Annotated in this window: 86 protein-coding genes and 2 pseudogenes (1 of these 88 only partly in view); 34 read left to right on the top strand and 54 right to left on the bottom strand. The window is 68.9% G+C overall.

Annotated elements, in window-relative coordinates; all coding sequences use genetic code 11:
* Positions 1-152: 152 nt before the first annotated feature.
* Positions 153-1,334, top strand: a complete 1,182-nt coding sequence (locus AC3IFE_RS06090) for a helix-turn-helix domain-containing protein (protein ID WP_489189897.1) — start codon at positions 153-155, stop codon at positions 1,332-1,334.
* Positions 1,335-1,543: 209 nt separating this feature from the next.
* Here AC3IFE_RS06090 and AC3IFE_RS06085 read toward each other — a convergent pair.
* Positions 1,544-2,989, bottom strand: a pseudogene (locus AC3IFE_RS06085) (leucyl aminopeptidase); the annotation flags it as partial.
* 580 nt (positions 2,990-3,569) lie between these two features.
* Between AC3IFE_RS06085 and AC3IFE_RS06080 the strand changes: the two are divergent.
* Positions 3,570-4,121, top strand: a complete 552-nt coding sequence (locus AC3IFE_RS06080; RefSeq protein ID WP_089471253.1) for a sigma-70 family RNA polymerase sigma factor — start codon at positions 3,570-3,572, stop codon at positions 4,119-4,121.
* 77 nt (positions 4,122-4,198) lie between these two features.
* Here the strand turns inward: AC3IFE_RS06080 and AC3IFE_RS06075 are convergent, their stop codons facing one another.
* The 12 genes from AC3IFE_RS06075 to AC3IFE_RS06020 all read right to left on the bottom strand — a co-directional run bounded on the left by AC3IFE_RS06075 (position 4,199) and on the right by AC3IFE_RS06020 (position 17,098).
* The gene (locus AC3IFE_RS06075) at positions 4,199-4,591 is read right to left on the bottom strand and encodes a Fis family transcriptional regulator (RefSeq protein ID WP_489189892.1); all 393 of its coding nucleotides are present in this window, start codon (positions 4,589-4,591) and stop codon (positions 4,199-4,201) included.
* A gap of 67 nt (positions 4,592-4,658) precedes the next feature.
* A complete protein-coding gene (tldD, locus tag AC3IFE_RS06070) occupies positions 4,659-6,146 on the bottom strand; it encodes a metalloprotease TldD (RefSeq protein ID WP_089471251.1) in 1,488 nt (495 codons plus the stop codon).
* A 51-nt stretch (positions 6,147-6,197) separates the two neighbouring features.
* Positions 6,198-7,556, bottom strand: a complete 1,359-nt coding sequence (locus AC3IFE_RS06065; protein WP_489189891.1) for a metallopeptidase TldD-related protein — start codon at positions 7,554-7,556, stop codon at positions 6,198-6,200.
* 224 nt (positions 7,557-7,780) lie between these two features.
* Positions 7,781-9,001, bottom strand: coding sequence for a thioredoxin (gene trxA / locus AC3IFE_RS06060; protein WP_089471249.1), 1,221 nt, complete (start codon positions 8,999-9,001; stop codon positions 7,781-7,783).
* A gap of 78 nt (positions 9,002-9,079) precedes the next feature.
* Complete coding sequence (locus AC3IFE_RS06055) at positions 9,080-10,822, bottom strand: ABC transporter ATP-binding protein/permease (protein ID WP_489189890.1); 1,743 nt, start codon at positions 10,820-10,822, stop codon at positions 9,080-9,082.
* 65 nt (positions 10,823-10,887) lie between these two features.
* Positions 10,888-11,310, bottom strand: a complete 423-nt coding sequence (locus AC3IFE_RS06050) for an ExbD/TolR family protein (protein WP_089471247.1) — start codon at positions 11,308-11,310, stop codon at positions 10,888-10,890.
* 11 nt (positions 11,311-11,321) lie between these two features.
* A complete protein-coding gene (locus AC3IFE_RS06045) occupies positions 11,322-12,062 on the bottom strand; it encodes a MotA/TolQ/ExbB proton channel family protein (RefSeq protein WP_489189889.1) in 741 nt (246 codons plus the stop codon).
* 23 nt (positions 12,063-12,085) lie between these two features.
* Positions 12,086-12,874 carry an energy transducer TonB gene (locus AC3IFE_RS06040; protein WP_489189888.1) on the bottom strand — a complete coding sequence of 263 codons (789 nt, stop codon included), beginning with the start codon at positions 12,872-12,874 and terminating at the stop codon, positions 12,086-12,088.
* A complete protein-coding gene (locus AC3IFE_RS06035) occupies positions 12,864-15,254 on the bottom strand; it encodes a TonB-dependent siderophore receptor (protein ID WP_089471244.1) in 2,391 nt (796 codons plus the stop codon). The genes AC3IFE_RS06040 and AC3IFE_RS06035 overlap by 11 nt, the downstream gene beginning before the upstream one ends.
* A gap of 95 nt (positions 15,255-15,349) precedes the next feature.
* Positions 15,350-15,553 (bottom strand): hypothetical protein, encoded by a 204-nt coding sequence (locus tag AC3IFE_RS06030; RefSeq protein WP_489189887.1) that lies wholly within the window; start codon positions 15,551-15,553, stop codon positions 15,350-15,352.
* Positions 15,550-16,014 (bottom strand): Lrp/AsnC family transcriptional regulator, encoded by a 465-nt coding sequence (locus AC3IFE_RS06025; protein ID WP_089471243.1) that lies wholly within the window; start codon positions 16,012-16,014, stop codon positions 15,550-15,552. Before AC3IFE_RS06025 ends, AC3IFE_RS06030 begins: the two co-directional genes overlap by 4 nt.
* A 136-nt stretch (positions 16,015-16,150) precedes the next feature.
* The gene (locus AC3IFE_RS06020) at positions 16,151-17,098 is read right to left on the bottom strand and encodes a DUF4880 domain-containing protein (protein ID WP_489189886.1); all 948 of its coding nucleotides are present in this window, start codon (positions 17,096-17,098) and stop codon (positions 16,151-16,153) included.
* A 139-nt stretch (positions 17,099-17,237) separates the two neighbouring features.
* Between AC3IFE_RS06020 and AC3IFE_RS06015 the strand changes: the two genes are divergently transcribed.
* Positions 17,238-17,330, top strand: coding sequence for a hypothetical protein (locus tag AC3IFE_RS06015; RefSeq protein ID WP_489189885.1), 93 nt, complete (start codon positions 17,238-17,240; stop codon positions 17,328-17,330).
* Between the two features lie 28 nt (positions 17,331-17,358).
* Here AC3IFE_RS06015 and AC3IFE_RS06010 read toward each other — a convergent pair whose 3' ends face one another.
* The gene (locus tag AC3IFE_RS06010; protein ID WP_489189884.1) at positions 17,359-18,561 is read right to left on the bottom strand and encodes a sugar transporter; all 1,203 of its coding nucleotides are present in this window, start codon (positions 18,559-18,561) and stop codon (positions 17,359-17,361) included.
* A 202-nt stretch (positions 18,562-18,763) separates the two neighbouring features.
* Between AC3IFE_RS06010 and AC3IFE_RS06005 the strand changes: the two genes are divergently transcribed.
* The 5 genes from AC3IFE_RS06005 to AC3IFE_RS05985 all read left to right on the top strand — a co-directional run bounded on the left by AC3IFE_RS06005 (position 18,764) and on the right by AC3IFE_RS05985 (position 24,148).
* Positions 18,764-19,438, top strand: coding sequence for an HAD family hydrolase (locus AC3IFE_RS06005; RefSeq protein WP_089471240.1), 675 nt, complete (start codon positions 18,764-18,766; stop codon positions 19,436-19,438).
* A gap of 522 nt (positions 19,439-19,960) precedes the next feature.
* On the top strand, positions 19,961-20,923 hold the full coding sequence (locus AC3IFE_RS06000) for an SAM-dependent methyltransferase (protein WP_489189883.1): 963 nt from the start codon (positions 19,961-19,963) through the stop codon (positions 20,921-20,923).
* 13 nt (positions 20,924-20,936) lie between these two features.
* A complete protein-coding gene (locus AC3IFE_RS05995; RefSeq protein WP_489189882.1) occupies positions 20,937-22,031 on the top strand; it encodes a terpene synthase family protein in 1,095 nt (364 codons plus the stop codon).
* 12 nt (positions 22,032-22,043) lie between these two features.
* Entirely contained in the window at positions 22,044-23,099 is a 1,056-nt protein-coding gene (locus tag AC3IFE_RS05990; protein ID WP_489189881.1) for a Rieske 2Fe-2S domain-containing protein, read from the top strand.
* A gap of 26 nt (positions 23,100-23,125) precedes the next feature.
* Complete coding sequence (locus AC3IFE_RS05985; RefSeq protein ID WP_489189880.1) at positions 23,126-24,148, top strand: Rieske (2Fe-2S) protein; 1,023 nt, start codon at positions 23,126-23,128, stop codon at positions 24,146-24,148.
* A 737-nt stretch (positions 24,149-24,885) separates the two neighbouring features.
* Here the strand turns inward: AC3IFE_RS05985 and AC3IFE_RS05980 are convergent.
* From AC3IFE_RS05980 to AC3IFE_RS05960, 5 genes are all read right to left on the bottom strand, one after another.
* Positions 24,886-25,107 carry a hypothetical protein gene (locus AC3IFE_RS05980; protein WP_489189879.1) on the bottom strand — a complete coding sequence of 74 codons (222 nt, stop codon included), beginning with the start codon at positions 25,105-25,107 and terminating at the stop codon, positions 24,886-24,888.
* Between the two features lie 129 nt (positions 25,108-25,236).
* Complete coding sequence (locus AC3IFE_RS05975; protein WP_489189878.1) at positions 25,237-26,379, bottom strand: zinc-binding metallopeptidase family protein; 1,143 nt, start codon at positions 26,377-26,379, stop codon at positions 25,237-25,239.
* A 33-nt stretch (positions 26,380-26,412) separates the two neighbouring features.
* A complete protein-coding gene (locus AC3IFE_RS05970) occupies positions 26,413-26,892 on the bottom strand; it encodes a hemerythrin domain-containing protein (protein WP_489189877.1) in 480 nt (159 codons plus the stop codon).
* A gap of 318 nt (positions 26,893-27,210) precedes the next feature.
* Complete coding sequence (locus AC3IFE_RS05965; RefSeq protein WP_050013958.1) at positions 27,211-27,918, bottom strand: succinate dehydrogenase/fumarate reductase iron-sulfur subunit; 708 nt, start codon at positions 27,916-27,918, stop codon at positions 27,211-27,213.
* 92 nt (positions 27,919-28,010) lie between these two features.
* Complete coding sequence (locus AC3IFE_RS05960; RefSeq protein ID WP_489189876.1) at positions 28,011-28,253, bottom strand: DUF6566 family protein; 243 nt, start codon at positions 28,251-28,253, stop codon at positions 28,011-28,013.
* 176 nt (positions 28,254-28,429) lie between these two features.
* Here AC3IFE_RS05960 and AC3IFE_RS05955 point away from each other — a divergent pair, with 176 nt between their 5' ends.
* The 13 genes from AC3IFE_RS05955 (at position 28,430) to AC3IFE_RS05895 (ending at position 52,960) form a co-directional block, all read left to right on the top strand.
* A complete protein-coding gene (locus AC3IFE_RS05955; RefSeq protein ID WP_089471696.1) occupies positions 28,430-29,125 on the top strand; it encodes an MgtC/SapB family protein in 696 nt (231 codons plus the stop codon).
* Complete coding sequence (locus AC3IFE_RS05950) at positions 29,122-29,460, top strand: hypothetical protein (RefSeq protein WP_489189875.1); 339 nt, start codon at positions 29,122-29,124, stop codon at positions 29,458-29,460. Before AC3IFE_RS05955 ends, AC3IFE_RS05950 begins: the two co-directional genes overlap by 4 nt.
* Positions 29,457-31,655: a VTT domain-containing protein gene (locus AC3IFE_RS05945; protein WP_489189874.1), complete on the top strand. Its 2,199-nt coding sequence runs from the start codon at positions 29,457-29,459 to the stop codon at positions 31,653-31,655. The genes AC3IFE_RS05950 and AC3IFE_RS05945 overlap by 4 nt, the downstream gene beginning before the upstream one ends.
* Positions 31,646-32,437, top strand: coding sequence for an endonuclease/exonuclease/phosphatase family protein (locus AC3IFE_RS05940; RefSeq protein ID WP_489189873.1), 792 nt, complete (start codon positions 31,646-31,648; stop codon positions 32,435-32,437). The genes AC3IFE_RS05945 and AC3IFE_RS05940 overlap by 10 nt, the downstream gene beginning before the upstream one ends.
* A 28-nt stretch (positions 32,438-32,465) precedes the next feature.
* Positions 32,466-32,954: a phage protein NinX family protein gene (locus tag AC3IFE_RS05935; protein ID WP_489189872.1), complete on the top strand. Its 489-nt coding sequence runs from the start codon at positions 32,466-32,468 to the stop codon at positions 32,952-32,954.
* Between the two features lie 152 nt (positions 32,955-33,106).
* Positions 33,107-36,499 carry a maltotransferase domain-containing protein gene (locus tag AC3IFE_RS05930; RefSeq protein ID WP_489189871.1) on the top strand — a complete coding sequence of 1,131 codons (3,393 nt, stop codon included), beginning with the start codon at positions 33,107-33,109 and terminating at the stop codon, positions 36,497-36,499.
* Positions 36,499-39,909, top strand: a complete 3,411-nt coding sequence (treS, locus tag AC3IFE_RS05925) for a maltose alpha-D-glucosyltransferase (RefSeq protein ID WP_489189896.1) — start codon at positions 36,499-36,501, stop codon at positions 39,907-39,909. The genes AC3IFE_RS05930 and treS overlap by 1 nt, the downstream gene beginning before the upstream one ends.
* Positions 39,906-42,113 (top strand): 1,4-alpha-glucan branching protein GlgB, encoded by a 2,208-nt coding sequence (glgB, locus tag AC3IFE_RS05920; protein WP_489189870.1) that lies wholly within the window; start codon positions 39,906-39,908, stop codon positions 42,111-42,113. The genes treS and glgB overlap by 4 nt, the downstream gene beginning before the upstream one ends.
* Positions 42,114-42,145: 32 nt before the next feature.
* Positions 42,146-44,260, top strand: coding sequence for a glycogen debranching protein GlgX (glgX, locus tag AC3IFE_RS05915; protein WP_489189869.1), 2,115 nt, complete (start codon positions 42,146-42,148; stop codon positions 44,258-44,260).
* A gap of 9 nt (positions 44,261-44,269) precedes the next feature.
* The gene (gene treZ / locus AC3IFE_RS05910) at positions 44,270-46,141 is read left to right on the top strand and encodes a malto-oligosyltrehalose trehalohydrolase (protein WP_489189868.1); all 1,872 of its coding nucleotides are present in this window, start codon (positions 44,270-44,272) and stop codon (positions 46,139-46,141) included.
* Positions 46,138-48,363, top strand: a complete 2,226-nt coding sequence (malQ, locus tag AC3IFE_RS05905; protein WP_489189867.1) for a 4-alpha-glucanotransferase — start codon at positions 46,138-46,140, stop codon at positions 48,361-48,363. Before treZ ends, malQ begins: the two co-directional genes overlap by 4 nt.
* A complete protein-coding gene (gene treY / locus AC3IFE_RS05900) occupies positions 48,360-51,125 on the top strand; it encodes a malto-oligosyltrehalose synthase (protein WP_489189866.1) in 2,766 nt (921 codons plus the stop codon). The genes malQ and treY overlap by 4 nt, the downstream gene beginning before the upstream one ends.
* A 584-nt stretch (positions 51,126-51,709) precedes the next feature.
* Positions 51,710-52,960, top strand: a complete 1,251-nt coding sequence (locus tag AC3IFE_RS05895) for a phosphatidylserine decarboxylase family protein (RefSeq protein WP_489189865.1) — start codon at positions 51,710-51,712, stop codon at positions 52,958-52,960.
* Positions 52,961-52,982: 22 nt separating this feature from the next.
* Here AC3IFE_RS05895 and AC3IFE_RS05890 read toward each other — a convergent pair whose 3' ends face one another.
* The 5 genes from AC3IFE_RS05890 to AC3IFE_RS05870 form a co-directional block, all read right to left on the bottom strand.
* Positions 52,983-53,216 (bottom strand): hypothetical protein, encoded by a 234-nt coding sequence (locus AC3IFE_RS05890; protein WP_089471223.1) that lies wholly within the window; start codon positions 53,214-53,216, stop codon positions 52,983-52,985.
* 307 nt (positions 53,217-53,523) lie between these two features.
* Complete coding sequence (locus tag AC3IFE_RS05885) at positions 53,524-53,853, bottom strand: DUF1488 family protein (protein WP_089471222.1); 330 nt, start codon at positions 53,851-53,853, stop codon at positions 53,524-53,526.
* A gap of 3 nt (positions 53,854-53,856) precedes the next feature.
* A complete protein-coding gene (locus tag AC3IFE_RS05880) occupies positions 53,857-54,405 on the bottom strand; it encodes a type 1 glutamine amidotransferase domain-containing protein (RefSeq protein ID WP_089471221.1) in 549 nt (182 codons plus the stop codon).
* 279 nt (positions 54,406-54,684) lie between these two features.
* A complete protein-coding gene (locus tag AC3IFE_RS05875; RefSeq protein ID WP_301736894.1) occupies positions 54,685-55,050 on the bottom strand; it encodes a DUF3022 domain-containing protein in 366 nt (121 codons plus the stop codon).
* A gap of 85 nt (positions 55,051-55,135) precedes the next feature.
* Positions 55,136-55,588: a hypothetical protein gene (locus AC3IFE_RS05870; protein WP_489189864.1), complete on the bottom strand. Its 453-nt coding sequence runs from the start codon at positions 55,586-55,588 to the stop codon at positions 55,136-55,138.
* A 158-nt stretch (positions 55,589-55,746) separates the two neighbouring features.
* Here AC3IFE_RS05870 and AC3IFE_RS05865 point away from each other — a divergent pair, with 158 nt between their 5' ends.
* Together AC3IFE_RS05865 and AC3IFE_RS05860 are read left to right on the top strand one after the other, a co-directional pair.
* Positions 55,747-56,109, top strand: coding sequence for a DUF3175 domain-containing protein (locus AC3IFE_RS05865; RefSeq protein WP_089471219.1), 363 nt, complete (start codon positions 55,747-55,749; stop codon positions 56,107-56,109).
* 43 nt (positions 56,110-56,152) lie between these two features.
* On the top strand, positions 56,153-57,475 hold the full coding sequence (locus tag AC3IFE_RS05860) for a cation:proton antiporter domain-containing protein (RefSeq protein WP_089471218.1): 1,323 nt from the start codon (positions 56,153-56,155) through the stop codon (positions 57,473-57,475).
* Between the two features lie 4 nt (positions 57,476-57,479).
* Here AC3IFE_RS05860 and ligD read toward each other — a convergent pair whose 3' ends face one another.
* The 12 genes from ligD to AC3IFE_RS05800 all read right to left on the bottom strand — a co-directional run bounded on the left by ligD (position 57,480) and on the right by AC3IFE_RS05800 (position 68,223).
* Positions 57,480-60,290, bottom strand: coding sequence for a DNA ligase D (gene ligD / locus AC3IFE_RS05855; protein ID WP_301736891.1), 2,811 nt, complete (start codon positions 60,288-60,290; stop codon positions 57,480-57,482).
* A gap of 54 nt (positions 60,291-60,344) precedes the next feature.
* Positions 60,345-61,367 carry a non-homologous end joining protein Ku gene (gene ku, locus AC3IFE_RS05850; RefSeq protein WP_489189863.1) on the bottom strand — a complete coding sequence of 341 codons (1,023 nt, stop codon included), beginning with the start codon at positions 61,365-61,367 and terminating at the stop codon, positions 60,345-60,347.
* Between the two features lie 91 nt (positions 61,368-61,458).
* Positions 61,459-63,573: a catalase HPII gene (katE, locus tag AC3IFE_RS05845; RefSeq protein ID WP_301736889.1), complete on the bottom strand. Its 2,115-nt coding sequence runs from the start codon at positions 63,571-63,573 to the stop codon at positions 61,459-61,461.
* A 127-nt stretch (positions 63,574-63,700) separates the two neighbouring features.
* Positions 63,701-64,087, bottom strand: a complete 387-nt coding sequence (locus AC3IFE_RS05840; RefSeq protein ID WP_489189862.1) for a DUF3022 domain-containing protein — start codon at positions 64,085-64,087, stop codon at positions 63,701-63,703.
* Positions 64,084-64,245, bottom strand: a complete 162-nt coding sequence (locus AC3IFE_RS05835; RefSeq protein WP_006498332.1) for a DUF1328 family protein — start codon at positions 64,243-64,245, stop codon at positions 64,084-64,086. The genes AC3IFE_RS05840 and AC3IFE_RS05835 overlap by 4 nt, the downstream gene beginning before the upstream one ends.
* A gap of 46 nt (positions 64,246-64,291) precedes the next feature.
* A complete protein-coding gene (locus AC3IFE_RS05830) occupies positions 64,292-64,480 on the bottom strand; it encodes a DUF3008 family protein (RefSeq protein WP_006498333.1) in 189 nt (62 codons plus the stop codon).
* A gap of 71 nt (positions 64,481-64,551) precedes the next feature.
* The gene (locus tag AC3IFE_RS05825) at positions 64,552-65,985 is read right to left on the bottom strand and encodes an RNA polymerase factor sigma-54 (protein ID WP_489189861.1); all 1,434 of its coding nucleotides are present in this window, start codon (positions 65,983-65,985) and stop codon (positions 64,552-64,554) included.
* 228 nt (positions 65,986-66,213) lie between these two features.
* A complete protein-coding gene (locus tag AC3IFE_RS05820; RefSeq protein WP_489189860.1) occupies positions 66,214-66,723 on the bottom strand; it encodes a DUF892 family protein in 510 nt (169 codons plus the stop codon).
* A gap of 87 nt (positions 66,724-66,810) precedes the next feature.
* The gene (locus AC3IFE_RS05815) at positions 66,811-67,125 is read right to left on the bottom strand and encodes a hypothetical protein (RefSeq protein WP_089471211.1); all 315 of its coding nucleotides are present in this window, start codon (positions 67,123-67,125) and stop codon (positions 66,811-66,813) included.
* Positions 67,126-67,174: 49 nt separating this feature from the next.
* On the bottom strand, positions 67,175-67,486 hold the full coding sequence (locus AC3IFE_RS05810) for a hypothetical protein (protein ID WP_489189859.1): 312 nt from the start codon (positions 67,484-67,486) through the stop codon (positions 67,175-67,177).
* Entirely contained in the window at positions 67,483-67,725 is a 243-nt protein-coding gene (locus AC3IFE_RS05805) for a hypothetical protein (protein ID WP_489189858.1), read from the bottom strand. The genes AC3IFE_RS05810 and AC3IFE_RS05805 overlap by 4 nt, the downstream gene beginning before the upstream one ends.
* Positions 67,726-67,917: 192 nt before the next feature.
* The gene (locus AC3IFE_RS05800; protein WP_489189857.1) at positions 67,918-68,223 is read right to left on the bottom strand and encodes a hypothetical protein; all 306 of its coding nucleotides are present in this window, start codon (positions 68,221-68,223) and stop codon (positions 67,918-67,920) included.
* 165 nt (positions 68,224-68,388) lie between these two features.
* Here AC3IFE_RS05800 and AC3IFE_RS05795 point away from each other — a divergent pair, with 165 nt between their 5' ends.
* The 3 genes from AC3IFE_RS05795 to AC3IFE_RS05785 all read left to right on the top strand — a co-directional run bounded on the left by AC3IFE_RS05795 (position 68,389) and on the right by AC3IFE_RS05785 (position 69,743).
* Positions 68,389-68,643 (top strand): hypothetical protein, encoded by a 255-nt coding sequence (locus AC3IFE_RS05795; protein WP_489189856.1) that lies wholly within the window; start codon positions 68,389-68,391, stop codon positions 68,641-68,643.
* 95 nt (positions 68,644-68,738) lie between these two features.
* Entirely contained in the window at positions 68,739-69,170 is a 432-nt protein-coding gene (locus AC3IFE_RS05790) for a CBS domain-containing protein (RefSeq protein WP_089471207.1), read from the top strand.
* 90 nt (positions 69,171-69,260) lie between these two features.
* Entirely contained in the window at positions 69,261-69,743 is a 483-nt protein-coding gene (locus AC3IFE_RS05785; protein ID WP_089471206.1) for a PRC-barrel domain-containing protein, read from the top strand.
* Between the two features lie 133 nt (positions 69,744-69,876).
* Here AC3IFE_RS05785 and AC3IFE_RS05780 read toward each other — a convergent pair whose 3' ends face one another.
* On the bottom strand, positions 69,877-70,356 hold the full coding sequence (locus AC3IFE_RS05780; RefSeq protein ID WP_489189855.1) for a response regulator: 480 nt from the start codon (positions 70,354-70,356) through the stop codon (positions 69,877-69,879).
* A gap of 233 nt (positions 70,357-70,589) precedes the next feature.
* Between AC3IFE_RS05780 and AC3IFE_RS05775 the strand changes: the two genes are divergently transcribed.
* The gene (locus AC3IFE_RS05775; RefSeq protein WP_489189854.1) at positions 70,590-71,261 is read left to right on the top strand and encodes a UdgX family uracil-DNA binding protein; all 672 of its coding nucleotides are present in this window, start codon (positions 70,590-70,592) and stop codon (positions 71,259-71,261) included.
* Positions 71,258-72,559 (top strand): Nramp family divalent metal transporter, encoded by a 1,302-nt coding sequence (locus AC3IFE_RS05770; RefSeq protein WP_489189853.1) that lies wholly within the window; start codon positions 71,258-71,260, stop codon positions 72,557-72,559. Before AC3IFE_RS05775 ends, AC3IFE_RS05770 begins: the two co-directional genes overlap by 4 nt.
* Positions 72,560-72,670: 111 nt before the next feature.
* Here the strand turns inward: AC3IFE_RS05770 and AC3IFE_RS05765 are convergent, their stop codons facing one another.
* The 7 genes from AC3IFE_RS05765 to AC3IFE_RS05735 all read right to left on the bottom strand — a co-directional run bounded on the left by AC3IFE_RS05765 (position 72,671) and on the right by AC3IFE_RS05735 (position 77,394).
* The gene (locus AC3IFE_RS05765; protein WP_489189852.1) at positions 72,671-73,282 is read right to left on the bottom strand and encodes a DUF892 family protein; all 612 of its coding nucleotides are present in this window, start codon (positions 73,280-73,282) and stop codon (positions 72,671-72,673) included.
* Between the two features lie 59 nt (positions 73,283-73,341).
* Complete coding sequence (locus AC3IFE_RS05760; protein WP_489189851.1) at positions 73,342-73,956, bottom strand: DUF4142 domain-containing protein; 615 nt, start codon at positions 73,954-73,956, stop codon at positions 73,342-73,344.
* A 34-nt stretch (positions 73,957-73,990) separates the two neighbouring features.
* Complete coding sequence (locus tag AC3IFE_RS05755) at positions 73,991-74,848, bottom strand: SDR family oxidoreductase (protein WP_301736879.1); 858 nt, start codon at positions 74,846-74,848, stop codon at positions 73,991-73,993.
* A gap of 127 nt (positions 74,849-74,975) precedes the next feature.
* The gene (locus AC3IFE_RS05750; protein WP_089471201.1) at positions 74,976-75,542 is read right to left on the bottom strand and encodes a hypothetical protein; all 567 of its coding nucleotides are present in this window, start codon (positions 75,540-75,542) and stop codon (positions 74,976-74,978) included.
* Between the two features lie 67 nt (positions 75,543-75,609).
* Entirely contained in the window at positions 75,610-75,909 is a 300-nt protein-coding gene (locus AC3IFE_RS05745; RefSeq protein WP_089471200.1) for a DUF2795 domain-containing protein, read from the bottom strand.
* A 27-nt stretch (positions 75,910-75,936) separates the two neighbouring features.
* Positions 75,937-76,965, bottom strand: coding sequence for an SDR family oxidoreductase (locus tag AC3IFE_RS05740; protein ID WP_489189850.1), 1,029 nt, complete (start codon positions 76,963-76,965; stop codon positions 75,937-75,939).
* 30 nt (positions 76,966-76,995) lie between these two features.
* Positions 76,996-77,394 carry a BON domain-containing protein gene (locus AC3IFE_RS05735; protein ID WP_301736877.1) on the bottom strand — a complete coding sequence of 133 codons (399 nt, stop codon included), beginning with the start codon at positions 77,392-77,394 and terminating at the stop codon, positions 76,996-76,998.
* 243 nt (positions 77,395-77,637) lie between these two features.
* Here AC3IFE_RS05735 and AC3IFE_RS05730 point away from each other — a divergent pair, with 243 nt between their 5' ends.
* Together AC3IFE_RS05730 and AC3IFE_RS05725 are read left to right on the top strand one after the other, a co-directional pair.
* Entirely contained in the window at positions 77,638-78,957 is a 1,320-nt protein-coding gene (locus tag AC3IFE_RS05730) for a glycosyltransferase family 4 protein (protein ID WP_489189849.1), read from the top strand.
* The gene (locus AC3IFE_RS05725) at positions 78,957-80,003 is read left to right on the top strand and encodes a UDP-glucuronic acid decarboxylase family protein (protein ID WP_089471197.1); all 1,047 of its coding nucleotides are present in this window, start codon (positions 78,957-78,959) and stop codon (positions 80,001-80,003) included. Before AC3IFE_RS05730 ends, AC3IFE_RS05725 begins: the two co-directional genes overlap by 1 nt.
* 42 nt (positions 80,004-80,045) lie before the next feature.
* Here the strand turns inward: AC3IFE_RS05725 and AC3IFE_RS05720 are convergent, their stop codons facing one another.
* A complete protein-coding gene (locus AC3IFE_RS05720) occupies positions 80,046-82,349 on the bottom strand; it encodes a hybrid sensor histidine kinase/response regulator (protein WP_489189848.1) in 2,304 nt (767 codons plus the stop codon).
* A gap of 119 nt (positions 82,350-82,468) precedes the next feature.
* Here AC3IFE_RS05720 and AC3IFE_RS05715 point away from each other — a divergent pair, with 119 nt between their 5' ends.
* On the top strand, positions 82,469-83,176 hold the full coding sequence (locus tag AC3IFE_RS05715) for a PIG-L family deacetylase (RefSeq protein ID WP_489189847.1): 708 nt from the start codon (positions 82,469-82,471) through the stop codon (positions 83,174-83,176).
* The gene (locus tag AC3IFE_RS05710; protein WP_489189846.1) at positions 83,155-84,078 is read left to right on the top strand and encodes a glycosyltransferase family 2 protein; all 924 of its coding nucleotides are present in this window, start codon (positions 83,155-83,157) and stop codon (positions 84,076-84,078) included. The genes AC3IFE_RS05715 and AC3IFE_RS05710 overlap by 22 nt, the downstream gene beginning before the upstream one ends.
* Positions 84,079-84,095: 17 nt before the next feature.
* Here AC3IFE_RS05710 and AC3IFE_RS05705 read toward each other — a convergent pair whose 3' ends face one another.
* Positions 84,096-85,463 carry a sigma-54-dependent transcriptional regulator gene (locus AC3IFE_RS05705; RefSeq protein WP_489189845.1) on the bottom strand — a complete coding sequence of 456 codons (1,368 nt, stop codon included), beginning with the start codon at positions 85,461-85,463 and terminating at the stop codon, positions 84,096-84,098.
* 353 nt (positions 85,464-85,816) lie between these two features.
* On the opposite strand from AC3IFE_RS05705, the gene AC3IFE_RS05700 reads away from it, so the two are divergent.
* The gene (locus AC3IFE_RS05700) at positions 85,817-86,860 is read left to right on the top strand and encodes a sigma-54 interaction domain-containing protein (protein ID WP_301736871.1); all 1,044 of its coding nucleotides are present in this window, start codon (positions 85,817-85,819) and stop codon (positions 86,858-86,860) included.
* 42 nt (positions 86,861-86,902) lie between these two features.
* Here the strand turns inward: AC3IFE_RS05700 and AC3IFE_RS05695 are convergent, their stop codons facing one another.
* Entirely contained in the window at positions 86,903-87,853 is a 951-nt protein-coding gene (locus AC3IFE_RS05695) for a glycosyltransferase family 4 protein (RefSeq protein ID WP_089471192.1), read from the bottom strand.
* Positions 87,843-88,931: a glycosyltransferase family 9 protein gene (locus AC3IFE_RS05690; RefSeq protein ID WP_489189844.1), complete on the bottom strand. Its 1,089-nt coding sequence runs from the start codon at positions 88,929-88,931 to the stop codon at positions 87,843-87,845. The genes AC3IFE_RS05695 and AC3IFE_RS05690 overlap by 11 nt, the downstream gene beginning before the upstream one ends.
* An 89-nt stretch (positions 88,932-89,020) precedes the next feature.
* On the opposite strand from AC3IFE_RS05690, the pseudogene AC3IFE_RS05685 reads away from it, so the two are divergent.
* Positions 89,021-89,134: pseudogene (locus tag AC3IFE_RS05685) on the top strand (RNA-guided endonuclease InsQ/TnpB family protein); the annotation flags it as partial.
* A gap of 22 nt (positions 89,135-89,156) precedes the next feature.
* Here AC3IFE_RS05685 and AC3IFE_RS05680 read toward each other — a convergent pair.
* From AC3IFE_RS05680 to AC3IFE_RS05655, 6 genes are all read right to left on the bottom strand, one after another.
* Positions 89,157-90,158 carry a glycosyltransferase family 2 protein gene (locus tag AC3IFE_RS05680; RefSeq protein WP_089471190.1) on the bottom strand — a complete coding sequence of 334 codons (1,002 nt, stop codon included), beginning with the start codon at positions 90,156-90,158 and terminating at the stop codon, positions 89,157-89,159.
* Positions 90,155-91,900 carry a carbamoyltransferase family protein gene (locus tag AC3IFE_RS05675; RefSeq protein WP_489189843.1) on the bottom strand — a complete coding sequence of 582 codons (1,746 nt, stop codon included), beginning with the start codon at positions 91,898-91,900 and terminating at the stop codon, positions 90,155-90,157. Before AC3IFE_RS05675 ends, AC3IFE_RS05680 begins: the two co-directional genes overlap by 4 nt.
* A gap of 3 nt (positions 91,901-91,903) precedes the next feature.
* On the bottom strand, positions 91,904-93,106 hold the full coding sequence (locus tag AC3IFE_RS05670; RefSeq protein WP_489189842.1) for a glycosyltransferase family 9 protein: 1,203 nt from the start codon (positions 93,104-93,106) through the stop codon (positions 91,904-91,906).
* Positions 93,103-93,714: a D-glycero-alpha-D-manno-heptose-1,7-bisphosphate 7-phosphatase gene (locus tag AC3IFE_RS05665; RefSeq protein WP_089471187.1), complete on the bottom strand. Its 612-nt coding sequence runs from the start codon at positions 93,712-93,714 to the stop codon at positions 93,103-93,105. The genes AC3IFE_RS05670 and AC3IFE_RS05665 overlap by 4 nt, the downstream gene beginning before the upstream one ends.
* A complete protein-coding gene (locus AC3IFE_RS05660) occupies positions 93,705-94,454 on the bottom strand; it encodes an SDR family oxidoreductase (RefSeq protein WP_489189841.1) in 750 nt (249 codons plus the stop codon). Before AC3IFE_RS05660 ends, AC3IFE_RS05665 begins: the two co-directional genes overlap by 10 nt.
* Positions 94,455-94,651: 197 nt before the next feature.
* On the bottom strand, positions 94,652-94,949 hold the 3' portion of the coding sequence (locus tag AC3IFE_RS05655; RefSeq protein ID WP_489189840.1) for a hypothetical protein. 230 nt of this gene lie beyond the right edge of the window; only the last 298 of its 528 coding nucleotides appear in the window; its start codon lies beyond the right edge, outside the window; its stop codon occupies positions 94,652-94,654.

Genomic DNA, 94,949 nt, shown 5'->3' with positions numbered 1-94,949 from the left:
TGCGTGCCGCCGCCCCTCGCGGCGGCACGCACGGCGCCCGGTCGGGAAGAAAAATGCCGCATTCCGGGCACCGGGCTATATTACGCATTCGCTCGATACGCCGGCGCGGCACGCGCGCCCGGACCTTCACCCATATGGAGCGCAGCGTGAACATGGCCCCCGAATCCCCTGCACGGCCGGTCGACCTGAACCGGCTCCGCGCCCGCTTCGCCGCGGGCGAACCGCTGCCGGAAACGGCATTGCCCGCCAGCGTCGCGCGCTCGTGGCTGCGCTCGCGCGACGCCGGGCTCCGGCCGTGGCAAACCGCCCGCTATGAAATGCAGCGCGAGCACGACGAATCGCGCGCGGACCGCCGGCTCCATCGCTGCGTCGCGCAGGAAATCGAGCCGCTGTGGGCCGCATTCGGCGGCAGCGAATGGACGATCATGTGCGTCAATCCGCAAGGCACGGTCGTCCATGCGCGGCGCAGCCCGCAATGCGACGACGCGCTGCTGACGCCGATCGTCGCCGGGCGCCGGATCGTCGAACCGAACATCGGCACGACCGCGCCGAGCTGCGTGATTCACGACGGCGCCGAGGCCATCGTCGCGGGCGCGCAGCACTATCTCGACGCGTTCTCGCGGGTGTTCTGTCTCGCGGTGCCGCTGGTCGGCTTCGACGGCGAAGTGATCGGCGCGCTCGATATCACCGGCATCGGCCGGCGCAACGTCGCGCAACTGCGCGAGCCGTTCCGGCATGCGTCGCTATCCGCCGAGCAGCGGCTCTATGCGATGCTGCGCGACTGCCATCTGTTGCAGGTGCAATTCGATCCGCGCTGGCTCGGCACGCCGCTCGCCGGCGTCATTGCGCTCGACGAAGCGGGCCGCGTGCGCGCAGTGAGCCGCCTGGCACGCCAGATGCTCGACCTCGCGCCTGCCGGGCCGGTGGCGCCGCACGATCTCCGGCAGTTGTTGCCCGGCGCCACGCCCGCACAGCAGCGCCGTTTGCTGACACCGGCACGCACGCCGCAACGGATCGCGCGCGACGATGGTAGCCACGTATGGGTGCGCACCGTGCGTGCACCGCTCGATCGCGCGAGCGCAACGCGCCACGCCGACGTGCTCGCCGACGCGGAGGACGTGTGCACCGCGGCGCCGGCCGTCCGCCCGCACGCCAACGCCAACGCCAACGCCAGCCTGCACGAACAGTCGCTCGATGCGATCCGGCGCGCGCTCGACGAGCACGACGGCAACGTGTCGGCGGCCGCGCGGCAACTGGGCATTTCACGCACGACGCTGTACGCGAAACTTCGGCAACGCGATGCGGCGGGGATCCGACACGACGGGTCGCATTGACGATGCGGAGTGAAGCAGGCTGCGTGGCCATGGCGCTTGGGGCTTGTTCACGCTGATAACAGGTTTGCGCCGCCCCCACAGGCCAATACATGTTTGGGTCTCGTCCTCTTGGTCTCGTATAGTCGCAGCCAGTCATTCGCAGGGGCGCGCGCCGTTTCACCGTCGAGCACCGCGCCGGACTCGAGCCGGCCGGCGCGCGGCGTGCGAATTCACGCTTGCACGCGACTCGCGAGATACTCCACGAGCAATGCGACCGGCCGGCCGGTCGCGCCTTTCGTCGCGCCGCTTCGCCACGCGGTGCCTGCGATGTCGAGATGCGCCCACGGATATGCCTGCGCGAAGCGTGACAGAAAACAGGCTGCCGTAATACTGCCCGCCGCGCGTCCGCCGATATTCGCCAGATCGGCGAAATTCGATTTCAGTTGCTCGCCGTACGCGTCGTCGACGGGCAGACGCCATATCGCGTCCGACGCGGCTTCAGACGCATGCAGCAACGCGTCGGCAAGTGCATCGTCATTGGCGAACAGGCCGCTGCGATGATGGCCGAGCGCGACGACGCACGCTCCCGTGAGCGTGGCCACGTCGATCACGGCGGCGGGCCGGAAGCGCTCCGCATACGTGAGGGCATCGCACAGAATGAGTCGCCCCTCCGCGTCGGTGTTGAGCACCTCGATCGTGAGGCCCTTCATGCTCGTGACGATGTCGCCCGGCTTGTTCGCATCGCCGCCGGGCATGTTCTCGCAAGCCGGAATGATCGCGACGACATTCAGCCGCAGCCCCATCTCGGCGACGGCCTGCATCGCACCCAGCACCGCGGCCGCCCCGCACATGTCGTATTTCATCTCGTCCATGGCTTCGGCAGGCTTGAGCGAAATCCCGCCCGAATCGAACGTGATGCCTTTGCCGACCAGCACGACGGGCGCCGTGCGCGGGCCGGCGCCGCGATACTGGAGGACGATCAGTTGCGCCGGTTGTGCCGAGCCGCGCGCGACGCTCAGGAATGCGCCCATTTTCAACGCGGTGATACGTTGCGGTCCGAACACGTCCACCTTCATGTCCCAGTCGCGGGCGATCTTCCTTGCCGTATTCCCAAGCCATGCGGGCGTGCAAACGTTGCCGGGCATATTGCCGAGATCGCGCGCGAGATCGATGCCGTTTGCCAGTGCCACGGCGCGCCGGATGACTCGCTTCGCGGCTTTCATCGCATCGGCTTCGACTGCGAACACCGCTGTGGTCAATGAGCAAGGAACATCGTCTTTCTCGCTTTTCATGTCGACGAAGCGATAACGCTCCTCGCGCAATTCAAGCACGGCAGCGCGCACGCGGGCGGCTGCGTCGAGGTCGATCACCGGCGCGAGTGTCAGCGCGATATTCGCCTTCGTGAGCCGGGTGGCGAGTACGGCGCGCCAGGCAGCACGCAGTGCCTGCCCATAGCGTCGACGGTCGAGCGCCTCCGACGTGCCGAGCCCGACCAGCAAGATGCGCGATGCGCCCATGTGTTGCACTTCGTGCAACCAGCATGTCGAACCGACCTTTCCATCGATATCGCCTGCCTTCCACAAACGGTCGATGCGTGCCGCGACCGCGCGATCGGGCATCGCCCACGTCGCAGACGGTTTCTGGTTTTCGAACAAACCGATCACGAGGCAATCGGCATCGGAGGCGTAGCCTTCGGCAGGCGTGCAGAGCAGAAAATTCATGGATCGAGCACAACTCGGGAGTAAGGAGGAAACGTCACGGCAGGCGGTTCCCGGCCCTGCCCCGACACTGCCGAAATCGTACGCGTCACGACGCAAACGACTTTTGCGAATTAAATCGCCGGTCGGCCGAAGTGAGGGACGTTTTTCCGCGGCGGCGGCGCTCGGCGGAATACCTTTTCAGCGCAGGTTGCGATGTCGGGAATTCGCCGTCCTCATTCCGATCGTCGCCTCACCACGATTCGACGATTCCTTGGTTTGTCGACGATGCGGTATCCGTATCGTTCACGGATTCGTCAGACTTATCGGCCGACGGCAGCGTGATTTTTCGACGGCGAAACGACGGCACAAAATATTGCGTTGGTTTCAAACCACTTTGACTCCGGCGGTTTTTGTAATGGCATACTCAAGCCTGGGCGCTGCGCAGAGGCGTTGTCACTTCCAGAGGCGTGGCGGCGCAAATAATGTGCGCTTCTCATGTGCTGTTTTCGTGCACGCTTGCGTGCCTTGACGCCACGGGTCCAGGAATCCGTTTCATATGAATTACAGCTCACCGATCAGTGGCTCCCCCACGAGAAGCGACGTCGACGACGAACGCACGCGCTCGCGTGCGGCATGGCTGACCAGTGAATTCCGCGCGAGCTATGCATGGCTGAAGTCGAAGCTGCAAAGGCGCGTCGGCTCGCCGGCCGACGCCGAGGATCTCGCGTCGTCATCGTTTGCAGAACTGGCGGATGTGCAGGACCTGACAGCCGTGCGCGATGCACGGGCCTTTCTCACGGTCATCGCCCAGCGTCTCACCTACGAGATGTGGCGCCGCCGCGACCTGGAACGCGCGTACCTCGAAACGCTCGTCCATCGGGAAGAAGCCGTCACGCCGTCGGCGGAAAGCATGGCGGAAGTGACGCAGGCGCTCTTGCTCGTGGATCAGGCGTTGAACGGCCTGTCACCCAATACGAAAAGCGCTTTCGTGATGAGTCAGATAGACGGCCTCACGCACGCTGAAATCGCCGAGCAGCTCGGCGTGTCGGTGAGCATGGTGCGCAAATATATCGCGCAGGCGCTGACGCAGTGCTATCTGATGGCATGAGCCGGCTGCGCCCGCGTCGGCGCTCCGCCGCCGGCTGACATTCTCCCCTGCCGTTCGTCGTCACCGACGTGCGTCTCTCACTGCGCCGCACCGGGTCGCTCCAGTTGCCGTGCGACGATGTCGATCACCCGGACGGGCGCTGTCTCGAGTTGCGAGTCGTGATCCGTCACGAGCGCCGCGAAGGCGCGAAAGGCGACCTGGTCGAATCCGTAGCGGCCTTCCTCTCCCGATTCATAGGCATTGCCGGCGATGCGCTCGTATTCGTCCGACGCATGCAGGTGTTGCCCGCCGTAGCCGAGTTCGCGCAGCATCGTGGCGGCCATCGCCACGCGCAACAGGATACGCAGCGCGGTCAGCGAGCCGGCGCCGGCGCGCAGCGCTTCGAGCTGAAGGTGATACTCCAGGGCAAGCGCATCGCGAATGGCCTTCGGTAAAGGCAGAAGCTCCGTCTTGTCCGCCCGCGACCGCACTCTCGACTGGTCGAGACGCTGTGTCCACCCTCTCATCGTCGGCTCGCCATCCGTCCGCACGCATTCGTCATGCCGTGCCGCCCACCGTCATGTCGTCCACGCGAACGGTAGGCTGTCCCACGCTCACCGGCACCGACTGGCCGGCCTTGCCGCACACGGCGCGGCCGGTGTCGAGCTCGAGGTTGTTGCCGACCATGCTGATTTTCTGGATCGTTTCCAGCCCGTTGCCGGTGATCGTCGCGCCTTTCACGGGCGCGCAGAGCCTGCCGTTTTCGATCAGGAATGCTTCCGATGCCTCGAACACGAACTGCCCGCTCGTGATGTCGACCTGGCCGCCTTCGAGCCCGGCTACATAGATCCCGCGCTTCACCGACGCAATGATCTCGTCGTGCTCGCGATCGCCGTTGAGCATGAACGTGTTGGTCATGCGAGGCATCGGCAACACCGCATAGCTCTCACGGCGGCCATTGCCGGTCGGCCGCATGTTCATTAGGCGCGCGTTGAGCGAGTCCTGCATGCAGCCGCGCAACACGCCGTCCTCGATCAACACCGTGCGTTGCGTCGGACAGCCCTCGTCGTCGACATTGAGCGAACCACGGCGGCCTTCGAGCGTGCCGTCGTCGACGATGGTGACGTTGCGCGCCGCCACTCGCTCACCGATGCGGCCCGCGAACACCGACGTCTTGCGCCGTATGCCGTCGGCCTCGAGACCATGACCCACGGCTTCGTGCAACAGCACGCCATTCCAGCCCGGCCCGACGACGACCGTCATCGTTCCCGCCGGCGCGGGCCGTGCATCCAGTTTCGTCAGCGCGGCTTCGACGCGGTCGTACACCAGTGTGCGGAGGTCGTCGTCCGACCAGGAAGCGATCCCGTAGCGACCGCCGATCCCCCCGCTTGCGCTTTCGACCCGGTCGCCCGATTTGACCCGTACGTTGATCGCCAACCGCAGCATGGGTCGCACGTCGCCGACACTGAGCCCGTCGCAACGCGCGATCCACACCGTCTCGTGCGTCGCGGCGAGCATGGCGTTGACCTCGACCACGCGCCGATCCTTCGATCGCGCCAGTTCGTCGACGCGCTTGAGCAGCGCGAGTTTGCGCTCCGCGCCGATCGTGCCGAGCGAGGCTCGCGGGGCATAGATCGATCGCGCCGCCGCCGAACCGGCTGGTTCGCCTCGAGGCGTGGCGCGGGCGATAGCCTCCGGTCCCGAACGAATCTGCCGCGCGATCGTGCGCAACGCGTCCGCCCCGATTCGTTGCGAACTCGCGAACGTCGTCTCCTCGCCGTTCAGCACGCGAATGCCGAATCCCGAATCGCATAGCCAGGCGCCCCCCCGCACGGCGCCGCCTTCGAGCGACCACGATTCGGCGATCGACGCCTTCAGATAGATGTCGGCGAAGTCGCCGGACTGCCCGAGCGCGCTGTTCAGCGCGGCGAACAGGTGCGTTTCGTCGATGCCGTGTTTGTCCAGCAGCCCGGCATACGCCGCGCGACGCATGTCGTCGAGCGAGGGGCCGCGGGTGTGGGTCAGGGTTTCGTTCGTGTCCAGCATGGTGTCGTACCGGTATGTGACAGGAAAGGTTGGCCGCGCACGCCGGGCGCGTCAGCTGCCGCCGATTCTCATTTCATCGATCAGCCACGAACCCGTGCGGAAGCTTCCTCTGGTCACGATGTCGGCGCCCACGGCGAGCAGGCCGGAAAACATCGCGTCCAGATTCGACGCGATCGTGATGCCGGTGACCGGAAAACGGATCTGGCCGTTCTCCACCCAGAACCCTTTCGCGGCACGCGAGAAATCGCCGGTCAATCGATTCACGCCACCGCCTGCCATCTCGGTGACGAACAAGCCGCGATCGAGCCTTTTCAGCATCGCGTCGATCCCGTCCGCGTGGCCGGTTTTCTCGCTGCGCACTTCGAGGTTGTGCGGGCCCCAGCCGTTACCGGTCGGCGCCATGCCGAGACGCCGGGCCGCATACAAGCCAAGAAAATAGCCGCGCAACACACCTGCGTCGACAATCGATCGCCGGGACACGGCCACGCCGTCGGCGTCGAAACAGCGGCTCGCCAAGCCTCTCGGGACGAACGGATCTTCGTAGACCTGAATATGATCGGCAAAGACGCGAGTGTCGAGACGGTGGGTCAGGTATGAGCCCGTCCGATAAAGCGCATCGCCCGACGCCGCGTTGACGAACTCGCCGAGCAGCGACATCGCGGCCATCGGCTCGAACAACACGGAGCAACGCTGCGTTTCAACCTGCGTGCCGCCCAGCAGCGCGAGCGCGCGCGTCGCGGCTTGCGCGCCGATCCGTGCGGGGGCGTCGAGATCAGCATAGGCGCGCGCGCCATCGCTCCAGAATCCCATCTGTTTCTCGCCGGTGCCTGCCGCGACAGGCATGCACGACAAAAAATGCGTGGACCACGGCACGCTGTGCCCGAACCCTTCGCTGGTCGCGAGCAGCGACAGCCCCGCGGAAGTCCCGACGCTGGCGCCATTGGTCGTCACGATGGCGGGGCTCGTGGAAAATGCGGCCTCTTCCGCGCGACGGGCGTCGTCGAGCATGTCATCGAGCGACAGATCGAGCGGATGATACAAATCCAGATCGATGAAGTCCTTGGCGAGCAAGTCCGCCCGAGCCAGGCCGGCGGCAGCATCGACGTCCGTGACGGACGCGATGTCGATGGCGGCCGCCACCGCACCCGCGAGGCCGTCGGCGGACAAATCGGACGAGGTCGTCGCGCCGCGTCGGCCATTGCGATAGACCACGAGCGAGACCGATGAAGACAGCCGAAGGCTCCGCTCGGTCGGCATCCGGTTGCGCACGGTCGCTGTCCGCGATTCGACATGATCGATCTCCACACGAACGCCGTCGGCCCCTGCGCGTCGTGCGAGATCGAGTGCACATTCGGCCGCTGCCTCCAGGCTGGATTTCACGTCGCGCCACTGCGTACCGCCGTCTTGCATGGAAATTACTCCGAGTGTTGGAATGCCGTGTGCCCGCTGAGCCCGCTCATCTGCCGAGACGTTTTCGCGTCATATCGAGGGGGAGCACATTGGAAACAGTCTATCGATCGCGATCGAAATTTTTTTACGAAAGAAATCGCCGTCTCGCGGATTCGTGGAATCGTTTTGCGCGCACGCCGGCGTATCCGGAATTTACGTTCGACGCGCGCTTTTTCTCAGAAGATTTACGTGCAGCGCTTCGTTATCGCGATCAAACGATCGCCGATGCTAATGCCGACCTTTTTCATGGCCCGCGTGCCATCGCCGTAGTGGGATCGAAACCGCGCGATGAGTGAGGAATCCACCAACTCGATCCGCTCGAGGGTCTTCTCGCCATGCGAAGCTTCTTCGCCGCGCTCCACCGCGCGCTTCGACGTTTCGTCCGCGAGTTGCATGAAGCGCCGGTCGTCGTCGGACGTCCAGTTGCAGGCCGCGCGCAACAATTCCCAATGCGCGCCCGCAAGGCCGAATATGAAATCGGTGACGATCGCGGCGTCGCCGAGCGGCTGCGCGGTCAACACGAGGAGCCGTGTCGCCAGCGCATGCGCGGCGCCGGCCGCCGCGGTGTCGGACTTCGCGAGCGCCTGCCTGATTGCGGCCAGTTCCGGGGCGAGCGGCCCTTCCGCCCGCGCGGGGTCATGCTGCGCGGTCAGCCGGTCGCGAATCGACAGCAACGTCGGATCGCCGCCGATCAACTCGGTCATCTCGCCGCCGGACAGCAGATCGGTGACCAGCATTTGCGGCAGCCGCGAGAGATTCGCCCCGACCGGCACGGCATCCAGCCAGTGCGCGACGAACTCCGCGCCGTTCAGATGGGTGCTGCGATAGCTCGACAGCGATTCCACCACGGCCAGCACGTTGGCCGGAATACCCAGCGTTCTTGCGCAATCGTCCACGTCCGCGGTGTTGCAGACGAACTGAATGGCGCTGCCGATTTCGCCATCCCACATCGCTTCCGAAGGCGCGGCCCGCTTGCGGTCCAGCCACGCGCCCAGCGCGGCAAGGCGCTCCGCCTTGAGCTGCGCGTTGCCGCCGAACGCGTTCGGTACAACGGCGATCACCGTCGGCAACGGCGTCACGGAGCCCAGGTGGTTGTCGATGAAGCCGGCCAGTTGCGTGGCGGAGCGATTGCCGACCACACGGCCGAGCTCCTTGCCGCCGCGCAGCAGGATCAGCGTCGGAATACCACGAACGCCGAATCGTTCGCGAACGCCGGCATTCTCGTCCACGTCGATCTTCACGAACGCCACGTTGTCCTGAAACTGCTCGCTCAATTTCGACAGCGTCGGCGCGAGCGCCTTGCAAGGACCGCACCACGGCGCCCAGAAGTCCACCAATACGGGAAGCGGGTTGTTGATCACGTCGGCTTCGATTGTTTCCAGCGTCACTGCTTTCAGATTGCTCATGGATCGACCTTGTCCTGTTTCATTTGTTGGCGCGCCGTACATTGTTCAAATGCACGGCGTCGGTTGGGATCGTGGTGCTCAGCACAGCTGCGTTCCAACGGATGCGCGACTCCCGGCGTGTGCGCCCTCCGCTTCGTCAGCCGCATCCTGTCGTGCTTCCGGTGCCGCCGGCGCGGGGAAATCGAGCGTCGTGTCGTGAAACGCCAGCAGTTCCTTGCGATGCGCGACGCTGACGACCGTGGCCTGAGGCAGACGCTCGATGAGCAAACCGTAAAGTTCATTCTCGCTCTGGCTATCGAGTGCGGACGTGCATTCGTCGAGGAACACCGTGGAAGGTTTGGCGAGCAGCACGCGCGCAAATGCCACGCGCTGTTGCTCGCCGCCGGACAGCCGTATGCTCCAGCGGTCCTCGACATGGAGTTGGGATGCATAGGCCGACAATCCGCACGCGTGCAGCAGTGCCTCGCATTCGCTGTCCGAGTACGCCGAAGCGTCGCGAGGATAAGTCACGGCCGCCTTCAGCGAGCCCGGCGGGATATAGCTGCGTTGCGGCAAGAAGAACGTGCCGGCCGCCGGACGCACGATCGTGCCTTCGCCGTAGGGCCATAGGCCGGCCAGTGCACGCAGCAACGTGCTTTTCCCGCACCCCGAGCGACCGCGTACGAGGCAACGCTGGCCGGCTTCGAGCACGAAGTCGGGCACGCGCGACAGCGTGTCGCCGGACGCGTCGCGCAAGACGAGCCCGCTCGCGGCGACCGCTCCAGTGCGGCTTTCGTCCAGCGCGATTTCCTGCCGCGGCTCATGCTCGCTCACGTGCAGGCATTCGCGCAAACGGTTGGCCTCCGCACGCCACGACGTAAAACCCGGATAGGCTTGCCAAAAAAATGCCAGCGACCCCGTGACGGAATTAAATGCGCTGTTCGATTTCATCAGCCCGCCGAGCGTCAACCCGCCCGACATCAGCTGCGGCAGCATCAGCAAGGTCGGAATGATCGGAACGACCGAACTGAACTGACCGATGATATTGGTGAAGAACGAGAGGCGCGTCCTCACCCACAGCGTCGCGTAGAGATTCGATACCACGAAGCGAAACGATGCCTGCAGACGCCCATGCTCCGACGTTTGCCCTCGAAAAAACGCGATCTGTTCCGCGAATTCACGCACGCCCACCATGAGCACGCGAAAATCGCCCTCGAGACGATGCTGTTTCGCCGTCAGCGTGATGAGCCTGCGGCCCAGATAGTGCGTCGCCGCGAAAATAACGCTGGTGTAGGCAAATGCGGCGAACACCAGATAACCGTGCAATACGTACGACGATCCGCCGACATGCATCTGCAACGGGCCGCCCATGCGCCACAGCACGACGCTGAACGATACGACGCTGACCGGTACCGAAAGAAACCCCAGACTCAGCTGCAGCGTGTCGTTGACGAACAGCTTCACGTCCTCCGCGATACGCTGATCGACGTTCTCCAGTTCGCGGTCGCGTTCGATCCGGTAATAGTTGTTGCGCGCGAGCCATTTTTCGGCGAGCCACGTCGTGAGCCACCTGCGCCAGCGGATCTCCACGATTTCCTGCAACACCACCCCGGTAATATGCACGATCGCACCGGCCATCGCCACGAGCAGGAAACGCACGAGCAGCTCCGGCAGCACCTTGAAACGAGAAGCGCCGATCGCATCGTAGAACGTGCCGGTCCAGTTGTTGTTCCACAGCATCACATACGTCACGGCCCAGCTCGAACCGATCACGACAAGCAGCAACATCAGCGAGAAAACGCCTTCGCGCGTACGCCAGTAAGGCAGCAGCAGGCGCCACACCGACGGAAAACGGCGGCGCGCCTGCGCATCTTCCGCGCGGTCAACGGGGAAAGCGCCGTTCACCATCATTGGTGCGCCTCGGGCGGTTGCATCACGAAGTTGATCTTGTTGAGACCACCGCCCTGGAGCGCCGCGAGAATGGTCGCGACCTTGCCATACTCGACGTGCTGATCCGCGTTGATGTTGACCGCGGGCGGCTCGCCCTGCGCCGCGGCCTCGGCCACGCGCGCCTTCAACGCATCCGCGTCGACCGGCTGCTTGTTCCACAGCACCGTCTTGTCCGCCGTGATCGACAGATCGATGTCCTGCGTTCTCGAGACGGCCGGCTGCGCGGCCGCCTGCGGAAGATCGACCTTCACCGCCTTGTTGATGACGGGCAGCGTCACGATGAAGATGATCAGCAACACCAGCATGACGTCGATCAACGGCGTCATATTGATGTCGTTCATGACGCCTTCGTCGCCGCCGCCATCGGTAATCATTGACATGGCGGGCTCCTTCAGGCGGCCAGGTTGGGCGTCGCGCGCTTGCTCGCGGCCGGTACGCCGACCGGCCGGCTGGCGTCGGCGCGGGCCTTCGCGCCGGTGACGAAATACACGTGCAGCTCGTGCGCGAAACGGTTCAGCCGATGGCTCACGCGCTTGTTGCCGCGGTTCACGTAGTTGAAGCCGAGCACCGCCGGAATCGCGACGAACAGCCCGATCGCCGTCATCACGAGCGACTCGCCCACCGGGCCGGCAACGTGATCGAGGCTGGCCTGCCCCGACATGCCGATCGCCATGAGTGCGTGATAGATGCCCCAGACGGTGCCGAACAGCCCCACGAACGGCGCGGTGCTGCCGATCGAGCCCAGCACGGCCAGGCCGTTCTGCAGGCGCGCGACTTCGTCGTCGAACGCATTGCGCAACCCGCGCGCCACCCATTCGCTCGCGCTCAGGCTGCCCTGCATCGACGGTTCGTTGCCCGCATGCTGTTCATTCGCTTCGCGCCCGGCAAGCACCAGCGCACGATAAGGATTGTCACCGCGCTCGCCCAGCGCCGCGATGCCGTCGCTGATCGACGCACTGGACCAGAAACCCGTTTGCGCGCGTTTGCCGAGCGATTCGAGACGCCGATTGGAAAATCCTTTCGTCAGTATCACGAACCAGGAGACGACGGACATGCCGATCAGGAAAACGAAGATGAAGCGGGTAACGAAGTCACCCTGTTGCCAGACGTTGGCGATGCCATACTGTTCCATGTGTTGCTCCGATTGGTGCGGGTTCAGTCGTTCAGGTTGAATGCGATGGGTTGGGAAGCTTCGACCGAGCGCGCGATGCCCGCGGTCTCGTACGGATGACAGCGGCCGGCACGGATCGCCGCGACGGCGGCCGCGTCGAGCAGCGGCGAACCGCTGCTCTGCGCCACGCGCGCGGACGTCACCGCGCCGTCGGTGCCGATGCTCAAATGCACGACCACCGTGCCTTCCTGCTGCAGCCGTCGCGCTTTCGCCGGGTAGTCGGGTCGCGGCATCTGGCATCCCAACTGCTTCAACTCACCCGCGCTGATTTGCTTCGGCGCGTCCAGCAGGTTCGGCCCCGGCGCGGGGGGCGCGACAGGTTGCGCCGGCGCCGCTTCGGGTGCGGGATGCGGCGTGGGCGACGGCGCGGCCGGCTGCGGCTGGGCGGGTTTCGGCGTCTCCTGGGGTGCCGCTTCCACCGTGCGCGGGCTCGGCGCGTGCGACGCCAGCACGTGCGCCTTTTCCGGCTTCGCCGGCGCCACCGGTTTCGGCGGCTCGGTGCGCGGCTTGGGCGGCGCAGGCGGTATCGGCGCGGGCCGCGGCGCCGGCGCGGCGACCAGTTGCACCTGCACCGTGCCGCCCGCGGGACGTCCCGCCTCGAGCCTGAGCGTCACCGCGCTTTGGTGAACCGCGACGTACAGCCCCAGCGCATGCGCGAGAAGTACCCCTGCGGCACACGCGATGCGGCGTGTGCGCGCATGGAGTACCTGGGACGTGTTCTCGCGCGCGGCGACGTCGTCCCAGGGGCGGCCGGGCAAGGAATCAGAAGTCATAGGTTCCGGTCAGCATGACCGTCCGCTCCGGTCCCATCGGGATCATGCTGGACGTCGTGCTGCTGTAGTAGAGCTTGCGATTGAATACGTTCTTGATCGAAAGATTCAGGCCGTAGCCCTTCTTCCGATAGAACAGGCCGAGATCCGTCTCCACCTGGCTGGGGATGCGATACAGCCCGCCCGAGCCGATGTACTGTCCGCTTGCAAAAAATAGTCCGGCGCCGACCCCAAAACCCTGGAGCTTCTCAGAGCGAAAGTTATAGGTGGCCCACAGGCTCGCGCTGTTCTTGGGCAGGTTCACCGCCAGAGTGGTGGTCGAGGGCTGCACGAAGTCGTTGTAGGTGTAGCTGCCCACCACGTTGACGCCAGGCAGCGGCTGGCCGCTGATCTCCGCTTCGAATCCGCGGCTCACCGCGCCGCCGGCAGGAAGAGAGAAGCCGCGATGGGCCGGGTCGGCAACGTTGTAATTGCTGAACGAGGTGCGGTAAGCCGAGGTCGTGATGGCCAGCTTGTCGTCCAGCAGGTTGAACTTCATGCCCACTTCGACTTGCTGGCTGATTTGCGGTGGGAGCACACCGCCACCGAAACGAAGCGCCGTGCCCGGCTGGAAGCCACGGTTGTAGCTGGCGTAGACGGCAACCTCGGACGTCAGTTCGTAGAGCAGGCCGAGGCTCGGGCTATAGGCGTTCTGATGGCTTCCCGGTGGTGGGTTACCGGCGTAGGTCGCATGTGTCAGATAGGTATCCCGGCGCACGGACGCGAGCGCATGGAAATTCTTATAGGAAAACTGATCTTGTAGATATAAACCGGTTTGAGTGAAGTAGGTAGTGTTATTCGGCATCACGTTTCCGGTGTCGGGAGACGGAAGCGCAAATGAGCCGAAGACATTCGGAATGGAAATGAATTTCGATGTCGTGGTGTCAGACTGATGCTGGCTGTAGCGAAGAACGTCCCAGCCCGCAATCACCGTATTTTTCACAGCGCCGATATTGAACTTGGCTCGCAGGTAATTCTGGAAGCTCCAACTGTAGAAATCCGAGACCGAATCGAAGTTGTGGAACAACATGCCGTTGGTCGCCGAGAGCGGCGTCGCCGTTGTCCAGGCTTGCTGCGTTTGTTGGGTCCGCGTATAGGAACCCTTGCTCACGAAGGTCAGCGCCGTGCCGAGCTTTTGTTCGAGGTGAACGAAAATATTGTCCGTTTGCGCGCCGAAATGGTCGGACGGCGTGCCAAGCGGCCTGTCGATATAGTTTCGATAGATGTCGCCCTTGGCATAGCCGACGGTGAATGGCGGAACCGGCTCGCGATTGACCGTGCGCTCATATCCGACCGTCACATCCGTGGTCGAGTCCTTCCATTGCAGGGTCGGTGCGAAGTAGAAATTTCTTTCGCCGTCATATCCCATCGAATTCTGGCCGACCCGTTCACCCGAGATGATGAAGCGATACCGGAGCTTCTTGTCGGCGGTGATGGCGCCCGTGCTGTCCAGTGCGATCTGCTCGCTGCCGTAGGAGCCGTAGCCCACCTGGATTTCGTGAAACGGATCAGCCTGAGGCGTCTTCTTGACGATATTGATGACGCCCCCCGGCGGGCTGTTGCCGTTCACGATCGCCGACGGGCCCTTGACCACTTCAACGCTCGAGATGGCGATCGTCGGCGTGACGTTGGGCGCCGAGCCCACCGTCGCGAGCCCGTCCGAGGTCAGGTTCTGCGCCGTGAACCCGCGAATCGTGTAACTCGGCACGCCCAGCGGCCCCGGCCGCGTCACAACACCGGAAGCATTCCTCAGCACATCGGAGAGCGACTGAGCGGCCTGGCTCTGGATCACCGCCGCATTGATGACGCTGACCGATTTCGGCGTCTCGCTCAGCGGCACGTCCGAGCGCGCATAGGTGGACGACGATTCCGCGACGAAGCCGGTACCGCCGGAGTCCCGGCTGGCCGCCACGCTGATGAGCGGAAGCGTGGTATCGACAGGCCCCACGGAGGCCGCTGCCGCCGACGCCGCAGCGGGCGCCGCCGCGGCAGGCTTCGCAACCGCCTTCTGAATGGTCAGACCACCGCTGCCCGTCGCGACGAGTTCGAGGCCGGTGCCTCGGAGCGCTTGTCGAATCGCGGCCTCGGCGGTGTAGCTACCCTCGACGGGCGATGACTTCAACGATTGCACGAGGCCCGCGTCGTAGCTCAACCTCACGTTGGCCTTCTGCGCGATTTCGACCAGCGTACGGTCCAGCGGACCGCTCGCGAGATGCCACGACTGCTGGGCCGCCTGTTGTGCATGCGCCGACGCCGCGATGAAAACCTGTGCGACGGCGACCGCGATGGCAACCCCTGATGCCTGGCTCGAGATAACCCGGCGTGTTCTGATGTTGAGCTTCACGTTTGAACCGCTCCCTTGTCGAATGTATTGGCTCTTCGTCCGTTCTATCAGTATTCCTACGCGTAACCGCGTCATCGTCGTGTCGCAAAGTATCTTCATACTTCAAATCGGGCCTGGGTCAGCCTCTTGCCCGAACGCGTCATCGATGAAACAAGTCTATCGTCCGGGTCTGGAATGTTTTTTTGAAACAATTCCCTTGCGCTGCCCGTTTTGGAATTCCATTCCGCGGTTTCCGCCGCGCCGGTGAAATTCCGTCCTTCTCCGCCGCCGCCGACAAATTGCCCGGCCCGTGCGGTCACAGCATGTAATCGAGCGGTAATACGGTGGTCTGCTTAATGGTCTCCATCGAGAAGCTGGAACTGACGTCGAAGATGTCGACCGCGCCGATCAGACGCCTGTATACGCTGTCGTACGCGTCGATATGCGGCACCACCACCTTGAGCATGTAATCGATGTGCCCGCTCATGCGATGAACTTCCACCACCTCGGGAATCGTCGCCACGACGTCACAGAAGCGCCGCAACCACGCGGCGGTATGTTCCGCGGTCTTGATTTCCACCAGAACGGTCACGCCCACGTTGAGCTTCTTCGCATCCAGAAGCGCCACGCGACGCGCGATCACGCCGTCCTGCTCGAGCTTCTGAATGCGTCGCCAGCATGGCGTCGTCGAAAGGTTCACGCGGTCGGCGATCTCGGCCACCGAGAGCGTGCTGTCCTGCTGCAGCACGGACAATATGGACTTGTCGATAGCGTCGAACACACTTCCTCCACTCGAGTGCACGGGTTGATGTCGAGCGATTCGATGCGCTCTTATTTACCTTGTGCAACGAGCGGCGAAAAGTGACACCGCAAATCGAAAAAAAATTCGGAGGGGGCCGCCGCCGCAGCCTGCGGTTTCAGGCAGGGGTGGCGACGGCGAGCATCTTGCCGTACAGATTCAGGGAAAACCCGAGGCTTTCGGCCAGTTGCCGGAGGGCGGCCGGCGCGTCGTCGAGCGGAAAGACACCGCTCACCCGGCGCGACAGCGCGGCCTCCGGAAAACGGATATAGCCGCCGAAGTAACGGCCCAGCGTTTCGATCACGTCCGGCACCGCGCGATCGAGCACGACCAGCGTGCCGCGCGTCCACGAGAAGATGTCGGCCGACGTTTCGGGCATGTGCGCGATCTGACCGCCCGACAAGGACCACGCCGATCCATCGGGTACCCGCAAGCGGCGCCCGCGAGGCACGGCGAGGACCGCGTCGCCGCCTTGCACGGCCACGACGGTATGCAGGCGCAGAACGTCCACGCTCACGCGCGCCCGCTCGGTGCGAACCATGCCGTCGCGAGTGGTCACGACGACAGGCTGATAGCCGGCGCGATTCGGATCGGTTGCAACCTGACCGGCGGCCAGATAAAGGTCGGCTTGCTCACGTGCATGGGTATACACCCGCGTGGCCGCGCCGGCCGTGACCGAAACATCGCCGTCGAACTGGACTCTTTGCGGGACCACATCGCCATTGTGGTAGTCCGCGTCGAGCGAAAACGTCGAAATGAGCTGGCGCGTACCGATCCCGGCGAGCACGATGCCTCCCAGGCCCGCGCCGGCTTTCAGCCATCGTCTGCGGTGATGCGACGGCTCATCGAGCGCCCGCCGCACCGCCGTACTCGACGCGCCCTGCAACGGACCCAGCCTGCCGAGCCGCTGCTGCAGCCGCGCCCACGCTTCTTCGTGGGCCGGATCCGCGCGCCGCCATGCCAGGAATGCGTCGCGCTCGTCCTGCGAAATCTCGCCGGAGCGCAGCCTCACTTCCCAGTCAATCGCCTCTTGCGCCACTGGATCGAGCGTGGAGTTACCGTTCATGAGCGTCAATCAATCGAGGGCGAACGGCCGTGCCGCAAACGCGGCCCGTTGCCGAGCCGCGAATTTCGGAACACGGGTTTCGCGCGGAGCATAACACGCCGTATCGACGCCGGCCGGCCGCTGGGAATCATCGGCCGGGATGGCGACGATCGTCGCATTCCTCGCGTCGGACGATGCCCGCTATGTGTCGGGGCACGCGCTCGTGGCCGACGACGGCTATTCGGTCGCGTGATCCACCGGACGCGCGCCGCGCGGCGGCTTCAATGCGCAGCGGCCTCGACCGCCGCTTCGCGTTTCGCGTGCAGCCGCAACGCGGCCCACGCGACACCGGCCGCGAGGATCGCGACCACGCCGCCGAACGTGCCGATCCACGGCAGCCCGAAGTCGCCCGCGATATGGTTGCCGAGCAGCGCACCGGCGCCGATACCCACGTTGTACAGCCCGGAGTAGATCGACACGGCGAGATCGGTCGCCTCCGGCGCCAGCTTCAGCACCCACGCCTGCATCGCCAGCCCGAAGCAGACGATCGCGCCGCCCCACACCAGCGTGTGCACGGACAGCGTGACGATGTTCAGCGCGCACGGGAACAGGATCAGCAGGCAGCCCGACAGCGCGACGATCGACGCGAGCAGGAAATCGTCGGGCCGGTGCGGATAGATGCGATTGAAGCAGACCGCGGCCGGCAGGCCGGCGACGCCGAACAGGATCAGCACGTACGTGATCCGGCTGCTGCTCGCATGGTTGATGCTCTGCACGAACGGTTCGATATACGTGTACGACGTGAAGTGCGCGGACACGACGAGCACGGTGATCGCGTACAGCGCGACCAGCGCCGGCTTGCGCAGGAACACGCCGATGCTGTTCAGCGACCCGGCGCCCTGGCTCGGCAGCACCGGCAACGTGGCGCGCAGCAACAGCAGCGTGGCGCCCGCCGCGCCGGCGATGATCAGGAACGTGACGCGCCAGCCGAACGCCTCGCCGATCACGCGGCCGAGCGGAATCCCGGCCACCATCGCGATCGCCGAGCCCATCGCGATCAGGCTGAGCGCACGGCTCTTGCGGTCGCTCGGCGCGAGCCGCACCGCGAGCGGGATCGAAATCGACCAGAACACCGCATGCGCGCATGCGATGCCGAGCCGGCCGATCATCAGCACCGTGAAATTCCACGCGAAACCGGTCACGACATGGCTGCCGATGAACACCAGCAGCGCCACGCTCAATAGCTTGCGGCGTTCGACGTGCCGCGTGACGAAGGTCAGCGGCAGCGATACGACCGCGACGGCCCACGCGTAGATCGTCAGCATCAGGCCGACGGCGGTCGGCTGCATCTGCAGGCTGTCGCCGATCGCGCTCAGCAGCGCGACGGGCACGAATTCGGTGGTGTTGAAGATGAAGGCGGAGAGTGCCAGGGCCAGAACGCCCCACCAGGATTGTTCGGAACTGACGGCGTCGGGGGTTGCCATACGGGGATTCGACGAAGGTTGGGCGCGCGCGGGCGGCCCGCCCGGCGCATCGGCGCGATTGTACCAGCGCCATTCGACACGCCGCCGCGAGGCGAGGCGCGGGCGGCGCGGGACATGGCGGTGACACGGCCGCGCGCCGATAATGTGACGAATTGGGTTTTGCCGACGATTTGCCCGAATGCCATCGGGCCAGGAGATTCACATGCGCATTGAAACGTCATTTCTGTTCGATCTCGACGGCACGCTCGTCGACAGCGTCTATCAGCACGTACTCGCGTGGAAGGAAGCGCTCGATGCCGAAGGCATCGAACTGTCGGTGTGGCGCATCCATCGCAAGATCGGGATGAGCGGCGGCCTGTTCCTGAATCAGTTGCTGCGCGAGACGGACGGCGACATCGACGCCGACCGTGTCGAACGGCTCGCGCGGCTGCACGCGGCCGCGTACCAGCGGCTGCGCGCGCAGGTCCGGCCGCTGCCCGGCGCGCGCGAGTTGCTGGCCGCGCTGTCGAGCGCCGGCATTCGCTGGGCGATCGCGACCAGCGGGCGGATGGAAACCGCGGCGATCAATCTCGAGGCGCTCGGCGTCGATCCGGCGAAGAACGTCGTCGTCACGCGCGACCAGGTGAAGTATGCGAAGCCGGACCCCGACCTGTTCCTGACCGCCGCCGCGAAACTGAACGTGCCGATCGAGCATACGGTGGTGGTCGGCGACAGTATCTGGGACATGCTCGCCGCGAGCCGCTGCCGCGCGCTGGGCGTCGGGCTGCTGGCGGGCGGGTACGGCAGCGACGAGCTGGAACGGGCGGGCGCGCTGCGTGTGTACGACGATCCGGCGGATCTGCTGCGGCATCTCGACGAAATTGCCGCGCGGCCGTAGGCGCCGGCGGATTACGCCCGCCTCGCCGGCCGGGCAGCCGTGCGCGATTCTTCTCGGCGCGGCTGCCCTGTTTCGATTCATCGAATCGAAACAATCCAGATTGCCATTGACGATTGCGATTTAATTATTTTTTACCGATGTTTGTTTTCCCGTGTTTTTAAAACGGACGGGAAGATTCTTGAAAAAACGAATCAGCTCTCATATAACAAATACACCTCGCGTCCGGTTCACGACCTTGGTATCCGGATCACGAAAATGCGAGCGTCATACGGTGCCGAACCGCCCAGCCGGCGCAACCCCACGTCGCCAGAAGGCCTATGCATGATATGGGGTCTGCATCGCGATACGGCGTTACGGCGCCATTTCCGCCATTTATTCGGGGTTCTATAAATGCGCACGGCTATTTCCCCTTCATAACGCTTCGACAGAAGCATGACATCGATTTATTCGATCGCACGATCGCACGGATCGGCGGGCATCGTTGTGTCCGGCTTGACGGAAATGGACGACGCGAGGGTTTCGATGAATCAGATCAGCGAACAGGCAATCGCCGACATGCGCGCGCCGCACTTGGCGCCCGCGCTGCCTATCCGGGTGCTGCATGGCGAGACGGTGAGCGACTACGAGCAGAAAGTGCAGGCGACCTACGCCGGCAGTCCGGACGACTGGCGCAAGGCGATCGGCGAATACCTGTTGTTCCAGTTCGGCGTCTACGACGACCCGCGCTCCACGCCGCCGATCTCGCTCGATGAATCGGGCATTCGCTACTTCGAACGCCAGCTTCGCCTCGCCGGCTTCGACGACCCCGTGCCCGCGCGCGTCGAGCGCATTCTCGACATCGGCTGCGGCTGGGGCTACATCCTCAAGTATCTGGCGGGCCGCTTCCCCGGCTGCATGCGCCTCGACGGTATCAACGTCAGTCGCGAACAGCTCGACTACTGCGCCCGCTTTCATGCGCAGCACGGGCTCGCTCGACGCATCAACCTATACCAGTGCAACGCGCAGGACGTCGACCGACTGCCCGATCCCGCGACACCGTACGATCTCGTGATCATTCGCGGTGTGATCTCGCATTTCCCGAACGCGCTGTACGAAAAGGCGATGCGCGCGCTGCATGCGCGGGTGCGCGGCGGCGGGTCGGTGATCATCTCCGATAATCTGTACAACGTCCAACTGAGCGAATACCAGTCCGACACGCCGGACGAGATCGACCGGATCGCGTGCAAGCACCGGAAGACGCCGGACTATTTCAGGCAGGTGCTGGTCGACGCCGGATTCGCGATCCGCGACATGCGCGTGCTGCCGTCGAACATCGACGTGGCACGCTGGCTGATGGATGCCAAGGCCAACATCGACCGCCATTTTCCGCATCGCGCGCCGGACACGCTGGAGGAATTGCGCGTGCTCGCCGAAAACTGGTCCGTCGCGCTGATCAAGAACAAGGTGTCGACCTACAGCATCGTCGCGGTCAAACCGGACGCGTAACCCGGAGATTCCCATGCAAGCATCCGGAACGCCGCGCGCCGAGAACGTCGTGCCGAGCGCGACGCACACGCTGGTGCTGCCGCTGCCGCGGCTCTCGCTGCCCGTTGCACGGCACCCGCAGCACGAAGCCATCGAGCGGCAACTCGCGATCGACGACTATCCGACCATCGTGCGGCACTATCGCAGCGACGCGGCGGCACGCCGCTTTCTCGCGCAGCGCATTCCCGCGTATGGCAGCCTGTGCTATCCGAATGCGCGGCCCGATCGGGAGTACACGATTCATCGGATGATGAACGTCACGACGCTGATGGACGACGCCTTCACGCATCTGGCGCGCACCGGCGACCAGGCGGGGCTCGACACGTTGCGCGATCATTGCCTCGCGGCCGTCGACGGCATGCCGCCGCCGGCCGATGTGCCCGCCGCGCGACTGCTGCACGACACGCTGTGCTTGATGCGCACCCGGTGCGACGCGCGCCCGGCCTTCTGGCAGCGGTTCGTCGAATGCGTCCGCGCGCAGATCCGTACGCAGGCCAATCCGACGGCGACCGACGCATCGCGCCTGTCGCTCGCCGACTATCTGGCGTTTCGCCGGGTCGAGGGTTTCGGCCACTGGATCACGCTGCTCACCGAATACGCGCTCGACATCGACATGGAGCAGCGCCTCGCGCAACACGCGGCCCTGGCCGACGCGCGGGACAGGACGATCGATTCGGTGATCCTCGTCAACGACCTGTTTTCGTTTCGCAAGGAACGCTCCGCGCACGAGCGATTCAATGCCGTCTGGATCCTGATGCGCGTCGAGCAGTTGAACGTGCAGGCGGCGCTCGACCGGCTCGCGGCGCTCTGCACGTCGAACGAGCGCCGTCTGATCGACGCGCGCGAAGCGGTCGCGACAGGCGTGCTGGCGGACGACCCCGACGCGCAGGCCTACGTGACGGAGCTGGGCTACATGAGTGCGGGCAACGCGGAATTTCACGCGTTCAGCACCCGCTACCACGGCGACGATCTCGGCGGCGGCCGCTTCGCTGGCGGTGAAGTCGCGATGACGGCGCTGCCGACGCTCGAGGAAATCGCGGCGGCGGACCGGCATGCTTCGCACCGGTGACTGGAGACGCGCATGCACGCATCGATCCCCGTTGTGCCCGAAGCCGCCGCCACTTCCCGACATCGCTACCCGGACGGCTGGTTCGCGCTGGCCTACGGCCGCGACGTCAAACGCGGCGCACTGATCGTCACGCGCTTCATGGGCGAGGACGTCGTGCTCTATCGAACGGCATCGGGCCTGATTCGCGCGGTCGCGCCACATTGCCCGCACCTCGGCGCGCATCTCGGGCATGGCGGCGTCGTGCGCGGCGAGGAGATCGTGTGCCCGTTCCATCACCTCGCGTTCGCGCCGGACGGCACCTGCGTGCGCGCAGGACGGGACGGCAAGCCGCCCGCCGCCACGCTGCGGCAGCGCCACGTGCTCGAATGGAACGGCCTCGTGCTCGCGTGGCAGGACCGTGCGGGCGCACCGCCGTCGTGGTCGCTGCCCGAACTCGATCTCGACGGCTATTCGCGGCCGCGCGGCGCATGCCACACGCTGAATGGCAGCCTGCAGAATCCGGCCGAGAACGGCGTCGACGTCAACCATTTCAGCCCGGTGCACGGGTGGTCGAATCCGGTGCTCGAACCGCCTCAAGCCGACGGCTACCGGATGACGATGCGCTCGACGCTCGTACTGCTCGGCCAACGGCTGCTGCTGGACATCACGATGCACGGCCTTGGCTGCATGGCCGCGCGCATGGAACTGCCGGACCTCGGGCTGCATGCGCGGGTCGTGCTGTTCCCGACGCAGATCGAACCCGACCGCTGGACCTGTCGCGAATTCGTTGCGCTGCGCGTCGAACGCGCATCTGCGTGGCCGTCGCCGCTGCGCCGGGCCGTGCACGAGATACTCGTGAGCGCCGCGTACCGGTTGTGGTTCGTGCCGCAATTCAAGCGCGACCTGCGCATCTGGGATCACCGCGACTACGACGCGCGCCCGACGTTGATGGCGGGCGAGATGCCGATCATGACGTTCCGGCGCTGGGCTGCGCAGTTCTATCCGGCGGCCGGCGATGACGTGCCCGTCGGACAATGCGACGCCGTGCCGGCCGCCGCCGCGCACGTCGGTCGGGAGTTCGCGCGATGAGGGCCATGCCGATGCAGGAGCACACGATGCATGCAACCGGCCCCGTCGACGAAACCGCGCCGCTGCCCTATCCGGACGGATGGTTCGCACTGTGTTTCAGCCGCGAGCTGAAGCCCGGCGCCGTGCTCACGACGCCTTTCATGGGACGCGATGTCGTGCTGTACCGGACGGCTTCCGGTGTCGCGTGCGCGGTCGACGCGTATTGCCCGCATCAGGGCGCGCATCTCGGCCACGGCGGCGTGGTCGACGGCGAGCAGATCGTCTGTCCGTTCCATCACTACGCGTATGGCCCCGACGGCCGGCGCACCACCGTCGGCTGCGCGAAGGGCGGGCAAGCGCTGACGCTTCGCACCCGGCACGTGCGCGAGTGGAACGGCTTCGTGTTCGTGTGGCAGAACGCCGATGGCCTCGCGCCGACATGGGAACTGCCGGAAGTGGACATGACCGGCTTCTCGGCGCCGGTGGGCCGGGCTTTCACGCTGCGCGGCGTGATGCAGAACCTGCCGGAAAACGGCTACGATCTCGAGCATTTCGGCGCGCTGCATCGCTGGAAGGACATGAAGCCGCATGCGCCCGTGATCGACGGCCCGCGCATTTCGATGCAGGTGGACATGGCATGGAAGAACGTCAAATGGAGCACGCTGATCGGCGTTCATGGCCTCGGCTGCGTGTCGTCCGACCATGAAATGAAGGCGATCGGCCTCGAAGCGAAGATCTTCGCGTGCGGCGTACAGATCGCGCCGCTGCGCTGGACGTTCCGCGACGGTATTTCGTTCCGCTTTTCGTGGCTGTCGCGGTGGCCGGCCCCGTTGCAGCGAATCGTCTATGCGGCGCTCGGCCGGTTGCTGCACCGACTGTGGCTGGTGCCGGTGTTCAAGGAAGACATCATGGTGTGGAGCCATCGCGATTACACGGGCTACGGGACGCCGGTCTCGGGTGACGGGCCGTACCCGGTGTTTCAGCGATGGGCGCGGCAGTTCTATCCGGGCGGCGATCGGCCGACGGCGCAGCGACGCGCCGCGCATGTCGACGCGTTCGCGGGGAAATAGCGGGAGCCGGCGACGCCGGAATCGATCCTCGCCGCGACCCACGCCTGTACGTTTTCCTGTGTTTTCAAGTTGCCAACGAATAATACCCACGCGTGAATATGTGGGATAGCGATTTTATTGAATGCGATAGTTTTAATTATCAACTATCGAACAGATTACGTTTGAACAGATTACGTTTCGGAAATCATATGGGGGTTGCGAAAATTATACTCAGACTCTTCACGGGGGAACGAAAGAGTTCGGTGGCGAGAAATACAAAATCGAGCTGTGTGGGGCACGTCGCTCCTTTGGCGACGGCGACGAAATTCGGCTCCGGGTGATAGGCCCGGCCGGAGAGGTGCGGGCGGAGCGGTATTTTTCGGTACGCACGATTAACGACGCAGCCCCTCGGGAACTGGAGTACGGCGACGACACCATTTTCTACTACGACCAATCGAAGTCGTCTCCATTGCGCTTCATCACCATGCCGCCTTCCAGGATGGACAGGTGGACGGCACGCATACCTTTGCTGCAACGGCTAATCGCACTACTTCTATAATTTAGAGAGCAAGCATTCAGACGTGCTGCGTCACACCGTCCGCCTGACCAGCATCGTCCGAATCTCCGGCGACAGCATCTTTCCGCGCCGATCTCACGCCATTTGGCGAAGAGGCCGCGAGGAGCCATCCGGATTCCGCCATGGTCACCCAGCCGGAACGAAAGAGCGGCGGCTGGCCGGGGCCGCTCTTCCCGCCGCGTCACTGCGAGGCGGCGGCCGCCGCGCTCGCCTCTTTCGCCTTCTTCGCCGCGTGGTGGTGGCCAAGCGCACATCCCGCCGCCGCACCGACCGCGCCGTGATGGCCGGCGACGTGCCCGGCTACCCCGCCCACCGCCGCGCCCTTCAGGCATCCGGCCGCCTGAGCCGATAGGGACGCGGCCGACAACGCGACGCACACCATTGCGATCGAGAGGAATTTCATGCGGAATTCTCCTTGAAAAAACGGGGTGCCCGTGCAGGCCGATCCTGCGTGAAGGCACTCGCCGTCGTACGAAACGCTTGCGACATGCAGGACGCGCACGCCGGAAGTCCGTAGTCGAACTGTTTCGGTTCACGCCGCGCCTGGACGATTACCGCACGCTGCCCGCTCCGCCCCGCTCCCCGCCGCATAGGCGACGAGCGACGGCTGGACGGCCGCCGCATCGCCCGACGCGGCCACGACATCGTGCACGAAGCGCAGTTTCGCGACGACGGCGGGCGCCAGCACGAACGGATAAGCGTCCGGCGTTCCCATGCTGCGGTTCAGGCTGTTCAGCGCGTAGGTCAGCGGGAACCAGCGCCGCATCAGGCTGCTGAAGCTCGCTTCGTCCACCGACGTCTGGTCGGCCAGCGTCGGCAGGCTCGCGTCGTCGGGGGCAAGCACGAGCCCGCATGCGGTCGCGGTATCGAGCGTATCGACGATATGCAGGTAATGCGCCCACGTCTCGGCCCAGTCTTCCCACGGGTGCATCGTCGCGTACTCGCTGACGTACGCGCTCTCCCAACCCGTGGGCTCGCTATTGGCATAGTGCGCGTCGAGCGCCGCCTGGTAGTCGGCACGCTCGTCGCCGAAACAGGCGCGAAACGGTTCGATCCAGCGGCTGCCACGCACGAGACGGTCGAAGTAGTAGTGGCCGATTTCATGCCGGAAATGCCCGAGCAACGTGCGATAGGGCTCGCGCATGTCCGTGCGGATCCGCTCCCGCTTCGCGTCGTCTGCTTCGTCGAGGTTCACCGTGATGAGGCCGTCCGCATGGCCGGTCATGACGGGTTCGGTATCGGTCGATGCCTTGAACGCGAAGCCCATTCCGCATGCCGGCTGCCGCGCGCGCGACTCCACCGGCAAGCCCAGCACGACGAGTGTGTATAGCAGCCGCCGCTTCGCAGCCTCCAGACGGAACCACAGCAGCCGGTTGTCGGGAGACGTCAGGTTCGGGATCGTCTCGGTGAGCACGCACGCGCGGCATAGCGCGTCGTCGCTTTCCGCCGGAATCATCCAGTTGCAAACATGCTCGACGGCGTAGTTGGCGCATTGCCGATAGCGTTTCCCGGGCACGGCCGCGTGCAGGCTGCGCCATGTTCCGTCGCCCGCGGGCGCGAACGCGCCGACTTCGCCAACGTCCGGCAGATAGCCGAGCAGCGCATCGCAGCGCTCGCACTTCACGTTCTCGAAGAACACCAGTTGCGAACATCGTCCGCAGTGGAAGGTTTTCATGACGTGGCGTCCGGGTAGAGGATTACGTCGTCGCTAGGCGCGGGCGCCGGCCGGCCGCTCTTCGTCCGCCAGCCGCACGTGCATGCGCCGATAGTCGTTCCTGTATCGCTTGGCAAGCGTCGTCTTGTCCGTATCGCGCAGGATTTTTCCGGATATCTGAAAGAAGATCTTTTCCTCTTCCTTCAGATGCTCGTGCAGTTCTTCAGACAGTTTCCTGGCCATTGCCAGCCAGCCGCGCGAGCCGGTGTCACGGCCGCGCAGAGTGTCGACGATCTCGTCCATCCGGTGATGATCGGCAAGTGCATCGCGTGAGGGATGAAGCCCGCGGTCGTCCATCAGTACCGGAGCGTAGAGAAAGCGCTCCTCGGCGGCCTCGTGCGCGCCCAGTTCGATGCGCAATTGTTCGAACAGCATGCCCCGATCCGGACCTGGCCTCGACCGCAACAGCCGGCGCATCAATGCGCGCTGGATCTCGTGACTTTCGCGCAACGCTTCGAAGATCGTTTCGGACATGCAGGAGTCCCCGTGATCGGCATCCGACGCATTGCGCCGTAGATCCGACATAGTGACAAAACCGGGTGCCTCCCGACAGTTGCAAATGCACCATTGTGTATCCACGCTATGCCGGCACACCCATCGATCTCGCGATAGATCGATCCGATGCCCTGCGGCTCAGTATAGGGACATCCTCAGGTAGCCGATCATGTTCAAATGCACCGGGAACACTAGTGCATTTGAGTGGGAAAAGTGGCGGTCAGCGCGGTGCGGCCCGCGCGCATTCGAATCTTCCCTACACGCTACGGATCGCCCCGGACGCGCCGTCACGCCTCGTTACACCGTCCGCCTGACCAGCATCGTCCGAATCTCCGAAATCGCCTTCGTCGGATTCAACCCTTTCGGGCATACGTCCGTGCAGTTCATGATCGTCCGGCAGCGGAACAGCCGGTACGGATCCTCCAGATCGTCGAGCCGTTCGGCCGTCGCCAGATCGCGCGAATCGGCGATGAACCGGTACGCCTGCAACAAGCCGGCCGGCCCGACGAACTTGTCCGGGTTCCACCAGTAGCTCGGACACGACGTCGAACAGCACGCGCACAGAATGCATTCGTACAGCCCGTCGAGCTGATCGCGCTCTTCCGGCGATTGCAGCCGCTCGCGCGCCGGCGGCGTCGTGTCGTTGATCAGATAAGGCCGGATCGAGTGGTACTGGTTGAAGAAGTCGGTCATGTCGACGATCAGGTCGCGCACCACCGGCAGCCCCGGCAGCGGCCGCAACACGATCTCGCGCGGCAGCGTCTGCATGTTGGTCAGGCACGCGAGGCCGTTCTTGCCGTTGATGTTCATCGCGTCCGACCCGCAGATCCCCTCGCGGCAGGAACGGCGATACGCGAGCGTCTCGTCGTCGCGCTTCACGCGGCCGAGCACGTCGAGCAGCATGCGGTCGTCCGGGTTCACGTCGATCTCGTAGCGCTGCAGATACGGCTGCGCGTCGCGATCGGGGTCGTAGCGGTAGATATGAAGCGTGCGCGGATCGCTCATCGGTTCCTCCCGGCGCGGGCCGGCATGGATGGGTTCACGGGATGCCGCGGGGCGGCTGTCGCGGCCAGCGGCGCCCGCAAGCGCCATGCCGTTCAGTCGTCGTCCACCCGCTTGTCGATCAGATAACGGCCGCGCTCGAGCCCCGCGCGCAGCGCCTCGACCTCCGTCAGCCATTCGGGGCCGGCGGCCTCCGGCACCACCAGCTCGATGCGCGCGCCGTCGACGTACACCTGTACCTCGTCGCGCCATGCGCCGCGCTCGTTGGGTCGCGCCCAGACCAGGATTTCGTGGCCGCGATACGGATCCCGAACCTGTGCGTCCTGTTGATGTGCCACGGTGGCCTCCTGTCTTATCTGCGATGGCGATGAAAAAAATGCGCACCGCATGACCGCCGTGCGCGCCGCCGCCCTCGCGCGCACGCGCCGTGCCCGGCCGGCACGCCGCTTGCGTCCCTTTTCCGCATCGAACCGCTGCCGGCCCGCATCGCGAAGGGCCGGAAGGGATGCACATCATGATCGGCCACCTCGAATTGCTTGGACGCCTGCTGCTGGCCGCGCTGCTCGGCAGCGTGATCGGGCTCGAACGCGAACGCCTGAACTGGGCCGCCGGGCTGCGCACGCACATGCTCGTGTGCGTGGGCTCCGCGCTCGTGATGCTGGTGTCGACGTTCGGCTTCGAGGACGTGCGTGGACAAAACGGCGTCGTGCTCGATCCGTCGCGGGTCGCCGCGCAGGTCGTGTCGGGCATCGGCTTTCTCGGCGCGGGCTCGATCCTGCTGCGCGGCGAAGTGGTGCGCGGGCTGACGACGGCCGCGAGCCTGTGGGCGGTGGCCGGCGTCGGGCTCGCCGCGGGCGGCGGCATGGTGGTTGCATCGGTCGGCGCGACGGCGATCGTGCTCGCGATCCTCGCGGGCGTGAAACCGCTCGAGCGCCGCTTCATCGCGCAGCGTCAGCAACGCACGCTGCTGCTCGTGGCCGAACGCGGCGGCCTGACGCTCGGCACGCTGCACGAGGCGCTCGGCCCCGGCCGCGTGCGCGTGAAGCGGTTCATCGTCCAGCAGTCGGACGACGATCCGGACACCGACGACATCTCCGTCTCGTTCTCGCGCACGAGCGGGCCGGAATTTGCGGCGATCTGCGAAACGCTGCAAAACATCGCGTGCGTACGGACCTGTCAACCCGACACCTCGTCAAGGAGTTTCGCGTGACCCAGACCGACCTGCTCTCCTATCTCGTGACGAGCCAGCTCGCTGCCCGGATGCGCAGCGGCGCGTGGCTCACGACCGGCCAACTCGTCGGCGCGTTGCGCGCATGGCTCGCGTGCCGGCACGCCGACTGCGAGTGGCTCGACCGGATCACGATCGCGCACGCGTCGGCGACGATCGCGCAGGAGATCTACGACATCGCGATCACCCACGGCGACCCGCAGAGCGGCGAACGCGTGCGGCTCGACGCGCATTCGCCGGAACTCCAGGCGCTGCGTGCGCGCTGCGATGCGCTGTTGCAGCGGATCGACGGCGACCGGGACGTCGGCGCGCGATGATCGTGGCGGATCGCGTGACCCGCGCCGACGAGCGGCGCGTCGACACGGCGCCGGCGGACGGCCCTTCGCGGCACGGCCTGCTCGAGCGCGGGCGCAACTGCGACACGATCCGCCACGCGGACCGCTTCGCGATGCTGGTCGACGGCGACGCGTACTTCTCGACGCTGCGCGCTGCCTTGTTGCGCGCGCGCCATACGGTGTTCATCGTCGGCTGGGACGTGGACAGCCGGATGCGGCTCGCGCCGGGCGGCGCAGACGACACGCTGCCCGACACGCTCGCGGCCTTCCTGCACGCGCTCGCGTCCGCCCGCCACAACCTGCGCATCTACGTGCTCGCGTGGGACTTCGCGATGATCTACGCGCTGGAGCGCGACTGGCCGCCCGTGTATCGGGCCGCCTGGCGCGCGCATCGCGGGATCCGGTTCCGGCTCGACGATACGCATCCGCGCGGCGCGTCGCATCACCAGAAGCTCGTCGTGATCGACGACCGGCTCGCGTTCGTCGGCGGCCTCGACCTGACGCGCGCCCGCTGGGACACCCCCGCGCATGCGGCCGACGACCCGCGCCGCCGCGACGAGCATGGCATGCCGTACGGGCCGTTCCACGACGTGCACACGATGTTCGACGGCGACGCGGCCGCCGCGATCGGCGAACAGGCGCGCGCCCGTTGGCTGCAGGCGTGCGGGCGCCCGATCGCGATCCGCGCGCAGCGGCATCTCGACCGGCCGGACGACCCCGATCCGTGGCCGCCCGGCGCGCGCGTCGACGTACGCGACGTGCGGCTCGGCGTCGCGTATACGGCGCCGCGCCACGGCGGCCGCGAGGCGGTCACTCAGGTGCGCGCGCTCGTCGAGGACACGATCCGCGCCGCGCAGCGGCACCTGTATGTCGAAAATCAGTACTTCACCGCGGCGGTGGTGCGCGAAGCGTTGTCCGAACGCCTCGCCGATGCGGACGGGCCGGACGTGACCGTCGTCGCGCCGCGCGTGCAGAGCGGCTGGCTGCAGGAAGCGACGATGGGCGTGCTGCGCGCGCGGCTGCACGCGACGCTCGCGTCGGCCGACCGCTTCGACCGCTACCGGCTGCTGTATCCGCACGTCGACGGGCTTGGCGACGGGTGCGTGAACGTGCACAGCAAGGTCGCGATCGTCGACGACGAATGCATCGTGATCGGCAGCGCGAACCTGAACAACCGCTCGATGCTGCTCGACACCGAATGCTGCATCGCGCTGGTCGCGGCGGGCGATGCCCGCATTCGCGCGGCGATCGCCGGCATGCGCGAGCGGCTGCTGGCCGAGCACCTCGGCACGACGCCCGCGGCGGTGGCCGACGCGTTCGCGTGCGGAGCACGGCCGAACGTCGTCCTCGACCGGTTGCGCGCGAAGCCGGGCCGCACGCTGCGCACGCTCGACCCGGCCGTGTCGCCGCAATTCGAGGCGCTCGTGCCGGTCAGCGCGCGGCTCGACCCCGAGCAGCCGATCGAGCCGGACCGGTTCGTCCGCGAATTCGTGCCGCACGAGCAGCATCGCTCGCTCACCGCGCGGTTTTTCGTGCTGGGCGCGGTGGTGCTCGCGCTCGCCGCGCTAACGCTCGCGTGGCGCTTCACGGCGCTGGGCGCGCACCTGAACGTCGCGTCGCTGTCGCACGCGGTGGCCGGCATCGCGCGGCTGCCGGCCGCACCGGTGCTGCTGCTCGCGGCCTACGTGATCGCGGCGACCTTCGCGGTGCCGATCACGCTGCTGATCGCCGCGACAGGGCTCGTGTTCGGCGCGTGGCCGGGCTTCGCGTATGCGGGCGTCGGCTCGATGGCGGCGGCCGCCGCGACCTACGCGCTCGGCCGCTGGCTCGGGCGCGACGCGGTACGCCGGCTCGCCGGCGCGCGCGCAAACCGGCTGAGCGAGCACATCGGCCGGCGCGGCGTGGTCGCGATGGCCGTGCTGCGGCTGCTGCCGATCGCGCCGTTTACCGTGGTGAACCTCGTCGCCGGCGCATCGCACATCGGGCTGCGCGACTACCTGGTTGGCACCGCGCTCGGGATGCTGCCCGGCATCGTGCTGACCGTCACGTTCGCGCACCAGTTGACCGCCGCGCTCAGCCATCCGGGGCCCGGCGCGTTCGCGTGGCTCGCGGCGATCGGCCTCGCACTGGTCGGCGTGTCGGTCCTGCTCGTGAGGATGCTGCGACGATGGCGCTGAGCAAGGACCCGGCCCCGCCGCCGCACGTCGTCACCGCCGACGCGGCGCCCGCCGCCGCGCCCGGCGGGCGCGACCTGCGGATCGCGACCTACAACATTCACGGCGGCGACGGCGCGTGGCCGGCGCGCGCGGTCGACCGAATCGCGGCCGTGATCGACGAACTCGACGCGGACGTGATCGCGCTGCAGGAGGTGCCGCTCGGCGGCACGCGCACGCCGGACGTGCTCGCGCATCTGCGCGACGCGACCGGCATGCACGCGGTGGCCGGCCCGACGATCGACACGCCCGAGCGCCGCTACGGCAACGCGGTGCTGTCGCGCTGCCCGATCCGCGCGGCGCGCGCGCTCGACCTGTCGTTCCACCCGCGCGAGCCGCGCGGCGCGCTCGACGCCGACATCGATTGCAGCGCGGGCCCGATCCGCGTGGTCGCGACGCATCTCGGGCTGTCGGCCAGCGAACGCAGCGCGCAGGTGCAGCGGCTTCTCGCGGCGTTCGACACGGGCGCGATGCCGGTGATCCTGCTCGGCGACATCAACGAATGGTTCGTGCGCGGGCGCGCGCTGCAGGCGCTCGTCACGCGGTTCCGGCGCGCGCCGGCGCCGCGTACGTTCCCGACCGTGTGGCCGGTGTTCTCGCTGGACCGGATCTGGATTCATCCGGGTGAGCTGCTGGTCGACGTGGTCGTGCATCGCAGCGCACGGGCGCGGCGCGCGTCCGACCACTATCCGCTGGTGGCCCGGATGCGCGCGACACCCGCGACGGGCACGGCGCTTGCGCGGTGAGATTTTTTCGATCCGACGGAGGCAGCTCATGCGAACCGACGCACTCGACGGAAAGGATCTCGACTACTGGTGCGCACGCGCGTTGTGCGCCGACGACGAAGACACGCTGGGCTTCACGGCCGTCGCGCCGACCGTCGTCGTGACGGCCGCGTGCGACGCGCTCCGGCATCTCGACGCGCCGTTCGCGCCGTCGGCATCGTGGGCCGACGCGGGCGCGGTGCTCGATCGTGCGATCGATCTGCGGATCGCCCGCCACGGCGACGACGTCGAATGCGACGCGACCTTCGTCGATGGCCCGTCGACCTGCGGCGCCCATGGGCGCGATGCGCGGGTGGCGCTGCTGCGTGCGTTCGTGCGCGCGCGCTTCGGCGACGAGGTGGACGAGCCGCCGCCGTTTCCGCACCGGATCGAACGTGGGACGGTGGTGCGGTATGACCCAGGCGCGCCGATTCCGACTTCGGACAACGATCCGGCGACGGGCGACAGTTCGGACATCCGGTCGATACCGCGCATGTAGTACATCCGCGAGTCCAGCGGTCATGTAAAAACGACAGGCCCTTTCAAACCGGCTTCCCCGCACATGCCGTGCCCACGGGGCATCGCGCAGCAGGCACGCACGTTGCGACGCACCGACGGTTACCGCTCGCCGCCACCCACCCGCGCCACGCCATGGACTCCACACCGCCGTTCGCTCCGCACCTCTACTTCTGCGACGCCCGCCTCGTCGGGCCGCTCGACGCATGGCCGCAGACCTTCGCGCATATCGCGGGAATGGGCTTCGATCACGTGCTCGTCGGCGCGTTCTGCGCCGCGAGCGTGGCCGGCTTTCCGCGCCACGTGGCCGATTTCCGGCGGCCGGCCCGGTCGTTCGAGACGCGCGCGAGCGCGCTCGAAACCTTCTCGCGACTCGCGCAACTGGCGAAGGGCCACGGGCTGCGCCTGCTGCTCGAAGTCGTGCCCGATCGCATCGCACGAGAGAACCCGCTGCGCACCGAACATCCGGACTGGTACGTCGAGCGCACGCACGACGACGCATTGATCGACCCGCGCGGCACCGCGCACGCGCTGGACATCGCGCATGCGAACACCGGCGACGAAGCGGTGCGCGACGCGCTGTCGGCATGGTGGTGCGCGCATCTCGCGGCATTCGCCGATGCCGGCGCGGCCGGTTTCCTGATCGACGCGCCGCATCATCTGCCGGCCGACTGGTGGCCGGGCTGGCGCGCGGCGCTGCGCCGGGCGCGTCCGGACGTCGCGGTGCTCGCGGGCGTGCCCGGCCATGCGCGCGACGCGCTCGCGCAGCTCGAGGCCGCCGGGTTCGACGCGGTGTTTTCGTCGGTGCGCTGGTGGGACCTGCGCGCGCCGTGGTTCGCGGACGAACACCGGCTGCTGCGGCGCATCGGCGCGCCGATCGCGTTTCCCGATGCGCCGGACGGCCCACGTCTCGCCGACGACTGGCCCGACGCATCGGACGACACTATCGCCCGCGCGTATCGCCGCGCGCTGTGGACGGCGGCGGCCGTCGGCACCGGCTGGCTCGTGCCGATGGGGTTCGAGCGCGGCGTGACGGTGCCGCTGATGGCGCGCGACGCGGATGCCGCGCGCTATCGCGCCGCGTTCGAGCACGCCCGTTTCGACCTGTCGGGCGCGCTCGCCGATGCGAACGCGTGGCGCCGCGCCACGCCCGTCGCGGCCACGCGCGGCGAGATCGTGCAACTGAGCGCGCCGGGCGCGGGCGCGACCGCGCTGCTGCGCGGCACCGGGCCGCTGCTCGAACACGACGACGCGGCGTTGCTGATCGCGTTGAATCCCGATCTCGACGCGCCCGCCACGATCGACCCCGCGACGTTCCTGCCCGGCGTGCCGGGCGGCTTCACGCGCGTCGCCACGCAGGACGGCGCGCACACGCAGCCGCCGGCCGCGATCGAGCCGTTCACGCTCGCGCCCGGCGCGTATGCGCTGCTGCATGCCTGGCGGGCGCCGCCCGTCACGGCGCGCGCCGACGCCGCGCGCGAGCGCACCGCGCTGTCGGCGGCGCTGGCGGCCGACCGGATCGCGATCGAGCGCGTCGAACCGTCGGTCGACGGCGGCCGCTTCGCGATCAAGCGCGTGGTCGGCGAGCCGCTCGTCGTGAGCGCATCGATCTTCACGGACGGGCACGCGCATCTGGCGGCCGTGCTGCAGTGGCGCGCCGCCGATGGCGACGAATGGCGCGAAGTGCCGTTCGAAGCCGCGCCGAACGACCGTTGGCACGCCTGCGTCGCGCTCGACCGGCTCGGCCGCCACGAATTCCGCGTGGTCGCATGGCGCGACGACTGGGCGTCGCTCGTCACCGACATCGCGAAGAAGCGCGCGGCCGGCCAGGACGTCACGCTGGAGGTGCGCGAAGCGCAACTGCTGCTGGCGACCGCGCTGAAGCTCGCCGAGCCGGCCGATCCGCGCGCGCTCACGCAGATGAAACAGCGCATCGCGGAGCTCAAGGACGCCTCCCCCGACGACCGCCTCGCGCTGATCGGCGGGCCCGCGCTCGCCGATGCATTCGCGGCGCTGCGCTACCGCCCGTTCGTCACGCACGACGCGACGGTCTACCCGGTCGACGTCGAACGCCGCAAGGCGCGCTTCTCGAGCTGGTACGAGATGTTTCCGCGCTCGGCCAGCGACGATCCGCACCGGCACGGCACGTTCGACGACGTGATCGCGCATTTGCCGCGCATCCGCGACATGGGTTTCGACGTGCTGTATTTCCCGCCGATCCACCCGATCGGCACGTCCGCGCGCAAGGGGCGCAACAACAGCCTGAGCGCCGGCCCCGACGACGTCGGCAGCCCGTACGCGATCGGCTCGCCCGACGGCGGCCACACGGCCGTGCATCCGCAACTCGGCACGCTCGATTCGTTCCGCGCGCTGGTCGACGCCGCGCGTGGGCACGGCCTCGAAATCGCGCTCGATTTCGCGATCCAGTGCTCGCCAGACCATCCGTGGCTCGCCGCGCATCCGGGCTGGTTCGCGTGGCGGCCCGACGGCTCGCTGCGCTTCGCGGAAAATCCGCCGAAGCGCTACCAGGACATCGTGAATCCCGATTTCTACGCGCCGGACGCGCTGCCCGACCTGTGGCTCGCACTGCGCGACGCGGTGCTGTTCTGGGTCGACGCGGGCGTGCGGATCTTCCGCGTCGACAACCCGCACACGAAACCGCTGCCGTTCTGGGCGTGGATGATCGACGACGTGCGCGGCCGGCATCCGGACGTCGTGTTCCTGTCCGAAGCGTTCACGCGGCCGGGGATGATGTACCGGCTGGCGAAAGTCGGCTTCTCGCAGTCGTACACGTACTTCACGTGGCGCGAGTCGAAGCGCGACTTCATCGACTACCTGACCGAGCTGACGGCCGGCCCGCCACGCGAATTCTTCCGGCCGAACTTCTTCGTGAACACGCCCGACATCAACCCGCGCCACCTGCAGAACGCGCCGCGCTCGCAGTTCGTGATCCGCGCGGCGCTCGCGGCGACGCTGGCCGGCTCGTGGGGCCTGTATTCGGGCTTCGAGCTCGGCGAATCGGCGCCGCTGCCGGACAGCGAGGAATACGCGGATGCCGAGAAATACGAGCTGCGCGCACGCGACTGGAGCAAGGCCGCGCATATCGGCACGGAAATCGCGCGGCTGAACCGCGCGCGGCGCGATCATCCGGCGCTGCAGACGCATCTCGGGCTCACGTTCGTCGACGCCGACAACGATTCGGTGCTCGTGTTCATGAAGGCGACGCCCGCGTTCGACAGCGTGGTGCTCGTCGCGATCAGTCTCGACCCGTGGCATCCGCAGGCCACGAACTTCACGCTCGATGCGGCGCTGTGGCGCGGCCTCGGGCTGGCCGACGGCGAGCCGCTCGATGCGCTCGAACAGGACGCCGCGCACGCGCAAACCTGGCGCGGCCATCGCCAGTACGTGTCGCTCGATCCGCACGTGCGGCCGTACGCCATCTGGCGGCTCGCGCCGTCTCCGGGCGCCGCGCGGGCGGCGGCGCCCGAACCGGATCCCCCCCGCCGCCCTTCGGGAGCGCATGCATGATGAAACGCGAAGATTCCCTCGACGACGTGCGCCGCGCGCAATTCCCGTCGCTCGCGCCGGCCGGCACGCCGCGCCGGCGCCGCGCGCGCCGCCGCGAACCCGCGCTCTGTGCGGACGATCCGCTGTGGTACAAGGACGCGATCATCTACCAGGTGCACGTGAAGTCGTTCTTCGACTCGAACAACGACGGCATCGGCGATTTCCCCGGCCTGATCGCGAAGCTCGACTACATCGCCGAACTCGGCGTCGACACGATCTGGCTGCTGCCGTTCTATCCGTCGCCGCGCCGCGACGACGGCTACGACATCGCCGACTACCGCGACGTGCATCCCGACTACGGCACGCTGGCCGACGTGCGGCGCTTCATCCGCGAAGCGCATGCGCGCGGCATCCGCGTGATCGCCGAACTCGTGATCAACCACACGTCGGACCAGCATCCGTGGTTCCAGCGCGCGCGCCGCGCGAAGCCGGGCTCCACGCATCGCGACTACTACGTGTGGTCGGACACCGACACGAAATACGCGGGCACGCGGATCATCTTCCTGGACACCGAAACGTCGAACTGGACGTACGACCCGGTGGCCGGCCAGTACTACTGGCACCGCTTCTATTCGCACCAACCGGACCTGAACTTCGACAACCCGGCCGTCGTGCGCGAAGTAATCCAGGTGATGCGCTTCTGGCTCGATCTCGGCATCGACGGGCTGCGGCTCGACGCGGTGCCGTACCTGGTCGAGCGCGAAGGCACCAACAACGAGAACCTGCCGGAGACGCACGCGATCCTGAAGCGGATCCGCGCGACGATCGATGCCGAGTATCCGAACCGGATGCTGCTCGCGGAAGCGAACCAGTGGCCGGAAGACGTGCAGGAATACTTCGGCAACGAGGACGAATGCCACATGGCGTTCCACTTCCCGCTGATGCCGCGCATCTACATGTCGATCGCGAGCGAGGATCGCTTCCCGATCCTCGACATCATGCGGCAGACGCCGGCGCTCGCGCCGAGCAACCAGTGGGCCGTGTTCCTGCGCAACCACGACGAGCTGACGCTCGAGATGGTCACCGATTCGGAGCGCGACCTGCTGTGGCAGACCTATGCGAGCGACCGCCGCGCGCGGCTGAACCTCGGCATCCGGCGCCGGCTCGCGCCGCTGATGGAGCGCGACCGGCGCCGCATCGAGCTGATCAACTCGCTGCTCCTGTCGATGCCCGGCACGCCGGTGATCTACTACGGCGACGAACTCGGGATGGGCGACAACATCCACCTCGGCGATCGCGACGGCGTGCGCACGCCGATGCAGTGGTCGTCGGACCGCAACGGCGGCTTCTCGCGCGCCGACCCCGAACTGCTGGTGCTGCCGCCGGTGATGGGCTCGCTGTACGGCTATGACGCGATCAACGTCGAGGCGCAGACGCGCGACCCGCATTCGCTGCTGAACTGGACGCGGCGCATCCTCGCGACGCGCCGCGCGTCGCAGGCGTTCGGGCGCGGCACGATCCGCTTCCTGCGCCCGGACAACCGCAAGGTGCTCGCGTACCTGCGCGAGCTGGACGGCCACGAGCCGGTGCTGTGCGTCGCGAACCTGTCGCGCGCGTCGCAGGCCGTCGAACTCGACCTGTCCGAATTCGCGGGCCGGGTGCCGACCGAGATGACGTCCGATTCGCCGTTTCCGCCGATCGGCCAGCTCCCGTATCTCCTCACCTTCCCGCCGTACGGGTTCCTGTGGTTCGTGCTCGCCGAGCACGGCCGCGAGCCGTCGTGGCGGCAGCCGCATGCGGAGCCGCTGCCCGAATACGTGACGCTCGTGATGCGGCGCGGCGATACGCGGCCGGACGTGTCGCAACTGCATGCGCTCGCGCACGACGCGCTGGCGTCGTGGCTCGCGCGGCGGCGCTGGTTCGCGTCGAAGGATCGCAAGATCGGCGACGCGTGGCTGAACGTCGTCACGCCGATTCCGGACGAGCCGTTCCAGTATGCGGAGGCGTGGGTGTCCGCGAGCGACGGCGGCGTCGAACGCTACGTGGTGCCGCTCGCGACCGCGTGGGGCGGCGAGACGTCCCATCCGCTGTTCGCGCAACTGGCGCTCGCGCGCGTGCGGCGCGGCCATACGGTCGGCTACCTGACCGACGCGTTCGCGTTGCCGGCGTTCGCGCGCGGGATGCTGCGCAAGCTGCGCGACGGCGCGACGGCGCCCACGTCCGACGGCGGCCGGCTCACCTTTCTGCCGGAAGACGCGCTCGCCGGGCTGGACCCGGGCGACGACGCGGAAGTGCGCTGGCTCGCGGCCGAGCAGAGCAACAGCTCGCTCGTGATCGGCGACGCGATCGTGCTGAAGCTGGTGCGCAAGGTCGCGCACGGCATTCATCCGGAAGCGGAAATGAGCCGGCACCTGACGCGCATCGGCTACGCGAACACCGCGACGCTGGCCGGCGAAGTCGTGCACGTCGATCCGGACGGCACGCCGCACACGGTCGCGATCCTGCAGCGCTACGTCGACAACCAGGGCGACGCGTGGACGCGTTCGTTCGATTTCCTGCGGCGCGCGATCGACGAACTCGCGCTGCCGGCCGCCGACGAAGGCGAGGCGGCCGAAACCGGCGAAGAGCCCGACGCGCTGCTCGGTTACGCGGCGTTCGCGGGCATCATCGGCACGCGGCTCGGCCAGTTGCACGTCGCGCTCGCGCAGCCGTCCGACGATCCCGCGTTCGCGCCGGAACGCGCGACGCCCGATCACGTCGAAGGCTGGTGCGTGGACGCGATCGCGTCGTTCGAGCGCGCGCTCGACGTGCTGCGCACGCGGCTCGACGCGCTCGATCCGGCCACCCGCGCGTCGGCCGCCGCGCTGCTCGCGTCGCGCGACGCGGCCGTCGACGCGCTCGGTGAACTCGTACCGCGCACGCTCGACGCGCAATGCACGCGGATTCACGGCGATTTCCACCTGGGCCAGGTGCTCGACGTGCAGGGCGACGCGCTGCTGATCGACTTCGAAGGCGAACCGGCGCGTGCGCTCGAGCGGCGTCGCGCGAAATCGCATCCGCTGCGCGACGTGGCCGGCCTGCTGCGCTCGCTGTCGTACGTGAGCGCGACCGCGCAGTTCGCGATCGAAAAGGCGCCGCCGCAGGCGGCCGGCCGCAAGCGCGCGCTGTTCGACCGCTTCGGGCAGGCCGCCGCCGACCGCTTCGTCGAATGCTATCGCGCGGCCGCCGACCACGCGCCCGCGCGCTTCGTCGATCCGCACTACGCGGATCGCCTGCTCGCGCTGTTCCTGATCGACAAGGCGTCGTACGAGCTGTGCTACGAAGCCGCGAACCGGCCCGACTGGCTGAGCGTGCCGGTCGGCGGGCTCGCGGCCCTGGTCGACCGGCTGCTCGGCGACGGCGTGCTGCCCGACGACGGAGGAAACCCATGACCGACACGCTGTTCGAACGCGCCGATATCGATGCGCTGCTCGCCGGCCGCCATCCCGACCCGTTCGCGTGCCTCGGCCCGCACGAACAGGCCGACCAGGTCGTCGTGCGGGCGCTGCTGCCCGGCGCGGAGCGCGTGCGCGCGCTGTCGCCGGACGGCGCCGAACTCGGCGCGCTCGCCTGCGTCGATCGCGCCGGCTGCTTCGCGGGGACGATCGCGCACGACGGCGGCTCGCCGCATTACCTGCTCGCGATCGACTGGCCGGATGCGCACCAGGTGACCGACGACGCGTATGCGTTCGGCACGCTGCTCGACGAAGCGGCGCTCGCGCGTTTCTCGGCCGGCGACCCGGCCGCCGTGCTCGACTGCCTCGGCGCGACGCCGATGCGTGTCGACGACACCGACGGCGTGCGTTTCGCGGTGTGGGCGCCGAGCGCGCAGCGCGTCTCGGTGGTCGGCGATTTCAACGCATGGGACGGGCGCCGCCATCCGATGCGGCTGCGGCGGCCGTCGGGCGTGTGGGAGCTGTTCGTGCCGGGCATCGGCCCGGGCGAGCGCTACAAATACGAGCTGCGCGCGGCCGACGGGCGCGTGCTGCCGCACAAGGCCGACCCGTGCGCGCGGGCGACCGAGGCGCCGCCGCGCACGGCGTCGGTCGTCGCCGACGTCGCGGCGCTCGACGCGTTCGCATGGCACGACGACGGCTGGATGCACGCGCGGCCGCGCAACGACCGCTACCGTATACCGTGGTCGATCTACGAGGTCCATCCGGAATCGTGGCAGCGCATCCCCGAGGACATGGAGCGCAGCGCGACGTGGGACGAACTCGCCGAGCGGCTGATTCCATACGTGAAGGGAATGGGCTTCACGCACGTCGAATTCATGCCGATCGCCGAATACCCGTTCGGCGGCTCGTGGGGCTATCAGCCGCTCGCGCAGTTCGCGCCGTCCGCGCGCTTCGGGCCGGTCGACGGCTTCGCGCGCTTCGTCGATCGCGCGCATGCGGCCGGCATCGGCGTGCTCGTCGACTGGGTGCCCGCGCATTTTCCGAACGACGCGCACGGGCTCGCGCAATTCGACGGCAGCGCGCTGTACGAGCATGCCGATCCGCGCGAAGGGATGCATCCCGACTGGAACACCTGCGTGTTCAACGTCGGGCGCACCGAGGTCGGCGCGTTCCTCGTCGCGTCGGCGCTCGCGTGGGCGCGCCGCTATCACGTCGACGGCATCCGCGTCGATGCGGTCGCGTCGATGCTGTACCGCGATTATTCGCGCAAGGAAGGCGAATGGGTGCCGAACGTGTACGGCGGCCGCGAGAACCTCGAATCGGTCGCGTTCCTGCGCCGGCTGAACGACACGCTGCACGGTGACGCCGCGCCGCCCGGCGTCGTCACCGTCGCGGAGGAATCGACCGCGTGGCCGGGCGTCACCGCGCCGACCGCCGACGGCGGGCTCGGCTTCGACTTCAAGTGGAACATGGGCTGGATGCACGACACGCTCGCGTATCTGCACGAAGACCCGATCCACCGCCGCTATCACCACGACCGGATGACGTTCGGGCTCGTATACGCGTTCTCCGAGCGGTTCGTGCTGCCGCTGTCGCACGACGAGGTCGTGCACGGCAAGGGTTCGCTCGTCGCGAAGATGCCCGGCGACGCGTGGCAGCGGCTCGCGACGCTGCGCGCGTATTTCGGCTTCATGTGGGCGCATCCCGGCAAGAAGCTGCTGTTCATGGGCAGCGAATTCGCGCAATGGAGCGAGTTCGCGCACGATGCGACGCCGCACTGGGACTTGCTCGACGCGCCCGCGCATCGCGGCGTGCAGCGGCTCGTGCGCGACCTGAACCGCACGTATGCGGCCGAACCGGCGCTGCATGCGCTCGACTGCCACGCGGCCGGCTTCTCCTGGCTGATCGGCGACGACCGCGACAACAGCGTGTTCGCGTTCGCGCGCCGCGACGATGCGGGGCACCTGGTCGTCGCCGTGTGCAACTTCACGCCCGTGCCGCGCGCCGGTTATCGGCTCGGGCTGCCCGCGCCGGGCCACTGGCGCGAACTGATGAACACCGATGCCGCGTCGTACGGCGGCACCAACGCCGGCAACGACGGCGCCGTGTGGGCCGAAGCCGTGCCCGCGCACGGCGAGGCGTGGTCGGCGACCTTGCGCCTGCCGCCGCTCGCGACGCTGTGGTTGACCCCTGCCTGATCCCCCACCTCCCCGACACGGAGATCCACCCCATGCCGACCGCCCTGCCCGACCGTCTCGAACCCGGCCGCAGCTACCCGCTCGGCGCGACCTGGGACGGCCTCGGGACCAACTTCGCGGTGTTTTCCGCGCACGCGCACCGGATCCAGCTGTGCGTGTTCGATCCGACCGGCCGCAAGGAACTCGCGCGCCTCGACCTGCCCGAATGCACCGACGAGGTGTGGCACGGCTACCTGCCGAACGCGCATCCGGGCACCGTGTACGGGTTCCGCGCGGACGGCCCGTACCAGCCGCAGCACGGCCACCGCTTCAATCCGACCAAGCTGCTGCTCGACCCGTACGCGCGCAAGCTGGTCGGCCAGTTCCGCTGGTCGGACGCGCTGTTCGGCTATCGCGTGCATTCGAACCGGGTCGACCTGTCGATGGACCGCCGCGATTCGGCGCCCGCGATGCCGAAAGCCGTGGTCGTCGACGAGGCATTCGACTGGAGCAACGACCGCCGCCCGAACGTGCCGTGGCGCAGCACCGTGATCTACGAGACCCACGTGCGCGGCGCATCGATGCGCCGCGCCGGGCTGCGCCCGCCGGAGCGCGGCACGTTCGCGTCGCTCGCGCATCCGGCGTTCGTCGACCACCTGCTGTCGATCGGCGTGACGACGGTCGAGCTGCTGCCGATCCACGCGTTCCTGCAGCAGCGCGAACTCGTGAAGCGCGGGCTGCGCAACTACTGGGGCTACGACACGGCCGCGTTCTTCGCGCCGGAGCCGTCGTACCTGACGACGCGGCGGCTCGACGAGATGCGCATCGCGGTGCGCCAACTGCATGCGGCCGGCATCGAGGTCGTGCTCGACGTGGTCTACAACCACACGTGCGAAGGCAACCAGCTCGGGCCCACGCTGTCGTGGCGCGGGCTCGACAACGCGAGCTATTACCGGCTGCGACCCGACGATCCGCGTTACCACGTCGACGAGACCGGCTGCGGCAACACGCTGAACCTGTCGCATCCGCGCGTCGTGCAGATGGTGATGGATTCGCTGCGCTACTGGGCGACCGCGTTCAACATCGACGGCTTCCGCTTCGATCTCGGCGTGACGCTCGGCCGCGAGGACCACGGCTTCGAGCCCGGCGCGGGGTTCTTCGACGCGTTGCGGCAGGACCCGGTGCTCGCGCAGCGCAAGCTGATCACCGAACCGTGGGATCTCGGCCCCGGCGGCTATCAGCTCGGCCGCCATCCGCCCGGCTTCGCCGAGTGGAACGACCGGTTTCGCGACACCGTGCGGCGCTTCTGGCGCGGCGACGCCGGGCAGCGTCCGGAACTGGCCGCGCGCCTGTCGGGCTCGGCCGACCTGTTCAATCACGGCCGGCGCCGTACGTGGGCGTCGATCAATTTCGTCACCGCGCACGACGGCTTCACGCTGGCCGACCTCGTGTCGTATGCGGGCAAGCACAACGACGCGAACGGCGAGGACAACCGCGACGGCCGCGACGACAACTGCAGCGCGAACTGGGGCGCGGAAGGGCCGACCGACGACGCGGCGATCCGCGACGTGCGCCGGCGCGTCGCGCGCTCGATGCTCGCGACGCTGTTTACCGCGCTCGGCACGCCGATGCTCGTGGCCGGCGACGAATTCGGCCGCACGCAGCACGGCAACAACAACGCGTATTGCCAGGATAACGAACTGTCGTGGCTCGACTGGGACCTCGCGCACAGCGAAGCCGGCGTGGAAATGACGCGTTTCGTGTCGCGGCTCGCCGCGCTGCGGCGCATGTATCCGGTGATGTCGGCGCCGCGCTATCCGTCGGGCGACCGCGACGGCGCGCCGGGCATGCGCGAGATCGGCTGGTTCGACGAACGCGGCGACGCGCTCACCGTCCCCGCGTGGGAAGACGGCGAACGCCGCGCGCTGACGATGCGGCGCGTCGGCACCGGCCGCACCGGGCGCACCGAGGCCTTGCTCGTGATGCTGAACGCGTCGGCCGACACCATCACGTTCATGCCGCCCGCGCCCGTGCTCGATTACCGGATCCTGCTCGACACCGCGAACCCCGATTCGGGCCCGCGCTCGTGGCCGGATGCCGGGCTCGACGTCGCCGCGCACGCGGCCGTGATCGCGGTCGCGGCCGTGCCACCCGACCTGTCTTCGTGAGGAGCCGCCATGACGCCCCGTTCCGCCCATTCGCCCGGCACGCACGCGTACGCGTCGTCGTTCGGTGCGACCTGCCTCGATGCGGATCGCACGCGCTTCCGGCTGTGGGCGCCCGCGAGCCGCACGGCCGCCGTCGAACTGCAGGACGCAGGCGGTCGCGCGATCGCCATGACGCCGGCCGGCGACGGCTGGTTCGAGACGATCGCGCCGTGCGGCCCCGGCACGCTGTACCGCTACCTGCTCGACGATGCGCTCGCGGTGGCCGATCCCGCGTCGCGCTTCCAGCCGTACGACGTGCTCGGCCCGAGCCAGGTGGTCGATCCGGCCGCGTACCGCTGGCGCAACGACGCGTGGCGCGGCCGCCCGTGGCACGAGACGGTGCTGTACGAGCTGCACGTCGGCGCATGCGGCGGCTACGCGGCCGTCGAGCGGCGGCTGCCGGCGATCGCCGAACTCGGCGTGACCGCGGTCGAGCTGATGCCCGTCAATGCGTTCCCCGGCGCGCGCAACTGGGGCTACGACGGCGTGCTGCCGTTCGCGCCCGACGCGTCGTACGGGCGGCCCGAGGAACTGAAATCGCTGGTCGACACCGCGCACGGGCTCGGGCTGCAGGTGTTCCTCGACGTCGTGTACAACCACTTCGGCCCCGAAGGCAACCTGCTGCCGCGCTACGCGCCGGACTTCTTCCGCACGGACCGGCAGACCGCGTGGGGGCCGGCGATCGACTTCTCCCACCCGCAGACGGGCACGTTCTTCATCGACAACGCGCTGTACTGGCTCGACGAATACCGCTTCGACGGGCTGCGCATCGACGCCGCGCATGCGATCGACGACGACGCGTGGCTGCGCGAACTCGCGCGCCGCGTGCGCGCCTACGCGGGCGACGCACGCCACGTGCATCTCGTGCTGGAGAACGAGCGCAATAGCGCGAGCCTGCTCGGCCCGGGCGGCTTCGACGCGCAATGGAACGACGATTTCCACAACAGCGCGCACGTGCTGCTGACCGGCGAGCGCGACGGCTATTACCGCGCGTACGCGGACGCGCCGCTGCGTCATTTCGCGCGCACGCTCGGCGAAGGCTTCGCGTACCAGGGCGAGCCGTCGCCGCTGCACGACGGCGCCGCGCGCGGCGAACCGAGCGCGCACCTGCCGCCGACCGCGTTCGTCGCGTTCCTGCAGAACCACGACCAGATCGGCAACCGCGCGTTCGGCGAACGGCTGCGCGCGCTCGCGAACGACGACGCGGTGCGCGCGGCCACCGCGCTGATGCTGCTCGCGCCGTCGATCCCGCTGCTGTTCATGGGCGAGGAAGACGGCAGCACGCAGCCGTTCCAGTTCTTCACCGACTATCGCGGCGCGCTCGCCGATGCGGTGCGCGAAGGCCGGCGTCGCGAATTCGCCGCGTTTCCCGCGTTCGCCGACGCCGCGCATCGCGACGCGATTCCCGACCCGAACGACATCGCGACGTTCGTGCGCTCGTCGTCGCACCATCCGCCCGACGAATCGTGGCCCGACGCGGCCGCGTGGCGGCGCTTCTACCGCAGCGCGCTGGCCGTGCGTGCGGCGCTCGTGACGCCGCACCTGGCCGATGCGCGCGCGCTCGGCGTCGCGCTGCTCGCGGGCGACGGCGACCCGCCCGCGCTGCTCGCGCGCTGGCGCCTCGGCGACGGCAGCACGCTGACGATCGCGCTGAATCTCGGCTCGCACGACGCAACGCTGCCCGCGCTGCCGGTCGGCAAGATCGTGTTCGAGACGCCGCCGCGCGCGCGCGACCGCCTGCCCGGCGGGCACGTGCCGCCGCGCGCGTGCATCGCGTGGCGCGACGGCGCGGTCAACCACGATGCGCGGCAGCACCGCGCGAACGGACGGAGCCCGTCATGACGACCGACGTCCCGATCGCGGCGCTCGCCCGCGCGGCCGGCCTGGCACCCGACTGGACCGACGCGGGCGGCGTCGCGCGGCGCGTGGACGACGACGCGCTCGTCGCGCTCGTCGACGCGCTCGGCTGGCCCTGCGGCACCGCGATCCAGCGGGTGGACAGCGCGGCGGCGCTCGCCGATGCGAAGGCATCCCCGCCGCGCGTCGTGACCGGCGACGCCGGCCAGCCGCTGACGCTGCCGGCGACCATCGCGGCGCCGGGCGCGCGCTTCCGGATCTCGCTCGAAACCGGCGGCCACGTGGACGGCCGCGTGGGCGGCACCGGCGAACACGGCACGCTGCCGCCGCTCGCGATGCCCGGTTATCACGCGCTCGACATCGGCGAGCAGCGCGTCGGGCTCGCGATCGCGCCGCCGCGCGCGCAGCCGTTCGACACGTTCGCCCGCCCCCACGACGCGGGCCGCCGTTGGGGCATCGCGGCGCAGCTCTACAGCCTGCGCCGCACCGGCGACGACGGCGCGGGCGACTACACGGCGCTCGCGCGGCTGGCGGCGCGGGCCGCTCGCCACGGCGCGCAGGCGGTGGCGATCAGCCCGACGCACGCCGGCTATCCGGCGCTGCCCGCGCACGACAGCCCGTATTCGCCGTCGTCGCGACGCTGGCACAACGTCGCGTATCTCGACTGCGACGCGGTGCCGGGCGCCACTGCCGCGCAGCGGGCATCCGCCGGTTCGGCCGATGCCGCGCTGATCGACTGGCCGCGCGTGCTGCCCGCGAAGCTGCGCCGTCTGCGCGCGTGCTTCGACGCATGGCGCGCCAGCGACGACCCGTCGCGCGATACGTTCCAGCGTTTTCGTGCGGCGGGCGGCGCGGCGCTCGACGCGCATGCGCGCTTCGATGCGTTGCAGGCGTTCTGCATCGAGCACGGGATCGGCGCGGACTGGCGGCAATGGCCCGCGCAATGGCGCATGCCGGGATCGGCGGAAGTCGACGCGTTCGCGCACGCGCATGCCGACACGATCGCGTTCCACACGTTCCTGCAATGGTGCGCGTCGCGCGCGCTCGGCGACGCGCAGCACGCGGCGCGCGGCGCGGGCATGGCGACCGGCCTGATCGCCGATCTCGCGGTCGGCTCCGATCAGGCCGGCAGCGACGCGTGGGCGCACGGCACGACGCTGCTGCGCGGCGTATCGCTCGGCGCGCCGCCCGACCTGTTCAATGCGGCCGGCCAGGCCTGGGGCGTGACGACGTGGACGCCCGACGCGCTGCGCGCGGACGGCTTCATGCCGTTCATCGAGCTGCTGCGCGCGGCGTTCGCGCACGCGGGCGGCATCCGCATCGATCACGTGCTCGGCTTCGCGCGGATGTGGATCGTGCCGGACGGCGGCTCGCCGCTCAGCGGCGCGTACCTGCGCTATCCGCTCGACGATCTGGTGCGGCTCGTCGCGCTGGAAGCGGCCCGCCATCGCGCGATCGCGATCGGCGAGGATCTCGGCACCGTGCCGGCCGGCTTGCGCGAACGGCTCGGCGCGCAAGGGGTCGCGGGGATGCGCGTGCTGTGGTTCGAGCGCGACGCGAACGGCGCGTTCCGGCCGCCGTCCGCGTGGGATCGCGAGGCGATCGCGATGACCTCGACGCACGATCTGCCGACCGTGGCCGGCTGGTGGCGCGGCGTCGATCTCGGGTGGCGGCGCGTCGCGGCCGACGCCGAAGCCGCGAAGCGGCGCGACGAAGCGCAACCACCGCACGATGTCGCCGCCCCGGCGCCGGACGATGCGAGCACGTACGATTCGGACGAGATCGTGCAAAGCATGGCGTACGGCCACGACACCGTGCAGCGCCCCGATTCGAATCGCTCGACGCCCCCGCCGCCGCCGGAACTGCTCGCCGCTCACAGGGAACGCGCCACCGAGCGCGCGGCGCTGTGGCACGCGCTGCAGCACGCAGGCTGCGCGCCGGCCGGCGCCGCGGTGCCGCCGGCCGACATGCCGCCGGTGAACGCGATCCTGGCCTACGTCGCGAGCAGCCCGTCGCCGCTCGCGCTGCTGCCGCTCGAGGATTTGCTCGCGCTCGACGCGCAGCCGAACCTGCCGGGGCCGCCATGCGGCCATCCGAACTGGCGGCAGCGGCTGCCGCGCCCGATCGACACGCTGTTCGACGCCGACGTGCGCACGCGCATCGCCGCCGTCGTGCAGGCGCGCCGCGCGCAGGGGCACCGCCCATGACCCCACGCGCGACGCTGCGACTGCAGCTGCATGCGGGCTTCACGTTCGACGACGCGGCCGCGCACGCCGACTACTTCGCGCGGCTCGGCGTGAGTCACCTTTACCTGTCGCCGGTGTCGACGGCCGAGCCCGGCTCGCTGCACGGCTACGACACCGTCGACTACGGCGCGCTCGGCGCGGAGCTCGGCGGCGAAGCCGGCTTCATCCGGCTCGTCGACGCGGCGCGCGCGCGCGGCCTCGGCATCATCATCGACATCGTGCCGAACCACATGGGCGTCGGCGGCTCGTCGAACGGCTGGTGGAACGACGTGCTCGAATGGGGGCCGGCCAGCCCGTACGCGCGCTATTTCGACATCGACTGGCATCCGCCCGACCCGGCGCTCGACGGCAAGGTGCTCTTGCCGTGCCTCGGCGCGCCGTACGGCGAGGCGCTCGCGGCCGGCGACATCACGCTGCGCGCCGATCCGGCCGCGGGCCGCTTCTATATCGCGTGCCCGGGGCGGCGGCTGCCGGTCGCCGCCGCCACCTACGCGGAAATCCTGCGCATCGCGAATCGCGCGGACCTGAACGCGCTCGCCGAGCGCTTCGACGTCGCGCCGATCCGCGACAGCGCGCGGCTGGCCGCCGCCCATGCGGCGCTGCGCGACCATGCGGCCGCGCACGGCCCGCATGCGCTCGACGCGGTGTTGCGCGGCGCCGATCCGCGCCGCGCACGCTCGCGCGCGTGCCTGCACCGGCTGCTCGAACGCCAGCATTACCGGCTCGCCTGGTGGCGCACGGCGGCCGACGAGCTGAACTGGCGGCGCTTCTTCGACATCGCGACACTTGCGGGCGTGCGCGTCGAAGACGAGGCGGTGTTCGACGCCGTGCATGCGCTGCCGCTGCGGCTGCACGCGGCCGGGCTCGTCGACGGCGTGCGCGTCGATCACGTCGACGGCCTCGCCGATCCGGGCACGTATTGCCGCCGGCTGCACGCGCGGCTCGCCGCGCAGCACGACGCGCGACCCTACGTCGTCGTCGAGAAGATCCTCGCGCCCGGCGAAGCGCTGCGCACCGACTGGGCCGTCGACGGCACCACCGGCTACGACTTCATGAACGACGTCGGCGCGCTGCTGCACGACCCGGCCGGCGCCGAACCGCTCGCCGCGCACTGGGCGGCCGTATCGGGTTCGGCGCGCACGTTCGCGCAGGAAGCGCTCGACGGCAAGCGGCGCGTGCTGATGCGCCAGCTCGCCGTCGAGCATGCGCGCGTCGCGCGGTTGCTGCACGGCATCGCGCGGGCGTCGCCCGCGACGCGCGACATCAGCGGGATCGCAATCCGGCGCGTGCTGGGCGAGCTCGCGGTGCGGCTACCCGTGTACCGGATGTATCCGGCGCCGGGCGTCGAACCGGCCGACGCCGACCGGCGCGTGCTCGCGCATGCGTACGACGGTGCGTATGCGTCGGTCGATCCGACCGACCGCTTCGCGCTCGAGCGTGTCGCCGCGTGGCTCGGCTTGCCGGTCGTGCGGGTGCCGCGCGTGGACCCCGATGCGCTGGTCGCGGCGCGGGTCGCGTTCGCTCAGCTCACCGCGCCGCTGGCGGCGAAAGGCGTCGAGGATACGGCCAACTATCGCTACGGGCGGCTGCTGTCGCGCAACGAGGTCGGCGCCGATGCCGGCGACTTCAGCCTGTCGCGCGGCGCGTTCCATGCGCGCAACCGGCGCCGCGCGCGCACCGTGCCGCACGGGCTCGTCGCGACGGCCACGCACGACCACAAGCGCGGCGAGGACGCGCGGGCGCGGCTCGCGGTGTTGAGCGAGGTGCCCGACGCGTGGCGCGCGGTGTCGCTCGACTGGTCGGCGCTGAACCTGCCGCATCGCGGCGGTGCGCACCGCGACCTCGCGTGGACGCCGGGGCCGGCCGCCGAGGCGATGCTGGTCCAGACGCTCGTCGGCTGCTGGCCGCCGACGCTCGCTCCCGACGACGCGGCCGGCCTCGACGCGCTCGCGACGCGCGTCGTGCAATGGCAGACGAAGGCGCTGCGCGAAGCGAAGCAGTACACCGACTGGCTCGCGCCCGAGCCGGACTACGAGCACGGCTGCGAAGCGTTCGTCCGCGCGATCCTGACGCCGCGCGGCGCGGGCGATTTTGCGCATCGGCTGCATGCGTTCGTCGCACGGATCGCGCCGGCCGGCGTCGTCAACAGCCTGACGCAAACGGCGCTGCGGATCGCGTCGCCCGGCGTGCCCGATCTCTATCAAGGTACCGAGTCGTGGGATCACTCGCTCGTCGATCCGGACAACCGGCGCGACGTGCCGTTCGCGACGCTGGCGGCTGAATCGGTCGATGGGCCGGTTGCGTCGTATCTGCCGACGTGGCCCGATGCGCGCGTGAAGCGCGCGCTGATCGAACGGATGCTGGCGCTGCGTGCGCGATGGCCCGCGACGTTTGCGGACGGGGCTTACGTTCCGCTGCGCGTGCGTGGCCCGCTTGCGCGGCACGTGGTGGCGTTCGCGCGGTGCGACGACGCGGCTACCGTGGTGGTGGTCACGACGCGGCTCGCGTGCCAGTTGCTCGGCGAAGCGCCCGCGTTGCCGCGCGTGGAGCCTGCGCGATGGGGAGATACGGCGGTCGTGCTGCCGCGCGACGTGGAAGGGCCGTGGATCGACTGGCTGAATGCGGGCGACGCGATCGACGCGCCGGAAGGAGTGCTGGCGCTCGATCGCTGTCTGGCAGAGTTGCCTGTGGCGGTGCTGGTCGCGGCGCGGAGGGGAAATTGAAGCCGATGCCCGAGCGGCATTAGCGACGCAGGAAGTGGGACACGGACGCGATCGAGGCTGCTGAAGGGAAGTGATCGTATTTGGCAAGCCCGGTCGGCAACGCGACCGGGCTTTTTCATTGGCGGAAATATAAGTACGCCGCGCGGGATTTTTCGAGCGACCTATTTATCGTGCGAGCCGCGGATTTGTCGCGCGCGGCCTCGTCACGACCACTCTTCCGGCGGCATCTCGCCGCGGTCATCTTCCCACAGCGGTTTCGCCGTCTCCTCTCCACGGCTCGGCGTCACGGGCCCGTTGCCGCTTGCACGAGCGTCACCACGCTCGCCGCGCCGCGCCCCGTCGCGCGTCGTCGCCGCACGCGGCCGTGTTCGCGTACGCGTCGGCGTCACGGTCCGCTGCCCGTCGCGACGACGCTCGTCCGTCGTTCCCGCATCGTTCGTCTGTCGTGGGTTCGAAGCTGTAGCCATTTTTCTCTCCTGAGTCGTCGAAGGAAACCCGTTGCCCGAGCGCCGCAATTTTGGTGCCGCGCGCCGGGCAAGCGTCTTGCTCCATCGCTTCGCCCCCTAACCATTCCGGAGGAGACGATGCCGACGAATCGCAACGCGCCGCCCGCCACACGCCGCCGCCTCGGCGAATGGATGGCCAGCGAGGAAGCGCACATGGCCGCGTTCCGCGAAAAAATCGCGAACGAAGCGCGCGCGCATGCCGGCGAGCAGCTGCGCACGCCGGCCGTGCAGGAACTCGCGCGGCTGTTCGACGACAACGCCGTGTTGCGCATGAGTCTGACGCGCGCGATCGACGAGGCGCGCGAAGCGGGATACCGGCTCGGCTACGCGTCGATCGGCGGACTGATGACCGTGCTCGACCATCTGATGACCTACACGCCGCCGTTCAGCGAGGAAAGCCTGATCGTGTGCCCGCTGAACGCATTCTTCGACTGGCCGATGTGCATGCCGTCGGGCCACGCGGTGTTTCGCGACGCGTCCGTCAATGCGCAGTTGAAGCGCGTATTGAATGCGTGGTGCGACTTCCTCGGCGGCCCGCATTCGCGCGCGCATCTCGACACGTCGCCGCCCGACGGCTGGTTCTGCGACGAAGCCCGCAAGCGCCTCGGGCTGTCGCAGTTCCAGTATCGCGAAGACCAGCCCCACTGGGGCTTCGATTCGTGGAACGACTTCTTCACGCGGCGCTTTCGCGACGGCGCGCGGCCCGTCGCGGCGCCCGACGATCCCCACGTGATCGTCAGCGCGTGCGAGGCCGCGCCGTATCACACCGAAACGAACGTGAAGCTGCGCGACACGTTCTGGATCAAATCGCAGCCGTACTCGCTGCGCGACCTGTTCACGCCTGCGTGGCTGTCGCTCGCCGAGCGCTTCGTCGGCGGCGACGTCTACCAGGCCTACCTCAGCGCGTACAACTACCATCGCTGGCATGCGCCGGTGCGCGGCGTGGTCACGCACGCGTATCGCGTCGACGGCGCCTATTACTCGGTCTCCGAAGCGGAAGGCCCGGACCCGGCCGGGCTCAACGACTCGCAGGGCTACATGACGGCGGTCGCCGCGCGCGCGGTGGTCGCGATCTCCAGCGACGATCCCGGCATCGGCACGGTGGCCGCCGTGTTCGTCGGGATGGGCGACGTGTCGTCGTGCGTGATCGACGTCATGCCGGGGCAGCGCGTCGACAAGGGCGACGAGATCGGCTATTTCCAGTTCGGCGGCTCGACCTACTGTCTGCTGTTCGAGGCCGGCGTGATCGACCGCTTCCTGTACGCGCCGCCGTTCGACGGCCAGCCGCCGGTCGTGCAGGTCAATGCGCCCGTCGCGATCGCACGCTGAGCGCCGCGGGCGGCCCGGTGCGTCACGCTTCCGCTTCCGTTGCGTCGGACCGGGCCCCGTCGTGCCGCTGCACGCTGTGCAGGACCGACAGGCCGTCGGCGGTCAGCGCGGGCCGATGTTGGCCGGACGCATCGTCGCGCTCCATCACGATCAGGTGTCGTTCGACGAGCGCGACGATATCGTCGCGGTCGAGTTGAATCTGTTCCGGTGCGCGATGCACCAGGAACAGTGCGGCGAATTCATGGGCGGTCAGCATGCTCGTTTCCCCGTTGGCGGCTACGCGCGACGCGACACCGGCGTCGCATCGGCCAGCGGCGCGTATCGTGCGCCGGCAACGTCATGGACATGCAGGGAGCGTGCCAACCGGTGTCGTTCAATCGGTGGCCGTGCAGTGCGCGCGCCGCGCGATGTGGCACCACGCGAACGCGTTCGAGCCGCTGCAAAGTTTTCAACGGCATGTAATCGGTAACGGCAGGGCAACGGCGGACACGGGAAACGTCCGGTGAAACCGGCCTGAAACAGACCGGTTACAGGCCGGGAACGCGAGACGAAATGCGGCCCGCTCAGGGTTCCCGCGAGCGAAACAACCCCGCCCGCGCCGCGCCGGCCGGCGCACGGAAATACCCGCTGTGCAGCACCACGTCGTGGTTGCCGCTCGCCAGCACGTCCGCGCATGCGGCTTCGATCCGCGCACGGCCCTGCTCGAACGCGTCGCGCAGATCGGCCTCCAGCGCGGAGCGCGCGCCGAAATGATCTTCCAGCGCCTCCACCGTGATCGCGCACGCCTGCGGCGCCCCGTCGACGTCGACGACGAAGCGCAACTGCAGCGCCGCGCCGTCGAACGTGGGCGGTTGGTCGGTCAGCGTCACGGCGCGCGGGGAATCGGCCGGCATCGCTCATGCCCTCCGCGCCGCGAGACGCTCGACCAGCGCGCCGTTGAACGCGGGCAGATCGGCCGGCTTGCGGCTCGTGATCAGGTTGCCGTCGCGCACGACTTCCTCGTCCACCCACTTGCCGCCCGCGTGCCGGATGTCGTCCTGCAGGCTCGGCCAGCTCGTCATCGTCTTGCCCTCGACCAGCCCGGCCGATACCAGCAGCCAGCCGCCGTGGCAGATCGCCGCGACCGGCTTGCCGGCGCCGACGGCCGCCGTCACGAATTCGCGCGCGGCCGGCACCATCCGGATCGCATCGCCGTTGATGACGCCGCCCGGCAGCACGACCGCGTCGTAGTCGCCTTCGCGCGCATCGTCGAAGGTGCGATCGACCTTCACGCGCTCGCCCTTGTCGACGTGCCGGAAACCCTGGATCTCGCCGCGCTTCTGCGAAATCACGTCCACCTGCGCGCCTTCGGCCGCGAGCGCGCGCTGCGGTTCGACGAGTTCGGCTTCCTCGAAGCCGTCGACCGCGAGAATCGCTATCTTGCAATGATCCAGCCTGCCGCTCATGAGTGCCTCCGTGGACGGGAATAAGGGTGGGACGGCACACGCCGTGCCGTTTCCCGTCGTGCAGCAATCGCCATTCCGCCGCCAGCGCCGCGGCCCATCGCCCTCGTCGCTTCGTGCGCGATGCGGGACAATGGGGAACGACCCGCGATCGACGGCGGCCGCCCACGCAGGGGAGGACCGACCGCCGCCCGTCGCCGCGCCCGGCTGCAAAGATTTCAACGGGATGTAACGGGACGCCGTGGGGACGCCGTGGCGACGCCGTACGTCGATCCGGCGCGATTACTGCAGATGACGTGCGGCGTCGAGCATCGCGTCGGTCAGCTCGACCGTCAGCGTCAGGTTTTCGTCGGTATCGGGCAACTGCTCGAGCGTCTGCTGCACGGCGTCGTGCAGCATCGCGTGCACGCGCATCCGCGCGCCGTCGTCGAGATCCGCGTAGCGCTCCATCGTCGAGCATTCGAGCGCGAGCACGACCGAATGCCGGGCCGCCTCTGGCGGCGCCTCGACGGCGTTCGCCCAGGCCGCATGGAACATGACCCTGCCCGTTTCGACGTCCACGTGAACCGTCGTGTCGAGATCGTCCACGTCGGTTGCGTCGCTGTCGATCTCGTCGTTCTCCAGGAAAATCCGGGAATTCGATTGCATGATGTCCTCCTGCGTGGTGGCGGCGGGCCCGTCCCGGGAAACCGCGCCGCCATCGCACCGTGCCGGCCGCGCCGGCACGGCGCCGTCAATAACCGCTGGAACCGCCGCCCGTCCCTCCGGCCCCGCCGCCGCCCGTGCCCGTCGAGCCCGCCGAACCACCGTTGCCGGCGCCCGTGCCGCCCGACCCGCCGGCCCCGCCCGACCCGCCGCCGACCCCGCCGCCCATGCCGCCGCTACCGCCCTGGCCGGCGCCGTTCGGGCCGCCGCCCGGCTTCACGTGGCCTGCCGCCCCGCTGTGCGAACGCATCCCGTGCTTCGCCCCATGCCGTTGCGTGCCCGCCGGCGGAGGCGGCGCGGTCGTATTGCCGTTGGTGCCCAGCGTCGACATGTCCATCGACGGATTCGGCGCACCGGTGCCCTCGTCCGAGCGCTGCGAATTCTGCGCCCATGCAGCCGGCGCGGCCGCGACGATCGCGACGGCCGCGCAGGCCAGCACGCGCCGCGCGACGAACTTCGATTCGAATGCTGCTGACTTCATGGCGTTTTCTCCCTATGGGTGATCGCGTGATGGAAATTCCTGCTCCGATCCTTCAGCAAGGCCCATGCCGTCACCGGTCAGGTTCGCGACGCGGCACGCGATTTGCGGCCCCTCTGTTCGCACGCCCCTTCTGTCATCCCATACGGAGCCCTTGCCTTATGCCTTCCGCTTCTGCTTCCGCTTCCCACGCTCACGGCAAGCGCCACACGCGCCGCCCGGGCCGCGCGCGCAGCGCCGACCCGGCCCACCGCAAGCGCTGGTCTGGCGAAGTCACGCAAAAAAGCGATGCGCTCGACATCGAGCCCGACATCTTCAAATCCGACGATCCGGCCGAGATCGCGGCGTCGCTGAAGCACTCGGCCGAACACAGCCGCCGCCGCAAGGCGTCGCCGTTCCAGTCGGCGATGTCGATGCTGAACTTCTACGTGAACCGCGCGGGCCGCAACCTGCCGAAGACGCGCCGTACGACGCTCGAACGCGCGAAGCGGAAACTGCGCGAAGCCTTCGGCCGCAAGCCCTGACGGCTGGCGCGCCGCCCGTCTCCCTCCGCTGCGATTCCCACGCATGCACGAAACCCTCTGGTATCTGATCGTCGGCGCGGTGCTGCTGGGCATGGGCGTCGTGACGTCGGCGCTGCGTCACCTGCCGTGCAGCTCCGCGATGATTTACCTGGTGATCGGCGTCGCGCTCGGCCCGGCCGGCGCCGGCCTGCTGCATCTCGACCTCGAACGTGACGGGCAACTGCTGCGCGAGATCGTCGAGGTCGCGCTGCTCGTGTCGCTGTTCGCGATCGGGCTGCGGCTGCGCGTGCCGCTGTCCGACAAGCTGTGGCTCGTACCGTGCCGGCTCGGACTGCTCGCGATGATCGTCACCGTGCCGCTGCTCGCCGCGTGCGCGGTGCTCGCGCTGGGTCTCGGCTGGGGTCCCGCGCTGCTGCTCGCGGCGCTCCTCGCCCCGACCGACCCGGTGCTCGCGCACGACGTGCAGGTGCACGATCCCGGCGATCGCGACCTGGTGCGCTTCGCGTTGTCCGGCGAAGGCGGGATGAACGACGGCATCGCGCTGCCGTTCGCGCTCGCGGGGCTCGCGCTGTGCGGCGCGCCGGGCGCGACGTACGGCATTCCGCCGCTGTCCGGCACGTTCGCGCTCGTCGCGCTGTGGGGCATCGCGGGCGCGGTCGCGATCGGCGGCGGGCTCGGCTGGGTCACGACGAAGACGATCGGCTGGCTGCGCACGCGGCACGCGCAGGCGCTCGGCCTCGAAGGCTTCTTCGCGCTCGCGCTGATCGTGCTGTCGTTCGGCGCCGCGCAGCTCGCGCACACGTTCGGCTTCATCGCGACGTTCGCAGCCGGCGTCGCGATGCGGCGCGTAGAGCATCGGGCGAGCGGCGACCGGCCGCCGCGCGAAGTGATCGGCCAGATCGATTCGGAAGACGTGGTCGCCACCGAGAAGCATCCGGAAAAAGCGCATGCGTTCATGGCCGAATCGGTGCTGGGCTTCACGATCGAGCTCGAACGGATCGCCGAAGCGGTCGTGATGACGATGATCGGCAGCGTGCTCGCGACGCTGCCCGGCCCGCTGCTCACGTGGGGCGCCCTCGCGCTGGCGGCCGCGCTGTTCGTCGCCGTGCGTCCGCTCGCGGTGCTGGTCACGCTCACCGGCTCGCGCGCGACGCATGCGCAGCGGCGGCTGATGGCGTGGTTCGGCATCCGCGGGATCGGCTCGTTCTACTACCTGCTGTTCGCGCTCGAGCACGGGCCGTCCGAAGTGGTGCGCCCGCTCGCGGCGCCGGTGCTGGCCGTGGTATCGGCGTCGGTGGTCGCGCACGGAATCTCCGCCACGCCGCTGATGAACTGGTATTACCGGCTGCAGCAGCGTCGGCGCTGACGCTTCAAGCGTCGGCGCCGAGCCGCGCCCGCATCGCCGCGGTGATGCGCTGGCGCGTGCCCGCATAGTCTTCCCACGGGTCGCGCTTCAGCGTGTCCAGCCGCTCGTGCAGCGTATCGATCGTCCATTGCGCGCCGCCTGTCGTGTGGGGCACTTCGTCCCAGTCGAGCGGCACCGACACGCCCATGCCGGGCCGCGCGCGCACCGAATACGCGGCGATCGTGCTCGCGCCGCGCCCGTTGCGCAGATAGTCGACGAAGATCTTGCCGCGCCGGTGGCGCGGCCCCATCGTCGCGGTGAAACGGTCGGGCAGCGTGCCGGCGACGTGCTGCGCGACCGCGCGCGAAAAGTCCTTCACGTCGTCCCAGCCCGCATGCCGCGTGAGCGGCACGACGACGTGCAGCCCCTTGCCGCCGCTCGTCTTGCAGAACGATACGAGCCCGAGCTCGTCGAGCAGCCCGCGCACGAGTTGCGCGGCGTCGATCATCGTGCGCCACGGCAACGCCGGATCGGGATCGAGGTCGAACACGATGCGGTCGGGCCGCTCGATGTTCGACGCGTGCGCGTTCCACGTGTGCAGTTCGACCGTGCCCATCTGCGCGGCGCCGAGCAGCGCATCGACGCTGTCGATCGACAGCAGCGGCCCGTGGCCGGGATCGAGCCCTTCGTGCTGCGTGACGAACGGAATCTCGCGGCGCTCCGCGTGCTTCTGGAAGAACAGCTCGCCGGCGATGTCGCCCGGCGCGCGCACGAGCGACACGGGCCGGCCTTTCAGGTCGGGCAGCAGCCACGGCGCGACCCACTGCCAGTAACGCGCGAGATCGATCTTGCGCGTGCCGCCTTGCGGGTCGAGCACGCGCTCCGGATGCGTGATGCGCACGCGGCCGAGCGTGTCGGGGCCGGACGCGTCGCCTTCGGCGCGCGCGGCCGCACGCGCACGTGACGGGCGCTTGCGATCGGCGGTCTCGTGAGCGGCAGGCGATGCGCGCTTGCGTGTGTCGTCGTGCGGGGTCTGGCGTTGATCCATCGTCACCTCCGTTTCCGTGTGTTTCGGCCGCTCGCGGACGATCTGCTCCGCCGGCTTGTCGTCGCGCAGCGCGATGAACGCCGCCTGCCGCACGATCCCGTCGCCGGTCCATTCCGCGAATTCGCATTCGGCGACGAGCGTCGGCTCGACCCAGTGCACGCGCGTGCGCGTGCGTTCGCGCGGCGGCGCATCGAACGGCATCGTGTCGCGTTCGTGCTTGCGCAAAATCGCGGCGAGACGGTCGAGCATCCGCGCGTCGAAGCCGGTGCCGACGCGGCCGACGTAGTGCAGCGGCGCCGGCCCGCGCCGCCGTTTGCCGGCGGCCGGCGGCTCGTGCACGCCGAGCAGCAGCGCGCCGAAGCCGTGCCGGGTGCCCGACGGCTCCGTAAAGCCGCCGATCACGAACTCCTGCCGGCGCCGGCATTTGAGCTTGATCCACGCAGGCGATCGGCCGGCGCGATAGCGCGAGTCCGCACGCTTGCCGATCAGCCCTTCGAGGCCGGTGTCGCACGCGCTCGCGATCAGCGACGCGACGTCCTCGCCGAGATTGGGCGAAAAGCGCACGCACGCCGGGTCGCTGTTCGCGAGCAGCGGTTCGAGCAGCGCGCGACGGGCGGTGAGCGGCGCGTCGCGCAGGTCGTAACCGTCGAGATAAGGCAGATCGAATACGAAGAACGTGACCGTGTCCGAGCGGTCCGCACCGAACGCGTTCTGCAACGCCTGGAAATCGGGCAGACCGTTTTCGCCGAGCACGACGGCCTCGCCGTCGAGCCATGCGTCGTCGACGTCGAGCGCCGCGAGCGCGTCGCGCTGCGCGCGCAGCTTCGCGGTCCAGTCGCGGCCTTCGCGCGTCATCAGCGTGACGCGCCGGCGCGTGCCCTTCCCTGCAATGCGCGCGAGAATTCGATAGCCGTCGAACTTCAGTTCGTAGCACCAGCCGCCCTGGGTCGGCGGCGCGTCGACCAGCGTCGCGAGTTGCGGCGCGACGCGCTCGGGCCGCGGCGCACGCACCGCGCCTTCGACCTGCGACGGATCGGCGGGGGGCGGGCTTTCTTCACTTTCGTGGCTGGCGTCACCAGCGTGTCGCGCGTCAGGTCCATCGCCGCCCTCGTCCGTCGAGCGGCCGCGCCGCGTCGCGCGCTTGCGCGCCGCGCCGTTGGACGCACCGTCGTGCACACTCCCCGGCCGCTCGCCGACGACGTCGAATTCGTCGGCGCTGCGGGCAGCGTCGTCCCCTTCCTTGATCAGCAGCCACTGCTCCTGGCGCCCTTCCTGCCGCCCGCTGCGCACGAGCGCCCAGCCGCCGTGCAGCTTCTCGCCGTCGAGCCGGAACGTCAGCTTGCCCGCCCGATAGCCTTGGCGCGCCTGCGCCACGCCGCCGTCGGGCGTCCACGTCCCCTCGTCCCAGACGACGACCGACCCCGCGCCGTAATGCCCGGCCGGAATCTCGCCTTCGAACGACGCGTATTCGAGCGGATGGTCCTCGACGTGCACCGCGAGCCGCTTGACCTGCGGATCGAAGCTCGGCCCCTTCGGCACGGCCCACGACTTCAGCGTGCCGTCGAGTTCGAGCCGGAAGTCGTAGTGCAGCCGGCGCGCGTGGTGCTCCTGGATCACGAAGCGCAGCGGCTGGCGCTCGCGCGCGGCAGGCTTCGCCTTCGGCTTCGTGCCCGCTTTCGTGTCGGCCCGCGCATCGGCCTTCGTGCGTCGCTTTCCGTGCGCCCCTTCGGGCTCGGGCGTCGCGCCGAAATGGCGCTTGCGGCGATACGGATCGAGCTTGCCGGCCATCGCGTCACCTCGTCGGAGGAATCGGAATCGAAATCGGAGTCGGCGTGATGGGCGTCACGCCGCATGCTTGCGGCGCGCGGCGGTCTTCTTCGTCGCATGGTCGCTCGCCGCGCTGCGTTTCGCGGCGGTTTTCTTCGCCGCGGTTTTCGTCGTCGTGCCCTTCGACGCGGATTTCGATGGCGGCTTGCGACGCGCGCCGCCCCGCCCGGATGACGGTGACGACGACGCGTCGTCCTCCCCTTCATCGCGTTCCGCACGCAGATCCGCCGCCCGCGCACCGGCGCCGCCCTTCAGGCTGCGCTTCAACAATTCAGTGAGATCGACGACGTTGCTCGCCGCGCGGCCCGTCTGCGCGGGCCGATCCTCGATCTCCTCGATCTTGCCCGCGCGCACCTTGCGCTCCACCAGTTCGAGGATGTCGTCGCGAAACGTGTCGTGATATTCGTCGGGCGTCCACGTGCCCGACATGTCGTCGATCAGCTTCTTCGCCATCCCGAGTTCGCGCGCGGTCACGCCCGCGCCCTTCGCGTCGGCGGCCGGCACCGGCAATTCGTCGAGCGGCCGCAATTCTTCCTGCCAGCGCAGCGTATCGAGCGCGAGTATCGGCCCGACCGGAATCAGCGCGCCCAGATGCTGGCGGTCGCGCATCACCACGAGCGCGATGCCGATCTTGCCGCTGTCCTTCAGCGCGTCGCGCAGCAGCGCATAGACCTTCTCGCCCTTGCGGTCGGGCACCAGGTAGTACGGCGTGTCGAGATAGAGAAACGACACGGCGTCGGCGTCGACGAAGGTCAGGATATCGACGGTCTGCGTCGATTCCGGGTTCGCCGCGCGGATTTCGTCGTCGGTGAGCACGACGTAGCGCTCCTTCTCGTACTCGTAGCCGCGCACGATATCCTCGCGCGTGACTTCCTTGCCGGTGCGCTTGTTGATCTGCCGATAGCCGATCGGGTCCATCGAGCGCTTGTCGAGCATCCGGAACGACGGCTTCACGGTGCGCGTCGCCGGAAACAGCTGCACGGGCACGTGCACGAGCCCGAAGCTGATCGCGCCTTTCCATATCATCCGCGGTGCCATGCGTGTTCCTCCTTGCCGGATGCGCGCCCGCCCGAAGGCAGGCGCGCGGTACGGCCCAAACCGCTATCGGCCGCGATCGGCCAATTTCGCGCTATGCCGGCAACTCCGCCGCCTGCTGCTCGCGCGCCCACACGCGATGCTGGCCGAGGTGATCCGACAGCGTGTTCAGTACCGTGTCGAGATCGACCGGCTGCCCGACGCACACACCTTCGGCCGGATCCGGCAGGTGCGCGGCGCTGAGCAAGTGCCGCCCGGATCCGACGGCCGCGATCGGCTTCAGGTGCTTGAACGCCTCGCGCACGAAATGGCGGGCGTCGGCGCTGTGCGCGAGATCGCGGCCATCGCCGTCGCCGCCGCACACGAACACCGCATCGAACATCACCGACGGCATGCCGACGAGCGTCGCCTCCGGCACGATGCCGCCGATCGGCGCGAGCGTCGGCGCGACGATCGTCGGCACCGCGTGCGCGGCCAGCAGCGCGTCGCGCACCTGCTCGACGAGCACCGGGTTCACGCCGGGCGTCGCGATCAGCGCGATCTTGCGCGAGCGGATGCCGGGCTTCGCGCGGCCGATCAGGCTCAGCGCGGGCGAGCGCTGCGCGACGACCGGCGTCGCGGCCGCCTGCGGCGCGGGCAGACCGAGTCGTTCGGCGACCTGCGCGGCGAGCCCCGCGTCGAAGCGCGCGATGATCTCGTTGACCACGCGCTCGCGAATGTGCGGCTGCGTCACCTTGCCGAGCTCGAAGCAGTACGCGTCCCGGATATGCCGTTGCTCGATGTCGGTCATGCTCTGATAAAACAGCGCGGGCTGCGAGAAATGGTCGGCGAATGATTCGCTGCGCACGCGCACCTTGTGGCCTTCGAGCGGCTCCGGCACGGTCTCGAACCCGCCGCCGGACGGCGCGGGCGGCGTCTCGCGCGGCCAGCCGCCGCTCGTCGAGTTCGGCTCGTACGACGCCTGCCCGACGTTGATCGTCTGCCGATGCATCGCGTCGCGCTGGTTGTTCGCGAACGGGCACACCGGCCGGTTGATCGGAATCTCGTGGAAATTCGGGCCGCCGAGCCGGCTCAGCTGCGTGTCGGTGTACGAGAACAGCCGCCCCTGCAACAGCGGGTCGTTCGTGAAATCGATGCCCGGCACCACGTGGCCCGGGTGAAACGCGACCTGCTCGGTTTCCGCGAAGAAGTTGTCGGGGTTGCGGTTCAGCGTCATCCGGCCGATCGGCCGCACCGGCACGCGTTCTTCCGGCACGAGCTTGGTCGGATCCAGCAGGTCGAAGTCGAATTTATCCGCATCGGCCGGGTCGATCATCTGCACGCCGAGTTCGAACTCTGGATAGTCGCCGCGCTCGATCGCCGTCCACAGGTCGCGCCGGTTGAAATCCGGGTCGTGGCCGGCGATCCGCTGCGCCTCGTCCCACAGCAGCGAATACGCGCCGCTCACGGGCCGCCAGTGGAATTTCACGAAACGCTCTGCGCCGGCCGCGTTCACGAAGCGGAACGTGTGCACGCCGAAGCCGTCCATCGCGCGATAGCTCGCCGGCAGCGCCCGGTCCGACATCAGCCAGAGTACGGTGTGCGTGGTTTCGGGCACCAGCGACACGAAGTCCCAGAACGTGTCGTGCGCGGACGCGCCGGTCGGCATCTCGTTCGGCGCCTCGGGCTTTACCGCATGCACGAAGTCGGGAAACTTGATCGCGTCCTGGATGAAGAACACCGGCATGTTGTTGCCGACGAGGTCGTAGTTGCCTTCCTGCGTATAGAACTTCACCGCGAAGCCGCGTACGTCGCGCACGGTGTCGGACGACCCGCGCGGCCCCTGCACGGTCGAGAAGCGCACGTAGACCGGCGTTTCGGCGGCCGGGTCCTGCAGGAACGCGGCCTTCGTGTACTCGGCCATCGGTTCGTACACGCGGAACACGCCGTGCGCGGCCGAGCCGCGCGCATGCACCACCCGCTCCGGAATGCGCTCGTGATCGAAATGCGTGATCTTCTCGCGCATGATGAAATCTTCGAGCAGCGACGGGCCGCGCGCGCCGCCGCGCAGCGTGTTCTGGTTGTCGGCGATCCGCACGCCCTGGTTGGTCCGCAGCGCCTCGCCGTCGGGGCGCGCACGATGCTCGTCGAGCTGGCGCGACTTCGCGCTGTCGTGCGGGGGCGTCGGTTGCGTCGGGGGCGTCTTGCCGGCGGAGGGGGGAGTCGTCATCGTCAGGTGTCCTCGTGGGATTCGGTAGGAAGCCGCTGCCGCACGGCGACACGCCGCGGCGCGCGCGTGCGGACGGCAGGAAAAGCCGGCCCGGCGCGCCGCGAACGGCCGCGGGCCGGTGGCGGTGTCAGGGCGCGCGCAGCGCCGCGTCGAATGCCACGGCCGTCACGTCGAGCGCGACGTTGCATTCGATCACCGTGTCCTCGACGCGCGGCTTGTGCTCGTCCACCGCGCGCCGCGCGCGGTCGCACAGCTGGGTGCGCACGCGCAGCCGGTCGGCCGTATCGAGCGTCGCGTAGCGTTCGATCACGTCCGCGTCGAACCGCATGTCGACCGTGCAGCGCCATTCGCGCGCGTCCTCGTCGGACGGCACGCGCACCCACGACACGTGGATCGTCAGCCGCCCGGACGTGTCGTCCGCGTGCACGACGACCGTCGACTGCGACGGAAAACCGATCGCGAACGCATGCTCGAGTTCCGCGATGCGTTGCGACCGGTCGGGCGTGACCGTCATCGGCGCACGACCCCGAGCAGCAGCGTGACCAGGAAGATCACGACGAAGATGTAGAACAGGATCTTCGCGATCTCGGCCGCACCGGCCGCGATGCCGCCGAAGCCGAACACGGCGGCGATGATCGCGATGACGAAGAAGATGATGGCGTATCGAAGCATGGAACCCTCCTGGATGACAGCGGTCGTCACTAAACGTCGGCGCCGATCACGCATCGTGCTTGTGTTTCGGTTTGCCGTGCGTGGGCGTGGAAGCCATTTTCTCGAGCTCTTTCTCGCTCATCGACTTGGCCATCGATTTCGACGGCGGCTTCAAGTCCTTCATCTTCGTGTCGCCGCGCTTGGCCGACAGCGCGGCCCCGGCGGCGCGCTGCTGGGCCTGGGATTTGGCTGGCATGGTTGCGCTCCTCTCGTTGGCGCGCGAGCCGACGCAACGCGCGGCACGCGCGGGTTGGAACAATGAGGCCGTCACGCGGCGTCGCGGCGCCGCAGGTCGGCCGGCGGAATCTTCATCGCCTGGCGATACTTGGTCACTGTCCGACGCGCAAGAAGAATGCCGCGGCCCGCGAGGTTCTCCGCGAGCGCGACGTCGGACAGCGGGTCGGTCTGCCGCTCGGCCGCGATCATGTCGCGGATCAGCACCTTCGCGGCCGACGCCGAACACACGCCCTTGCCGGCGGCCTCGAGCTTGCGCGGGAAGAAATGCTTGAACTCGAACGTGCCGTGCGGCGTGGCCATGTACTTGTTGCCGGTCGCGCGCGAGACGGTCGATTCGTGCAGGTCGAGCTCTTCCGCGATGTCGCGCAGCACGAGCGGCTTCATCGCGATCTCGCCGTAGCGGAAGAAATCGCGCTGCCGCGCGACGATGCATTCGCCCACGCGCTGGATCGTGTCGAAGCGCTTTTGCACGTTGCGGATCAGCCAGCGCGCTTCCTGCAACTGCTGGCCGAGCGGCGAATCGCGCTCGCCGCTCGACTGCGCGAACAGCGTCGCATAGCGTTCGTGCAAGCGGGCGCGCGGCAGCACCGCCGGATTGATGGTGACGATCCATTCGTCGCGCACCTGGCGCACGATCACGTCGGGCACCACGTAGTCGCCGCGCGTGCTGCCGTAGTGATTGCCGGGGCGCGGATCGAGCCCGCGCACGAGCGCGCAGGCCGCCTGCAGCGTGTGCGGGCTGCAGCCGAGGCGCCGCTGGATTTCGGCCGTCTCGCGGCGCGCGAGCCGCTCCAGATGCTCGCGTGCGATCGTCTTCGCTTCCGCGAGCGCCGGCGTGCCGGCGGGAATCGCGTCGAGTTGCAGCACCAGGCACTCGGACAACGAGCGCGCCGCGATGCCGGGGCGGTCGAGCATCTGCACGAGCCGCAGCGCGACCGCCAGATCCTGTTCCGACAGCAGCAAGGCCGGATCGGCGGCCACCAGCAGTTCGGACAGCTCCTGGCGCAGATAGCCGTCGTCGTCCAGCGCATCGATTACGAGGCGCGCGGCTTCGCGGTCGCGCCTGTTCAGCGGATAGAGTCGCAGCGCATCGTGCAGTTGCTGATGCAGGGAGGGTTCGGCGGCCATCCATTCGCCCGGCGACAAGCCGTCGGCGTCGTCGCCCTGACGGCTCGTGCCGCGCGGTGCGGGCGCGGCCGTGAACGGCACCTCGCCGTCCGGCGCACGGATGTCGTCGCGCTCGGGCGCCGCGTCGGGCGCGGCCGCTTCGCTCGGCGCCTCGGCGGGCGCCGCAGCGGTTTCCTCGTCGCCCTGGCCGTCTTCCAGAAACGGGTTCATGTCGAGCGCCTGGCGCAATTCCTGTTGAAACTCGAGCGAGGACAACTGAAGCAGTCGCAGCGACTGCTGGAGCCTCGGCGTAAGTGCCAGATGCTGTCGCATCTGCAGCGCAAGCGAGACGGGCATCGAAAGCCTCCTGACGTTGGGTTCGCGGTTCGCGGTATAGCTTCTGCCCAACGTCATGCAGCTTCCGTGCCAGTCGCGTGAAGCATGCTGCGAAGCGGTTCTCGGGGGTTCGCACCCCGTTTCGCCACGCGCCAGAGCCGCTTTTTTACAAGCCGGGGGCAAGTTAGGGGGCACGTATTTCGCTCACGAGAAGCGGCACGTTCCGCAAGCGCCCCACGGGCCGCGCGGCTACCGCTTCGCGTCGATGCGGTCCACCGCCGACCGGTCGAGAAACGCGATGGTCAACTCGGGCAGATGGCGCAGCAGCCACGCGGCCATGTCGCGCTCCTGCTGCAAAATCCCCTCGCAACCCGCGCGAATTTCGTCTTCGCCGGCCGCCTGCGCAGCCGCGACGAGGGCCGTGTAGGCGGCGATCTCGAGCTGCGCGAACGCATAAGCGGCGAGCGCCGTCTTCACGATTTCGTCGTCCGCGAGCATGCCGCTCGCGATCTGCCCGTACGCGGCCACGCGCGCGGCGAGGTCCTTGGTCGCCGACGGCGACGTGCCGAGCCGCATCAGGCACGCCTCGACGAGCGCCTGCTGGCCGAGCGTGGCGTCGAGATGCAGCCGAAGCCGGTCCTGCAACGCCGGATAGTGACCGACCCGCCTCATCTGCGCGTCGATCATCGTCTCGGCCTGGCGCTCCATCGCGTACGCATCGCGCAGCCAGTCCTCCAGGTGCTCGTGCTGATTCGCCATCGCGTTCCTCCGGCCGCATCGCGGTGCGGCATGCCGTGACGCGGCGTCGCGTCGTGCCTGCGCGGCGCGTCGCCGCGGGGCGTCCTGTCAGTACTGCATCGGCGGCGGCGTGCCCGGCAGCGGCTGGTCGCCCTGCGTGCCGTTCGGGCCCGGCGGCGGCACGTCGGCCGGTTCGCCGACGGTCGTGCCGCGCGGCATCGTGTTGCCCGGCGACGGACGCGTGTCGTAGCGCGTGTTCGCGTCCGGCATCGTCGTGGTCGACTGCGCGCCGCGCCCGTCGGGCGGCGCGGGCGGCGCCGCATGCGTGCCGTACGGGCCGCTGGCCGGTTGCGTGCATGCGCCCAGCGCGCATGCCGCGGCGAACGCACAGGCGCCCGCGCGTATCGTCTGGATCGTGTTCATCGAATCCTCCCTGGAATCGACGGCTCCGGGCTGGCCGTTACGGCACGGCTCAGAGCCGGTTGAAATGGAAATCGCCCGCGTACGCGGTCGGTGCGCGGCGCGCCATCATCGTGTCGAATTCGGCCGCGACGCGCGTGAGCGTGCCGCGTTGCCGGTCGACGTCGGCCTGTTGGAGCGCGGCGAACGCGTCGGCGTCGAACGTCACGGTCAACGACGCCGGATGGCCGTCGACGCGAAAGCCGATATGCAGCGCGCCGGCCGGGTGCTCCTCGACGTGGAACGGCAGCGCGCGCGCCTCGAAATGGCGGCCGAGCGTTTCGGCGATGTCGCGCAACATGCCGGGTTTCATGCGGATGCTCATTGCAGGCCCTCCTTTCGTCTCGGCGGCATCGCACCGGTTGCCCGTGCACGCACCGGCGGCTCAGGCGACGGCGGATCGCGTTCCGGCGGCGCATGCCCGGGCGGATCGCCCTCCGGTTCCCGGTACGGTTCGGGCATGTCCGGCGGCACGTCCTCGGGACCGGGCGGCGCGGGGTCCGGCTCGATGTCGGGCAACGGCGGTTCGGGCCGTTGCAGCCACTGCGCGGGTTCGGGTGTCATCGGCATTCCCTCGTTGCGAAGTTCGGGTCGGGATCGGCGCGACGGCCGCGTATCGCGGATTCGCAAGCCGCGTGCCGTCCGTTCGGGTTGCCGCACGCCGCACCCCACGGGGATCGATACGCATGCGTGCGATCCGGCGCGGCGCGCCGTGCCTTCGCTACACCGGTCGCTGCAAATCTTGCAAGCACGCGGCTACGCGTCGTACGCGGCCATCACGAGCCACAATTCGCGGCCGTCGTCGCGCACGCGCGCGGCGAGCGCATACGGATCCGACGGCTCGCACGCACATTGCAGCGCGAAGCGCGCGGGTTCGGTCGCGCCGAACGTCTCGTCGCCGAGCCGCCGCACGTCGGCCTTGCCTTCGAACATCCGGCGCTCGGGCCGGTAGATCAGCGGTTCGTGCTTCCACGTATCGAAATGGCTTTTCACCGAATCGAATCCGCCGCCGCATACGTTGATTTCGTAGCGCACGCCTGGTCGTCGTTTCGGAATCGTCATCGTGCCTCCCGCTCGATGTGCGCGCAGCAGGCACCCTGTTGCGCCGGGTCGTGATGGTCGTCGTCGTGGTCGTGGTCGTCGCAGTGGCAAGGCGCGTGCCGTGCGCACGGAGCAGGCACGCCGGTTGCGCCACACAGGCTCCTCGTCACGATACGGAGCACCGCCATGAAGGATTCGACCCGGCCGGGCCACGACGCACCGGCGCACGAGCGGCAGCCCGACCCGCAACCGCCGCTGAAGGATCAGGACCGCACGCGCACGCGCCATTCGGAGCGCCATATCGACAAGCAGCTGGAGGACACGTTTCCTGCAAGCGACCCGCCCTCGACCGGCGGCGTCACGCGCATCGAAACCGACAAGCCGGCCGGCACGCACGGCGGCGGCCCGCGGGACGACAAGCGCGACCGCGACGACGCGTGACGAGACGGCCCGCGCGCGGCATGCGGTTTGCTGAAGTTTGCTGAATCGCACCGGCCGCATCGGCACCTTGCTACCCCTACCGGAAGGAGAACTTCATGCATCGCGTCAACGAAATCATGTCGCAGGACGTCGTGCGGATCGCCCCGACCGACTCGATCCGTCACGCCGCCCAATTGATGGAGCGCTACGACATCGGCGCGCTGCCCGTGTGCGACAACAACCGGCTGATCGGGATGGTGACGGACCGCGACCTCGCGGTGCGCGCGATCTCGGCCGGCAAGCCGCCGGAGACGCGAATCCAGGAGGTCGCGTCCGGCCCGATCGAATGGTGCTTCGACGACGATCCGCTGGACGAGATCCAGCACTACATGGCCGATGCGCAACTGCGCCGGCTGCCCGTCGTCGATCACGACAAGCGACTGGTCGGCATGCTGTCGCTCGCCGACATCGCGACGCGCACGGCCAGCCCCGAGCGCGACGACGTCGCGAACACGCTGGAAGGCGTGTCGCAACCGAAGCAGACGTGACGGGGCGATCCCGCTCCGCCTCGACAACCCGCGCGACCCGCAGGGCCCGCCCCCGGGCACGGTCGCGCCCCACGCAGCCAGGAGGACACCATGCAGACTCCCAATCAAGGGCAGACCCGCATCATCGGCAAGGGCGCCGCGACGGCGGCCGGCCCCGGCCCCGACGTGATGGCGGCCGATACGCTGGAAGGCGACAAGGTCTATACGACCGACGGCGACGACGTCGGCAAGATCAAGGACATCATGCTCGACGTGCGCTCGGGCCGCATCGCGTATGCGGTGCTGTCGAGCGGCGGCATCCTCGGCATCGGCGACAAGCTGCACGCCATTCCGTGGAGCGCGCTGACGCTCGATACCGAACGCAAGTGCTTCCTGCTGTCGGTGTCGTCCGAGCGGATTCGCAACGCGCCGGGGTTCGACAAGGACCATTGGCCGGCGATGGCCGATCCGCAATGGGCCGAGCCGCTGCACGAGTTCTACGGCAGCACGCCGTACTGGAGCGCGGGCGACGAGCTCGGGCTGACCGATCCGACCGAAGACCTCGACGACCCGCGCACGCGCGGCCGTCACTGACCGCACCCGGACGCGGCGCCGGTTCGCCGGCGCCTGCGTTCGGCATGCGTTCGATACGCCCCGCCTGTGCGGGGCGTTTTTTTGTCCTCGGGCGGCGGTGGGAAAACGCCGCATCCGCCGCCCGCCAGCCTTTTTACAAGGGTCGTGTAACGTCCTCGTCGGCCCTCACGGCGCCGCCGCTCGCCGATTCGAGGTAGCCCAGCAGCCGGTGCGGCGTCAGCGGCTTCGCACAGTGCGCGTCGAAGCCGGCTTCCTTCGCCCGTTCGCAATCGAGTCGCGACACGAGCCCGCTGCACGCGACGAGCAGCATGTCGGCGGTTTGCGGATCGCCGCGCAGCCGCGCGGCAAGCTGCAGCCCGTTGAGGCCGGGCATCGCGATGTCGAGCACGACCGCGAACGGCTGCCACGCGCGCGCGACGTCGCACACGGAGAACGGATCGTCGGCGACCCGGCACTCGAAGCCGCGCGCCTCCAGCAGCAGGCGCAGCGCATCGGCCGCATCGCGATAGTCGTCGACGACCAGCACGCGGCGCGGGCGGCGCGGCACGCTGTCGGGTGCGCGCCACAACAGCACGTCGTCGGCGGCCGGATCGTCGCCGGGTTCGGGTTGCATCGTGCTTCTCCTGTCGTTGGACGGGGTGGCCCCGCAAGGCGCGCGCCCATGCCGACTGCATCCGGCATGCCGGTTGCTGTCTCGTTCGCATCGTCGACCCAGGAGTCCTTCATGCGCGCGATGCGGCTTCGATCCTCCGGTTTGCTTTCCTCAGCACGTGCGACAACACCGGTGCCGGCATGTTCCGCGGGCGCGCGGCACGCCGCCCGTCGGGCCTGCGCCGGAGAGGCCGCATGACACGCAAAACGCCCGATCGCGAAAAAACGACGACGACGCCGGCCGACGGCGACGCACCGGCCACGCTCGACGCGTGCCGCCGCTGCGCGCTGTGGGAACACGCGACGCAGCCGGTGCCCGGCGCCGGGCCCGTCGACGCGCCGATCATGCTGGTCGGCGAGCAGCCGGGCGACCAGGAGGACCGCGCGGGCGTGCCGTTCGTCGGCGCGGCCGGCCGCATGCTCGATCGCGCGCTCGACGAGGCCGGGATCGAACGCTCGGACGTCTACCTGACGAACGCGGTCAAGCACTTCAAGTGGGAACCGCGCGGCAAGCGGCGGCTGCACAAGACGCCCGCGCAGCGCGAAGTGGCCGCATGCCATTACTGGCTCGAGCGCGAGCTCGACGCCGTCCAGCCGCGCGTGGTGGTCGCGCTCGGCGCGACGGCGCTGCGCGCGGTGCTGCAGGACAACGACGCGACACTGGAGCGCACGCGCGCACCGGTGCGCACCGACGACGGCCGGCTCGTCGTCGCGACCTATCACCCGTCGTACGTGCTGCGCACACGCGGCGCCGATTCCCGCGAACGCGCGTACCGCACGCTGGTCGACGCGTTGCGCACCGCATCGCGGCTCGCACGCGAGCGGCGCCGCGGCGGCGCTCGCGCGTCGCACGGGGACGCGGGATGAGCGGCCCGGACGAAGACGTCCGGCCGGCCGCCGACGCGCCGCCGGCCGCGAAACCGTGGTATCGGCGGCTCGGTCCCGGCCTGCTCGCGGGCGCGTCCGACGCCGATCCGAGCAACGTCGCCGTCTACGCGCAGGCGGGCAGCCAGTTCGGTTTCAACATGCTGTGGATGATCGTCGTCACGCTGCCGATGATGGTCGCCGTGCAGCTCGCGGCGGCGTTCATCGGGCGACGCAATCGCGAAGGGCTCGTGGCCGGCATCCGCGCACACTTTTCCGATCGCATCGCGAAGACGCTGATCGTGATGGTCGTGATCGTCAACGTCGTGAACGTCGGCGCCGATCTCGCGGCGATGGGCGATGCGACGGCGCTCGTCGTCGGCGGCCGCAGCTACTGGTATGCGCCGGTATACGGCCTGGCGTCGCTCGGGCTACAGGTGCTGCTGTCCTACGAGCGCTACGCGCGCTGGCTCAAATGGATGACGCTCGGCCTGCTCGCGTACGTGATCGAACTCGGCTTCGTGCACGTCGACTGGGGCAATCTGCTGCGTGCCATCGCGCTGCCGCAGATTTCGTTCACGCACGACTATGCGACGACCGCGGTCGCGGTGCTCGGCACGACGCTGAGCCCCTACCTGTTCGTATGGCAGGCCGCGCTCGAGGTCGAGGAGACCCAGGCGGAGCGCCGCAACGGCGACCAGTCATGCGCGCCGGCCGCGCGCCGCGAGACCGAACGGCGCATCACGTTCGACACGTGGACCGGGATGATCGTGACCAACGCGGTGTCGTTCTGCATCATGGTGATCGGCGCGGCCGTGTTTTTCGCGCGCGGGCGGCACGACATCGGCAGCACCGCGCAGGCCGCCGAGGCGTTGCGGCCGATCGCCGGCGAAGCCGCGTTCCTGGTGTTCGCGTTCGGCATCGTCGGCTGCGGGCTGCTCGCGATTCCCGCGTTCGCGGGCAGCGCGGCCTACGGTTGCGCGGAAGCGTGGCGGTTCCGCGAAGGGCTGAACGAGCCCGTGCGGCGCGCGCCCGCGTTCTACACGGTGCTCGCGCTGTGCGTGATCGTCGGCATCGCGATCTGCTTCAGCCCGATCGACCCGATCCGCGCGCTGTACTGGAGCGCCGTGCTCAACGGCATCGCGGCGGTGCCGATGCTCGTGTTCGTGATGCTGCTGGCGCGCCGGCGCAATGCGGCCGGCCAGCCCGGCAGCGGCCCGGTATCGAAACTGTTCGGCTGGCTGGCGGTCGCGCTGATGGCGGCCTCGGTGGCGACGATGATCGTCGATCTGCTTTCGTAAGCGATCGAACCTCACTGGGCCGCTGCGTGGACGGTTGCGTACGCAACCGGATGGAACACGGGCGGCGCCGCATGCGACGCAGCCCGCTTGCCCGCGTACTACAACCGCGTATTACATCATCTTGCCGCGCGAGCGCTCGGCACGCGCCGCATCGGCGGCGGACTCCACCTTCTTCACTTCTTCCGGCGGCGGCAGCACCGCCTTGAAGCCCATCGACTCGATCCACATCTCGCGCGCCCAGCCACGCGTGTGATACAGGTGATGATCCTCGTCGGCCTCGACCTCGTCGTGCGCGGCCTTCAACACCTTCGCCGCGTCGCTGTCGGGCAACTGATCCGCCGCGTAGCCGATCAGCTCCCAGTTCAGGTGATCCTTGGTTTCGGCCAGCACCACGCACTCGGCCGCGACGACCTGCGCGACGGCCGGGTCGGCCTGCTGCTTCGCCTGCTCGATCACCCGCACCAGCGATTCGCCGGTCGCCGCCACCGCGGCGCGCCCCGGCGATTTCGCATCGGGATCGAGGCCGAGCGTGTCGAACACCTTGCGCAGCACCTCCTGGTGATGCAGCGTCTCGCGATGGTACTTCTCCCATTCCTTGTGCAGGTCCTCGTCGGTCGCGCACTGGAGCGCGGCCTCGTAGATCTTCGCGCCGCCAAGCTCGGTTTCGTATGCCTGGCAGAGCAGTTCGAGGATACCTTCGTGCTTCGATTGCCGTTGGGCCATGACTGCTTCTCCGAAAAAGCGGGCCGCAAGTGCGGCCCTGGGGTGGAACCGGGCGCGCGTTACTGCGCGCCCACCTTGCGTGCCAGCGTTTCCGCCATGCTCAAGTGATGCTTGAGCGTCGGCAGCGTGGATCGGGCGAACGCGCGCAGCTGCGCGTCCTTGCCGTCGCGTGCTTCGTCTTCGAACAACGCAACCGCCTTCTTGTGCGCATCCGGGCCGGCCGCCGCGAGATACGCGGTGTCGAAGTCGCGCCCGCGCTTGCCGCGCAGCGCCTCGACGTCTGGATCGGAAATCTGCTCGACCTGCGGCTTCATGCCCTTTCGCGCGGCGATTTCGGTGAGCTTCGCGTTCGCCTTGCCGTGATCGGCGACCATCCGTTTCGCGAACGCGCGCACGTCCGCCGACTGCGCCTGCTTCAGCGCGAGCTGGCTCGCCTGTACCTCCGCCTTGCCGGCCATCGCGGCCTTGTCGACGAACTCCGCGTCGGTGCCCTTCGGCGCTTTCGCGATGCCGGAATCGCCTGCACCGGCCGCGCCCGACGACGGATTGATCACGCCGCCCGGCACATGCGCATTCGACGCGGGCGGCTCGCTCGGCATCTGCGCGCGGGCGAGCCCCGATACGGCGAGCACGCCGGCGGCGAGCGCAGCGATCGTCCAGTGGGGTTGTCTCATCTGCTTTCTCCTTGTGCTTGCGTGGAAACGGCCATCAGCCGCCGACGATCGAGCCGCCGTTCGGATGCAGCGTCTGCCCGGTCATGTAGCTCGCGCCTTCGGAGGCGAGCAGCACGTAGCAGCCGATCAGTTCGTCCGGCTGGCCGGGCCGCTTGAGCGGCACGTTCGAGCCGAATTTCGCGACCTGCTCGGGCGTGAACGTCGACGGGATCAGCGGCGTCCAGATCGGCCCCGGCGCGACCGCGTTCACGCGAATGTCGCGCTCGGCCAGCTCGATCGACAGCGAGCGCGTGAAGGCGACGATCGCGCCCTTGGTCGCCGAGTAGTCGGGCAGTTTCGGGCTGCCGTGATACGCGGTGACCGACGCGGTATTGACGATGCGGCCGCCCTGCTTCATGTGCGGCAGCGCGGCTTGCGTGCAGAAGAACATCCCGTACACGTTCGTGCGGAACGTGCGTTCCAGCTGCTCCTCGGACACGTCCTCGATGCCCGGCTGCGGATGCTGCTCGCCCGCATTGTTGACGAGCACGTCGAGCCGGCCGAGCCGCTCGACCGTGCGCGCCACCGCGTCGCGCGCCTGCCGGCGATCGCCCACGTCGCAGGCGATCGCCTCGCAGCGCCGGCCGGCCTGCTCGATCAACTGCTTCGTATGCGCGGCGTCGTCGGATTCCTCCAGATAGACGATCGCGACGTCCGCGCCTTCCTTCGCGAAGCCGATCGCCACGGCGCGGCCGATCCCGCTGTCGCCGCCCGTCACCAGCGCGACCTTGCCGGCGAGCTTGCCGCTGCCGACGTAGTCCGCCGCTTCGTCGCGCGGCTTCGGCTGCATGCCGCGCTCGGTGCCCGGCTGCTGCGTCTGTTTCTGCGGGGGTGGAGTCTGTGCGGTGCTCATGGGTTCCTCCTTGAACGGGTGCCGCGGATGCTGCGCAAGCGGCGTGCCACGTGCGGCGCACGCCCGCCCGCACGCGGCGGCCATGCGCGCGCGGGTGGCATTGCAAGCGTTTGGAAAAAGGGCGTAGTCAGCGCGGGCCGCGGGACGCGGCTTCGTCGGGCCGGCGCACCGGGTCGAAATCGCGCCATTCGCCGTCCTGCCAGTCGCCTTCGACGCGCTCGATCGACTTCGCGCCGGTCGCGCGCAGCACGTCTTCCGCGGCCGTCGCGGTGTCGGGCGTCACGCGCGCGGCGAGGATCACGCCGGTTTCGCTGCGCGCGAGCGTGCCCTTGCCTTCGGCCTGCTCGCCGCGCATCCGGCCGAGCGCGCCGCCGAATGCGCCGAGATACGCGCCGGCCAGCGCGCCGGCGGCCGGCACGAACCAGTAGCGCAGGCCGAGCGCATATACGATCAATCCGATCACGACGCCGATCAGCAGCCCGCGCATCGCGCCGACCATCGCGCCGCGCCCGCCCGGCTTCGCCGCCGTGTCGGCGTACACGTCGCCGCCGATCGGAAAGCGCGCGTGCTGGCCGCCGGGGTTCAGGAAGAAGATCGACACGTCGTCGGGCCCGAACGCGCGCTCGTAGAGGTGACGCGCCCCACCTTCCGCTTCGTCGAACGTCGTGAAACGGCCTGCGACGATCATCGCCATGGTCGTGCTCCTCGTGAGGGATTGGGATGCGCCGCGCGCGCACGCACGCGGCGCGACGGGGCGGCCCTTACATCAGCCGCCCGAGTTCCTTCGATACCGATGCCGGCGTGTCGTACTCGCGCTCCGGAATCTTGCGCAGCATGTCGAGCACCTCGCGGCTCGCATGCGAGCGTTCCGCGCACTGCACGACGTCCGACTTGCTCGCCGGATAATCCATCCCCTTCAGCGCCTTCTGCACGTCGACCGGGCTCGGCGGCTTGCCGTGGCCCGTCTGGTGCCCGCCCTTGTCGTGATCCTGCTGCGTGCGCTCGCCTTCGTGCGCGCGCGAGTGGCTGTATTCGTGGCCCGTATGTTGTCGGGATGTCATGAAAGCCTCCTTGGAAAATGATCGAAATCACGCGGACGAACGGCGCGTCCGCGCGAATGCGGCAAACACCAGCGCCGCCGCGCCGAGCGCGACCGCGCCGGCGACCTTCGGGCGCTGTACCACCGTGTTGTACGCACAGCTGCGCAGCACCGTCCCTTCCATGCCTTCGCGCTCGTGCAGCGCGTGGCGCGAGTCGTACAGCGCGTTGTCGTCGCGCGGCCGCGCGGGCCGCACCGTGCGCTGGCCGCGCGAGAACAGCGTGGCCGCGACGCGATCGAACAGCCGCGGCGCGTGATACGCGCTCGCCGACGCGAACTTCGCGGCGCCGCCGACGAACAGCGTGCGGCGCGGATGCGCGGCCGCGAACAGAACGGCGTCGGCCACCAGCTCGGGGTCGTAGATCGGCGGCGGCAGCTTCGCCTCGACGTTCATGTAGTTCTTCGCGTGCATCACGAACATCGTGTCCATCGCGGCCGGCTTGATCAGCGTGACGGACACCGGCAGATGATCGGCTTCCATCTCGAGCCGCAGCGAATCGGTGAAGCCCTTCACCGCATGCTTCGACGCGACGTACGCGCTTTGCAGCGGCAACGGCGCGTCGGACGCCTCGCTGCCCATGTTGATGATCGCGCCGCCGTGGAAGTCACCCTTGCGCCGGAAATGGTCGGCCGCGACGAGCGAGCCGTGCACGACGCCCCAGTAGTTGGTGTCGAACAGCCGGCGTTGATCCTCGAGCGGCACCTGGGCCGCCGTGCCGAAGATCGACACGCCCGCGTTGTTCACCCAGGTGTCGAAGCCTCCGTACGTGTCGGCCGCGGTCGCGGCCGCGCGCTGCAGATCCTCGATGTTGCCCACGTCGCCGGCGACCGGCACCGCGAGCCCGCCGTGCTGGCGGATTTCCTCGCACAGCGTGTTCAGCGCGTCCTCATTGCGCGCGAACAGCACGAGTTTCGCGCCGCGCCGTGCCGCCTTGCGCGCGGTGACGAGACCGATGCCGCTCGTCGCGCCGGTGATCACGATCGTCTGTTCGCCGACCGGTTTGAGCATGCAATTCATCAGTGGACTCCTGTTACGGTCGCATCGCGATTATTTGGGCCGGATGGTCAACTGGTCGCGCACGCTCTGCACGCCGTCGATCTGCTTCACGACGCCGACGGCCTGCGTGCGCTGCTGCTCGTCGGGCACGCTGCCGGTGAGCGTCACGGTGCCGTGCCGCGTCTTCACGTGGATGTCGCCGGACGACAGACCGCTCGTGCCGGTCAGCTCGGCCTTCGCCTTGGTCGTGATCGTCGCGTCGCGGATCTTCGTGCGGGTGCTCGAGTGCGACGACGTCGACGACGACGCCCCGTCGTCGCCGGCGGCGAGCGCGTTCGGCGCGACCACCATGCATGCGGTGGCCGCGGCGATCGCGACCGCCATGCCGGTGCGCAGCGCGCGCTGATGGCGGATGCGCGGAGTGCGGGCTTGCAGCGGGGATACCTTCATCGTGACCTCCTTTTCATCGGGCCGGACGAACCGGCGGGTGAGCAGAAGTCGCGCAAATCGCGTGCCGCGCCGCGTGCGCCGCATGCCTGCGCGCCATCGCGATCGGACGCCCTTTCATCCAACGCGTTGTAATTTTTGCGGCACAGGGGGAAGCGGTTTTCCCCGCCATGCGGCAGGCATGCCGATTGCCGAGGGGCGATAACGGCGGCCCGTGTGCGCGGCCCCGATATCGGGAGCACTACCATGCAGAGAATTGCGTTGATCAGTGAACATGCATCGCCGCTGGGCGTGATCGGCGGCGTCGATGCCGGCGGCCAGAACATCTATGTCGCCAACGTCGCGAAGCAGCTCGCGGAGCGCGGCCTCGACGTGGACGTCTACACGCGCTGCGACAATCCCCACTTGCCGGAGGTGGTGCCGATCGGCCCGCGCATGCGCGTGATCCACGTGCCGGCCGGGCCGCCGACCGACGTGCCGAAGGAGCAATTGCTGCCGTACATGGGCGCATTCGCGCAATACATGATCGCGCGCATGCGGCGCGAGCCCGACCCGGTCGACGTGATGCACGCGAACTTCTTCATGTCCGGCGATGCCGCGCTGCGTGTGAAAAAAACGCTCGGCATCCCGCTCGTCACGACCTTCCACGCGCTCGGTCGCGTGCGCCGGCTGCATCAGGGCACGGCCGACGGCTTCCCCGACGCGCGCTTCGCGATCGAGGACACGCTCGCGCGCCGCTCGGACCGCCTGATCGCCGAATGCCCGCAGGATGCGCTGGATCTGACGACACACTATCGCGCCGATACCGCGCGGATCGAGATCGTGCCGTGCGGCTTCGACGCACAGGAATTCCGGCCGGTACCGCGCGTCGATGCACGCGCGCGGCTGGGCTGGCCGCAGGACGCATTCGTCGTACTTCAGCTGGGCCGCCTCGTGCCGCGCAAGGGCATCGACACCGTGATCGACGCGCTCGCGCGCATGCCGCACGATCCGCAACGGCCGACGCACCTGTACGTCGTCGGCGGCAGCCAGGCGACGCCCGACCCCGCGCGCGACCCCGAACTCGCGCGGCTCGCCGCCTTCGCGCACGAACTCGGCATCGCGAACCGCGTGACCTTCGTCGGCCGGCGCGATCGCGACGCGCTGCACCTGTACTACAGCGCGGCCGACGTGTTCGTGACGACGCCGTGGTACGAGCCGTTCGGCATCACGCCGGTCGAGGCGATGGCGTGCGCGGCGCCGGTGATCGGCAGCGACGTCGGCGGCATTCGCACGACGGTCGACCACGGCGCCACCGGTTATCTCGTGCCGCCGCGCGACCCGGCCGCGCTCGCCACGCGCCTCGTGCAACTGCGGGCGCAACCCGACCTGTGCGCGGCGCTCGGCCGCGCCGGCTACCTGCGCGCGCATCGCTTCTACACGTGGCAAGGCGTAGCCGACCGGCTCGTCGACATCTACCGCGACGTCGCCCACGCGCAGCGCGCCGGCACGTCGGCCGGCACCGGCCGGCGCACGCCGGTCGCCACCACGCGAGGCGTGCTCGCAAACCGCAAGGAGAATACGTAATGAAGGGCTACGATCGAAAACGCGTGCTCGTCACCGGCGGCGCCGGCTTTCTCGGGTCGCATCTGTGCGAACGCCTGGTGACGGCCGGGCACGACGTGCTGTGCGTCGACAATTTCTACACGGGCGCGAAGGACAACATCGCGCACCTGCTCGATGCACCGAACTTCGAGCTGATGCGGCACGACGTGACGTTTCCGCTCTACGTCGAAGTCGACGAAATCTACAACCTCGCGTGTCCGGCGTCGCCCGTCCACTACCAGCGCGACCCCGTGCAGACGACGAAGACCAGCGTGCACGGCGCGATCAACCTGCTCGGCCTCGCGAAACGCGTGAAGGCGCGCATCCTGCAGGCGTCGACGAGCGAGGTGTACGGCGACCCCGACGTCCACCCGCAGGACGAGCACTATTGCGGCCGCGTCAATCCGACCGGCATCCGCGCGTGCTACGACGAAGGCAAGCGCTGCGCGGAAACGCTGTTCGCCGACTACCACCGCCAGTACGGCGTCGACGTACGGATCGCGCGGATCTTCAATACCTACGGGCCGCGCATGCATCCGGCCGACGGGCGCGTGGTGTCGAACTTCGTCACGCAGGCGCTCGCCGAACAGCCGCTGACCGTCTACGGCGACGGCAAGCAGACGCGCTCGTTCTGCTACGTGGACGACATGATCGACGCGCTGATCCGGCTGATGGAGGAACCGGGCGACGCGAGCGAGCCGGTCAATCTCGGCAGCGACGTCGAGATCGCGATGATCGACGTCGCGCGTGAAGTGGTGCGGGTCGTCGGCGCGAACGTGCCGATCGAGTTCCGGCCGCTGCCGTCCGACGATCCGCGTCAGCGGCGGCCGAATCTGGCGGCCGCGCAGAAGCGGCTCGGCTGGCGCGCGACGACGACGTTCGCGAACGGGCTCGCGCATACCGCGCGCTACTTCATTCAACGTCAGGTCACGCACCACGCGCCCGGCGACCTCGTGCGCAGCACGCGCATCGCGTCGCATCTGCTCGCGCAAGTCCACACGCAGAACCGGCCGGCGCCCACCACCTGACGCGATCCGACGCGACCTGACGCCGCCGCCATGCGACGCGCGTCAGCCGTCGCGCTTCGTCACGTGCGCGATCTTGTGCGCCAGCTCGCGCACGTCGACGGGCTTGCACAGGTAGCCGTCGAAGCCGGCCTCCAGCGCACGGCGTTCGTCGGCGAGGCCCGCATGCGCGGTGACGGCCAGCACGCGCACGTCGAACGGGCCGCCGTCGCCGTTCGTCGCGCCGCGCCGCAATGCGTCCAGCAGCCAGAAGCCGTCGCCGTCGGGCATCGCGAGATCGGACAGCACGACCGTCGGGCGGATGTCGGCCACCATCGCGAGCGCCTCGCGGCCGGACGACGCGATCGCGACGGCCGCGCCGAACGTGGTGAGCGCGGCCGTGAGGCTCGCACGCGTGGTCGCGTCGTCATCCACGATCAGGATGCGGTGCATGTCGAGCACCAGCGCGTCGCGGCGGCTGCCCTGCACGATGCTCCACGCCATCGCGCCGGCCGGCTGCCAGCCGGCCGGCAGCGTCACCGTGAACGTCGTGCCGAGATTGCGGCCCGCGCTCGCGACGCTCACGCGGCCGCCGTGCAGCTCCGCGATGTGCCGCACGATCGACAGGCCGAGCCCGAGCCCGCGCCGCGGCGACGCGGGCGAATCGTCCGCGCGGCGGAACATGTCGAACACGTACGGCGCGAACTCCGTCGCGATGCCCTGCCCGGTATCGACCACGGTCAACACCGCCTGCTTGTCGTCCCGCACGAGGCCGACCATCACGCTGCCGCCGGTCGGCGTGAATTTCAGTGCGTTCGAGATCAGGTTCGACAGCATCTGGCGCAACCGCTCGGCGTCGCCGGACACGATGCACGCGGGCGCGGCGCAGTCAAATTCGAGCAGGATGCCGGCCGACGACGCGGCGGTCTGGAACGTGCCGACCTGGTCGGAGAACAGCCGCACGACGTCGACCGGCGTCGCATCGAGCCGCAGCTTGCCGGTCGCGAGCGACGACGCGTCGAGGATGTCGCCGACCATCCGCGTGAGCGAGCGCGCGCTGCGGTCGATCGCGTCGACCGCCTGATGCTGCAACGCGGGGTCGCTCGTATTGCGCAGCACCTCGATCCATCCGTAGATCACGTTCAGCGGCGTGCGCAATTCGTGCGATACCGTGGCCAGCAGCTCGTCCTTCAGCCGGTTCGACGTGTCGGCCTGGTCGAGCGCATTGCGCGCACCCTGCAGCGAGCGCTGCGCCCGCAGGTCGCGGCGGCGCTGCGCGCCGGTTTCGCGCAACGTCAGCGACAGCGCGACCCACGCCCGTGCCTCGCCGAGCACCGGGCATGCCGATACCGTCGCCCGAAAACGCCGGCCGTCGCGTCGCACGCACAACAGTTCGAGCGGCCCGATGGGCTCCTGCATCGTGTCGAACGATTCGGCGAGCGGGTTGAGCCGCAGCCAGCGCCGCGCGATCAACGTGTCGAACCGGCGGCCGCGCGCATCGGCCTCGTCGTATCCGAAGATCCGTTGCGCCGCGGCGTTCCAGCTCGCGATGCGGCCGCTCGCGTCGATTCCGACGATTGCGTCCGGCGACGCATCGACGACCGCATGCTGAAGCCGCGACGCGTCGACGCGCGCCCGCTCCGCCCCGGCATCGCGCAGCAGCAGCACCGCGCCGTCGAGGTTGCCGTGGCCGTCGCCGATCGGCGACGCGACCGCGACGATCGGCACCGGCTCGCCGCTGCCGGCCTGCAGCCAGTGGCGGTCGGACGTCGCCTCGGCGCCGCCGAGCGCGTGGTCGAGCGGCGTGGTCGGCACGCGATGGCCTTCGCGATCGACGAGCCGCAGCACGTCGCGCACGGGCCGGCCGATCGCATCGTCCGCCCGGCAGCCGACGAGTTCGGCCGCGGCCGCGTTGAGATAGGTGAGCCGCCCGTTCGGATCGGTCGCGACCACGCCGTGCGGCAGCGCGCGCAGCACGGCTTCGAGTTGCCGGCGCGCGGCCGCCTCGCGCCGGCGCGCGCGATCGTTCGTGAGCCGCGTGTGATGCAGCAGCGACGCGACCGCGCATACCAGCGCACCGATCAGCATGAACGCGCCGAGCTGCACGAGCCGCTCGGGCAGCGGCGCCGTATAGGCGGCGGGATCGGACAGGAACAGCGTCCAGATCAAGAGCCCGCTGACGACCGTCGACACGATGCCGAACAGGAACGACGTCGCCCACGCGGCGCCGGCGAGCAGCGGGTAATACAGCACGAACGGCAGATTCACGCCGCCGAACCGGATCGCGAGTGTCTGCAGCACGGTCGCGATCGCGACCAGCATCACGGCCGTTGCGTAATTTCCGGCCTGCGGCCGTGCAATTTCGCTCATTGGACACGCTCCTGCGGGGACAGTCGACGGCAGCCGGCGGCGGGCACGACACGTGCTGGCCCGCATGCTGGCCGATTCGCACCGGCGGCCCGGCCGCTCACGATGGAGATCTTCACGCCATGCCCGACCCGACACGCTGGCTCGTCGTCTCGCCGCATCTCGACGATGCCGTCTTCAGTTGCGGGAAACTGCTCGCGCAGGCGCCCGGCTCGATCGTCGTCACCGTCTTCGCGGGAATTCCGCCGCGCGGCACGCCCGCGCCACCGTGGGATCGCCGCGCGGGGTTCCGCCACGCCGACGAAGCGGTGCGCGCGCGCCGCGACGAAGACCGCCGCGCGCTCGCGCTGCTCGACGCACGCCCGCTGTGGCTCGATTTCCTCGACGATCAGTACGGCGTGCCGGCCACGTCGACCGCGATCGCGGCGTGCGTGGCCGACGTGATCGACGCGCACCCCGGCTTCGGCGTGCTCGCGCCGGCCGGCCTGTTCCACCACGATCATCTGCAGGTGCAAGAGGCCATGCTCCGGCTGCTGCGTGACGACGATCCGCCGGACGACGCATCGCGCCTCTGGCGCTTCTACGAGGACGTGCCCTATCGTCGCATCGACGGGTTGATGGCCAAGCGCGTGATCGGCTGGCGCGAACGCGGCTGGATCGCGCATCCGGCCGCCGCGCCGGCCGGCAGCGAGACGGACGGCGTCGCCGCGAAAGCCGCCGCCGTCGACGCGTATGCCAGCCAGGTGACGCTGCTCGAGCCTCATATGCGTGCCGCTCTCCGCGAACCCGAAACGATCTGGCGACTCGAATGCGACGTCACGTCCGTGTAACGCCCCCGCGCGCCGCGCTGCCGCCGGCCGAACCGCGCGTGACGGCCGTCGTGCTGACCTGCCGGCGCCCGGCCGAACTCGCGTGCACGCTCGAACACCTGTGCGCGCTGCCCGACCGGCCGGCGATCGTCGTCGTCGACAACGGCGGCGACGCCGAGACGGCCGCGTTGATCCACGCGCGCTTTGCGCACGTCGCGCTCGTGCATGCGCCGGGCAACCTCGGCGCGGCCGGCCGCAATCTCGGCGTCGACGTCGCACGCACGCGCTACGTCGCGTTCTGCGACGACGACACGTGGTGGGCGCCCGGCTCGATCGCCGAAGCCGCGAACCTGCTCGATGCGTATCCGCACGTCGCGGCCGTCACCGCGCGCGTGCTGGTCGGCCCCGACGAGCGCGAGGATCCGACCTGCCGGCTGATGGCCGACAGCCCGCTCGACGCGCCCGTCGCGCTGCCGGGCAGGCCGATCCTCGGGCTGCTGGCCGGCGCGACCGCGTTCCGGCGCGACGCGTTCGTGCACGCGGGCGGCTATCATCCGCGCTACTTTCTGGGCGGCGAGGAAGCGCTGCTCGCGCTCGACCTGACTCGCGCGGGGCATTGGCTCGTGTATGCGCCGGGCCTCACCGTCCATCACCATCCGTCGACGCGGCGCGACCGGCCGACGCGCGAGCGCACCGCCGCCCGCAACGCCGTGTGGACCGCGTGGCTCAGATGGCCGGCCGCCGCCGCGTGGCTGCATACGGTGCGCATGCTGCCGCTGCTGCGCCGCGAACGCGCGATCGTGCGCACGTTCGCCGGGCTGCCGTGGATCGTGCGCGAACGACGCGCGATCCCGCCGCACGTCGAACGCATGCGCCGACGCCTCGCGCGCGATACGCGCCGCGAGGCCGGAACCGAAACATGAGCGCGATCGTAGCGGCATCAGGAATCGGGCTTCTCCGCTTCGTCTTCCAGTTGCGCGAGCCGGTTGTAGATCGTCTTCAGGCTGACGTCGAGCACCTCGGCCGCCTGCGCCTTCACGCCGCCGCATTGGGCGATCGTGCCGAGGATCAGCTTGCGGTCGACTTCCTCGAGCGGCGTACCGAACGGCACCGTCACGCGATCCTCGTGCGAATCGACCATGCTGGATAGTTCGTCCATGATCGGCGGCGGCAGCGTGTCGATCACGTCGGCATCGGTGAAGATGCTCGCGCGCTGCACGAAGTTGCGCAGCTCGCGCACGTTGCCGGGCCATTCGTAGGTTTTCAACGCTTCGCGCGCGGCCGGCGAGAAGCGCAGGTTGCGGCCGCTCTCCTCGTTGTAGCGCTGCAGAAACGCATCGGCGAGCATCGGGATGTCGTCGCCGCGTTCGCGCAGCGACGGCAGCGGGATCGGGAACACGTTGATCCGGTGGAACAGGTCGGGCCGCAGCTTGCCGTCGGCCATCGCGGCTTCGGGGTCGCGGTTCGTCGCGGCGACGATGCGCACGTCGACGTCGATCTCGCGTGTCGAGCCGAGCCGTGTGACGCGCCCGGTTTCCAGCACGCGCAACAGCTTGACCTGCGATTCGACCGGCATTTCGGTGATTTCGTCGAGAAACAGCGTGCCGCCGTCCGCGCGTTCGAAGAAGCCCTTGTGCTGGCGTTCCGCGCCGGTGAAGCTGCCGCGGTCGTGGCCGAACATCTCGCTCTCCACGAGATTCGCGGCGATCGCGCCGCAATTCACCGCGAGGAACGGCCCGCGGCGGCGCAGGCTCAGGTCGTGCACGGTTTGCGCGGCGAGTTCCTTGCCGGTGCCCGACTCGCCGGTGAGCAGCACCGACGCTTCGGTGCGCGCGACGCGGCCGATCGCATCGTAGACGGCCTGCATCGCGGGCGAACTGCCGAGCATGCGGCCGAAGCGGCCGAGGCGCTGCAGTTCCGAGCGCAGCTCCGCGATTTCCTCGTGCAGCGCGGTCGTGCGCGGCACGCGCGCGAAGATGCTGTTCAGCCGCTGCATGTTGAGCGGCTTCACGAGATAGTCGGTCGCGCCGCGCCGCAATGCATCGATCGCGGTATCGAGGCTCGCGTGGCCGGTGGTCAGCACTATTTCGCAATGCGCGCGCTTGGGCAACGCATCGAACAGATCCATCCCGTTGCCGTCGGGCAGCACGAGATCGCACAGCACGAGATCGGGGGTATGCGTCGAGACGAGCGTGCGCGCTTCTTCAAGCGTCGCGGCGGTATCGCACGTGAGTTGCTGCGTGCGTGCGAGCGTGGCGAGCATCGTTCGCGTATCGGCATCGTCTTCGACGATCAGGACGTAAGGCATCGAGGCTCCTGGTAATGCGGCCCGACGCACACATCGGCCGGTACCGCGACACGTGCGGCGCCATGCACGTCGTCATGGCCTGTTCACGACGGCATCTTCAACGCCGCACACAAGAATGGGCGGACAAGCCGTCCTGCACTGAAAACGCGTGCTTAGCAGTATAGAAGAATGGTGTCTCGCATTCGTCGTTCATCGAATAAATCTATCTGTTCGCGCACACCGCATTGTCAGATTCAATGTCGTCGCACCGGTATAAAAGGTATTCTGAAGATACGTAAAAAACGGCGAATGCCACGCCATTTTTTACCGGTCATGACACATTCGGTCAAAACTTCCCAACCCGGTCATACTCCATGTCGAAATCCGACGATGACGGCACGCGACTGTTCGGCCGTTCGCGAACCATTCAGGATCTGCTGCTGAAAGTGTCGCGCGTCGCCGCCACCCGCGTGAGTGTGCTGGTGGTCGGCGAAAGCGGGGCGGGCAAGGATATCGTCGCCCGCCTCATTCACGACATGAGCCCGCGTCGGCGCGGTCCGTTCGTGCCCGTCAACTGCGGCGCGATTCCGAAAGACATCGCGGAATCGCACTTGTTCGGTCACGAAAAAGGCAGCTTCACGGGCGCCGTTGCACAACATGTGGGCATGTTCGAAGCCGCGCGAGGCGGCACGCTGTTTCTCGACGAAATCGCCGAAATGCCGCTCGAATTGCAGGTCAAGCTGCTGCGCACGCTCGAAACCAACACGATCGTGCGCGTGGGCGGCCACGAGGCGATCCCGCTCGACGTGCGGATCGTCGCGGCCACCCATCACGATCCCGTCGAGGCCTTGCGCAACGGCACGCTGCGCGAAGACCTGTTCTACCGAATCGCGCCGATCGCGCTGCACGTGCCCGCGCTCAGGCAGCGCGAGGACGACGTCGGCGACATCGCGCTGGAGATCGTCGAGCGGCTGAACGCGCGGCACCGCACGAGAAAGCGCCTGTCGACGCAGGCGATGAAGGCGCTGCGCACGTACACGTGGCCCGGCAACGTGCGCGAGCTGCGCAATGCGCTGGAGCGCGCGTTCATCCTCGCCGACGAGCAGATCGAACTGCAATTGCCGCGCCGGCCGCCGCCGCGCGAGGAAGTGCGCCACAACGCGATGACGCTGCATATCGGCACGACGCTCGCGCATACGCAGCAGCGCTTCATCGTCGCGTCGCTGCGGCACTTCAACGGCGACAAGCCACGCACCGCGAAGGCGCTCGGCATCAGCCTGAAAACACTGTACAACCGCCTCGCGCTGCTGCCCGAAAGCGAACGCAATGCGGTGAGCGGCAACACGCCGGCGGCGCCGAATGCCGCGAACACCGCGAATGCCGGCACCGCGCCCGCTTCGCCGCCCGCGACGCCGTAGTGAGCGCGGCGGGTCGCGCCGCGCTCACACCGCCCTACACCGTCACGCCGTCGCGTCCCGCAATGCAGCGTCCCAGTCGCGCGCGAAGCGCTCGATGCCGAATCGCTCGCAGGCGTCGCGTTTGGCCGCCGCGCCCCACTCGCGCGCGAGTTCCTGATCGCGGATCAGCATCCGCATCGCATCGATCAGCACGGCCGGCCGCGTGTCGGCCACGCCGTTGCTGCCCGTCTTCACGAGTTGCGCCATCTCGGTCGTCGCGAGCGCGACGATCGGCAGCCCGATCATCATCGCCTCGATCACCGCGAGCCCGAGGCTCGTGTAGCGGATCGGATTGAAGAAGAACCGGTAGTGCGACAGGAATTGCGGCAACGCCGGGTTCGGCACCTCGCCGATCCCGCCGAGTTCGCACGAGCCCATCCCCACCAGGTCGATCGGCACGCTGTGCCGCACGACCTCGAACACATCCGCACCGAGGCGCCGGCCGCGGCGCGCGAGGTTGTTCACGACGGCCACGCCCTTCGGCAGCGTGCCGCGATACTCGACGTCCTTCGGCACCAGCACGCCGTGCTCGATCACGCGCGTCGGCGTCACGCCGTTGTCCCACATCAGCGCGTTGAACGGCGTCACGTGCACCAGCAGCACGTTCGGATCCTGCACCGGATGCAGCGTGTCGGTCGGATGCTCGCGCGGCGGATCGTGCTCGACGAACAGCGTCGGCAGCGCGCGCTGCGCTTCGCTCAGCAGCCGCAGGCGGTCGTGCTCGTAGTGCTTCGCGTGCTGATACAGCACGCAGTCGAATGCGGTGTCGCGCACGCATTCGGCCGGCACCTCGTGCACGTTGTCGCCCCACGGCAGGTGCCCCACGCGGCCCGCATAGCCGGGCGGATGCTGCGGCTTCGTCACGATGTAGAAATCGTGCGGCGCCTGCGACAGGTAATACAGATAGTTGCCATGCACGTGCCAGGTAAGCACGCGCAACCGCTTACGTGACATGACGTCTCTCCTCCGCGAGCAGTTCGCCCGCCCGGTCCATCACATCGCCGACGCGGATCGCGATCGCGCACTCGTGCCCGTACGGGCAGGTATCGAACATGCACGGCCGGCACGCCGGGTAGTTCGCGAGCACACGATGACGTTCGGCGTCGAGCGGCGCCCAGCGGGCCGTATCGCTGCCGCACGCGACGACGATGCTCGGCGTGCCGAGCGCCGCCGCCACGTGCGATACGCCCGTGTCGTTGCACAACAGCAGCCGCGCACGGGCGATCAGCGCGGCCAGCGCGCCGAGCGGCGTGCGGCCACACAGGTTCACGCACGGCCGTCCGAGATGCTCGGCGAACGCGCTCGCCAGCCCCAGTTCCCCGCGCGTGCCGGTCAGCACGATCTGCCAGCCGTCGTCCGCGAGCTGCCGCGCGGCGAGCGCGAAGCGTTCGACCGGCCAGCGTCGCGACGCCATCCTCGCGCCGGGATGGACGATCACGTAGCGGCCGGGATCGAGCGCATGTTCGTCGCAGAGCACGTGCCACAGCGCATAGTCGAGGCCGCCGAGCGGGAATTCGAGGTAGTCGCCCCAGTCGGCGTAGCCGAGCTTGCGCGTGAGCGCCAGATAGCGCGCCACTTCCGGTTCGTCGTCGCGCCATGCGAGCGCGCAGTCGAGCGCGGTCGTGCCGCCGCCGGCCGGCACGAAGCCGGCCGTGCGCGTCGCGCCGAGCGACGCGACGATCGCGTTCGTGTGCGCGCCGCTGCCGTGCAGCTGGATCGCGAGATCGAAGTCGCGTGCGCGGCATTCGGCGATGAACGCCTCGCGCGCGGCCGCGTCGGGCTCGGGCTGCTCGGCGAGGCCCGGCGCGCCGGGGAACGCGATGAAGCTGTCGATGTAGTCGGAAAAGCGCGATGCGAACTCGCGCGCCCACGGCAGGCCGATCAGCGTGATGCGCGCGTCCGGTTCGCCGCGCCGCAGCGCGCGCAGCGCGGGCACCGCGCACAGCATGTCGCCGAGCTGCAACGCACGGAACACCGCGATCCGCTTCGGACCGCGCGGGCCGTCGGAATCGACGCTGGGATCGAGCTTCATCAGTTGCTCCGAAAAACCCTGTCCTTCAGGACCGGGAGAAAAGGAGCGCCGCTGTTTGACAGCGGCATTCCACCGTTTAAATGGCCGGCATGATCCTTGTCTATCGCTACCGGGTGAAATCGCTCGACGGACTGCTCAACAAGCAGAGCCGCGCGGTGAACTCCGTCTGGCACTTCTGCAACGACACGCGGAAACACGCGCTCAACCTTCAGGGAGAAGAGGACGTCAAAGGAAAATCACCCGGAAGTGAAGCGCGCCGCGCATGCGCCAGTACAACGACACGGGCGGAATCGCGATGGACGTGACGATCATCTCGGCCACGTGCGACGCCGTGAGCTGCGTGCCGCGCAACCGTTTCGCGCAGAACCCGGCAGTAATCGCGGCCCACACCGCCGCGCACACGATGGCCGGCGCCGGCCAGCCGGCGGCGAAACAGCCGATCGCGCCGAGCGCGGCGAGCACGGCCGCGTAGTAATGCCACGGCGGCACGGGCCGGATGTGACGCCGGTAGGTCGCGCGGTGCTTCTTGTACAGCAGCGCATCGAAATACACCTTCGACTGCGCGCCGATGCTCGATCCCCAGCGCGCGGGACGCACCGGATGCACGATGCGCGCGGCGTCGGCCTCGACGATCGGCCCCGCATGCTCGCGCAGCGCGAACATCAGGTCGGCGTCCTCGCGCCACGCGCGCGTGAAGCGTTCGTCGAAGCCGCCGATGCGTTCGAGCGCCGCGCGCCGCACGAAGCAGTTCGCGGTCGCGAATTCCGCATGCGCGAGCCCCGCCGCGTCGCGTTCGTAGTCGGTCGGGCACGGCCGCAACGGCACGTCGATCCGGCCGGCCGCGGCCGCCGCCGACGGCTCGGCCAGCAGCGCGGCCGCGCCGTGGCGCAGCCAGGTCGGATCGGGAATCGTGTCGTCGTCGGTAAATGCGATCAGCGCGCCGCCCGCGCTGCGCCAGCCGACGTTGCGCGCGCCGGCCGGCCCTTGCGTGTCGGGCGCGGTCATGTAGCGGATCGCCGGCACGTCGGTCACGCGCGCGCGGCACGCATCGACGACGGCGCGCGCACTGCCGGCCGGATCGTCGTCCACGACGACGATCTCGTAGGTCGTCGGATCGAACACCTGCGCGCACAGCGCGTCGAGGCAGCGTTCGAGCAGATCGGGCCGCCGGTAGGTCGGCACGACGACCGATACGACCGGCGGCAGGTGCGTGTCGCGCATGTTCATCTCGGTTTCTCCAGCAGGAACGGGCCGATCACGAGCGCGTCGAGCGGCGATGTCCAGAAGCATTCGACCGCGTCGCGCGGCGAGCACACGATCGGCTCGCCGCGCGTGTTGAACGACGTGTTGACGAGCACCGGCACGCCGGTGAGCGCGTCGAACTCGGTCAACAGCGCATGCAGCAGCGGATGCTGCGTCTCGTCGACGGTCTGCACACGCGCGGTGCCGTCGATGTGGCGCACGGCCGGAACCCGGTCGGCGCGCTCGGGCACGACGTCGTAGACGAACAGCATGAACGGCGCGCGCAGCGGCGTGCGCCGGCCGCCGCTGAACCAGTGATGCGCGCGATCCTCGAGCACGACCGGCGCGACCGGCCGGAAATCCTCGCGATCCTTGATCCGGTTCAGCTTGTGCTGCATGTCCGGGTCGATCGGCGACGCGAGGATCGACCGCGCGCCGAGCGCGCGCGGGCCGAACTCCATGCGCCCCTGGAACCAGCCGATCACGCGGTTCGCGGCGAGCAGCGCGGCCGTCTGCGCGGCGATGTCGTCGAGCCGCCGGTACGGCAGCTGCGCTTCCTTCAGGAACGCCTCGATCGCGCCGTCGTCGTAGGCCGGCCCGAGGTACGCATGATCCATCCGCCAGCCGCCGCGCACGCCGCGCATCCGGAAGTCGGTCCACAGCGCGGCGCCGAGCGCGGTGCCCGCGTCGCCGGCGGCCGGCTGCACCCACACGTCGTCGAACGGGCCGCGATCGCGGATCTTCGCGTTCATCACGCAGTTCAGCGCGACGCCGCCCGCCATCGCGAGCTGCCGCTCGCCGGTCTCGCCGGCCAGCCAGTCGACCGCCTGCAGCGTCGTCTCCTCGAGCACGAGCTGCAACGCATGCGCGATGTCGTAATGATGCGGCTCGATCGGGCCGCCGCGTTCGCGCGGCGGGCCGAACCGTGCCGCGAGATCCTCGTCGCGCACGTCGTAGCGGCCTTCGCCGCGATACTGCACCAGCTTGCGCATCTCGTCGGCGAACACCGGCTTGCCGTACGACGCGAGCGCCATCACCTTGTATTCGTCCGACGAGTGCAGGAAGCCGAGATAGCGCGTCACGCGCTCGTACAGCAGCCCGAGCGAGTGCGGCAGGTTCACCTGCCCGAGCCGCCGGTACGAGCGGCCGTCGAATACGCCGTAGCTCGTCGTCGCGCGCTCGCCGCGCCCGTCCATCGTCATCACCGCGCAGCGCTCGAACGGCGCCGCGAGAAACGCGCTCGCCTCGTGCGCGAGGTGGTGCTCGACGAAATGCCAGCGAAACGGCCCGTCGTGCGTGACGCCGCGAAAGCGCCGCTGCAGATGATGCGGCACGCCGCCCGCGAGCTGGCGCGGCGCGTTGACGATCGACGACAGGAACAGCGGATGCCACGGCGACGCGCCGTCCTCGCGCGGTGCATGCGCGGACGGCGACAGCGGCAAGGTCAGCGCCGGCGCCGCGCCTTCGCGGTCGAGTTCGAACGAAGGGTCGTACGAATACGCGACGTGGTCCACGTCGGCGAGCGTGATGCCGGCTTCCGCGAGGCAATAGTCGATCGCGTGGAAAGGCAATTCCCAGGTCGAGAACGGCACCGGGCGCTTCGCGTGCTTCACGTGCGTGAAGCGTTCGTCCTCGGCCGCCGCGATCACGACGCCGTCGCGCACGATGCACGCGGCGCTGTCGTGGAAGGCGGCGTTGATGCCGAGCGTATGGATCGGATCAGGCATGCGTCAGTTCCTCGTGATGACGTGCGCGAACGGAATCACGTTCGATGCGTGCGCCGCGACCGGCTCGCGGACGTCCGCGGCAGCCCGCGCGGCCGTGCGTTGCGCATGGCGCGCGCTGCCGCGCAGCAACGCGTGCACGGCGTTGACGACGTCGTCGACGCTCACGCCGCTCAAGCACGGATGGCCGGGCTGGTTGCACACGCTGCGGTAGCAGTTGCGGCACGGCACGTCGACGTTCAGCACACGGTGCGGCACACGCCACGGCGTGTGCTGCGGATTGGTCAATGCATACAGGTCGACCACCGGCGTGCCGAGCGCGGCCGCGAGATGCACGGGGCCGCTGTTGTTCGACAGCACCAGGTCGGCCGTCTCGATCAGCGCGCCGAGTTCGCCGAGCGGCAACACGCCCGCGAGCGGCACCGCGCGCGGCCCCGCCCGTTCGCACACCGCGTCGACCAGCGCGCGCTCGTCCGCGCCGCCCGTCACCGCGATGCCGTCGAACAGCGGCGCGACCGCGGCGGCCGCGTCGCCGAAACGCTCGGCCGGCCAGCGCCGCGACGCGGCGGTCGCGCCCGGATGGACCACGAGCCACCGCGGGCGCGCCGCCGCCGGCTGGCGCGCGCCGCCGAAGCGCTGCAACGCGGCCTGCAGGCGCGCATGCACCGCATGCCGCGCCGCGTCGCCCGGCTCGAACGCCATCCGCCAGTCCGCCGTCTTCGCGCCGACGGCACGCACCAGCGCGAGCTGGCGCGCGACCTCGTGGCGCACGTGCGATTCCGGTTCCGTTTCCGGCACGCGATCGGTCAGCAGTTCATACGGGTTCTCGCGGCAATGCGCGAGCCGCAGCGGGATGCCGGCGAGCCAGCACATCATCGCGGCGGGCAGCGGATTCTGGCTGTAGACGGTGAAGATCACGGCCGCGTCGAAACGGCCAGCCAGCAGCCGGTCGATCATGTCGAGATCGGCCACGGGGTCGCCGCGCACGTCGGGGTGCTTGACCCATGGCGCGTCGTAACTCCACACGTCGTCGACCATCGGCAGATGCTTCGCGAGCGCGGCGCCCGTGCGCGACGTCAGCAGCGTCAGGTGACGATCGGCGCCGCTCTCCTTCAGCGCGCGCAGCGCGGGCGTGGTCATCAGCACGTCGCCGATGCTGTCGAGCCGCACGCACAGGATGCGGCGCGCGCGGCTCCAGGCCGTGCTCATGGCCGCACCCACGAGCCGTGCCGAAGCGCGGCTTCGCGTACGACGATGTCGGCGGCCAGGTCGACGCGATCGACGACGTGATGCGGCGTGCGCGCGGCGTTGAGCCGCCACTCGGTCTCGTTGCCGCAGTCGACCAGGATCGTGCCGCAGCGCGCGGTGCGGCCGGCCTCGACGTCATCGAGGATGTCGCCGATCATCCAGCTCCATTCGGGCGCGGCGCCGAGCGCGGCCAGCGCGCGGCGCAGCATGCCGGGGCGCGGCTTGCGGCAGAGGCAGTCGCAGGTGTAGCGCGGCACGCTGCCCCGCGGGTGATGCGGGCAGTAAAAAAAATCCGCCAGCGTCGCGCCGTTCGCTTCGAACAATTCGGCGAGACGCTGGCGGACCGCGCCAAGCTCCTGTTCGGTAAAGCGGCCGAGCGCGACGCCCGGCTGGTTCGACACGACCGCCAGCGGCATCCCGGTCGCGCCGAGCGTGCGCAGTGCGCGCGCCGCGCCCGGCGCGAGGCGCATGCGCGCGGGATCGACGTTGTACGGCACGTCGTCGAGCAGCGTGCCGTCCTTGTCGAGCAGCACCGCGCCGGGCAGCCGCCGTTCGCGCTTCAGGGCCATGACGTCTCCTTCATCGGCAGCACCATCAGCTCCGGCACCACGGTGCCCGGCGGCTGCGTCAGCACGAAGCGCACGGCGGCCGCCACGTGCTCCGGCGGCTGCAGCGTGTCCTCGTCGATGTCCGGAAAACGGTCGAGCAGGAACGGCGTGCGCATCCCGCCCGCGACGATCGCCGACACGCGCACGCCGCTCGGCCGCAGCTCGGCATGCAGCGCGTGCGACAGGCCGAGCAGCCCCCACTTCGTCGCGTGATACGCGGACGCATTCGGCCACGCGCGCTTGGACGCGGTCGACGCGATGTTCACGATATGGCCGTTGCCGCGCGCCTTCATCATCGGCACGGCCGCGTGACACATCAGGTACGGGCCGAACAGGTTCGTCATCAGCACCTGCTGCCATGCGTCGACGCTCACGTCGTCGATCGGCGCGGTCACGTCGATCGCCGCGTTGTTGACGATCACGTCGAGGTCGCCGAGCGATTCGCGCGCGTCGTGCACGACCTGCAGCACCGATGCTTCGTCGCGCACGTCGAGCGGCCGGCCCACCGCCTGCCCGCCGTGGCGTTCGAGCCGCTGAGCGACGGCGGCCGCGCGGTCGCCGTCGAGATCGGCGACGACGACGTGCGCGCCGTGCTGCGCAAGCTCTTCGCAAATGGCTTCGCCGAGACCGCGGCCACCCCCGGTCACGAGTGCGGTCCGGCCGGCGAGCGGCGGTTTGGCTGGATCGTGAGTCACGTTCACCTGCACCTCCTGTCGATGTCGGAAAGCAAATCCGGATGACGGCGACGCTTGTCGCGACAACCGTCCGTGCAGGAGGTACAGCGAAAACCGTGCCGGGCTGCGCGCGCCCGCGCCGCATCGGGCCGTGGCGCGCGCTCGCTGGCTTTTTTATAACCGGCTGTAAAAACCGGCCCGGGCGGCCGCGCCCAGGCGGCCCCTCAGATCGCGAGCGCGTCGGGCGTGGCCTGCGCGCGGTGCTTCGCGAGCGCGCGCAGGCAGTGCGCGATGCAGCCCGCGAACGCCTCGTCGAACCACGGCTGCGCGCCCGACACGCCGACCACGATGCCGCCGAGCGCGACGCCGCCCCACAGGTTCGTGTCGCCCGCGCGCAGCCGGTACGGCTCCAGCGCCTGCACGACATGGCCGTCGCGGCCCGTTTCCCACGACAGCCGCGCCTTGGCCCGCGCATAGGCGCGATAGTCGGCGTCCCAGTCCTTCGGGTCGGGCAGCGAAAAC

The sequence above is a fragment of the Burkholderia sp. APQ4-4ca genome (assembly GCF_057837105.1).
Note: the sequence above shows the minus strand (reverse complement) of the source record. Positions and strands in the feature narration are given on the sequence as shown.

What these genes read in the sequence shown, in the direction of transcription:
- AC3IFE_RS06090 (WP_489189897.1), top strand. Translation starts at nt 153, where the DNA reads ATGGCCCCCGAATCCCCTGCACGGCCGGTCGACCTGAACCGGCTCCGC.
- AC3IFE_RS06080 (WP_089471253.1), top strand. Translation starts at nt 3,570, where the DNA reads ATGAATTACAGCTCACCGATCAGTGGCTCCCCCACGAGAAGCGACGTC.
- tldD (WP_089471251.1), bottom strand. Translation starts at nt 6,146, where the DNA reads ATGCTGGACACGAACGAAACCCTGACCCACACCCGCGGCCCCTCGCTC.
- AC3IFE_RS06065 (WP_489189891.1), bottom strand. Translation starts at nt 7,556, where the DNA reads ATGCAAGACGGCGGTACGCAGTGGCGCGACGTGAAATCCAGCCTGGAG.
- trxA (WP_089471249.1), bottom strand. Translation starts at nt 9,001, where the DNA reads ATGAGCAATCTGAAAGCAGTGACGCTGGAAACAATCGAAGCCGACGTG.
- AC3IFE_RS06050 (WP_089471247.1), bottom strand. Translation starts at nt 11,310, where the DNA reads ATGTCAATGATTACCGATGGCGGCGGCGACGAAGGCGTCATGAACGAC.
- AC3IFE_RS06045 (WP_489189889.1), bottom strand. Translation starts at nt 12,062, where the DNA reads ATGGAACAGTATGGCATCGCCAACGTCTGGCAACAGGGTGACTTCGTT.
- AC3IFE_RS06040 (WP_489189888.1), bottom strand. Translation starts at nt 12,874, where the DNA reads ATGACTTCTGATTCCTTGCCCGGCCGCCCCTGGGACGACGTCGCCGCG.
- AC3IFE_RS06020 (WP_489189886.1), bottom strand. Translation starts at nt 17,098, where the DNA reads ATGAACGGTAACTCCACGCTCGATCCAGTGGCGCAAGAGGCGATTGAC.
- AC3IFE_RS06015 (WP_489189885.1), top strand. Translation starts at nt 17,238, where the DNA reads ATGGCGACGATCGTCGCATTCCTCGCGTCGGACGATGCCCGCTATGTG.
- AC3IFE_RS06010 (WP_489189884.1), bottom strand. Translation starts at nt 18,561, where the DNA reads ATGGCAACCCCCGACGCCGTCAGTTCCGAACAATCCTGGTGGGGCGTT.
- AC3IFE_RS06005 (WP_089471240.1), top strand. Translation starts at nt 18,764, where the DNA reads ATGCGCATTGAAACGTCATTTCTGTTCGATCTCGACGGCACGCTCGTC.
- AC3IFE_RS06000 (WP_489189883.1), top strand. Translation starts at nt 19,961, where the DNA reads ATGAATCAGATCAGCGAACAGGCAATCGCCGACATGCGCGCGCCGCAC.
- AC3IFE_RS05995 (WP_489189882.1), top strand. Translation starts at nt 20,937, where the DNA reads ATGCAAGCATCCGGAACGCCGCGCGCCGAGAACGTCGTGCCGAGCGCG.
- AC3IFE_RS05990 (WP_489189881.1), top strand. Translation starts at nt 22,044, where the DNA reads ATGCACGCATCGATCCCCGTTGTGCCCGAAGCCGCCGCCACTTCCCGA.
- AC3IFE_RS05985 (WP_489189880.1), top strand. Translation starts at nt 23,126, where the DNA reads ATGCATGCAACCGGCCCCGTCGACGAAACCGCGCCGCTGCCCTATCCG.
- AC3IFE_RS05980 (WP_489189879.1), bottom strand. Translation starts at nt 25,107, where the DNA reads ATGAAATTCCTCTCGATCGCAATGGTGTGCGTCGCGTTGTCGGCCGCG.
- AC3IFE_RS05975 (WP_489189878.1), bottom strand. Translation starts at nt 26,379, where the DNA reads ATGAAAACCTTCCACTGCGGACGATGTTCGCAACTGGTGTTCTTCGAG.
- AC3IFE_RS05970 (WP_489189877.1), bottom strand. Translation starts at nt 26,892, where the DNA reads ATGTCCGAAACGATCTTCGAAGCGTTGCGCGAAAGTCACGAGATCCAG.
- AC3IFE_RS05965 (WP_050013958.1), bottom strand. Translation starts at nt 27,918, where the DNA reads ATGAGCGATCCGCGCACGCTTCATATCTACCGCTACGACCCCGATCGC.
- AC3IFE_RS05955 (WP_089471696.1), top strand. Translation starts at nt 28,430, where the DNA reads ATGATCGGCCACCTCGAATTGCTTGGACGCCTGCTGCTGGCCGCGCTG.
- AC3IFE_RS05945 (WP_489189874.1), top strand. Translation starts at nt 29,457, where the DNA reads ATGATCGTGGCGGATCGCGTGACCCGCGCCGACGAGCGGCGCGTCGAC.
- AC3IFE_RS05940 (WP_489189873.1), top strand. Translation starts at nt 31,646, where the DNA reads ATGGCGCTGAGCAAGGACCCGGCCCCGCCGCCGCACGTCGTCACCGCC.
- AC3IFE_RS05935 (WP_489189872.1), top strand. Translation starts at nt 32,466, where the DNA reads ATGCGAACCGACGCACTCGACGGAAAGGATCTCGACTACTGGTGCGCA.
- AC3IFE_RS05930 (WP_489189871.1), top strand. Translation starts at nt 33,107, where the DNA reads ATGGACTCCACACCGCCGTTCGCTCCGCACCTCTACTTCTGCGACGCC.
- treS (WP_489189896.1), top strand. Translation starts at nt 36,499, where the DNA reads ATGAAACGCGAAGATTCCCTCGACGACGTGCGCCGCGCGCAATTCCCG.
- glgB (WP_489189870.1), top strand. Translation starts at nt 39,906, where the DNA reads ATGACCGACACGCTGTTCGAACGCGCCGATATCGATGCGCTGCTCGCC.
- glgX (WP_489189869.1), top strand. Translation starts at nt 42,146, where the DNA reads ATGCCGACCGCCCTGCCCGACCGTCTCGAACCCGGCCGCAGCTACCCG.
- treZ (WP_489189868.1), top strand. Translation starts at nt 44,270, where the DNA reads ATGACGCCCCGTTCCGCCCATTCGCCCGGCACGCACGCGTACGCGTCG.
- malQ (WP_489189867.1), top strand. Translation starts at nt 46,138, where the DNA reads ATGACGACCGACGTCCCGATCGCGGCGCTCGCCCGCGCGGCCGGCCTG.
- treY (WP_489189866.1), top strand. Translation starts at nt 48,360, where the DNA reads ATGACCCCACGCGCGACGCTGCGACTGCAGCTGCATGCGGGCTTCACG.
- AC3IFE_RS05895 (WP_489189865.1), top strand. Translation starts at nt 51,710, where the DNA reads ATGCCGACGAATCGCAACGCGCCGCCCGCCACACGCCGCCGCCTCGGC.
- AC3IFE_RS05890 (WP_089471223.1), bottom strand. Translation starts at nt 53,216, where the DNA reads ATGCTGACCGCCCATGAATTCGCCGCACTGTTCCTGGTGCATCGCGCA.
- AC3IFE_RS05885 (WP_089471222.1), bottom strand. Translation starts at nt 53,853, where the DNA reads ATGCCGGCCGATTCCCCGCGCGCCGTGACGCTGACCGACCAACCGCCC.
- AC3IFE_RS05880 (WP_089471221.1), bottom strand. Translation starts at nt 54,405, where the DNA reads ATGAGCGGCAGGCTGGATCATTGCAAGATAGCGATTCTCGCGGTCGAC.
- AC3IFE_RS05875 (WP_301736894.1), bottom strand. Translation starts at nt 55,050, where the DNA reads ATGCAATCGAATTCCCGGATTTTCCTGGAGAACGACGAGATCGACAGC.
- AC3IFE_RS05870 (WP_489189864.1), bottom strand. Translation starts at nt 55,588, where the DNA reads ATGAAGTCAGCAGCATTCGAATCGAAGTTCGTCGCGCGGCGCGTGCTG.
- AC3IFE_RS05865 (WP_089471219.1), top strand. Translation starts at nt 55,747, where the DNA reads ATGCCTTCCGCTTCTGCTTCCGCTTCCCACGCTCACGGCAAGCGCCAC.
- AC3IFE_RS05860 (WP_089471218.1), top strand. Translation starts at nt 56,153, where the DNA reads ATGCACGAAACCCTCTGGTATCTGATCGTCGGCGCGGTGCTGCTGGGC.
- ligD (WP_301736891.1), bottom strand. Translation starts at nt 60,290, where the DNA reads ATGGCCGGCAAGCTCGATCCGTATCGCCGCAAGCGCCATTTCGGCGCG.
- ku (WP_489189863.1), bottom strand. Translation starts at nt 61,367, where the DNA reads ATGGCACCGCGGATGATATGGAAAGGCGCGATCAGCTTCGGGCTCGTG.
- katE (WP_301736889.1), bottom strand. Translation starts at nt 63,573, where the DNA reads ATGACGACTCCCCCCTCCGCCGGCAAGACGCCCCCGACGCAACCGACG.
- AC3IFE_RS05840 (WP_489189862.1), bottom strand. Translation starts at nt 64,087, where the DNA reads ATGACGGTCACGCCCGACCGGTCGCAACGCATCGCGGAACTCGAGCAT.
- AC3IFE_RS05835 (WP_006498332.1), bottom strand. Translation starts at nt 64,245, where the DNA reads ATGCTTCGATACGCCATCATCTTCTTCGTCATCGCGATCATCGCCGCC.
- AC3IFE_RS05830 (WP_006498333.1), bottom strand. Translation starts at nt 64,480, where the DNA reads ATGCCAGCCAAATCCCAGGCCCAGCAGCGCGCCGCCGGGGCCGCGCTG.
- AC3IFE_RS05825 (WP_489189861.1), bottom strand. Translation starts at nt 65,985, where the DNA reads ATGCCCGTCTCGCTTGCGCTGCAGATGCGACAGCATCTGGCACTTACG.
- AC3IFE_RS05820 (WP_489189860.1), bottom strand. Translation starts at nt 66,723, where the DNA reads ATGGCGAATCAGCACGAGCACCTGGAGGACTGGCTGCGCGATGCGTAC.
- AC3IFE_RS05815 (WP_089471211.1), bottom strand. Translation starts at nt 67,125, where the DNA reads ATGAACACGATCCAGACGATACGCGCGGGCGCCTGTGCGTTCGCCGCG.
- AC3IFE_RS05810 (WP_489189859.1), bottom strand. Translation starts at nt 67,486, where the DNA reads ATGAGCATCCGCATGAAACCCGGCATGTTGCGCGACATCGCCGAAACG.
- AC3IFE_RS05805 (WP_489189858.1), bottom strand. Translation starts at nt 67,725, where the DNA reads ATGACACCCGAACCCGCGCAGTGGCTGCAACGGCCCGAACCGCCGTTG.
- AC3IFE_RS05800 (WP_489189857.1), bottom strand. Translation starts at nt 68,223, where the DNA reads ATGACGATTCCGAAACGACGACCAGGCGTGCGCTACGAAATCAACGTA.
- AC3IFE_RS05795 (WP_489189856.1), top strand. Translation starts at nt 68,389, where the DNA reads ATGAAGGATTCGACCCGGCCGGGCCACGACGCACCGGCGCACGAGCGG.
- AC3IFE_RS05790 (WP_089471207.1), top strand. Translation starts at nt 68,739, where the DNA reads ATGCATCGCGTCAACGAAATCATGTCGCAGGACGTCGTGCGGATCGCC.
- AC3IFE_RS05785 (WP_089471206.1), top strand. Translation starts at nt 69,261, where the DNA reads ATGCAGACTCCCAATCAAGGGCAGACCCGCATCATCGGCAAGGGCGCC.
- AC3IFE_RS05780 (WP_489189855.1), bottom strand. Translation starts at nt 70,356, where the DNA reads ATGCAACCCGAACCCGGCGACGATCCGGCCGCCGACGACGTGCTGTTG.
- AC3IFE_RS05775 (WP_489189854.1), top strand. Translation starts at nt 70,590, where the DNA reads ATGACACGCAAAACGCCCGATCGCGAAAAAACGACGACGACGCCGGCC.
- AC3IFE_RS05770 (WP_489189853.1), top strand. Translation starts at nt 71,258, where the DNA reads ATGAGCGGCCCGGACGAAGACGTCCGGCCGGCCGCCGACGCGCCGCCG.
- AC3IFE_RS05765 (WP_489189852.1), bottom strand. Translation starts at nt 73,282, where the DNA reads ATGGCCCAACGGCAATCGAAGCACGAAGGTATCCTCGAACTGCTCTGC.
- AC3IFE_RS05760 (WP_489189851.1), bottom strand. Translation starts at nt 73,956, where the DNA reads ATGAGACAACCCCACTGGACGATCGCTGCGCTCGCCGCCGGCGTGCTC.
- AC3IFE_RS05755 (WP_301736879.1), bottom strand. Translation starts at nt 74,848, where the DNA reads ATGAGCACCGCACAGACTCCACCCCCGCAGAAACAGACGCAGCAGCCG.
- AC3IFE_RS05750 (WP_089471201.1), bottom strand. Translation starts at nt 75,542, where the DNA reads ATGGCGATGATCGTCGCAGGCCGTTTCACGACGTTCGACGAAGCGGAA.
- AC3IFE_RS05745 (WP_089471200.1), bottom strand. Translation starts at nt 75,909, where the DNA reads ATGACATCCCGACAACATACGGGCCACGAATACAGCCACTCGCGCGCG.
- AC3IFE_RS05740 (WP_489189850.1), bottom strand. Translation starts at nt 76,965, where the DNA reads ATGAATTGCATGCTCAAACCGGTCGGCGAACAGACGATCGTGATCACC.
- AC3IFE_RS05735 (WP_301736877.1), bottom strand. Translation starts at nt 77,394, where the DNA reads ATGAAGGTATCCCCGCTGCAAGCCCGCACTCCGCGCATCCGCCATCAG.
- AC3IFE_RS05730 (WP_489189849.1), top strand. Translation starts at nt 77,638, where the DNA reads ATGCAGAGAATTGCGTTGATCAGTGAACATGCATCGCCGCTGGGCGTG.
- AC3IFE_RS05725 (WP_089471197.1), top strand. Translation starts at nt 78,957, where the DNA reads ATGAAGGGCTACGATCGAAAACGCGTGCTCGTCACCGGCGGCGCCGGC.
- AC3IFE_RS05720 (WP_489189848.1), bottom strand. Translation starts at nt 82,349, where the DNA reads ATGAGCGAAATTGCACGGCCGCAGGCCGGAAATTACGCAACGGCCGTG.
- AC3IFE_RS05715 (WP_489189847.1), top strand. Translation starts at nt 82,469, where the DNA reads ATGCCCGACCCGACACGCTGGCTCGTCGTCTCGCCGCATCTCGACGAT.
- AC3IFE_RS05710 (WP_489189846.1), top strand. Translation starts at nt 83,155, where the DNA reads ATGCGACGTCACGTCCGTGTAACGCCCCCGCGCGCCGCGCTGCCGCCG.
- AC3IFE_RS05705 (WP_489189845.1), bottom strand. Translation starts at nt 85,463, where the DNA reads ATGCCTTACGTCCTGATCGTCGAAGACGATGCCGATACGCGAACGATG.
- AC3IFE_RS05700 (WP_301736871.1), top strand. Translation starts at nt 85,817, where the DNA reads ATGTCGAAATCCGACGATGACGGCACGCGACTGTTCGGCCGTTCGCGA.
- AC3IFE_RS05695 (WP_089471192.1), bottom strand. Translation starts at nt 87,853, where the DNA reads ATGTCACGTAAGCGGTTGCGCGTGCTTACCTGGCACGTGCATGGCAAC.
- AC3IFE_RS05690 (WP_489189844.1), bottom strand. Translation starts at nt 88,931, where the DNA reads ATGAAGCTCGATCCCAGCGTCGATTCCGACGGCCCGCGCGGTCCGAAG.
- AC3IFE_RS05680 (WP_089471190.1), bottom strand. Translation starts at nt 90,158, where the DNA reads ATGAACATGCGCGACACGCACCTGCCGCCGGTCGTATCGGTCGTCGTG.
- AC3IFE_RS05675 (WP_489189843.1), bottom strand. Translation starts at nt 91,900, where the DNA reads ATGCCTGATCCGATCCATACGCTCGGCATCAACGCCGCCTTCCACGAC.
- AC3IFE_RS05670 (WP_489189842.1), bottom strand. Translation starts at nt 93,106, where the DNA reads ATGAGCACGGCCTGGAGCCGCGCGCGCCGCATCCTGTGCGTGCGGCTC.
- AC3IFE_RS05665 (WP_089471187.1), bottom strand. Translation starts at nt 93,714, where the DNA reads ATGGCCCTGAAGCGCGAACGGCGGCTGCCCGGCGCGGTGCTGCTCGAC.